Raw genomic sequence first — 115343 nt, forward strand, 5'->3', positions numbered from 1 at the left:
GTCGCCACCTCGGCGGAGGAGGCGAAGAACCCCGGCCGCGACCTGACCATCGGCATCGTCGGCTCGATGCTCGTGTGCACGCTGATCTATATGGCGGTGGCGGTCGCCGCGGTCGGCGCGCTGCCGTTCGCGCAGCTCGGCCATTCCGCCGAGCCGCTCGCGCTCGTGCTGCGCAGCCTCGGCCGCCCGTTCGCGGGCCATCTGATCGCGCTCGCCGCGGTGATCGCGCTGCCTTCGGTGATCCTGGTGATGATGTACGGGCAGAGCCGCATCTTCTTCACCATGGCGCGCGACGGCCTGCTGCCGCGCCGCCTCGCGACGCTCAGCCCGCGCACTGGCGCACCGGTGCGGATCACATTGCTCACCGGTGTGTCGATCGCGCTGGTCGCGGGGCTTTTCCGGCTCGACGAGATCGCCGAACTGGCCAATGCCGGCACCTTGCTCGCCTTCATCGCGGTGGCGACGTGCATGATGGTGCTGCGCCGCCGCGCGCCCGCGGCGAAGCGGCTGTTCCGCTGCCCGGCGCCGTTCGTCGTCGGCACGCTGGCGGTGCTCGGCTGCCTCTATCTGTTGTGGAGCCTGCCGCAGGCGACGCTGGTGCGCTTCCTCGGCTGGAACGCGATCGGGCTCGCCGCCTATCTGGCCTATGGCCGCCGGCACGGGCTCGCCGCGCGGCGGTGAGGGCACCGGCAGCCGGGTCGCACGTTCGGACGGGACGATGACTCATGCCCCCTCCGTCGGCGCCCGCCGCCTGCCGCCCCTGCTCGCCGGACTCGCGCTGATCGCGGTCGGCCTCGTGATCCTGCTGGTCGGGGCGTTCGCGACCAGCCGCTATCCCTTCGCCTTCGACCGCGCGATCATCGTCGGCGCGCGCGCCTGGGGCGGGCCGGCGTGGCTGCCCAAAGTGGCGAGCGACATCACCGCGCTCGGCGGCGGTGTCGTGCTGACCGTGATTGTGGTGATCGTCGCCGGCTTCCTGCTGATCCAGCGGCTGTGGCTGACCGCGGCGGCGACCGCGCTCGCCAGCCTCACCGGCGGCTGGGTGGTCGATGCGGTGAAAGGCGTGGTGCTGCGCGCGCGCCCCGATCTGGTGCCGCACCTCGTCGATGCCGGCGGCTACAGCTTCCCGAGCGGGCATGCGACGTCGAGCGCGGTCGTCTATCTGACGCTTGCCTCGCTCGCCGGGCAGGTGACGCCGGATCGCGCGGCGCGGCGCTATCTGCTCGTCGTCGCGGTGCTGCTGGTCGGCGCGATCGGGTGCAGCCGCGTCTATCTCGGCGTCCATTGGCCGAGCGACGTGCTCGCCGGCTGGAGCTTCGGCACGCTCTGGGCGCTCGGCTGGTGGACCGCCACCGCGCGGGCACGGGCGGCGATCGGCGGGGAACGCTGACCCGCCGCCCCGTCGGGGCAAGATGGACAGCTTAATGGAAACGAACCAGTCCGATCGTTTCGATTCCTGCGCCGACGAGCAAGAGCGACGCGCGACGCGTCGATACCGGATGCCCGTCGTGCAGGACGGCGGGCCGACAGAGTAGAATGTCGGCCCCCTGACCGATCAGCCGCGTTCGGCGAGCTTGCGTTCCCAGGCGAGCGCGTCCTTGACGATCGTCTCGAGGTCGTCGCGCTGCGGCCGCCAGGGCAGCGCGGCGAGGATCGCGCCATTGTCGGCGACGAGCGCGGCGGGATCGCCGGCGCGGCGGCCCTCGTAGCGGCGCTGGATCGTCAGGTTGGTGACGCGATCGACCGCGTCGAGCACCTCGTTGACCGAGAAGCCGCGATTGTAGCCGGCATTGAGCGTATGGCTCTTGGTCGGCTCGGCGACGAGCAGTTCGAGCGCGGCGACGTGCGCGGCGGCGAGGTCGCTGACGTGGATGTAATCGCGCACGCCGGTGCCGTCGGGCGTGTCGAAGTCGGTGCCGAACACCGAGACCGCCTCACGCTTGCCGGTCGCCGCCTCGACCGCGATCTTGATGAGGTGCGTCGCGCCGACCGTCGACTGGCCCGAGCGGCCCTGCGGATCGGCGCCCGCGACGTTGAAATAGCGCAGCGCGCAATAATTGATCGGATGCGCCGCGGCGACGTCGCGCAGCATCGCCTCGGTCATCAGCTTCGACATGCCGTACGGGTTGATCGGCACGGTCGGGTCGCTCTCCTGCACCGGCACCTTGGCCGGCGTGCCATAGGTCGCGGCGGTCGACGAGAAGATGAAGTGCGGCACGCCCTCGACCACCGCGCTCTCCAGCAGGGCGCGCGTCGCGGCGGTGTTGTTGCGATAATATTTGAGCGGGTCGCTCACCGATTCCGGCACCACCACCGATCCGGCGAAATGCATGATGGCGCGCACCCGATGCTCGCGGATCGCAGCGCGGACGGTGGCGTCGTCCTCGATGTTCGCCTGTACCAGCGTGGCGCGCGGATCGACCGCCCAGTCGAAGCCGGTGACGAGATTGTCCACGACGACAACCTCATAGCCCGCGTCGAGCAGCGCCAGCACCGCATGGCTGCCGATATAGCCGGCCCCGCCGGTCACCATCACCTTACCCTGGAACGCCATCATGTTTCTCCCGTCTTTCGCGCGCCCTACCGCGTTCCTACATCGGCGCAAAGGAGACTATCATGACCGAACATGTGACACTGGCCGGTGGCTGCTTCTGGTGCACCGAAGCGGTGTTCAAGGACGTGATCGGCGTCGAGAGCGTCGAGAGCGGCTATATCGGCGGCTCAGTGCCCGATCCGACCTACAAGCAGGTGTGCGGCGGCGACACCGGCCATGCCGAGGCGATCCGCATCGGTTTCGACCCCGAGCAATTGCAGCTCGGCGACCTGCTCGACATCTTCTTCGCGACGCATGACCCGACGCAGCTCAACCGCCAGGGCAATGACGTCGGCACGCAATATCGTTCGGCGATGTTCCCCGCGGACGAGACGCAGGAGGCCGAGATGCGTGCGGCGATCGAGCGCGCGCAGGCGGACTCGGCCAAGCCGATCGTGACGACGATCGAGCCGATGTCGACCTGGTATCCCGCCGAGGGCTATCACCAGGATTATTGGGAGACATCGGGCCGCTCCAACCCCTATTGCATGGCGGTGATCCCGCCCAAGTTGCAGAAGCTGCGCAAGAGCTTCGCGGCGCGATCGAAGGCGGTGACCGCGTAACCGCCAAGTCCTCCCCGCCAGGGGAGGGGGACCGTTCGGCGCTAGCCGAATGGTGGAGGGGGAGGACAGGGCGGGAGCCCGGACAACGAAGCTCCGCCCTGTCCTCCCCCTCCGTCACGGCTTCGCCGTGCCACAGTGCCGGGTCGCACATGCCCCCGGCATGTGCTTGGATTGCCGGGGGCAATCCAACCCGGCACTCCCTGGCGGGGGAGGAATGATTCACACCTTCCGCGCGAGCGCCTTCTTCAGCTTCGCATGCGCGGCGGCCTTGATCTGGCAGACGCGCGCCGCGCCGACGCCGATGACCTGGCCGATCTCCTCGAGGTTCAGTTCCTCGACGTAGAACAGCTGCACCACCAGCGCCTCGCGCTCGGGCAGGGCGGTGATCGCGGCGATCAGCGTGTCGCGCAGGTCGCTGGCGGCGAGTTGCTCGAACGCGTCGGGCGTGTCGTCGGCGAACCAGGGCAGGTCGTCCGCATAGACCTCGTCCATCGATTCGAACCGGACCGCATCGGCGGTCTCGTATTCGGCGCGCAGCTTCTCCACCGTCACCCCCAGTTCCTTGGCCAGCGCCGCCTCGTCGGGCGCGCGGCCGGTGCTTGCCGTCAGCGTTGCCACCGCGGCATGATATTGCCGCCGCCGCCGCATCGCGCCGCGCGTCGTCGTCGCCTGCCGGCGCAGTTCGTCGATCATCGCCCCGCGCAGCCGGGTCTGCAGATAGGCGCGGAACTGCGCGCCCTGTTCGGCGGCATGGCCGACCGCCTCGACCAGCGCGACGAGCCCGATCTGCACGAGGTCCTCGACCTCGACGATCGAGCTCATCGAGCCATGGACGTGCCAGGCGATGCGGCGGACCAGCGGCAGATATTGCCGGATCATCGCTTCCTGATCGCCGCCCGGGCGCGAGGCGCGCGAATAGGTGAGCGGACCCTGCGGCACCATCGCGGCCGGCGCCGGCGTCGCGGCGGCGAAGCGCTGCTGCATCGGCTCGGCGCTCATGCCGCCAGCGCCTGATGCTGCTGGCCGATCACCGCGACCACCTCGACCGCCTTCTCCTCGGGCACCTCGAAGAAAGACAGCACCGGCGTGTCGGGCAGCACGGTCTTCACCAGCTTACGGATCGCGACGCGGATCGCCGGCTGGACGACCAGCGCGAACGGCTTGGCCTCGGCGATCAGCGGTTGCGCCGCCTCTTGCAGCGCGTCGACGATGCGACGGCCGAGGTCGGGCTCGATGACGTGGCGGCGCGACTGGTCGGCGCGCGCCGCCTGGCCGAGCAGCCCTTCGAGCTGGCCGTCGAGCGTCATCACGCGCAGCGGCTCGCGCACGCCGCACAGCTTCTGGATGATCAGCGGGCCGAGCTCGGGGCGGATCAGCTCGATGATCTCTTCGGCGTCGGCGCTGCGCGTGGCGGCAACGGCGATCGCCTGCGCGATGCGACGGAATTCCTTCAACGGAATGTTCTCCGCAAGCAGGCCCTTGAGGACCTGGGTGAGGGTGGTGAGCGGCAGCGGACTGGGGGTGAGCGAGGCGACGAGCTGCGCCGCGCGCTCCTTGAGCCCGTCGAGCAGCGACTGGACCTCATCGGGGCCGAGCAGGTCGGTCGCGTTGGCGCCGAGCAGATGGTTGAGGTGCGTCGCCATCACCGTGCCGGCGTCGACGACGAGGAAGCCTGCGCCGGTCGCCGCATCGGCATCGCCCGACGGGATCCAGGTGGCGTCGAGCCCGAAGGTCGGGTCCTTCGCCTTCTTGCCGTTGAGCGCGCCATAGGCCTGGCCGGTGTCGAGCGCGAGCATCTCGTCAGGCGACACCTGATCCTCGCCGAGCACGACGCCGTTGATCAGGATGCGATAGGTATAGGGCGCGAGGTTGATGTCGTCGCGCACCCGGCATTGCGGCACGACGAAGCCCAGCTCGCGCGACAGCTGGCGGCGCACGCCGGTGATCCGGCCCATCAGCGGCGCGCCGCGGCGCGGATCGACCAGCGGCACCAGGCCGTAGCCGATGTCGAAATTGACCTGCATGCCGTCGGTCACCTCGTCCCAGCCGATCTTGGACGGATCGGCCGGCTCTTCGGCCACCGCGGGGGCGGCCTCGACGGCAGGGCGGCGCTCGATCTGGCGCAGCTTCCAGGCGGCGAAGCCGGCGAGCCCGGCGGCGGTGAGGATGACGATATGCGGCATGCCCGGCAGCAGCCCGAGCAGGCCGAGGATCACCGCGACCGGCGTCCAGGTGCGCGGGGAGCCGAACTGGCCGCCGATCTGGCCGGCGAGATCCTTGTCCGACGACACGCGGGTGACGATTGCGGCGGCGGCGATCGACAGCATCAGGCTGGGCAGCTGCGCGACGAGCGCGTCGCCGATCGCGAGCAGGATATAGCTTTTCGCGGCCGCGGCGATCGTCATGCCATGGCTGACCGGGCCGAGGATCAGCCCGCCGACGACGTTGGCGGCGAGGATGAGCATCGCGGCGACGGCGTCGCCCTTCACGAACTTCGACGAACCGTCCATCGAGCCGTAGAAATCGGCCTCGGTCGCCACTTCGACGCGGCGCTTCTTGGCGTCGTCGGGGGTGATGAGGCCGGCGTTGAGATCGGCGTCGATCGCCATCTGCTTGCCGGGCAGCGCGTCGAGGGTGAAGCGGGCGGAGACTTCCGATACGCGGCCGGCGCCCTTGGTGACGACGATCAGGTTGATGATCATCAGGATCGCGAAGACGAAGATGCCGACGACATAGTCGCCGCCGATGAGGAAGGTGCCGAACGCCTCGATGACGTGGCCCGCCGCGCTCTCGCCCTCGTGACCGTGGACCAGCACGATACGGGTCGAGGCGACGTTGAGGCCGAGGCGGAACAGCGTGGCGAACAGCAGCACCGTCGGGAAGGACGAGAAGTCGAGCGGCTTCTGCGCGTTGAGCGACACCATCAGCACCGCGAGGCTGATCGCGATGTTGGCGACGAAGAAGATGTCGAGCAGGAAGGCCGGGATCGGCACCACCATCACGACGACGAGCAGCAGGATGGCGAGCGGCAGCGCCGCGCCGCGGCCGGAGGCGAGCAGCTTGTTCACGTCAGCGGCCCCCCATGCTGGCGAGCATCATATAGGCGAGCCTCGCATTGTTCGGGGACGGGCGCAGCAGGCTGTTGGCTGCGGCCGGCTTGCCGGCGCCGAACCGGCCCATCGCCTGCGTCGCCCAGGCGAGCGCGTCCTCGGCGCTCTGGTTGCCGCCGGTGACGACGGTGGAGCCGTCCATGTCGAGCGCCTGCGCGGCGAAGGCGAGGTTGGCGTTGCGCGTCTCGGTGGTGCTGTCGCTCGCCGCGCCGAGCTTGTCGGCGAAGCGCTGGTAGATCGCCGACAGCGAGCGCGGCTGGCCGTTGCCGGCGTAGAAGATCGAGCGGTTGGCGCCGGCCGCCTGCGGGAACAGCGACGCGGCGGATGCGCCGGGGTTGCTCTGCATCGCCGAGAGGAATTTCTTGGCGCCGCCGATCCCGAGGAAATGCGCCATGTAAAGGTCGGTGCCGTTGGCCGAGCGGCCGAGCGTGCCTTCGAGCACGTCCTTGTTGTCGGAGGCGTGCTCCGCCGCCATCAGCGAGGCGGCGGTGGGATCGTTGCGCAGCGCGAGGATCGCCGAGCGGGTGGCGGGATCGTTGACGGTGAAATGGCCGCGCGACTGGCCGATGCTGTCGGCCGCCCAGGCCATGCCGTGCTCGGCGCCGTGCTTTTTGACGACCGCGAGCCAGCTCTGCTCGACGAACTGGTACAGGCCCGACGCCGACGAGGTGCCGGCGCGCGCATTGGCGTTGAGCCCGCTTTCGATCTTGGCCTGACCGAGCAGATAGTCGAAGTCCACGCCCGTCTTGCTGCTCGCAAGCGCGATCGCGGACTGTACCCGGCCGGATGAAATCGGATTGACGGTCATTACGAAGAAAGCACACCCCAGTTGTCGCAGGTGTGATCAGCAAGGACCGTGCCAGTTGCGCCGTGCGCGGGGTGCAGGGCGGGCAATCGGATGCGCGTGCCGCGCGCTGCCCCGGGCGGGGCGGGGGGCCGGTCAGGCGTAGGCCGACACCAGCGTCGGGCGGAAGCCATGGCCGGCATCGCCGGTCAGAATTTGCAGGCGGCGGCGAACATTTGCCGCCATCAGATTGACGTAGATCCGGCACGTCTCGTTGAGCCGGTTCGCCTCGTCGGCAAGCGCACGCACGTCGTCACCGGCGGGACCGGTGCTGAGCGCCGCCACCTGTTCGATGCCGGCGAGCTTTTCCTGCGTCGCGCGCTCCAGCGCGCTGACGTCGTTGGTCTTGAGGGCGTCGATCTCGGCATGGAGCGAGTCGATCACCTGGATGAGGGCATCACGCCGCGTCATTGCTTACCCAATCGAGCCGGAGTGCGATGAGCCGGTCGGCGATCGTCGCCGGCAGGATGGGGAACGACCCGTTCTGGATCGCCTTCTTGATCGCGTCGACGCGATCGCTGTTGACCGGCGGTTCGGCGGACAGCGTCCGGGCGAGGTTGGTCAATTGCGTCGCGGTATTCGCCGCGGGCGCCTGTTGCGTCGCCTGCTGCACCGCGGGCTGCACCGCCGGCGCAGCCGCGGGTGCGGCGACGCGCGAGACGCTCCCACTTCCGTTCAGCGGCGTTGAGCCGATCGAGTCCACCATGTCCGCACCTATCTGTGTTGCCTGACATGAGGATAAACGGCCGATCGGCGTGCGGCTTTAACGAAAAAGATTCCATCGTCATGCCGGCGGCGTCACTCGCCCCAGCCGGGCAGGGTGGCGCGGCCGCTTTCCAGCGCGATCGCCTGCACCGGACCCTTGGCGTCGTCGACCTTGACCATGAAGCGGCCACCCGGCGGCGCATCGCCCATCGCGACGCCTTCGCGGCTGATCGAGAAGCCGGCCGAGCCCGCCTCGATCACCACCGGGTCGCCGCGGCGGATCACCGGCTCCGCCTTGGCGGCGACCGTCATCGGGCGCGCGGCGGTGGTGGCGGGCGGGGCGGCGTTGGCGGGGCGGATCACGGGCACGAAGATGCGCCAGTCCGGTCCCGAGCACGACACGACGACCGCGTCATGCGCCTCGGTCCGCCAGGCGAGCGCCACGGTCGAGCAGGCCGCCAGCCGCAGCCGGCTGTCGATCGCGGTGCGGGCGCCGCCCTCGGCGCCGATCGGGCGGCTGGTGAAGGCGGAGACGGCACGGTCGAGCCCGCCGGTATCCTGGAAGGCGACGGCGCCGCCAGCAGCGGCAAGCAGCAGGGGAAGGAAGATCATGGCTGATGGTCCATCGGGTTGGATTGTTCGCCGACGAAGGCGAGCGTGACGATCGCGGCGCGGCGGCCGGGACGGGGATTGGTGGTGATGGTGATGCGGTCGCTGACCGGCGCGAGCGCGGCGGCGAGCGCGCGCGCACGATCCGCGGCGAGCAACGCGGCGCTGCCGGTGGCGCGATCGACATCGGCGGCGCTGCCGTCGGTCGATCCGGTCACGGTCAGCGCGACGCGCGGATCGCGCACCGCCTCACGCGCCCAGGCGATCACCGTGGCGGGGCTGGCGGGCAATGCCGCCGCGCCCGGTGCGAAGTCGAACAGCCCGGCGGCCATCACCGGCAGCGCCGCTGCGGCGCGGGTGCCGCCGAAACTCTCGCGCAGCGCATCGGTGATCGCATGCGGCTTCTCGCTCGCCTGGATCAGCACGAAGAAGCCGACCAGCAGCAGCGCGAGGTCGGCGAGCGTCACCAGCCACAGCGGCCTGGCGGGCGGCGAAGGCGGATAGAGCGCGTCGCCGGTCATGCGACGCTCTGCAGGGGATGACGCGGCGTCTCGCGCAGCGCGAGCGCGAGCAGCGGCGCCTCGATCCGCGCGCGTTCGAATGCCTCGACCCGGCCCGCGGCGCGCAGCCGGTGGCAGATCGGGGTGAGCACCAGATTGGCGAGCAGCGCGCCGTACAGCGTCGCGAGCAGCGCGATCGCCATCGCACCGCCGATCGCCTTGGGATCGGTCATGTTGGCGAACATGCCGGCCAGGCCGATCAGCGTGCCGACCATGCCCATCGCCGGCGCCGCCTCGGCCGCCGACGACCAGACCTCGGCGATCGCGACGTGGCGGGCGACCCGCGCTTGGCGATGATAGCGCAGCAGCGCCTCGACCTCGCGCGGGGTGGCGCCGTCGACGATCGCGGCGATCGCGGCGGCGACGTCGGGATCGGCGATCACCGACCGGTCGAGCGCGACGACGCCATGCCGCTTGGCGATCCGCGCCTGTGCGGCGACCTGATCGAGCAGCGCGTCGGCGCGGAACGGCCGGCGCACGAGGACACGCAACGCCGACACCGCGCCGAGCGCATCGCGCAACGGCGCGCGCAACACCGCGGCAAGGGTCGTGCCGCCGCCGACGATGGCGAGCGCGACGGGATCGAAGAACTGGGCAATCAACATGCGCGAGGGTGATGCAAGGGGCGGGCCAGTTGGGCTGGCGGTACGTGATGTCGGCGTGTGATGGGGGGCGTTCGGCATCGGCAGGCCGCGGCAGTGGGGTTCGCTCGGCGTCCTTCTCCTACCCGTCACCCCGGACTGGTTCCGGGGTCCACCGGGCCGCAAGAGAAAGGCTTCCCATCACGCCTTTCTCCTCGCCGCAGAGTGGACCCCGGAACAAGTCCGGGGTGACGGGTGGCGGGGTGACGCCGCGCGGCAAACGGGGCCAGCTCGCGCGCATGCGCCTGCGGGTGTTCCACGACCGAGCATGTCGGTGGCGAATTGACCGAAATTGGTAAACGCATCCAACACCATCCGGTGCATCGATCCGGCAGCGATTGCCGCTCCCCGGCAATGCCCGGCAAGCGCTTGCCGCTTGCCTTGCCGGTCCGCTTCCACCCTCCTCGCCGGCGCCGAAAATGCGGTCCGCACCAGCCGGAATCGAAAACTGGCACGGCGGTTGCTTTAGTCCTGGCAGCGCAATGGAGCGCCGGAGATTTGGGCCGATGGCCGCAGACAGTTTGTTCGGAGTGCATGGTGCCGCCCTCGAAGTGCGCGGGCAGCGTATGGGCGTGCTGGCGTCGAACATCGCCAACGCCTCGACCCCCGGCTTCAAGGCCAAGGACATCGACTTCAAGTCGGCGCTCGCCACGCTGGAGCAGGACGGCAACCGCAGCCTCGATGCCGCGACCAAATATCGCGTGCCGCTGCAGACCTCGATGGACGGCAACACGGTCGAGCTCAACGAGGAGCAGACCGCCTTCGCCGAGAATGCCGTCCAGTATCAGACGACGCTGTCGTTCCTGAACGGGCGCATCGGCCAGATCACCCGCGCGCTGAAGGGGGAATAAGCCAGTGGCCGATCCGATGAACGTCTTCCAGGTCGCCGGTCGTGCGATGAGCGCGCAGCTCATCCGCATGAACACGACGGCGTCGAACCTCGCCAATGTCGGTGGCACCACCGGCTCGGCGGAGACCGCGTACAAGACGATGAAGCCGGTGTTCCGCACCAGCTTCGACGCCGCCAGCGGCCTCGCCACCGTCGATGTCGAGAAGATCGTCACCGCCGGCGAGGCGCCGACCAAGGTCTACGACCCGAACAATCCGCTCGCGGACAAGGATGGCAACATCTTCCAGGCCGCCGTCGATGAAAGCCGCGAGCTCGTCGACATGATGGAGACCGCGCGCTCCTACCAAAACAACGTCGAGGTGATGAACACTGCCAAGCAGCTCACCATCGATACCCTCAAGCTGGGACGCTAAACCATGGTGACCACTGCCTCGACCGCCCAGTCGACCTTCGATGCGACGCTCGACAAGCTCGGCATCAAGCGTGCGGCGCCCAACACCAGCGCGAACATGCCGACCGGTGCTTCGTCGACCCCCGGGACGACCAAGACGACGCTGGACCAGAACGACTTCCTGAAGCTGCTCACCACGCAGCTCAAGAACCAGGACCCGCTCAGCCCGATGGACAACACCCAGATGGTTGCCCAGATGGCGCAATTCTCGTCCGTCGCCGGCATCAGCGAGATGAACAAGACGCTGACCGGCGTCGCCACCAAGCTCGGCTCGACCAGTGCGTCCGACGCGATGAGCTATGTCGGCAAGACCGTGCTGACCGCCGGTTCGACCGCCTATCCGCGCGCCTCCGGCAATCTCGACGGCGCCGTCGAGCTCGACGAGGATGCGACGCAGGTCAACGTCTCGATCGCCGACGCCAACGGCGGCACGCTGCGCAACCTGCAGCTGGGCACGCAGAAGAAGGGCACCGCGACCTTCGATTGGGACGGCAAGGACGGCGCCGGCAACAGCGTCGGCCCCGGCCCCTTCACGATCACCGCCTTCGCCACCGCCGGCGACAAGACGGTGACCAGCCGCACGCTGGTGTGGGCGCCCGTCGAATCCGTGTCGCTGCCGTCCAGCGGCGCCCCCAAGCTCAAGGTCCTGGGGGTCGGCGACGTCGACCCCTCGGACGTCCGTTCCGCCACCTGACCCTTATCCGCCGACCTACCGCTTCCAAGGAGTAACCCGATGTCCTTCTACACTTCGCTTTCCGGCCTCCAGGCGTCGCAGACCGACATGGCGACGATCAGCCACAATCTCGCCAACGTCTCGACCACCGGCTTCAAGAAGAGCCGCACGCAGTTCGCCGACATCATCGCATCCAGCACCTCGACCGATCCGCGCAAGATGGTCGGCTCGGGCGTGGTCGTGAAGGGCAACACGCAGCAGTTCAAGGAAGGCAACCTCAGCACCACGTCGAACGCGCTCGACCTGGCGATGGTCGGCGAAGGCTTCTTCACGATGCGGTCGACCGGCACCAGCGACTCGACCACTTATACCCGCAACGGCGCCTTCTCGGTCGATTCGAACAACAACGTCGTCGACGCGCAGGGCAGCTACCTGATGGTCTATCCGGTCGACAGCGACGGCAACGTCACCGCCACCGGCGAGAAGGGCCTGACCACGCTGCAGATCCAGCAGACCAGCGGCACGCCGAAGGGCACCAGCAAGGTCGCCACCGCGGTGCAGATGTCGTCGACCTCGACCGTCAAGGGCGCGAGCGTCGACTACAAGTTCGATCGCACCGACACGACGAGCTACAACAACTCGGTCGCCTCGCGCATCTATGACGCGAATGGCAATCCGATGACGATGACCAGCTATTACGTCCGCACCGCCGGCGGCACCGCCGGTCCGCCTGCGACCACCGGCGCCTGGGACGTCTACACCTTTGTCAACGACCAGCCGATGACCACCGGCACTGGCGCGGCCAAGACCGACAAGATCACGCTGACCTTCGACGACAAGGGTACGCTGACCAGCGGTTCGCAGCCGGTCATCAACTTCAACACCTTCGCGCCGACCTCGGGTGCCGCCGCGCAGACCGTGTCGCTCGACCTGACCAATTCGACGCAGCTTTCGTCGGCCTTCGCGGTCAACGCCAAGACGCAGGACGGCATCCCCGTCGGCCAGCTCGCCGGCGTGACGGTGACCGACGCCGGCCTGATCCAGGCGAGCTTCTCGAACGGCGACATCAAGCCGCTCGGCAAGGTGGCGCTGGCCAAGTTCTCCACCCCGACTGGCCTGCGCCAGATCGGCAGCAGCTATTGGGCGGCGACCGGCGTGTCGGGCGCGGCGACGCTGGGGTCGGCGAGCGCCGACGGCTTCGGCTCGCTGATGAGCGGCACGATCGAAGGGTCGAACGTCGACATCACCGAGGAACTGGTCAACCTGATCGCGGCACAGCGCAACTTCCAGGCGAACTCGAAGGCGCTCGATACCGCCAACCAGGTCTCGCAGACCATCATCCAGATCCGCAACTAAGCGAAGCGGAGCGGGGGCCTTAAATGGACAAGTTGGTCTATACGGCGGCGACCGGGCTGCGTGCGCACATGCAGGCGCAGGCCGCGATCGCCAACAACATGGCGAACGCGTCCACCACCGGCTTCCGCGCCGACCGCGTCGTCTTCGACCGGATCGAGATGAAGGGCGGCGGCGCGCAGTTCGAGGCGCGCATGCCGACCAGCGAAGAGGTGACCGATGCCGATCGCGCGCCCGGTGCGATCCAGTCGACCGGCCGCGCGCTTGACGTCGCGATCACCGGCAACACCGACTGGCTGGCGGTGCAGGCGGGCGACGGCAGCGAGGCGTACACCCGCCGCGGCGATCTGGAGATCGCGCCGTCTGGCGTGCTCCAGACCGGCGACGGCTTCATCGTCCAGGGACAGGCGGGGCCGATCACGGTGCCGCCGCACGACAGCCTGACGATCTCCGCCGACGGCACGATCAGCATCGTGCCGCAGGGCGGCGACGTGCGGAACCCGCAGGTGCTCGACCGGCTCAAGCTGGTCGACACCAAGGGGACGGCGACGCTGAAGGGGCTCGACAACCTGCTCCGCGTCAAGGGCGGCGGCACCTTGCCCGCCAACCTCGACGCCAAGGTGCAGGGCGGCGCGCTCGAAGGCTCCAACGTCAACATGACGCAGGCGCTGGTCGACATGATCGAGAACCAGCGCAGTTACGAGGTTCAGGCCAACCTCATGAAATCGGCCAAGGATATGGACGAGAGCAGCACCTCCGTGATGCGCCTCCCGAGTTAAGGAACGAACACGATGTCCTCCTCCGCCATGCACATCGCGCGCACCGGGCTCGACGCCCAGGATACGCGCATGCGGGTCATCTCGAACAACCTCGCCAACGTCAACACGACGGGGTTCAAGAAGGATCGCGCCGCGTTCGAGACGCTCGCCTATCAGACGATCACCGCGCCCGGCGCGGCATCGACCGCCGAGACGAAATATGCGACCGGCCTCAACCTCGGCACCGGCGTGCGCATCCAGGGCACCGCCCGGATCGACACGCAGGGTTCGCTGACCCAGACCGGCAACAGCTTCGACATGGCGCTCGACGGCGACGGCTATTTCCAGGTGCAGCTGCCCGGCGGCAACCTCGGCTATACCCGCGCCGGCAATTTCAACCGGTCGCCCGAAGGCCTGCTCGTCACCTCGGAAGGCTATCAGGTGATGCCCGGCATCACCGTGCCGACCAACGCCACCTCGGTGTCGATCGGCACCGACGGCACCGTCACCGCGCAGGTTCCCGGCCAGGCCGAGGGCACCAACATCGGCCAGATCCAGGTCGCGAGCTTCCCCAACCCGACCGGCCTGCAATCGACCGGCGACAATTACCTCAAGGAAACCGCCTCGTCTGGCGCCGCCAACCTCGGCGTCGCCGGCCAGGATGGCCGCGGCAACATCCGCCAGGGCAGCCTCGAGGCGTCGAACGTCAACGTCGTCGAGGAACTCGTCGACATGATCGAGACGCAGCGCGCCTATGAGGTGAATTCGAAGATGATCTCGTCGTCCGACGAGATGCTCAAGTACGTGAACCAGAACCTGTGATGCCGTCCGTTTCCCGTGCCTGGCGCGCCGGTGCCGGCCATTGGGCCGAACTCGCGCTCGCCACGGCGTGGTTCGCCACCGCCGCGGGCCTGCTCGTGCTCGCCGCCTTTGCGCCGGCCGCTGCCAATGCCAGCATCTTCAAGAAAAAGCCGGCAGAGGACTTCACCGTTGCGCGCGCCCCCGTCGCGCCCGCACCGGCGCCCGCCAACGGTTCGATCTTCCAGGCGAGCGATGGCTATGCCGCGCTGTACGAGGGCTGGCGCGCGCGCCGCGTCGGCGATCCGCTGACCATCGTGCTGGTCGAGCGTACCGCCGCGTCCAAGTCGTCGGGTTCCAAGCTCGACTCCAAGGGCTCGGGCAGCATCACGCCGCCGAGCACCGGACCGCTCAAGCTGTTCAACTCGACCGACGTCACCGCCAGCGGCAGCCGCGGCTTCGACGGCCAGGGCCAGGCCGATCAGGCGAACTCGCTGTCGGGCGAGGTTTCGGTGACCGTCGCCGAGGTCTATCCCAACGGCACGATGCTGGTGCAGGGGCAGAAGCGCGTCACGCTCAACCGCGGCGACGAATTCCTGCAGATCAAGGGCATCGTCCGCAGCGCCGATATCGGCGCGGACAATCGCATCCTGTCGACCCGCGTCGCCGATGCGCAGATCGCCTACACCGGCAAGGGCGATGTCGCCCGCGCCGGCCGGCAGGGCTGGCTCAGCCGCTTCTTCTCCGTCGTCAGCCCGTTCTGACGCCCCGCAACCGCCTGTCGCGCAGAGTGTCCGCCATGATCCGTCTCCTCCTTGCCTCGCTGCTCGCGACCCTCGCCTGCGCCGCGCCCGCCTCCGCGGACCGGATCAAGGACCTCGGCGGGTTCCAGGGCATCCGCTCGAACCAGCTCACCGGCTATGGCGTGGTGGTCGGTCTGCCCGGCACCGGCGACGACAATCTCGAATATACCGTCCAGTCGCTGAAGGCCGTCGCCTCGCGCTTTGGCCTGCAGCTGCCGCCGGGCGCCAATCCGGGCATGAAGAACGCCGCGGTGGTGATGATCACCGCCGAGCTGCCGCCCTTCGCCAAGCCCGGCCAGCGGCTCGACATCACCGTCGCGTCGATGGGCAAGGCGAAGAGCCTGCGCGGCGGCAGCCTGGTGCTGACCCCGCTGCTCGGTGCCGACAACCAGATCTATGCGATGGCGCAGGGCAATCTCGCGGTCGGCGGCCTCGGTGCCGAGGGCGCGGATGGTTCGAAGATCGTCGTCAACGTGCCCTCGACCGGCCGCATTCCCGAAGGCGCCACCGTCGAGCGCGCCGTCGCCACCGGCTTCGACTCGTCGCCGATGCTCACCTTCAACCTCGCCCGCTCCGATTTCACCACCGCGCAGAACGTCGCCCAGGCGATCAATGCCAAGCTCGGCTTCGGCACCGCGCAGGCGGTCGACGGCGTGTCGGTGGCGGTGCGCGCGCCGCAGGGCGCCGACGTTCGCGCCACGCTGATGTCGACGATCGAGAACCTCGACGTCACCTCCGCCGAGCCGTCCGCAAAAGTAATTGTAAATGCGCGCACCGGAACGGTCGTTATCAATTCTGCGGTCAGGGTGGGTCCTGCCGCGGTGACGCACGGCAAGCTGACCGTGCGCATCGACGAGAACCAGCGGATCAGCCAGCCGGCGCCGTTCAGCCAGGGTCAGACCGCGTTGGAGAAGAAGTCCAACGTGTCGATCGAAGAGGAGAAGAAGCCGATGTTCCTCATCAACCCCGGCCCGAAGCTCGCGGACATCGTCAAGGCGGTGAACGCCATCGGTGCCTCGCCCGCCGATCTCGTCGCGATCCTCGAGGCGCTCAAGGAAGCCGGCAGCCTGAAGGCGGAGCTGATCGTGCTATGACGACGCTCGGCAGCACCCCCGTCGCCGCCACCGGCGGCATCTCGACCGATACGTCGCGGCTCAAGTCCGCCGACAACCTGAAGAAGGCGGGCGAGAAGTTCGAGGCGGTGTTCACCGGCATGATGCTCAAGAGCATGCGTCAGGCGAAGCTCGCCGATCCGCTGTTCGATTCGAAGGCGCTCGATACCTTCACCGAGATGCAGGATGCGCGTGTCGCCCAGTCGATGGCAGAGACGACGCCGCTCGGCATCGGCAAGGCGATGACCGCGTTCCTCGCCAAGTCGCAATCCGATCTTAATGATTCTGCTGCAGAATCTCCGAAATGAGCGATTTGCTGTCGATCGGCGCTTCGGGCGTCCGCGCATACCAGACTGCGCTGTCCACGGTGGGCGAGAATATCGCCAACGTGAACTCGCCGGGCTATACCCGCCGGACGGTGAACATCGCCGAGGTGTCCGGCGGCAGCGGCTCGACCAATCCCTATGGCGCCGGCGGCGGCATCGTCCTGACCGGCATCAACCGCGCGTCCGACGTCTATGCCAGCGCGGCGCTGCGCGCCTCGACCAGTGATCTCGCCCGCACCACCAAGGGTGCGGAATGGCTGGACCGCATCCAGGGTGCGCTGACCGGCAATGCGCTGACCTCGCGCGTCACCTCGTTCTTCGCCTCGGCGCAGAGCCTTGCTGCCGAACCCAATTCAACCGCGCTGCGCACCGGCATGATGAGCGCCGCCGCCTCCGCCGGCATCGCCTTCACCGCGACCGGCAAGGCATTCGACCAGGTCGATGCCGATATCGACAGCGCCGGCAACCAGGCGGCGCAGGACCTTACGTCGCTGGGCGGATCGCTGACCAAGATCAACGAGAGCCTCAGCCGGGCGCAGATCGGCAGCACCGCCGCCGCGCAGCTGATGGACCAGCGCGACAACATCCTGTCGCAGATGAGCGGCATCGCCGACATCACCAGCCGGACCGACGCGATCGGTCGTGCGACGGTGAGTTTCGCAGGCTCGCCCGGCCCGGCCTTCGTGCAGGGCGTGACCAGCGGCACCGTCTCCTATGACCGCGACAGCGCCGGCCGCGTTGCCTTTTCGGTGACGGTGGGCGCGGTCCAGAACCAGATCGCGGCAACCGGCGGCACCGTCGCCGGCATCACCGATGGCGCCGAGCGTGTCACGGCGATCCGCCAGGAACTCGACGCCGTTGCCAAGACCTTCGTCGGTGCGGTCAACGACAATCAGACCGCCGGCCTCGACCAGAATGGTGCGCCGGGCACCGCGATGTTCACCATCGGCGACAAGCCGACCGATGTCAGCGTCTCGGCGCTGTTTACCTCGGGCAGCCAGATCGCCGCCGGCAAGATCGCCGCCGCGCAGGGTGGTGGCGTGCGGGACTCGTCCAACCTCACCGCGCTGGAGGCGACGCGGGTCAGCAAGGGCTTCGAAAGCTCGCTGACCGCGCTCGTCACCGGCAATGCCACGGCCTACAAGCAGAAGAACACGATTGCCGATGCGCAGTCGGCGATCCGTGACGGTGCGGCCACTGCGCTGTCCGCCGCGACCGGTGTCAACCTCGATGCCGAAGCGGTCGATCTGATGCGCTTCCAGCAGGCCTATGCCGCGTCCGGCCGTGTGATCCAGGTCGCGCGCGAGACGATGCAGACCATCCTCGATATCCGCTAGGGCGCGCCATGCAGATCTCCACCAGCCTTTTCTACAGCAACGCGACCGCCCGCTTCTCGAAGATGAACGAGCGGGCGTCGGAGCTGCAGATGCAGATTTCGACGGGCAAGAAGATCCTGCGGCCGTCGGACGATCCCGCCGCGTCGCAGCAGCTGGCGGAATTCGACCGCAAGGACGCCGATGCGGCGGTCTACGGCGCCAACATCACGCTCGCCGGCTCGCTGCTCGATCAGGCGGATGGCGTGCTCAGCCAGATCGCCACCCAGCTCACCCGCGCGACCGAACTGGCGACGCAGGCGGCGAACGGCACGCAGACCGACGCGACGCGCAAGATCATCGCGACCGAACTCAACTCGATCGTCGGCTCGCTCGTCGGCCTCGCCAATACCAAGAACGTCCGCGGTCAGCCGCTGTTCGGCTCGGCGTCGGGCGGCCTTGCGGTGGTCGACAACAAGGACGGCACCTTCACCTTCCCGCCCGACGTGCAGGTGTCCGAAGTGCCGATCGCCGACGGCCAGAGCGTGCAGGCGACCGAGAGCGCCAAGCGCATCTTCTCGCTCGCCGGTGGCAACGACAACACGCTGGCGATGTTGAGCAAGCTCGCCACCGCGCTCGACGGCGGCGGTGATGTCTCGGCGACCACGAGCAGTTCGCTCGACCAGCTCACCCAGGCGGTCAATCAGGTCGCTGACGTCTCGGCCTCGGTCGGCGCCCGCGGCGCGCGCGTCGATCTGCAACAGCAGCTGCTGGTCACCGCCAACACCGATCGCAGCGAATTGCGCGGCAAGCTCGAACAGGTCGACATGACCGATGCCGTCGTCCAGCTTCAGCAGATGATGACCGCGCTGTCCGCCTCGCAGGCCAGCTTCAGCAAGCTCTCCAGCCTCTCGCTGTTCGACTATCTGAAGTAAGCGCGCGCCTCCGGCGACCGGACCTTCCTCATCCCGGCCCATGCCGGGACGCGCAGGATGGGTGTCGCCGCGCCGCGCCGCCGTTCCGGCAAAAGCGGTATCCGGCATGTGTCGGGAGAGCGGCGTTCGTGGTCGATCGGACGATCGGCCAAACAAACTCACCTTCGCGGTAACCACTTATCTAGGAAGTGCAGTTAATCCCGGGGTATCGGATTGCCGGCCGGGCCGGCGCAACGGGGGTTTCCCACAGTGTTTCCTGCCATCGGTCTCGTCGTCCTTCTCGCCATGGTGTTCGGCGGCTTCGCCATCACTGGCGGCGCGCTCGGCCCGGTCATGGAGGCGATCCCGCACGAGATGCTGATTATCGGCGGCGCCGCTGCCGGCGCGCTGATCATCGGCAATTCGGGCACCGAGCTCAAGGCGATGGGCGGCGGCCTCGCCAAGGTGTTCAAGGGCCCCAAGTACAAGAAGCAGGATTATCTCGACGTCATCTTCCTCGTCAGCAAGCTGATGAAGATGCTGCGCATGGACGGCCCGATCGCGCTCGAGCCGCATGTCGAGGATCCCAAGTCGTCGGCGGTGTTCAGCGAATATCCGCGCCTGCTCGCCGACCATACGCTGGTCAACCTCATCGCCGATACGTTGCGCCTCGTCGTCGTCTCGTCGGGCACGCTCGACGTGCACGCGGTCGAGGAGGTGATGGATCATTCGATCAAGACGCATCACCACGAGGTCGAGGGGCCGCACACCACGCTCACCAGCCTCGCCGATTCGCTGCCCGCGCTCGGCATCGTCGCGGCGGTGCTGGGCATCGTGAAGACGATGGGCTCGATCGACAAGCCGCCGACCGTGCTCGGCGGCATGATCGGCTCGGCGCTCGTCGGCACGTTCATGGGCGTGCTGCTGGCCTATGGCATCGTGTCGCCGCTCGCCGGCCGGCTCAAGCAGGTGCTCGACGCGGATGCGGCGATCTACATGGTCGTCAAGCAGATCATCATCGCCTCGCTCCACGGCCACCCGCAGCCGCTGGTGATCGAGGCGGCGCGGTCCGGCATCGCCCACAAGAACCAGCCCGGCTTCGCCGAGGTGTTCGACGGTCTGCGGGGCAAGTAAGCGATGGCCCGCGCCGCGCCGCACGGCAACAACCAGCCGCCCAAGATCATCATCGTCAAGAAGATCATCGACGGCGGCCACGGCGGCCATCACGGCGGCGCGTGGAAGGTCGCCTATGCCGATTTCGTGACCGCGATGATGGCGTTCTTCCTGCTGCTGTGGCTGCTCGGCGCGACGACCGAGAAGCAGCGCAAGGGTATCGCCGACTATTTCGCGCCGACGCTGCTCGACAAGAAGATGACCGGGCTCGGCGGCAACGGCGTGCTCGGCGGCGAGTCGATCCTCAGCAACAACAAGCTCGGGCCGCGCGCGGCGTCGGCGCCGATCGCGTCGATCGGCATCCCGATGAGCATGTCGGGCGGGCAGAAGAGCGGGACCGGCAACAAGGGCTCGCTGCGCAACCCGGCGGCGATGCAGCTCGACAAGCAGGCGTTCCAGGCGATCAAGGACCAGCTCGAAAAGCAGATCAAGGCATCGCCGCGACTGGCGAAGATGGCAGAGCACATCCGCTTCGTGCCGACCCAGGACGGGCTGCGGATCGATCTGGTCGACAATGCCGATTATTCGATGTTCGCGCTGGGTACGACCGCGCTCGATCCCAAGGCGTCGGAGCTGATCGGGATGATCGCCGGCACGATCGCCGGCACGCCCAACACGATCATGATCCGCGGCCACACCGACAGCGTACCGTACGGCGACCCGCGTGCGATGAACAACTGGATGCTCTCGTCCGGCCGGGCGGAGGCGACGCGGCGGCGGCTGGCGCTCGGCGGCATCCCGGAATCGCGCTTCGAGCGGATCGAGGGCGTGGCGGATCGCGAGCCGATCATCACCAGCGATCCCGGCGATCCGCGCAACCGCCGCGTCGCCATCACGCTGCTCTACCGGCAGGGCACGTTCGGCCAGTGACCGACAGGCGGTGCGTCGCAGGACGCGCTGCCCGACACCAAAACGGCGCGCTACGGAAGGGTCCGTCGCGCGCCGCTCGTTCGCCTGACGGCGGGCTGCGATCAGGCCTCGACGGCCTCGGCGGGCTTGCGACCGCGACGTGCGGGGGCGCCGGTCTCGCCGCCCTCTGCCTTGCGCGCACCGGGCTTGCGGCCGAGGCCGATCTTCTTCGCCATCGCACGGCGGCTTTCCGAATAATTCTCGGCGACCATGGGATAATCGGCCTTCAGGCCATAGCGTTCGCGATATTCGGCGGGCGTCATGCCATGCGTCGCGAGATGGCGGCGCAAGGTCTTGTACGGCTTGCCGTCGATCATCGAGATGATGTGATCCTTCGACGCCAGCGACTTTCGCGGCGACACGGCGGGCGTATATTCGGTGGCGGGCTGCGCTTCCGGTGCCGCGCCGTTGGCGCCAAGCAGTGCCGAGACGGTGTCGTGCATCTTTCCGAGAAAGGCCGGAACCTCATCGGCGGAAGTACGGGTGTTGGGGTTGCCGAGCCAAGCAATCGTGAGTTCGGTTGCTAGTTCAACGGCGTTCAGATCGGTGGTTTCATCAGTCATAGTTTGCTCCTTTGACCGAGGCCAGCCGTACGCGCGGGAAACCATGCGTCAAGCGGATGATCAGCAGAGATCAGCGTTTTCCGACCCAAAAAGACCCTCACGTTATTCAGATTCCTGCGTCATACTCCAACACTGGCCGCAGACCGGCGACGCGGAGGATATGTTGAGGCACGAGTTGAAGTTCACGACGGCGCTGGCGGCGGCCGTGCTGGCGGCCGGTTGCGGCAAGTCGCGCGACGATGCGGATGGCTGGGTGGCGCAGACCGATACGGCGGTCTGCACCGACCGCAGCGGCAATCGCGTTGCCGACAACCAGTGCGCGCGCCACACCCAGGCCGGCGGCGTCAGCCCGTTCCTGTGGTACTTCCTCGCGCGCAATGCGGTGATCCCGCCATATGGCGAGCGCGTGCGCGGCGGCTCGTATGCGCGGATGCCGGGCCGGGGATATGGCTTCGCACCGGCGACGACGCAGGTGACGCGCGCCGGCGCGATCAGCCGCGGCGGCTTCGGCGCCTCGGCACGCAGCTTCGGCGGCGGCCGCTCGTGATCCGCACGTCGCTGACGCCGCGTGCCGACTGGCAGGCGAAGGTCGAGGCCGACGGGCTGATCTGGCACACCGCCGATGGCCGGCCCTATTGGGACGAATCCGTCTGCTACCGCTTCTCCGCCACGCAGATCGCCGAGATCGAGAGCGCGACAGCCGAACTCTATCGCCTGTTCTTGGCCGCGGGCGAGGCGATCGTCGCCGACACGCGGCTACTCGACCGGTTCGGCATTCCGCGCGCCCTGCACCAGCCGATCCGCGACGCGTGGGAGGCGGAGCCGCCGGCGCTCAACCTTGGCCGCTTCGACCTCGGCTATGATGGCGCGTCGCCGCCGAAGCTGTTCGAGTTCAATTGCGATACGCCGACCTCGCTGCTTGAGGCGGCGGTGATCCAGTGGCAGTGGAAGGAGGACTGCTTCCCGCAGGCGGACCAGTTCACCAGCCTGCACGAGCGGCTGGTGGCGAAGTGGCACGACCTGGCCGCCTGTCTGCCGCCGCGCGTCCAGTTCGCGCATGCCGCCGACAACGCGGGCGAGGACGGCGTCACCACCGCCTATCTGCGCGACACCGCGGCGGCGGCTGGGATCGATACGGCGGCGATGCTGGTCGAGACGATCGGCTGGGACGAAGAGCGCCGCCGCTTCGTCGATGCGGACGCCGCGCCGATCGACGCGATCTTCAAGCTCTACCCGTGGGAGTGGCTGGCCAACGAGGCGTTCGCCGACGTGCTGGTCGAGGATCTGGCGCGGGGCGGGACGATCTGGCTCGAGCCGGTGTGGAAGATGATCTGGAGCAACAAGGGCGTGCTCGCGGTGCTGTGGGAGCTGTTCCCCGGCCACCCCAATCTGTTGCCGGCCGGCTTCGACATCCCCGAAGGCGATGCGGTGGCCAAGCCGCTGCTGTCGCGTGAGGGCGCCAACGTCTCGATCCGTCGCGCCGGGCGGATCGTCGCCGAGGCGCCGGGCGATTATGGCGACGAAGGCTATGTCTATCAGGCGATCTATCGCCTGCCCGAGCCGGCGCCGGGCTGCTTCCCGGTGATCGGCAGCTGGGTGGTCGACGGCGAACCCGCCGGGATGGGCATCCGCGAGGACGGGCTGATCACCGGCAACACCGCGCGCTTCGTGCCGCATATCGTGGCGGACTAAGCCCCTTCCTGCGCCTCCAGTCTGATGCCGGGCGGCGGCGCTCATAACCGCCGCGCGCCCGCTGCGCGCACCGCTGCGATCGTCGGATAGCCGTTGACCGCCATCAGCAGGTCGGCCTCGGCGAGGATGCAGCGCAGCACATGCGCGCAACCGGCAGCGCCGTCGAGCGCCAGGCCGTAGCTGTAGGGGCGGCCGATACCGACCGCGGCTGCGCCGAGCGCCAGCGCCTTGACCACGTCGGTCCCGGAGCGGATGCCGGAGTCGAACAGCACCGGCGTCGATCCCGCCGCGGCGACGACATCGGGCAGCAGATCGATCGCGGCGATGCCGCCGTTCGCCTGACGCCCGCCGTGGTTCGAGCAATAGATGGCGTCGGCGCCGCCGTCGATCGCGCGGCGCGCGTCGTCGGGGTGGCAGATGCCCTTGAGGATCAGCGGCAGCCGGGTTAGCGACCGCAGCCAGGGCAGGTCGGCCCAGGTCAGCACCTTGCCGAACACGCCGACCCATTGGCGGATCGCGGCGGCGGGGTCCTGTTCGGGCGGCACGGCGAGCATCGCGCGGAAGACCGGATCGCTGAAATAATTGGTGAGCACCGCGCCGCGCAATTGCGGGAAATTGCCGGTGTTGAGATCGCGCGGACGCCAGCCGGTGACCCAGGTGTCGAGCGTCACGACGATCCCCTTGTAGCCCGCCGCCTCGGCCCGAGCGACGAGGCTGGCGGCGAGGTCGGGGTCCTTCGGCGTGTAGAGCTGGAAGAAGCCGGGCGTCGCGCCGCTCGCCGCCGCCACCGCCTCCAGTGGGTCGTTGGACAGGGTGGACGCGATCAGCGGCACGCCTGTCTCCGCTGAGGCGCGGGCGGCGGCAAGGTCGCCGTGGCCGTCGGGCGTGCAGAGGCCGGTGACGCCGATCGGCGCCATGAACACCGGGCCGGGCAGGGTGAGGCCGAACAGATCGACCGACAGGTCGCGCGTGCTGCAATCGACCATCATCCGCGGCGTCAGGCCCCAGTGGCGGAACGCCTCGGCATTGGTCTGCTGGGTGTGTTCGTCGCCGCAGCCACCCTGGACATAATCGCGCACCGATGGCGGCAGCGCGGCGAGCGCGCGGGGTTCGAGCGTGGCGAAATCGACCGGCACCGCGGGGACCACCCCGGCAAGGCCGGCACCGTAGATCGCATTCTGATAGTCGCCGTAATGGGACATGGCCTGCCTCGCTGATGCGTCTCGGCGCAGAAGAGGATTCACGCGAAGGCGCGACGACGCGAAGGGGGTGCGCGGCGGCGATGTGCCGCCTTCATCACGCGGAAGGAGGCTGCGCCGCGCGCGGCCTCTTCGCGCCTTCGCGTCGTCGCGCGATCATCGTCACTCCCGATAGGACGGATCGCGCCGGTCGAGCTTGCGGAGCAGCGCGGGCCAGGCGAGGCCGCGGGCGAGCATCGCCATGCCGGGGCCGGTCGATTGCTGCTCGACCTTCTCCGCGACGCTCTGATTGGGCGTGTTGAGGTTGGCGCGTCCCGCGCTGAGCATCAGGATCTGCGCCTCGCAGGCGCGTTCGAGGAAGTACATCCGCAGGAACGCCTCGGCGACGCTGGCGCCGACGGTGAGCGTGCCGTGGTTGCGCAGGATCATCGTGTGACGCGTGCCGAGGTCGGCGACCAGCCGCGCGCGTTCGTCCAGCTCGGTCGCGATCCCCTCGAAGTCGTGATAGGCGACGTCGTGGCCGGCGATCATCGCGGTCTGGGTGTGCGGCAGCAGCCCCTCCGCCATCGCCGACACCGCCTGGCCGTGCGGCGTGTGGAGATGGAGCACCGCCATGGCATCCTCGCGCGCGCCGTGGATCGCCGAATGGATGACAAAGCCGGCGCGGTTGACCGGCGCCTCGCTCGCCGAAACGGTGTTGCCGTCGCCGTCGATCGTGACCAGCGACGAGGCGGTGATCTCCTCGAACATCATGTCGTAGGGGTTGATGAGGAAATGGTGCTCTGGCCCCGGCACCCGCGCCGACAGATGGGTGAAGATCAGATCGTCCCAGCCGTAGAGCGCCACCAGCCGATAGGCGGCGGCGAGATCGACGCGCACCGCCCATTCCTCGGCGCTGACCGAGTCGCGCAAGCTGGGCGCAGGGCGTGCGGGGGCGCGCAGACGGGTGGCCATGGCAAATCCTCTCTCTCGCTATCGTTGATCGCGAGGATGACAGGAAATGCCGCGGCGGCAAGCCACCCGGGTCCGAAGCACCGGCCGACACCGGCGGTATCCATGATGCAAGGGCCCCTGTCTCGACGGCGGCAATCTTGAAGTTACGCCATGGCCGGTGCCATCGGCTTCGATCCCGAGAAGCGGGTGCAGACGCTGGATGAGCGCGGGCTGGATGTCCTCGACGCCGCCCGCGTGTTCGACTTCGAGGATCGGCGGGTCGATTATCCGGAGGCGCGGTGGTCGACGATCGGATTTTCGGACGAGCGGATGGTCGTGGTGATCTGTACCGGGAGCAAGGGCGGCCGTCGCGTCCGATCGATGAGGAAGGCGAATGAGCGAGAACAAGCCAGATTCCGCCGCAGTCTCGCTTAATTCGGCCGACGACGCGCTGTTTCGGTCCGAACGGCATCGTGCGCGGCCGCCCGTAGCTGCGCGATCGTGCCAAGCAGCAGGTGATGCTGCGGCTCGACTCCGATGTGATTGAGCGCTTCCGCGCCGATGGGACGGGGTGGCAGGGGCGGATGAACGCGGTGCGGCGGAAGGCGGCGGGGCTTTACGGGTAGTGCTGCCGGGCGTGGAGCACGGCGAGCACTTCGATCGCATGGATCGCGACACGATAGACGAGAATGTAGTTGGGGTGGACGATCGCCTCGCGCGTGCCGGCGATGCGGCCGGGGCGGTGGATATAAGGATGGTCGGGCAGGCGGTCTGTGGCGTGTTGAATTAGCGCCTCCAGCCGGTCGGCAGCAGCGACGTTGCGTTCAGCGATGTAATCGAGAATGTCGAGAAGGTCGGTAGCCGCATCGTCGGTCCAGACGACGGCAAGCGTCATTTTGCGCGATGCCGATCGATGATCCTGCGCGCCTCTGCCATCACCTGATCGTGCGGAATGCGGGGGGCGGTGGACGCCATCGCCTTTTGGACCTTGGCGCGGAACCAAGCGTCGTAGGCGGCGGCCTCTTCGGTGGTCGCGAATTCCGACTCGATGGGGGTTAGGTCGACCATTAGCCACAATACCGCGTCAGGCGATCCAGGAAAAGTCAGGCGCTCCGCGATAAGCGGTGCCAATGCTCCGAAATGCCTTTTTAAGGACGCCCTTCAAAGTGCGCTCCGACGCTTGGCGCATGCACGATAGCTCAAGTAGTTGACGTAATAAGATTTAGATAGGACCTTACCTTTGGCGAAAAGGCAATGGGGGCCGTTGTGGCTTTAGATCGTGTTCATTTGCGAAAGCTGCTCTATCTTTTTCTGCTATCGGAGAAGCGTCGGCTTTCAGAAATCCGAAGCGATGCTCTTCAGACAATGGAGCGTCGCGATGAGGGGCCTAGCCCAGGCGCCGACTTTCACGCGCCGTTTTGGCGGGATGCAAAGATTCACGCGGCGGGCTTGGATGATCTTCACACATTAACTTCTCAGACGATGGCTAAGGGAAAGTTCCGAAAACGCCTTTACCCGCTTCTTCGTGACGGTTTTTTGCTTTGGTGGAATGAGAAGCGCCGTTGGATCAACGAGCCTATCGAGTCTTTGCCAAAATCAATAAAATCGACATTTGGTTTTGCTGAAATAGAGGGTGTCGTTAAAGTTGAAAACTTGTTATCTCTAAAAATAGGCGATGACCGATTTAGATACGTATATCCATATTTTTGTGAAAAGCCGCCGATGGATGCTGAAACAGCAAGATTGGGCCTTTGGCTTATGAGTGAGGCTCTGCCGGATCTGCCTTTGGCAGAAATGCGGATTCTAGACGTTCTAAGAGGCGAGGCTTACTCTCCAGACATATATCCGCTCATTGGTAACGAAGAAGAGGTATTTGCTCTCCGATACCGTCGTATTTTGCGTGAGTGGCGCAATCAGATGACTTGAGCCCGATAAGCTGTGTGCTTTCAGCGCCTACATTGATGCCTCCCCGCCACGCGCCTTCAACAACGGCGCGAGATACTTGCCCGTGAAGCTGCGCGGTTCCTTCGCCACCACTTCGGGCGTGCCGACCGCGACGATCTCGCCGCCCTTGACGCCGCCTTCCGGCCCCAGATCGACCACCCAGTCGGCGGTCTTGATGACGTCGAGATTGTGCTCGATCACCACCACCGTATTGCCCTGCTCGACCAGAGCATGGAGCACTTCGAGCAATTTGCGCACGTCCTCAAAATGCAGGCCGGTGGTCGGCTCGTCGAGGATGTACAAGGTGTTGCCGGTCGCGCGGCGGGCGAGTTCCTTGGCGAGCTTGACGCGCTGCGCCTCGCCGCCCGACAGCGTCGTCGCCTGCTGGCCGACCTTGACGTAGCCGAGGCCGACCTCGACCAGCATCTCCATCTTGTCGCGGATCGGCGGCACCGCCTTGAAGAATTCGGCGGCATCCTCGACCGTCATGTCGAGCACGTCGGCGATGCTCTTGCCCTTGAACTTCACCTCCAGCGTCTCGCGATTGTAGCGCGCGCCGTGGCAGACGTCGCAGGTGACGTAGACATCGGGGAGGAAGTGCATCTCGATCTTGAGCACGCCGTCGCCCTGGCACGCCTCGCAGCGGCCGCCCTTGACGTTGAAGCTGAACCGGCCGGGCTTGTAGCCGCGCGCCTGGCTCTCGGGCAGGCCGGCGAACCAGTCGCGGATCTGCGTGAAGCTGCCCGTATAAGTCGCCGGGTTCGAGCGCGGGGTGCGGCCGATCGGCGACTGGTCGATGTCGATCACCTTGTCGAGATGCTGGAGGCCGCTGACCTTGTCGTGCTTGCCGGCGAGGATGCGCGCGCCGTTGAGCGCACGCGCCGCGGCGGCATAAAGCGTGTCGATCGTGAAGCTCGACTTGCCCGAGCCCGACACGCCGGTGATGCAGGTGAAGGTGCCGAGCGGGATGCTCGCGGTGACGCCGGTGAGGTTGTTGGCGCGCGCATTGTGGACGGTGAGCTGCTTGCCGTTGCCCTTGCGGCGCTTGGCCGGCACCGGGACCTGGCGCGTGCCGTTGAGGTAGTCGGCGGTGATGCTCGTCTTGCTCTTGAGGATCTGCTTGAGCGTGCCCTGGGCCACGATCTGGCCGCCGTGGACGCCGGCGCCCGGCCCCATGTCGATGACGTAATCGGCGGTGCGGATCGCATCCTCGTCATGCTCGACCACCAGCACGGTGTTGCCGAGGTCGCGCAGGCGGCGCAGCGTCGCGAGCAGCATGTCATTGTCGCGCTGATGCAGGCCGATCGAGGGTTCGTCGAGCACGTAGAGCACGCCCGACAGGCCGCTGCCGATCTGGCTGGCGAGGCGGATACGCTGGCTCTCGCCGCCCGACAGCGTGCCGCTGGTACGATCAAGGTTGAGATAGTCGAGGCCGACGTTGTTGAGGAAGCCCAAGCGCTCGACGATCTCCTTCAGGATGCGCTCGGCGATCGCGCGCTGCTGGTCGCCGAGATGGTTGGGCAGGTCGCTGAAGAAGGCGAGCGCGTCGACTACGGACAGGTGCGTGGCATAGGCGATGTCCTTCATCGCCACCTTGACCGCCAGCGCCTCGGGCTTGAGGCGCGCGCCGTGGCAGACCTCGCACGGGCGCGAGCTCTGGTATTTGGACAATTCCTCACGCATCCACGCGCTCTCGGTCTGGAGCAGGCGGCGGTTGAGGTTGCCGATGACGCCCTCGAACGGCTTCTTGACGTCATAGGCCTTCTTGCCGTCGACGAAGGTCAGCGTGACCGGCTTGCCCTTGCTGCCGTGCAGGATGAGTGCGTGGATCGCCTCGGGCAAATCGGCCCAGGGCGTGTCGAGGTTGAAGTCGAATTCGCGCGCGAGCGACCCCAGCACCTGCATGTAATAGGGGCTGGGCGGGTTGGACTTGGCCCAGGGGACGACCGCGCCCTTCTTGATGCTGAGCCCGTGGTTGGGGACGACGAGATCCTCGTCGAACAGCAGTTTCTCGCCGAGCCCGTCGCAGGCCGGGCAGGCGCCCTGCGGCGCGTTGAACGAGAACAGCCGCGGCTCGATCTCGGCGATGGTGAAGCCGCTGATCGGGCAGGCGAACTTCTCGGAGAAGACGATGCGGCCAGGAGGCGCGTTGTCGCCGAGCACTTCCGACTTCGGCGTATGCGGTTCGACGGGGTCGGCGGGATCGACATAGGCGAGGCCGTCGGCAAGCTTCAGCGCGGTCTCGAAACTCTCGGCGAGGCGCGTCGCGGCATCGCCGCGCACGACGAGCCGGTCGACGACGATCTCGATGTCGTGCTTGAGTTTCTTGTCGAGCGCGGGCGCCTCGTCGATCTCGTGGATCTGGCCGTCGATGCGGACGCGGGTGAAGCCCGCCTTCTGCCATTCGGCGAGTTCCTTGCGATACTCGCCCTTGCGGCCGCGCACGACGGGGGCGAGCAGATAGAGCCGCGTGCCCTCGGGCAGCGCGAGGACGCGGTCGACCATCTGGCTGACGGTCTGCGCGGCGATCGGCTCGCCGGTCGCCGGGCTGTAGGGGATGCCAACGCGCGCCCAGAGCAGGCGCATGTAATCGTAGATCTCGGTGACGGTCGCCACCGTCGAGCGCGGGTTGCGGCTGGTCGTCTTCTGCTCGATCGAGATCGCCGGCGACAGGCCCTCGATATGATCGACGTCGGGCTTCTGCATCAGCTCGAGGAACTGGCGTGCATAGGCGGAGAGCGACTCGACGTAGCGGCGCTGGCCCTCGGCATAGATGGTGTCAAAGGCGAGGCTCGACTTGCCCGAACCCGACAGGCCGGTGATCACCGTCAGCGTATCGCGGGGGATGTCGACGTCGACGTCCTTGAGGTTGTGCTCGCGCGCGCCGCGGACGGTGATTTTGGTCAGCATGTGGCGGGTTCTACTTCTGTTCTGTTCGGGAGGCTAGTGCGAGAGGTAGGAACGCGCGGGACGCTTCGCCAGCACCACGTTGAAACACCGATCATGTGTCTTATCTCGACCACACACGGACAGCGAGCGAGAGAGGCCGCGGCATGGGCAAGAAGACGAAGACGAAAAAGCCAAAGACGGCGAAGCTCCCCAAGGCCGTGCTGGGCATCCGCCTGCCCAAGGAGGTGCGCGAGGCCGGCGGCGCGCTGATCGAGAAGGCGAACAGCCCGCAGGGTCGCGAGATGCTCGCGGCCGGGCTGACGATGGCCGCCGCCGCCGCGACCGCTGCCGTGGCAAAGGGGCGGGCGAGCCGCGAGCAGGCGGCGGACTCGCCGGCGCGGGCGTCGGCGCCGGGAGCAGACCAGCACGCCGCCAAGCCGCCCCAGGGCACGCAGACCCAGCCCGACCCGCAGGCGATCGTCGACGTAGTCGGCAAGGCGGCGGAGGCGATGCTCGGCCGCCTGTTCGGGGGAAAGGCGGCGTAGGGGCGACGTGGTCCGTCGGCAGGCGTGGTTGCAGGTGGGCGTCAGGCTGTAGCCCGGGCGCCGTTCGCGCCCGCGGAAGGTAACGCCGCCGGAGTGGCGGCGTTACGGGGCATCAGCCCGCGGCCCTGTCGCTGGCGCCGGGCAGGCGCTGCTTCAGCGCGGTGACCACGGCGCGCTGCGGCCAGACCACGCGCGCCGGGCGGTCGAGATCCGGGCGCAGGTCGTTGGCCGCGTCCCATTCGGCGAAGCGGAACTGCTCGATCTGGCCGGTCATCATCTGCGTCTCGGTGACCAGCTTGCGTGCGGCGGCCGATTCCTCTTCGGCGACGGCGGCATTCTGCTGGGTGACGCTGTCCAGTTCGGCCACCGCGGAGGTGATCTGCTGCAAGGCGAGCGATTGCTGTTCGATGTTCTCGGCGATGTTGACGCTGAGCGTCGCGACGCTGCCGACGCGATCGATCAGCCGGCCCAATGCGCCCTCGACATTGCCCACCGAACGGACGCTCAGCCCGATCTGCTCGGACGAGCGGCCGATCCGCCGCTTGACGTCCATTGCCGCCTCTGCCGAGCGCCCGGCGAGCGCGCGCACCTCCTGCGCCACCACCGCGAAGCCCTTGCCCGCCTCGCCGGCGCGCGCCGCCTCGACGCCGGCGTTGAGCGCGAGCAGGTTGGTCTGGAAGGCGATGCGGTCGATCACGAGCAGGATCTCGGCGATCTCGTTGGAGAATTCCTCCAGACGATGAATCGCCGTCATCGCTTCCTTGAGCAGGTTGCCCGATTGTTCGGCATCGAGATGGGCATCCTTGATGACCTTGCGCACCTCGACGGCGTTGCTGGCGGAGTCGTTCAGCGCGCCGCTGAGCTGCTGGAGCGCACCCGCCGTCTCTTCGAGGCTCGCCGCCTGCCGCTCGGTGCGGTCGGACAGGTCGTTGGAGGATTGCAGCAATTCCTCTGCGCCGGCGGCAATGTCGGTAGCGCTGCGCCGCACCGTTGCCAGCGCGGTACCCAGCGCCTCGGCGGCGTGATTGAAGTCGCTCTTCAGTTTGGAAAAGTCGCCGACCAGCGCTGCGTCGATCCGTGCGGTGAGGTCACCGCCGGCGAGCTTGTGCAGCCCGCTGCCGATGTTGCGGACGATCAGCCGCGCCTGTTCGCGACGGATCATTTCGGTAAGCGCGCCGACCGCGACCGCCAGCAGGCTGAGGAAGATCACCGCGACGAGCAGCGTCCGGTTCGCCGCGCGCTGGGCGACGGCGGCGGTGTGGCGCAGCGCGGCCACCTCTGCATTCATCGTATCGATCTGCGCATCGGCGACCTTCGACGCGGCGCGTTCCGCCGGACGCACGGCCTTGCGCAGGTGGTTCAGCGCCGCCTCGCGATTGCCGGCATTCGCCTGCGCGGCGACTTCGCCGAGTGCGGCGATGACCGTGTGCGAGAGGCGGAAATAGTCCTCCGGCAGGATGTGGCGCGCCTTGGTGTCTTCGAGGTGGCGCAGCATCTCGCGCATCTGCGCGGAGCGATCGTCGAACTTCTTGACGATGATTGCCCGCTCGGCCGGATCGGTTTCGGTGATTAGGTTGAGCGCGTCGCGTTGCAGCGACCGGCTGACGGAACGGACTTCCGCCACGGCGAGGACGCGCTCCTGCGCCTCCAGCGCCGCGACGTTGGCGGCTTCGACCGCACGATCCTCGCGGTACGTCACCCCGGCCAGCAGCCAGAGCAACAGGATCGCACCGACGAGCGGCGCAAGGACGCGGATGTTGAAGCGACGGAGCGGCAAGTGTCTATCCTCTATGTCGGCGAGGCGCACACCTGCCGGGTCAGATTATAGAAGAGACGTAACGTCCGCGCGGTGCAAGAGGCAAAATTATCCGCTACATCTATGTTGAAATGCAAGTCATTGTCATATTTATCTGGAGTAAGTGTTTAAAATTACTCTTCGTCACATAACTTACCTTTTTGACTGGCTCGGCAAATAACGGAATTGCCATTGTAATTTATCTGAAACATTACCGCCAGCGTAGGACAAGGCCGTCGGAGCTGTGCGTGGCATCGCGGATCGTGCGCCGTGTCCGCGTGCAGCCGTCAGTGGACCGTGCGGGAGCGGCGTGGCTATAGCGTCGCAGGACGCCGGGATGGGGCGGGCGAAGGGGACGGGCGATGAGAGTGATGTTCGGGGCGGCGGCGTTGGCGATCGTCGGGGCGCAGGGGGCCGCCGCGCAGGCGCCGGTCTCGGCGCCGGCGGTGCTGGCGCAGCAGGCGCAGGATCCGGGCGCGCGGGCGGGTACGCATTATGACGTCGCCTTCCCCAATGCGGTGCATCACGAGGCGCAGGTCACCGCGACCTTCACGCGGGTGCCGGCCGGGCCGCTGCGGGTGCGGATGGCGCGGTCGTCGCCAGGGCGCTATGCGATCCATGAATTCGCCAAGAACGTCTATGCGGTGTCGGCGAAGGACGGCAGGGGCCGCCCGCTGCAGGTGATCCGCAGCGATCCCTATGGCTGGACCGTCGCCGGGCATGACGGCACCGTCGTCGTCACCTACACCCTGTTCGGCGACTGGGGCGACGGCAACTATGCGCAGATCGACACCAGCCACGCGCATCTCAACATGCCCGCGACCTTCCTGTGGGCGGAAGGCTATGACGATCAGCCGATCCGCGTGCGTTTCCGGCCGTTCGATCCGGCCTGGCGGATCGCCACGCAGCTGCCGGCCGCTAAGGACGGCAACACCTTCTGGGCGCCCAATCTACAGTATTTCATGGACAGCCCGACCGAGATCAGCAGCTTCGCGCTGCGCGAATGGCCGATCACCGACGGGCTCGGCAAACGCTATGTCATACGGCTGGCGGTGCATCACGCCGGCACCGACGCCGATGTCGATGCCTATGCCGCCAAGGTGAAGCGGGTGATCGCGCAGCATTATGCGCTGTTCGGCCAGGCGCCGCGCTATGACTATGGCACCTATACGTTCATCGCCGACTATCTGCCGCAGATCACCGGCGACGGTATGGAGCACCGCAACTCGACGGTCATCACCGACAAGCGCGGGCTGGCCGAGGCGGATTTCGCGCAGCTCAACACGCTGAGCCACGAGTTCGTGCACAGCTGGAACGTCGAGCGGCTGCGGCCGGCGGAGCTGGAGCCGTTCGACTTCACCCGCGCCAATCCGACGCCGAGCCTGTGGTTCGCGGAGGGCTTCACGCAATATTACGGGCCGCTGCTGATCCGCCGCGCCGGCGAGATGAGCGTCGACGACTTCCTGCGGGGGCTGGGCGGCACGCTGAGCGGCGTCGTCAACAGCCCGGCGCGGCGCTATGGCGGGCCGGAGGAGATGAGCCTGCGCGCGCCCTTCGTCGATGCCGCCAAGGCGATCGACCAGGTCAATCCCAACATCTTCATATCCTATTACCCCTATGGCGCGATGGTGGCGCTCGCGCTCGATCTGCAATTGCGCCAGCGCTATCCGGACCTGTCGCTCGATTCCTATATGCGGCACCTGTGGACGACGCGCGGCGACGCCGAACGCCCCTATACGCCCGCCGATCTGGAACAGGGGCTGGCCGAGGTGACGCGCGACCCCGCCTTCGCCAAGGCCTTCTTCGACGGCAGCGTGCATGCGAGCGGCCTGCCCGATTATGCGCCGCTGCTGCGCCAGGCGGGGCTGGTCATGCGGCCGGTGAATGCCAAGCGTGGCTGGTCGGGGCTGACCGGCACTGCGGGGGAGGGCGGCAGCGTTGTCGTCGCGCAATCGCCGCGGCCGGATGCCCCCGCTTATGCCGCGGGGCTGGAGCGCGGCGACGTGATCCTGGCGGTCGACGGCAAACCGGTGGCCGATCCGACGGCATTGCAGGCGGCGCTCGACGCGCATGCGCCGGGGGATAGGATCGCGGTGCGCTGTGTCGCGCGCGGCGTGCAGCGCGATGCAACGCTGCGCCTGGCGGTCGACCCGTCGTTCGAGGTGGTGCGTGGCGAGACGGCGGGCGTGACGGTGACGCCGGCGCAGATGGCGTTCCGGACGGCTTGGTTGGGGAAATAGGCTCGCGGCGGCGCTGTTCCCGGCGGTGTTGCGCGGTTGTCTCGGTGGGTCCGCGGCAGCTCTGCTTCTCTGCGCGCAATGGATTCACGCGAAGACGCGAAGCCGCGAAGAGGAAGGTGCGGGGGCTGTCGCCGGGGCGCCGGGGAGCTTGATTCATTGGCGGATGATCTTCGCGCCCCGGCATCCGCTTCTTCGCGCCTTTGCGTCTTCGCGTGAATATTATTGCTTCTTTTCAACGCACTGCGACGGGTCTGCAAAACACCGCAGCGGAAACCGATATTGTAACGGAACATTGCTGCGGGACGGCGGTATTGACGGGATCGAGCCCGGAGTTGCCGCATGACCCACGCCCGCCATCCCGCCCGGTGGCCCCATATCCTTGCCGTGATCATCGGCGCGGTCGGGGCGATCAATCTGGTCGGGGGCGTGTGGCTGGCGACGTTGCACGGCAGCCTGTTCTACGGCGTCGCCGGGCTGGCGATGCTGGCGACCGCGGCGTTGCTGTGGCGGCGGCATGCGGCGGCGCTGCACGTGTTCGCGGCGCTGGTGCTCGGCACGGTGATCTGGGCCTGGGTGGAGATCGGCGCGGACTGGTGGCCACTGGTGCCGCGCGGCGACCTGATCTTCATCTTCGGTGCGCTGCTGGCGCTGCCATGGACGGTGAAGCGGCTGGTGCCGCGGACCTCGTGGGCGCGTGCGGCGGGGCCGCTGAGCGTCGCGCTGGCGGCGGCCGCGGTATTCGGCGCGGTGTCGCTGACCCGCGACGTGCACAATCTCGACGGCACGCTGCCCGGACCGCGCAAGGCGCTCGCCGCCAACCTCCATGGCGTGCCCGACGACGATTGGCAGGCCTATGCCCGCAGCTGGTATGGCGACAAATTCTCGCCGCTGACGCAGCTGACCCCGGCGAATGTCGGCAATCTCAAGGTCGCGTGGCAGCTGCGCACCGGCGACATGAAGCGCGACGGCGATCCCGGTGAGACGACCTATGAGATGACGCCGATCAAGGTCGGCGACACCGTCTTCCTGTGCACGCCGCACAATTGGGTGATCGCGGTCGATGCCGAGACGGGCAAGGAGCGCTGGCGCTTCGATCCCAGGATCGCGACCTCGGCCAAGAACATGCAGCATCTCACCTGTCGCGGCGTGTCCTATTGGGACGGCGCGCGCAGCGGCACCGCGGTCCGGGACTGCCCGCAGCGCATCTTCCTCGCCACCAACGATAGCCGGCTGATCGCGCTCGATCCGCGCACCGGCGCCTTGTGCCGCAGCTTCGGGCAGGCGGGCACGGTCAGCCTGCTGCCGGGGCAGCCGCATTACAACCAAGGCTGGTATCAGGTCACCTCGGCACCGCTGGTCACGCGCGGGCTGGTGATCACCGGCGGCGCGGTGTTCGACAATATCGCCACCAAGGTGCCGTCCGGCGTGATCCGCGGCTATGACGCCGTCTCGGGGAAATTGGTGTGGAATTTCGATCCGGGCAATCCGGACGACACCGCGCCGCTCGGCGCGGGCAAGCAGTATACGCCGTCGTCGCCGAACAGCTGGAGTACGCCCGCCGCCGATGAGGCTCTTGGCCTCGTCTATCTGCCGATGGGGATGGGTGCGGTCGATCAATGGGGCGGGCATCGCCCGGCGACGACCGAGACATTCGCGACTTCGGTGCTGGCGCTCGACATCGCGACGGGCAAGCCGCGCTGGGTCTATCAGACGGTGCACCACGATCTGTGGGACATGGACGTGCCCGCGCAGCCGGCGCTGGTCGACCTCGACCTGCCCGGACGCGGCCGGGTGCCGGCGCTGGTCCAGTCGACCAAGACCGGCAATCTGTTCGTGCTCGACCGGCGCACCGGCCAACCGGTCTTCCCGGCGCCCGAGAAGCCGGTGCCGGGCGGCGCCGCGCCGGGCGACCACACCGCGCCGACGCAGCCCTTCTCCGCCATCTCGCTGATGCCCGCCCCGGCGCACGAGAAGGACATGTGGGGCATGACGATGATCGACCAATTATGGTGTCGCATCCGCTTCAAGTCGCTCGACTATCACGGCGCCTATACGCCGCCGTCGCTGCGCGGATCGCTCGTCTTCCCGGGCAATTTCGGGGTGATGGACTGGGGTGGCCTGTCGATCGATCCGATTCGCCAGGTGATCTTCGCGCATCCCAATTACGTCGCCTTCGTCGACCGGCTGGTGCCGCGCGCCGAGGATACTGACGGCGAGCAGGGACCGGCGGGCGGATCGGACCGGCACGGATCGCAGGAACAGGGCTATAACCCCAACACCGGCGCGCCCTTCGCGGTCGACATGAACCCGTTCCTGTCGTTCGCCGGCCTGCCGTGCCAGCAGCCGCCCTGGGGCTATGTCGCCGGCATCGACCTGACCACGGGCAAGACGGTGTGGGAGCATAAGAACGGGACGATCCGCGACGAGACGATCCTGCCGATGCCGTTCAAGATGGGCGTGCCGTCGCTCGGCGGGCCGATCACCACCGCGGGCGGGGTCGCGTTCATGGCGGCGGCGATCGACAATTACGTGCGGGCCTATGACACGCGTACCGGCAAGGTGCTGTGGCGCGCCCGGCTGCCCGCCGGGGGGCAGGCGACGCCAATGTCCTATCGGTCGGCGGCGAGCGGACGGCAGTTCGTCGTGGTGGTCGCGGGCGGGCACGGCTCGCTCGGCACCAAGCTGGGCGATCACGTCATCGCTTATGCGCTGCCCAAATAACCGTCGGGGGGCGGCCCGAACACTCGGGTTGCCCTTCGTGGCGGCGCGGGGTACACAGGGGGTTATGGCGTGGCCGCTCCGGTAAGGGGCGGCCCTATTTGTTTCCGACCCAAAAGTTCCGACGGAGTTCACCCGTGGCCCAGCCCCTTATGCCCCATGCGACCGCGTCCTGGATGGTCGACAATACGTCGCTGTCCTTCGACCAGATCGCCGATTTCTGTGGCCTCCACATCCTCGAGGTGCAGGCGATCGCCGATGATACCGCCGCCTCGAAGCTGACCGGGCGCGATCCCGTCCGCGCGCACGAGCTGACGCAGGAGGAGATCGACAAGGGGCAGGCCGATCCGTCCTATCGCCTCAAGATGATCAAGGGCCCCGAGCAGGTCCGCCGCACCAAGGGCCCGCGCTACACGCCGGTGTCGAAGCGGCAGGACAAGCCGGACGGCATCGCCTGGATCATCCGCAACCATCCCGAGATCACCGACGGCGCGATCAGCAACCTGATCGGCACCACCCGCACGACGATCGCGGCGATCCGCGATCGCAGCCACTGGAACATCGGCAACATCACCCCGAAGGACCCGGTGACGCTCGGCCTGACGACGCAGCGCGAACTCGACGCGGCGGTGGCCAAGGCGTCGAAGGCATCGGGCAACGAGGCCGCGCCGACCGACACGCGGCTGGAGGGCGACCGCGAGGCGCTGATCGCCAGTCTGCGCGCCGAGCGCGACGCGGCGGCGCGCGGCGTCGACGTGGCCGACCAGGACCCGGCCTCGGCCGCGGCGGCGCTGTTCCAGGACCCGTTCAAGCGCTGATCCCGGCGGGGTGAGGTTCGGAGCCTCGCTCGATCCACCCCGTCACTCCGGACGTGTTCCGGGGTCCACCGTGCCGCAAACCTGTCGTCAGAGCCTCCAGCCGCGCGCCTCGCCGCGGAGTGGACCCCGGAACAAGTCCGGGGTGACGATGGGGTTTTCGCGGGGGTGGCACGCGCGCTCTGGTCTAGGGCTCGTTCAAGCGCTGATCCTGAGGCAGAGGTTCGGAGCCTTGCCCGATCCACCCGTCACCCCGGACGTGTTCCGGGGGCCACCGTGCCGCAAGCCTGTCGCTAGAGCCTCCAGCCGCGCGCCTCGCCGCGGGGTGGACCCCGGAACGAGTCCGGGGTGACGATGGCGTTTTGGCGGGGTGGCGCGCGCTCACTGGCGCGCAGTCCCGCGCTGCGCTAGCCTCGCCCAAAGCATTGGGAGAGCAGGCATGTGCGACGAACTCACCGTCAAGGACAACGCCCGGCTGACGCGGCGGCAGCTCGGGCTGGCCGCCGGGGCAGTGGGCGCGGCGATGGTGCTGCCGGCCCCCGCCGACGCCAAGCCGGTCGCCGGGCGCGATGTCGTCATCACCACGCCCGACGGGCAGTGCGACGCCTATTTCACCGCGCCGCGCGCGGGCAGACATCCCGCCGTGCTGATGTGGCCCGACATCATGGGGCTGCGGCCGGCGTTCCGCACGATGGCGGACCGGCTGGCGCAGTCGGGCTATGCGGTGCTCGTCGTCAACCAATTCTACCGTTCGGCCAAGGCGCCGATCGTTAAGCCGGGCGAGTCGTTCGACCAGCCCGCGGTGCGCGACCGGATCATGCCATGGCGCGCCGCGCTGACCGCGGCGGCGACGACCAGCGACGCGCGGGTGTTTCTCGCCTTCCTCGACCTCCAGAAGGAGGTCGATACGAAGAGGGGCGTCGGCAGCGCGGGTTATTGTATGGGCGGGCCGATGGTGCTGCGCACCGCCGCGGCACAGCCGAAGAGGGTGCATGCCGGCGCGTCCTTCCACGGCGCGGGGCTGGTCAGCGATGCGCCCGACAGCCCGCACACGCTCGTGCCGCAGCTTGCGGGCGGATATCTGATCGCGATCGCCAGCAACGACGATGCGCGCAGCCCGAACGACAAGGTGGCGCTGCGCGAGGCGTTCGCCGCGGCGAAGCGGCCGGCGGAGATCGAGGTCTATGCCGATGCGATGCACGGCTGGTGCGTGATCGACAGCAAGGTCTACAACCGTCCGCAGGCCGAGCGTGCCTGGGGGCGGATGCTCGACCTGTTCGCGAAGAATCTCTGACGGGAGCATGCGTGATGGCCGAGGTGACCTTCTATACCAATCCGCAGTCGCGCGGGCGGATCGGACGCTGGATGCTCGAGGAGGCGGGCGTCGATTATGACACAGTGGTGCTCGATTACGCCTCGACGATGAAGCAGGAGCCGTATCTGTCGGTCAATCCGATGGCGAAGGTGCCGTCGATCGTCCACCGCGGCATGACGGTGACCGAATGCGCGGCGATCTGCGCCTATTGCGCCGAGGCGTTTCCGGCGGCGGGGCTGGCGCCGCGCGACGATGAACGGGCGGATTATTACCGCTGGATGTTCTTCGCGGCGGGACCGGTGGAAGCGGCGCTCACCAACCGGTCGCTCGGCGTCGTGCCGAGCGAGGCGCAGCAGCGGATGGTCGGCTATGGCGATTACGAGCGCGTCGTCGGCGTGCTGGAGCAGGCGGTGGCGGCGCATCCGTTCATCACGGGCGAGCGGTTCACCGCGGCGGACGTCTATGTCGGGGCGCAGGTGATGTTCGGGTTGCAGTTCGGCTCGCTGCCGAAGCATGCGGCGTTCGCGGATTACGTCGCGCGGCTGATGGCGCGCGACGGGTATCGGCGCGCGGCGGCGCTGGACGACGCGGCGATCGCGGCGGCGGCCTGAAGAGGGGCTGACGTCGCCCCGCGCACTCCGTCACCCCGCACGGGTTGCGGGTGCGGGGCGGTTTTGTTGACGCGCGCCGATTCCAATCCTGCTCCGTCATCCCGGACGTGTTCCGGGATCCACCCTGCGGCGGGGAGAGGGGCTTGAGGCGACACCATTCCCTTGCAGCCGGGTGGACCCCGGAACGAGTCCGGGGTGACGGAGCCGATGAGAAAGCCGATCGAACCTCGCCGCCTCGGCCATTTGCGACTCCCCTCCCGCGAAAGCGGGGGAGGACTTGAAGGTTAGCCGCCGATCACAGCGTTGAGGAATTCGGGGATCGGGCCGTTCCAGCCGTCGTCGGGGCCGTCGTCGCGCTCGTCGCGGCGCGGGCGGCGGCGGTCGTCGGCGGGGCGGATGTCGCGACGCGGCGGCGGTGCGAATTCCGGCTCCGGGCGGCGCTCCTGACGGGGCTGGCGGCGCGGCTGCTCGACCGGTGCGGGCGCCTCGGCAACCTCCGGCGCGGCTTCCACCACCGGCGTGCGGGCGGGGCGCTCGCGGCGGCCCTCACCGCGGCCCTCGCCACGGGTGGTGCGGTCGCGGCGACCGCGGCGCGGTTCCTCGTCCGCTGCGGCGGCGGTGGGGGCGGCGGGCGCCTCCGCCTCGGCGGCGGCGCCGAGGTCGAGCCGGTCGATCTTCTGGCCGGTCAGCTTCTCAATATTCTGGATGTTCTCGGCATCCTCGCTGGTGACCAGCGTATAGGCGATGCCGGTCGCGCCGCCGCGGCCGGTGCGGCCGATGCGGTGGACGTAATCATCGGGGTGCCACGGCGCGTCGAAGTTGAAGACGTGGCTGACGCCCTTGATGTCGAGGCCGCGCGCCGCGACGTCGGAGGCGACGAGGATGTTGATCTTTCCGTCCTTGAACAGGTCGAGCTCGGCGATTCGCTGTGCCTGTTCCATGTCGCCATGGATCTCGCCAGACTTGTAGCCGTGCTTCTTGAGGCTCTTGTTGAGCTCGCGCACCGTCGTCTTGCGGTTGCAGAAGATGATCGCGTTGCGCACCTCGTCCTGGGCGAGCAACTGGCGCAGCGCCTCGCGCTTCTTCATCGCATTGCCCGGGACTGGGACGAGGAACTGCTTGATGTTGAGGTTGGTCGAGGCGGGGCGCGACACCTCGATCATCTTGGGATTGTCGAGGAACTTGTCGGCGAGCTTCTTGATCGGCGGCGGCATCGTCGCCGAGAAGAGCAGGGTCTGGCGCTGTTTGGGCAGCTTGGTGCAGATTTCCTCGATATCGGGGATGAACCCCATGTCGAGCATCCGGTCCGCCTCGTCGATGACGAGCATCGAACAGCCGGTGAGCAGGATATTGCCGCGGCCGAACAGGTCCATGAGGCGGCCCGGCGTCGCGATCAGCACGTCGACGCCCTTTTCGAGCGCCTTGATCTGGTCGCCCATCGACACGCCGCCGATGAGGAGCGCCATCGAGAGCTTGGTGCCGGCGCCGTATTTCTCGAAATTCTCGGCGACCTGCGCGGCGAGCTCGCGCGTCGGCTCGAGGATCAGCGAGCGCGGCATGCGCGCGCGGCTGCGGCCGTGGGCGAGGATGTCGATCATCGGCAGCACGAAGGCGGCGGTCTTGCCCGTCCCCGTCTGTGCGATGCCGATCAGGTCGCGCATCATCAGCACCGAGGGGATCGCCGACGCCTGGATCGGCGTCGGCTCAGTATAGCCGGCGTCGGTGACCGCTTTGAGCAGTTCGTCGGAAAGGCCGAGGTCGGCGAAGCTCATGCCATAGGGCTCATGCAAAGGTCCGGATAAGACGGTCACGCACGCCCGCGAGGCCGTTGTGGCTGGCGCTTGCGGATTTGGCCGCAAAAGTCAAGAATTGGGTGGTGTGTCCCATGCCTCCCGCGCTGGCAAAGGGGCGCGCATAAGGCTGCGACGATGAGGCTCGATCGGTTTCCTTCCCCTATCCGTCACCCCGGACTCGTTCCGGGGTCCACTCTGCGGCGAGGCGAAAGGCTTGAGGCGGCACCGTTCGCCTGCGGCCCGGTGGACCCCGGAACAAATCCGGGGTGACGGGGTGGGCTTGGCATGCGGGCCGGCTCACACGAACGATATCCCCGCCCGTGCGGGGGACTCGTCTACTTCGCCGGGACCAGCGTCTTGAACGTGGCGATGCCGCAACTCGCGCCGGAGCGCATGCGGATCACGTCGCGGCCGCCGCAGACCTGGCCGTCAACGGCGGGGCGCAGGTAGAAGCCCTCGTAATAATCGAGCGGGCCGCAATCCTTGTCGAGCCGTGCGCGCAGCCGCTTGCCGCCGCTCATCACCAGATCGACCGCGCCGGGCACCTGAATCAATGCGCCGCCCAGATCGGCGGCGGCGACGCATTTCGGCCCCTTCTTCTCCTTGTAGCGGGTCGGCGAGGGGATCGGCGCACGGCGCGCCGGCGCCATCCGCGGCAGCCGGATGATGACGCGTTCGTGGATCGTCATCTGCGCCAGCACCGTGCCGTCGAGCGGCGGCGCAGCGCCAGCGTCGCGCGACGCGGCGATCGGCGCCGCGACGGCGAGCAGCAGGATGGGAAGCGCGGGATGCAGCATGTCAGGCGTCGCCCCTTAGCCCGGATCGTTGAACGGGCGATGAACTTGGCCTAGCGGACGCGGCATGACACCTGCGCAGACCGCCGTGCTCGACGCGCTCGCTCCCGTGCTCGGGCGCAAGGGGATCGTCACCGATCCCGATGCCATCGCGCCCTGGCTGATCGACTGGCGGCGGCGCTTCCATGGCGCCGCGCCCGCGATCCTCGCGCCGGGATCGACCGCCGAGGTCGCCGCGGTGGTCGCCGCCGCCGCGCAGCATCGCGTGCCGCTGGTGCCGCAGGGGGGCAACAGCTCGATGGTCGGCGGTGCGACGCCGCCGGCGGACGGATCGGCGCTGATCCTGTCGCTGCGCCGCATGACCGCGATCCGGCGCGTCGATGCCGCGGCGGGCCTCGCCGTGGCGGAGGCGGGGGTGATCCTGTCCGACCTGCACGATGCCGCGCTCGCCGTCGATCGGCGCTTCCCGCTGACGCTCGGCGCCAAGGGCAATGCGACGATCGGCGGGCTGGTGTCGACCAACGCCGGTGGCACGCAGGTGCTGCGCTTCGGATCGATGCGCGGGCTGGTCGCCGGCGTCGAGGTCGTGCTCGCCGACGGCAGCATGCACGACGGGCTGGCGCCGCTGAAGAAGGACAATCGCGGCTACGACCTGACGCAATTGCTGGTCGGGGCGGAGGGGACGCTGGGCGTCGTCACCGCGGCGACGCTGCGGCTGGTGCCGGTGCCGGCGGTGCGCTCGACCGCCTGGGCAGCGGTGCGCGATCCACAGGCGGCGCTGACGCTGCTGCGCCAATTCCAGGAGGCGACCGAGGCGCTGGAGAGTTTCGAGATCCTGCCGCGCGAGTCGCTTGCCGCGGTGCTCGCCTATGTGCCGAGCCTGCGCGCGCCGGTGACGGCGGAGGCCGCTTGGCATCTGCTGATCGAACACACCGACCCGGCGGGCGATGCGCTGATGGAGCGGCTGCTCGGTGCGGCGCTCGAAGACGGGCTGATCGCCGATGCGACGATCGCCGCGACTGCAGCGCAGGCGGCGGACTTCTGGCGCATTCGCGAATCGATCTCCGATTCGGAGCGCGCGCTGGGGCCGGCGTCGCAGCACGACCTGTCGGTGCCGGTCGACACGATGCCGCGCTTCATGATCGAGGCGGCGGCGGCGTGCGAGGCGCGCTTTCCCGGCTGTCACGCGAGCGGCTTCGGCCATCTCGGCGACGGCAACATCCATTTCCATGTCCGCAGCCCGGCAGGCACCGATCCGGCGCATTGGTATGCCGAGCAAGTGCCGGTGGTGACACGGTTCGTCGACGATCTGGTGATCGCGGCGGGCGGCTCGATCGCGGCCGAGCACGGGATCGGGCAGATGAAGCGCGACGAGCTGGAGCGGCTGTCGTCGCCGGCGCGGCTGACCGCGCTGCGCGCGGTGAAGGCGGCGATGGACCCGCTCGGCATCCTCAACCCGGGCAAGCTCGTGGCGCTTGCACCCTCGGCTGCGGCCCAATAGAGCAGCCGCAGCGAGCGGCTGTGCCGCAAACTATCCACCACGGAGAGAGTTCCCATGGCCAGTGCGCCGCTTCCTTTGTTCTACAACGGCCTCGAGCCGCTCTCGAGCGAGACGCATGCCAATTGGCGCATCCGCCAGCAGGACAGCGCGCCGTTCCTCGTCGGCCAGCACGCCATTCCGATCACCACCGACGAATTCCCGCTGGTGCAGCGTCACATGCCGATCGTCTTCTCGGTCGGTGACGATGCCATCCCGCTCGCGCTGATGGGCCTCAACGAGGGCGTCAACGTCTTCATGGGCGACGACGGCAAGCTGACCGAGACCAATTTCTACGTGCCGGCCTATGTCCGCCGCTATCCCTATATGCTCGCGCGGCTGCGTCCGGACGCCGAGGAGCTGTCGCTGTGCTTCGACCCGACCTCGGAAGCGCTCGGTGCCTATGACGACGGCGAGCCGCTGTTCGAGAACGGCCAGCCGAGCCAGGTGACCAAGGCGATCCTCGACTTCGCCGAGCAGTTCGAACAGGCCGGCGCACGCACGCAGGCGTTCATGAACGAGCTGCGCGAGCAGGAGCTGCTGATGGACGGCGAGGTCACCATCCAGGTCGACGAAAACCAGCCGCCGTTCGTCTATCGCGGCTTCCAGATGATCAACGAAGAGAAGCTGGCCGGCCTGCGCGGCGACCAGCTGCGCAAGATGTCGCAGTCGGGCATGCTGCCACTGCTCTACGCGCACCTCTTCTCGCTGTCGCTGATGCGCGAGATTTTCGGCCGCCAGGCGCAGCAGAACAAGGTGCCGCAGCCGCAGCTCGGCTGATCCACAGGCTCGGATCGATCGCACGGGCGGGATCGCATGACGCGAGTCCCGCCCGTGTCGTGTCCGGGGCATGGGACTTGATGCATAAGCAGGCTGGCTGGCTTGCGACCAGCCTGTTCCACAGTCCCTGCCGTCACCCCGGACTGGTTCCGGGGTCCACCCTGCGGCGGGGGGAGCCGCTCAAGGCGGCACTGGTCGCCCGTGGCTCGCTGGACCGCGGACCGCGTCCGGCGTGACGGGCGTCCTGGCATTGCTCCGGCTCCAACAATCCTCCGCCCTCGCCATGGCTTGACCCCCGGCGGGCGCGGGTGGAGTGTCGCGCCGGCAGCAAGGGGTGATGCGATGACCGACCGAAGCGGCGAACGCTATTCGCGGGTGGCGATCGCCTTCCACTGGACGATCGCGGCACTGGTCGTCTTCAACCTGATCATCGGCATCGGCCATGAGGCGGTCCCGGTGCTGCGCCGGCTGATGGGCGCGCATATGGCGATCGGCATCGCCGTGCTCGTGCTGACCGCCGGCCGCGTCGCCTGGCGGCTGACGCATCGTCCGCCTGCGCTGCCCGCCGGCACGCCCGGTTGGGAAAAGGGGCTGGCGCATGCCACGCACCTCACGCTCTATCTGCTGATGATCGCGATGCCGCTGTCCGGCTGGCTGATGGTGTCCGGCCCCGGGCCCGGACCGCGGCAACCGCTGAGCTGGTTCGGCCTGTTCGACGTGCCGCTGCTGCCGGTCGGCAGCGGTGCTGCGGACCTCGGCCATGACGCGCACGGCCTGCTCGGCTGGCTGATGGCGGCGCTGGTCGTGCTGCACGTCGCCGCGGCGTTGCGCCACCATCTGCTGCTGCGCGATTCGGTCCTGGTGCGGATCGCGCCGGTGCTCGGTAAGTAAACGATCTCGCCGGAAAAAAAGAACGGCTGGCGGGGCGGGGGTTGAACCAATCGGGCGCTCGACTATTTTATGAAAGTACGGCGCTCGTGTCCCCCCTTTCGCGGGCCCGTATGACACACTTTCAGTGTGTCTCCTCCCTGAACCTTGGCCACTCCGTGCTTCATGCACGGGGTGGTTTTTTTATGTCATTCCGCGGCGAGCGCGATCGGGTCGCCGGCGAGCGCCTCGTCCGCGCTTGCCGCGATCATCCGCCCGAGCAGCGCGGCGACATCGGCCAGCCCGGGGCCGGGGCGATCGAGCGCGGCATCGAGATAGAGCGTGCGGTCGAACTCGATCTGGATGGCGTGGATGCCGCGGGCCGGGGCGGCGTGGCGTTCGAGGATATAGCCGCCGGCATAGGGCGTGTTGAGCGCGGCGCGGACGCCGGCGCGCGCCGCCTCCGCCTCCAGCCGCGCGACGAAGCGCGGCGCCGCCGCCTGGCCGAACCGGTCGCCGAACACGATGCGGGCGTGGTCGCCGAGCGGCGGCATCGAATGCACGTCGAGCAGCACCGCGACGCCGAAGCGCGCCTGCGCCGCGGCGAGCGCGGCGGCGAGCGCGGCGTGATAGGGGCGGTGATCCTGCGCGATGCGCGCCGCGATCTCGATCGCGCTGAACCGGCGCCGCCACAGGTCGCCCGCCGCCCCGGCGCGGCGCGGCACCAGCCCCAGCCCGCTGCGCACCTTGGCCGACGGCATCGGCTGGCTGTGCGGGCGGACGCCGTCGTCGACGCGCGGGTCGCGGTCTGATTCGCTGCGGTTGAGGTCGATCCAGGCGCGGGCGCGCCGCTGGAGCAGCATCGTCTCCAGCCGGCGGGCGGCAAGCGCGACGTGATCGATATACCGATCCTCGAGCACCGGCAGCACGGTCGCCGGCACGCGCAACGCGCCGAGCAGCGCCGCGGGATAGTCGCGACCGGCGTGCGGCACCGAGAGGACCACCGGGCTGAGCGGCGCGCCGTCGCGGTCGATCCCGCCGATCGTGTCGAACGATGCGTCCATCTATGGCACGTCCTACCGCGTTCCCGCGTTCGGCGCGCTGGAAATCTTCACATCTGCGGATCATAGCACCAGCGCGCGAATGGAGACCGACAAGGCGATGATCCGAATCCTGCTGGCCGAAGACGATCAAGTCATGCGCGAATATCTGACCCGCGCGCTGGAGCGCGCCGGCTATGCCGTGGCGGCGGTCGATCGCGGCACGGCGGCGATGCCGCTGCTCGAAACCGAATCGTTCGACCTACTGCTCACCGACATCGTCATGCCGGAGATGGACGGCATCGAGCTCGCCCGCCGCGCCGCCGAGCTGGTGCCGGGGCTGCGCGTGATGTTCATCACCGGCTTCGCCGCGGTGACGCTGAAGGCCGGGCGCGAGATGCCCAATGCGCGCGTGCTGTCCAAACCCTTCCATTTGCGCGACCTCGTCGCCGAGGTGGATCGCGTTTTCGAGACGGGAAGTGCCACCGGATTGAATTGACCGCTTGCCAGCCCGGAAAAGCCCGGCTAATGGGCCACCTCCGGCGGGCGTGTAGCTCAGTGGTAGAGCACTGTGTTGACATCGCAGGGGTCGCAAGTTCAATCCTTGCCACGCCCACCATCGAAAACCCCGCTAGGCCAATGGCTTAGCGGGGTTTTTGCTTTTTCGGGGCTGACCCTAAGGCACCTCGGCTGCGGTAAAACCGCGGTAAGGCACATGAATGGGCTGCACCACGCCGGTGCCGACTGCCACCGTCGGATCCACGCGGGATTAAAGTATCAACGGCTTCGGCGGGACATGTGTCAGCCGCGGGCTTGCGGCGTAGCAGGGAGCGCTCCAGGCGCGCCTTCCATGCTTCGTAGATCGCAGGTTCGTGCCGCGACACCGTGCTCGACGTCCTTTCGACGAGAAGACGGATCACTCAAACGGGTTTCGTGCACCCCTAGGCTGGCCAGCGCCACATTGCATGGTCGGGCGGTCGCCGGGTCGCGACGTTCAACCTGGGCGCCCGTCCTATGCCAAATCGGTGCCACCACCCCGGGGGCGTCGAGGATCGTCGCGACGCTCGATGCTCGGCGGATCCATTCTAGCGTCCGGTCGGCAAGGATTTCCCGATGCGGCTGCATAGTCCCGCTACGACGTCGTAGCCTCGCATGCCCAACCGCATTTCATGCCATTCCATTTCGCCAGGCGGAGCCTTGCGGAGCTGGAGGGTCGATCCGTCGGGGCGGACGACGCGGTAGGCCATCATGCGCATCCGTGGCGTCCGGCAGTCCGCCTCCATATGGGCGTCGGTTTGCTGCGCCGCCGTGTTCAAGCCCTTCAGCTCGACGTTGACGAACCTGACCCAGGCGGTGACGACATCACCCCTGCGGGTGGCGGATGCGCGATCGTAGAAGCCGCCTTCCGGTGTCCGCTGGATCGGAAATGGCTGCCAGTCTGTGATCCGGGAGAACGGCGGTACCGGCAGCGTCTGAAGGATGACGGTTAGGAGGATCACGACATCACCTCGATCATGTAGTCCTTCAACTCGGCGCGCTGACGTCGCAGCATCCGGATTCGCCGGAAGCGAAGGATGGGTAGTGACGCGAGGGCGGCCGTCATCGTCAGGCCGAGGAAGGGGCGGGGCGATAGAGTCTGTCCTGCCATCAGGACGGTGGCGATCATGAGGGCGCCGTGCATCCTCGTGAAGGATGCGGCCTCGATGAAGCCCGAAGGGCCAAGCAGAACCATCGCGTTCTGACGGCCGGTGAGGTTCGTGGCGGCGATGATCCTGCCGTTCACTTGATCCAGGCGAACGATGCCGTCCTGTAGGACGGAGATGTCGGAGGGCAGCTCCTGGGTCGAATGGCGCCCGCTCTCGTCTTCGAGGACGACGCTGACCACGCCCCGATGCGTCGTGTCGATGAAGCCGCCACCTCCGGTGACGAAACCGTTGCCATCGCTGGAGAGGCCGAGAACGCCGGCGGTGCGGCCGAAGGTGGTCGCATGCTGCTGGTATCCTGGGGATCGCAGCCGCCTGCGACAGCCAAGCGGCGATCCGACCTCTAAAGCATGGCTGACGTCGTTGAGGTCGAGTGGGTCCTGTCTGCGCCTTGTTCGGTCGAATGGTGGCATACCTTCGCGAAGTCTCTTATAGGTCCGATCGGGGTTCTTTTGCTGACATGATGAATATGAGCGAATGGGAAGAGCGGCGGCTGGAGGCACTGAGCCGCTACGATGTGCTGGACTCGCCGCGGGAGCCGACCTTCGACGAAATAACGGAGCTGGCGGCCAGCCTCTGCGACGTTCCGATCGCGGTCGTCAATCTGATCGGAGACCGGCGGCAGTTCTTCAAGGCCGAGGTGGGCCTCGGCGTTCGCGAAACTCCGTTGGACAGCTCCTTCTGTGCCAAGGCAATCCTGGAAGAGGATTTTCTCCTCGTTCCCGACGCGGCCGCGGATCCGAGGTTCGAATGCAATCCGCTTGTCGTGGGCGAGCCGCACATCCGCTTCTATGCCGGAGCGCTCCTGAAGAGCGGTGACGGCTTCCCGATCGGAACGCTTTGCGTGCTTGACCACCGACCGCGGCAGTTGACCGATCTGCAGCAGCGGACGCTGGCCGTGCTCGCCCGGCAGGTCATGGCCCAGCTGGAGCTCCGGAGAGCGGTTGAAGAGCGGGATTGCAGGTTTGAAGCTGCATCCGCAAGCGAACGACGCCTTCGCCTCATCCTCGACAGTGCGCGTGATTACGCCATCATCGCCACGGATGGGGAGCGCCGGATCACGAGTTGGTCGGCTGGTGCGTACGCGACGTTCGGTTGGTCTCAGGAGGAGGCGATAGGCCGCTCGCTTGACGACATATTCACGCCCGAGGATCGCGCTGCAGGCGTTCCTTTGGAGGAGGCTCGAGAGGCGCTGGCAGAAGGTTGCGCCGCGGACGTCCGCTGGCACGTGCGCGCGGATGGTTCACGCGTGTTCATGAACGGATCGACCCACCCGATCGCCGCCGAGGGCGATCTTCCCGCGGGCTTTCTGAAGATCGCCCGTGACGAGACGGAGCAGCGCCAGCGGGCGGAGGAACTCGAACGTACCCGGGCGGAGCTCGTCAACAGTGAGACGCGATTCCGCAACATGGCCGACAGCACGCCGGTGATGATGTGGGTGACTGAACCGAATGGCTACTGCACCTATCTGAATCGAAGCTGGTACGAATTCACGGGTCAGAGTGAGGCGGACGCGCTCGGATTTGGCTGGCTAGACGCGACTCACCCGGACGACAGGGCTGCAGCCGAACGCGCCTTCATCGATTCGAACTTGGCCCAGTCGCCGTTCAAGGCGGAGTATCGGCTGCGTCGGGCAGACGGTGCATATCGCTGGGCCATAGATGCGGCGAACCCCCGTTTCGGTCCCGACGGCGCATACTTGGGGTACGTGGGCTTCGTCGTCGACATAGATGAGCGACGCGAGGCGGAGGAGGCCATCAGGCGCGCCAACACGCTGTTGGAAGCCGTGATGGAAGCCGTCCCTGGCGTCGTGTACGCGAAGGACGTGGCCGGACGGATGCTCGCCGCCAACCGCGGAACGATCGAGCTCGTGGGGAGACCAAAGTCCGAGATCATAGGTCGGACCGATGCCGAATTCCTGAATGACATGGCGGAAGCCGAGGCCGTCATGGCCAACGACGCCCGCATCATGGCGGAGGATCGCGTCGAGATGATCGAGGAGGCGGTCAGTCGACCCGACGGCAGCCGCGCGACCTGGCTGTCTACCAAGGCGCCGTTTCGTGACGCGAACGGCGTGATAGTGGGGCTCGTCGGTTCATCCATAGACATCTCGGAGCGGAAGGAGGCCGAGGAACGTCTGCGTGAAAGCGAGGCGAGGCTCTCCGAGGAGCGGACCCGCCTGGCGACGCTCATCGAAAGCCTGCCCGTCGGTGTCTGCTTCCTCACCCCGGCAGGCGACGTCCTCCTGTCGAACCCGGCGTACCAGCGCTTTCTGCCGGATGGGATCCTGCCCTCGCGTCTGCCTGATGTCGATCGGCAGTGGGTGAGCTGGAACGAACGCGGCCAACCGCTTCCGCGCTCCCAATATCCGGGAGCGCGTGCTCTTCGCGGGGAGGCGACTGCCGGCACCGAGTTCCTTCACCGCACGTCCGATGGCGATACGTGGCTCCGGGTCAGCGGTGTTCCCTTGGCCGGCGAGGGCGGCACGCTTGCCGCCGCAATCCTCGTGGTGATCGACATAACCGCTCAGAAGCGGGCGCAGCTGGCCCTTACACGACTGAACGATACGTTGGAGACGCAGGTTGCGGAGCGCACGGCGGACCGCGACCGCATGTGGCGCCTGTCGACCGACCTCATGTTGGTCGCCCGTTTCGACGCCACCATCACAGCGGTCAATCCGGCCTGGGCGACGCTTCTCGGGTGGTCCGAGGACGATCTGATCGGCAGAGCGTTCCTGGACCTCGTTCATCCCGACGATCGTGAGAGCACTCTCGATGAGGTCGCGGCCTTGTCCGACGGGCTGACGACGCTGCGTTTCGAGAACCGCTATCGGCATAAGGACGGTTCATACCGTCATCTCTCCTGGACGGCGGTGCCGGACCAGAGCTTCATCCATGCCGTCGCCCGCGATGTCGAGGGAGAACGGAAGGCGCAGGCTGAACTGGAGCAGGCGCAGGAGCAGCTTCGGCAGGCGCAGAAGATGGAGGCGGTGGGGCAGCTGACCGGCGGTATCGCCCATGACTTCAACAATCTGCTGACTGGGGTCATCGGATCGCTTGACATGATGCAGCGGCGCATTGCCCAAGGCGAGACCGACCGGATCGAGCGGTATGCAACCGCTGCCGTAACCTCCGCCAACCGGGCCGCCGCTCTGACACATAGGCTTCTAGCCTTTTCACGTCGTCAGCCGCTGGATCCCAAGCCCACCAACGCGAACAGGCTCGTCACGGGCATGGAGGAACTCCTCCGTCGTACCATCGGTGAGGGCGTGCGATTGGAAATCGTCACGGCCGGGGGGCTCTGGCAGACCCTTTGCGATCCCCACCAGCTCGAAAGCGCTGTGCTCAATCTGGCGATCAACGCGCGTGATGCCATGCCTGGAGGCGGTACGCTCACCATCGAGACCTGCAACGCTCATCTCGATGACGCCTATTCCGCGCGGCAATCAGAGGTGAAGGCGGGTCAGTACGTATGCGTGTGCGTGACGGATACCGGTGTGGGAATGACCGCCGACACGATCCAGAAGGCGTTCGAGCCTTTCTTCACCACGAAGCCGATGGGCCAGGGGACGGGGCTCGGATTATCGATGATCTACGGCTTTGCACGCCAGTCGGAAGGTTACGCGAAGATCTACTCGGAGGTCGGCAAGGGGACGACGTTCAAGCTCTACCTGCCCCGTCATTACGGCGAAGGCGACGTTAGCGAGGTTCTGCCGGTATGCCTCGGGGACGAGCACAGGGCCGAGCACGGTGAGGTTGTGCTGGTGGTCGAGGACGAGACGGCGGTGCGCGCTCTGGTCGTCGATGTGCTGGAGGAGCTTGGCTATCGTGCCCTCGAAGCGGTGGATGGACCATCAGGGCTGAAGCTACTGGAGTCGGACGTTCGCATCGATCTGCTCGTCACGGACATCGGCCTGCCGGGCTTGAACGGCCGACAGTTGGCCGACTTCGCGCGGGAGCGACGCCGAGACCTGAACATCCTCTTCATGACGGGTTACGCCGAGAACGCCGCGATCGCGAACGGCTTCCTCGAACCAGGCATGGAGATGATCACCAAGCCGTTCGCGATCGACGCGCTTGCCGCCCGGATCCGGACCATACTCGAAGCTCGTCGCGCCTGATCCGCACCGGCGCGTGTCGTGTGCCATGTTTGCCGCCGTGCCGAAGGTGATCGAGCATTTAGACCAAGACGGGTCCCTGATCATTGTCCGGGGTCGCGTGACTGGCTCATCAGGCGCTGCAGGGGAGAACCGGATCGGCACATCGTGTAATCGAGCCCGGACCGGTCGTCAGACGAACCTCGGGAACACCCCCCCCCGGGGGGACGAATTGCCTTGTCGGTCGCGGCGGGGTCGTCCCTGGGCGTGCCCATGATCGACGTCGCACGACGAGGTGGGCATCGTACCCGCCAGCTCGCGCACGCCTGACGTCCGACACGGCGGCTCGAACCGGGGTCTAGGCCGCCTTGGTCGATCCTCCGAGTTCGGCCAGCAGTTCGTCCCGTGGCACCGGCTTGCCGTACAGATACCCCTGCACGACGTTGCATCCGCAAGCCAGGATCATTGCGCGCTGCTCCTCGGTCTCGACGCCTTCGGCTATGACCTCGAGACCGAGACCGTGAGCCAAGGACGCGAGCGTTGTGACGATGGTCGCGTCGGCATGATCGTGACAGATGTCTTGTATGAAGCTGCGATCGATCTTGATCCGCGACAGGGGGTACCGCTTCAACATGCTCAGGGATGCGTACCCAGTGCCGAAATCGTCGAAAGCGATCCCTACGCCCAGCGACCGCAATTGGACAAGGGGCTGCAGCATGGTCTCGTCGTGGCGCAGGATTATGTTCTCAGTGATCTCCAGCTCCAAGGCTTCGGGGGGAAGTGCATGGCTTTCAAGGCACCGGAGAACGTCTTCACCGATGTTGCCCGCCCGGAACTGTGCTCCGAAGAGGTTCACTCCAACCACGAGGTCGGACCAACGACCACGAAGAATCGCGACGTCCGCGCAGGCTCTATCCAGCACCCAGCGTCCCATCTCGGCGGCCAGCAGGCTTGATTCGATCGAGGTGAGAAAGCGATCGGGGGTGAGCAGCCCTTCGCAGGGATGATCCCAACGCAGCAGGGCTTCGACGCCCTGGATAGAGCCGTCGGTAAGACGGACCTGCGGTTGATAGAAGAGCTTGAATTCGCCCCGATCGAGCCCGCCTCGTATCTCACCTTCGAAAGCCCGGCGATGACGCGCCGCCTCGCGCAGCGCCGGTCGGAAGAAGCGATGACAGCTTCGTCCCTCCGCCTTGGCCTGGTACATCGCGAGATCCGCCGCTGCGAGCAGATCCTCGCCATGGCTGCCGTGATCGGGAAACAGGGCGATACCGATGCTGGCACCGACGTGGACCGTTTCGCCATCTATCAAGACGGGGTGCGCCAGTTGTTCGATCAGCCGGTCGGCGAAAGCGGCCACGGCGTCCAGCCTCGGTCGCGTGGACATGACTATGGCGAATTCGTCCCCAGCGACCCGGACGACGGTGTCGGTCGGCAGCGCCGCGTATTCGAGTCGAGACGCCACCTCGCGGAGCAGTGAGTCACCGGAAGTGTGGCCAAGCGTGTCGTTGATGAGCTTGAAGCCGTCCAGATCGATCATGAGCACCGCCGCAGCTTCCCCAGCCACCGTGCAGTCCGATATGCGGCTCATCAGGACGGTGCGGTTTGGAAGCCCGGTGAGGCTGTCACGATGCGCGAGATCGAAGAGCCTCAGTTCGTTTCGGCGGCGCTCGCTCATGTCTCTGACGATTGCGCCGAAGCTGGAACCGGAACCTTCCCGCCACATCGAGAGGGAAAGTTCGATCGGAATTTCGATGCCATCCTTTCGAACCGCATCCAACTGGACGGTAGTGCCCACCAGGCGGGTTTCTCCGCCGGCGGCCACACGGGCGAACCCGCCGTTGTGTCCAGCACGCATGCGCGGCGGAACGATGAGGGAGATGTCCGCGCCAACGGCCTCGGTAGCGGTGTAGCCGAACAGTCGCTCCGCGGCTCCATTCCAGAAGGTGATGATGCCGCGGCCGTCGGCGCACATGATGCCGTCGGGAGAGGTTGCCGCTATATGCTCGAAGCGGGAACGGTCCTCCCGTCCACTGGCAGCAAGCCGTCGCACCTCCAACCTGTCGAGGACGATGGCGGCGAGGGTGCGAAGGTGCTCCTGGTCGTCCGCCGTGAAGCGGGACCGCGGCCGGGAGTCGATGATGCACAAGGTTCCGATCGCGTGTCCCGATGGTGATCGGAGGGGTACGCCGGCGTAGAAGCGGATGTTCGGCGTTCCGGTGACGAGCGGATTGCCGACGAAGCGGATGTCCAGCAATGCATCGGGGATGACCAGCATCTCCTCCGCGGGAAGGGTAATCGCATGTGCGCAGAAGGAGGCCTCTCGGCTCGTCTCGCATACCTCTATGCCGACATGGGCCTTGAAGACCTGGCGATCACGCTCGACAACCGACACCAGCGCGATCTGGACGTCGAAAGTACGTACGGCAAGCTGCACTATGTCCTGAACATCGACCAAAGGATCGTCCGACATCAGGTGATACTCCGCCAGCGCGGCGAGGCGGGCGTCTTCGTTGAAGAGATGAGGGGCAGATTGCATAAGGTCGGTATCCTCGGTCGGACGCTTACCTCGGGGAACGTTAAGGATTGCCTAGGTGCACGGACGATTCCCAGAAATTCCAAGTGCTTGAACCAGACGGGCGCGCGTTTCATTCTGATCGAAACCGCGTCACGTAAAACCGGGTAATCGCTACGCACTTGAGTGACGGCGCTGTCACCCAGCCGACATGATGCGGCGACAAGCGTTTTCGGCGCTGGCCGGCTATTCTATGGCGGACCGGCGTTCAAATCGCTGCCGGTGCCAGCCCCCCCGGTATCGACGAGATGATGCCCGTGTGCCCGCGGCGTACGATGCCTACGCGGCTGTTTCGCAGACCTGTTGCCAAGCTCCTACGCTGCAATCAATGCTGCGGTGGGCATTGCGTCAAGCCCATCCCCGGTGATGGGCTTATCTCTGGATGTTGGTCTTCGGTCGCGATGATTGGACACGAGACCTTGCATGGCGCCGCACGCCGGCCCTTCTTTGGCGAGCAGGACGAAGCGACGTGTTCTGGCGATTGAAGGCCGTCCTGACGGCTGACGCGGCATTGTCCACGAGACGACCTTATGCTCTATTGCCGCGATGCCGCAGCGCACGTTGCAACCGGAGCAGAGGCTACGCGAGCATTTGGAGGATGCACTGGCGGAGGCTGACGCGTTGGATTGGAGCGCCGTCGCCGCCCTCGTCAGCGCGGCCTTGGACGCAGCTGATAGGGGTGGGCCGGATCCACGATCGGCTCCGTCTGACCGGGCCGACTGACTTTCCGGCGCAGCGGCTGTGAGGAGGGGGTATCGGAACGTCATGCCTGAGGATCGGCGGGCCCGCTCCGCGCTGGCGGGCCCAGATCGCTCTGGATCCAACGCCCTTCGCCGATCGGGATCGGTGTTCGTGACGCCAAGCCGAGAAGCATGTTCCGTGCGTTACTACCAGATTGCTTTGCCCTTCTCTGCCCGGAGCCGTCAGTTCGTCCGGCTGCCGCCCCGGTCGAGCCATAGCGCCGCAAGCGTGCAGAGGGCGCCTGAAAGAAGGTAGGCGCCGACGGCGATTAGGCCGAAGCGGCTTGCGAGAAGCAGCGCGGCGAGAGGAGCGAAGCCGGCGCCGATGAACCATGCCGCCGTCGCGGTCGTCCCAGCCCCGGTGTACCGATGGCGGGGACTGAAGCGACCGTTCGTGACGCCTGACGACTGCCCGAACGACAGACCAAGGAGGACGAATCCGAGCACCATGTAGACCCATTCGCCCGCCGGGCCTTGGCCAAGGAGCTGCGGTGCGAACCCGCTGAACGCTCCGATCAGGACGGCGGAGACGCCCAGCAGCTTGCGGCGACCGATGAGGTCGGCGATCACGCCCGACAGCGCCACCGAGATCAGGCACACGCCGGCACCCACCAGTTCGATGAATAGGAAGCGCACAGGCGGCTCACCGGACGTCAGGACGAACCATGAGAGCGGAAAGACGGTGACGAGATGGAAGAGGGCGAAGCTTGCCAAGGGTGCGAAGGCGCCGACGGCAACGACCTTGCCTTCGTCGCGGAGCAGCTGGCCGAGCGGGGAGGGCTGCAGTTCGCGGCTTTCGTAGAGCCGTTCGAACTCCGGAGTAGAGATCAGGCGAAGGCGAGCGAAGAGCGCGACGACGTTGATGACGAAGGCCACGAAGAAGGGATAACGCCAGCCCCACTCCAGGAAGTCCGCAGACGAAAGCGTGGAAAGGAGAAACGCGAACACGGCGGTCGCCACGAGGAGGCCGATTGGTGCGCCGAGTTGGGGAATCATCGCGAACCAGCCCCGCCGATCCGAAGGCGCGTTCAGCGAGAGGAGCGATGGTAAGCCGTCCCAAGTGCCGCCCAGCGCCAGACCCTGACCGATGCGGAAGAGCGCTAGGAGCACCGCGGCTCCGCCGCCCAACTGCGCATGGCTCGGCAGGAAGGCCATCGCAGCGGTGGACCCTCCCAGAAGGAACATCGCCACCGTCAGCTTGACGCCGCGTCCATGCCGCCGGTCCAGCCACATGAACGCGAGGGCACCGAGGGGACGTGCCACGAATGCCAAGGAGAATATCGCGAAGGAGCAGAGCGTACCGGTGAGCGCGTCCAACTGCGGGAAGATCAGGGATGGGAACACCAGCACCGAAGCGATGGCATAGACGAAGAAATCGAAGAACTCCGAGGATCGACCGATGATCACGCCGACGGCGATTTCGCCGGGACGTATCTGGTGATCGCGCGCATTGATCAGCCGGGCGTCTCGCTCCAGCTGCGTTGAATTGCCTGCCTCGAGGGTCGTGGCCACCATCCGTCGTCCCTTCGTTTCCACCGCATGCCGCCGTCGCGGCTTCACGCGACGGACCGGCGAGGCGGCCAATGTCGACTTCGTCTACCCCGTGCCAAACGGCGAGACTTTGACCGTCGTCAAATGCGGACGAGGCGGGCGAGGCTATCGACCGGCCATGCGCATAGCAGGATCATTCATCGCCCGAAGGGCCTCACGCGTTTCGATCATCGCCGCAACGATGCTCCTGGGCGGTTGCGACATGGTCGTCATGAACCCCACGGGTGACATCGCCGCGCAGCAGCGGGACCTCATCCTGTTCTCGACGGGCATAATGCTCCTCGTCGTCGTGCCGGTCATGGCGATGACGGTGCTCTTTGCCTGGCGGTATCGCCGCGGAAATCGTCACAAGACGTATGATCCCGGCTTCGACCACTCGACCACGCTCGAGCTGGCGATCTGGTCGATCCCGCTGCTGATCATCATCGCTCTGAGCGCCGTCACCTGGACGAGCACGCACCTGCTCGATCCCTTTCGACCGCTCGAAAGGCTCGCGCCGGGCCGCCCGGTGCCGGCGGGCACCCGTCCGCTAGATGTGCAGGTGGTCGCGCTCGATTGGAAGTGGCTCTTCATCTATCCCGATCTCGGGATCGCCACGGTGAACGAGCTGGCGCTTCCGGTGGATGTTCCCGTCCGCTTCTCGATCACGTCGACCGGTCAGTTCAACACCTTCTACGCGCCGACGATGGCGGGAATGATCTACGCCATGCCGGGCATGCGTTCGCAGTTGAACGCCGTTCTGAACAGGCCGGGGGAGAGCTGGGGCTACTCCGGCAACTACACCGGCCGCGGCTATTCCGACATGCGCTTCAGACTGCGTGGGCTGACGCCGGGCGACTTTCGAACTTGGGTCGCGTCTGTGAAGGTGAGCGGGCGAGGCGCTCTTGCGCCAGAGAGCTACCTCGCCTTGGAGCGGCCCAGCGAGAAGGTGCCGGTGATGCACTTCGCCACCGTGTCGGCTGGGCTGTTCGATCGGGCGCTCAACGGCTGCGTCGCGCCGGGCAAGCCGTGCATGGCCGATGTCATGGCCGGCGACATGATGCGCGGCGGCGGCGACCCTGCCGACGGACGGATCGGTAGCGGGATGCCAATGGGTCGCAATACCGCTCCCGACGGCGAGAAGCCGACGCCGGCGTTGCGGAAGGCGCCGGAGGAGAAGGGGTCGGGACCCAACGTGACCAAGCCCAAGGGGTCTACCGCCCCACCGGGCGAGCGGAAGCCCGGCGATCCGCGCAACCGCGACATGTCGGCGCTCGACCCCATACTAACCCTCGGCGCATATCGTGCCGCACGGGCCTGATAGCCAGCCAAATCGGGACTAACATGACCGACAACAGCCTGCTCAAGACGATCTTCGGACGTCTGACATGGGAATCCTTCCCGATCCACGAACCGATCCTGTTCACGACCTTCGTCGTCGTATCCCTGCTCGGTCTCGGAATCGTCGGCGCGATCACGCGCTTCAGACTCTGGGGCTATCTCTGGAAGGAGTGGTTCACGAGCGTCGATCACAAGAAGGTCGGCGTCATGTACATCATACTGGCGATCATCATGCTGCTGCGCGGTTTCTCCGACGCGCTGATGATGCGTGCGCAGCAAGCGGTCGCCTTCGGGGCCAACCCCGGGTACCTCCCGCCCCACCACTACGATCAGATCTTCACCGCGCATGGTACGATCATGATCTTCTTCGTCGCGATCCCGCTCGTCGTCGGCATCATCAACTTCGTCATGCCGCTGCAGATCGGCGCTCGCGACGTCGCGTTCCCCTTCCTCAACAACCTCAGCTTCTGGCTGACCGCAGCCGGTGCGATCCTCACCATGGTGTCGCTGTTCGTGGGCGAGTTCGCGCGCACGGGATGGCTTGGTTACGCGCCGTTGTCGGAGCTGGCGTACAGTCCGGACACCGGCGTCGATTACTATCTGTGGTCCCTCCAGATCGCGGGGGTCGGCACCACGCTGTCGGCGATCAACATGGTGGCCACCATCGTGAAGATGCGTGCGCCCGGCATGACGATGATGAAGATGCCGGTGTTCTGCTGGACCGCCCTCTGCTCGAACGTGCTGGCCATCGCCATCTTCCCGGCGCTGACCGCCGCCTTCTTCCTGCTGATGCTGGACCGCTACGTCGGGACCAACTTCTTCACCAACGAGCTCGGCGGTGCGCCGATGATGTACTGGAACATGGTGTGGATATGGGGGCACCCAGAAGTCTACGTCCTGGTCCTGCCGGCCTTCGGCATATATTCGGAGATCACGGCCACCTTCTCGGGCAAGCCCCTCTTCGGCTACTCATCGATGGTCTACGCCACGGTCGTCATCACGATCCTGTCGTACCTTGTCTGGCTCCACCACTTCTTCACCATGGGGGCGGGACCAAGCGTCAACAGCTTCTTCGGCATCGCAACGATGGTGATCGCTATCCCGACCGGCGCCAAGATCTTCAACTGGCTCTTCACGATGTACAAGGGCGACATCCGCTTCGAGTTGCCGATGATGTGGGTCGTTGCGTTCATGCTGACGTTCACCGTCGGTGGCATGACGGGGGTTCTGCTCGCCATCCCGCCGGCCGACTTCGTGCTGCATAATTCGCTGTTCCTGGTCGCGCACTTCCACAACACCATCATCGGGGGCGTCGTCTTCGGCCTGTTCGCGGGCATGGTCTACTGGTTCCCAAAGGCGTTCGGCTTCAAGCTCGATGAGTTCTGGGGCAAGGTCGCGTTCTGGGGGTGGGTCGCCGGCTACTGGATCGCGTGGACCCCGATCTACATCGTTGGTCTGATGGGCACCACGCGTCGGGTGAACCACTTCGACGACCCCTCGCTCCAGCCCTATTTCATCGTGGCGGCGATTGGCGCCGTCGTCATCCTGGTCGGGATCCTCGGCTTCGTGATGAGCATCGTCATGGGCTTCGTGAAGCGTCACGAGCTGGCTGACACGACCGGCGATCCTTGGGGCGGGCGAACGCTGGAGTGGTCTACGACCTCACCGCCGCCTGCGTACAATTTCGCCTTCACGCCGGTCGTTCACGATCTCGACGCATGGTACGACATGAAGCAGCGCGGCTACGAGCGTCCTGCCGCGGGATTCCGCCCGGTGCACATGCCGCGCAACACCGGTGCCGGCGTTATCCTGTCGGGCCTCGCGCTCGCCCTCGGTTTCTCGATGGTCTGGTACATCTGGTGGTCGGCCGCGCTTTGCTTCGTCGGACTCGTCGTGGTCGCTGTTGGACACACGTTCAACATGAAGCGTGACTACTTCATTCCGGCCGACGACGTCGAGCGGACCGAAGCCAAGCGTCTGCCGTTCGCCGAGGGGATCTGACATGAATGATCAAGCCCTACAGCCGGGCGTCGGCCCGGCCACGACTTGGCACCTCGCTGAAGAGGAGGATCACGACCACGGGGGCAATGGCGCCACCCTGCTCGGTTTCTGGATCTACCTGATGAGCGACGCGCTCATCTTCGCCTCGCTTTTCGCGATGTACGGCGTCGTGAGTACCGGATATGCGGGGGGCCCGGTACCGCGCGAGATCTTCGACCTGAAGCTCGTCGCGATCAACACCGCCTTCCTCCTCGCCTCGTCGATCACCTTCGGGCAGGCGATGCCCCACATGGAGGCTGGGCGGGTCGGGGCGACCCGCCTTTGGCTTGCCGTCACCGGACTGCTCGGCGCGGCGTTTCTCGCCATCGAGTTCTACGAGTTCGCGCACCTGATCGCGGAGGGGGCGGGGCCTCAGCGTAGCGCCTTCCTGTCGGCGTTCTTTACGCTCGTCGGGACACATGGCGCACACGTCGCCGTCGGTCTCATATGGATTGGCACCATGCTCGTCCAGATCGGCAGACACGGGCTCAGCCTGCCGATTAAACGCCGGCTCATGTGCCTCTCGATGTTCTGGCACTTCCTCGACATCATCTGGATCGGTGTCTTCACCTTCGTCTATCTGTATGGAGTTCTCCGTTGAGCACCTCCCTTGATCCCGCGTTGCACGCGCATGACGGGCCCCACGGACATGGCAGTCGGCCCGGCTACAGGATCGGCACGATCCTATCGATACTCTTGACGATCATACCGTTCTGGTTGGTGATCTCGGGAGTGCTGCATGACACACAGACGACCGCGCTGCTGATATTCGCCATGGCGATGATCCAGATCGTGGTGCACGTCGTATGCTTCCTGCACGTCGATACGCGCTCGGAGGGTGGCTGGACGCTTCTCGCCTTCCTCTTCACGGCGGTCATCGTCGTGCTCACCATCGGCGGGTCGGTCTGGGTGATGTATCACCTCAACACGAACATGATGCCGATGCATGGAGGCGCGGTGGGGGCCGTACGTTAGGCGGAGACATTGGTTGAGGCACTCCGCACCTCGTCACTTCTGTAGCGGATGTGAAGTCCGCCCATTCAGCCGTCTGGGTGCCGTCTGACGTCCGTACCCACCCGGAGCGGACCTTGATCCCAGGGACTGCTGGGACGTTGGACGGAGGATCGCCGATATCGAGCTGTCTCCTTCATCGAAGCGAGCGGTCGTGTGTCGCCACCTCGTCGCCCTATCGCGCGAGCGTTGCATATGAATGCGGATGCAGGTGGGCGCTCGGCCGTTGCTGCCATCGTCCCGTGCCGGGGATCATCCACTTCTTGAGGATACCTGGCGGAGCTGCGGGGTTCGGCGGCCTCGGCGGCGCAATCGCAGTGGTCGCTCGGCGCGGTGAGATCGTGGATGCCGAGTGGGCCGTTTCATAGGGCGTTCCGTATCCCCCGCAAAATCCGTTACCCGACGGGGCGGGGCGGCCTCCCGCACGTTGTGTCGTCATAGCTCGCCGCGCCGAATAGCGATTTCGCTAGGCGCGGTGTGCCGAATATCGCGTGAAGGGGAGATGCAATGCGTCCAAGGATCGTGATCGTCGGTGCCGGGTTTGGCGGGATGGCGGCCGCGAAGGCGCTTCGTGGAACGGTTGCGGATGTGATCGTAATCGATCGCACCAACCACCATCTCTTCCAACCGCTGCTCTACCAGGTCGCGACTGCCGCGCTTTCTCCAGCGGACATTGCAACGGCCAGCCGCGTCCTGCTTCGAGGCAACGCCTCGACGACCGTCCTGATGGCCGATGTCACAGGCGTGGATGCCGGGTCCCGAAACGTCCTTCTCTCGGATGGCCGCGCGGTGGCTTACGACTATTTGGTGCTGGCGACAGGGGCGGCCTACAGCTTCTTCGGGCACGACGAATGGGCCGCGCACGCGCAGGCGCTCAAGACGCTGGAGGATGCATTATCGATTCGCGAGAAGCTGCTTGCGGCGTTCGAGCGCGCGGAACAGTGCGACGATCCCGAGACGGTCCGGCAACTGTTGACGTTCGTCGTTGTCGGCGGAGGGGCGACAGGGGTGGAACTGGCAGGCACCATTGCGGAACTGGCGAGAACCACCCTTGCTCGGGACTTCAGGCGCATCGATCCCAAATCTGCGCGCATCGTTCTGTGCGAGGCCGGCGCCCATGTCCTGAGCACATTCCCGGGTCGACTGCCAGAGTACGCGACCGACGCGCTTCGGTCGCTTGGCGTCGACGTTCGGCTCGGCCAGGCCGTTACCCAAGTCGATACGGGCGGGATCGTGCTAGGTGACGAGCGGATAGCGGCTGAAACGGTTCTGTGGTGCGCGGGTACGCAGGCCCGGCCCGCGGCGCAATGGCTTGGATCCGACGCGGCCGAAAATGGTGCCGTCGAGGTGGCGGGCGATTGCTCCGTGCCCGGTCGACCGGGTGTGTACGCCATCGGTGATGTCGCCAGCTTTCGCACCGAAGAGGGCAGGCCGCTACCAGGCCTTGCTCCCGTCGCGAAGCAGCAGGGCCGTTACGTCGGCAAGCTGATCGCCGCCCGTATCGGCGGCCACGCGGCGCCGCCGTCGTTCCGGTACCGAAATCTGGGAACGATGGCGGTGATAGGGCGGTCCCGGGCGGTGGCGGATTTCGGAAGCTTCCAACTCAAGGGCCTCTTCGCGTGGGTGGCATGGTCGATGGTGCATCTGATGCTCCTCGTCGATTTCCGAAGCAGGCTCATGGTCTACGCAAATTGGTCTTGGGCATGGTTTACCTATGGTCGGGGTGCTCGGCTTCTGACTGGCCGGGGTGCCTTGATGCATCGACCTTCAGAATTTTCTGATGGCGAACAATGACCCTCCATTATAGAGGCGGCCTTTTCAAGATATTTATGTCTTGCTGGATTGGCTGCTCACGGTTCAAGCGTTTTTACACTCACTGAATGGTACATCGATGCATTAACGTCCACCGTTTGTTCTTGTTGTCGACCGATGTGCATCCGCGATAACCGCATAGAAAGCCTAGATTAACTTAAAGTAATACGCGTCGGAACTGGCTTACGCAACATGCTCGGCTATCTAAATCTTCTATATTGCACTTGCGAAACGATCTTCACGGGCGCAGCATGATGTCGCCTTTCAAGCATCCTCTCCTAAACTCAGGTCGGCCATCGTGCCGACCTTTTTTCCCCCAATAAGGCTCCGCAGCACAAGTGGCGGGACGCGTTCCACGCGGCTGGAGACTTCAGGCAGTGAGCATCTCAGCCGCAGCCGATCGAGCGGCGGTCGTGAACCTTGAAACCGTGTCGTGAGATCTCGGCTGGATGGCCGGTGCGATCAGGGCGTCATCGCGCATCGGGTGCTCCGCCTGATGGCGGGGCCGCTAGAGCCGCATCCCGAGACCGACGCCGAACACAAGCGGGTCGAGCGAAAGCTTCACGCGCTGGGTTCCCGCAGCTGCTGTATCGAGGCGGACGGTGGTGTCGATGTCGACGTATTTGACGTCGAGATTGAGGAATACACGCGGGGTGAGGTCGATGTCGGCGCCTAGCTGGGCGGCCCAACCGAAGCTGTCCTTCATGGTCACGCGGGTCCGGCCGACCGCGGATTGAAGTCCGCGGGACGCCTTTTCGTTCCAGAACACGGTGTAGTTCAGGCCGGCACCCACATAGGGTCGGATGGTCGAGGTGGGCGCGAAGTGATACTGGGCCGTCAAGGTCGGCGGAAGAACCCACGTGGATGCGAGTCTTCCGATGCTGCCAGTCGTTCCCGTGATTCCGTTCGCGCGATGTTTAGTCGTGGAGGCGATCAATTCGAAGCCGATGTTGTCGGACGCCATGTAGGTGACGTCGACTTCCGGCATGGGACTGTCATTCACCTTCACCGGCTCACCCGGAAATGCCGGAAGGACGCTACCCGATGCTTCGTTGGGCGCGACGAGGATGGCGCGTGCCCGCAGCAGGACGTCTCCTTCGCGTACGCCGACCCGTCGTGGCTCCTCCTTCGGGTTGTCGTTCGCCTGCGCCAACGCCGGCGTGGCCAGGCTGGCGGCGGCCAACGCCGTCATCCAGATCATTCCGTTCACCTTCGTCATCGTCTTGCCTCCTTGGCTACCATGGCGAAGCCGATACGACCTGAGCCCGTGTTCTGATTTGACCGGCGACAAGCAAGCCTTTGACGATGGTCAAAGGCGTCGGATTTCGAGACGACCATAGCGAGGGGGCCATGTGGACCTTCCATCCCGACTTGCTCGCCCGACCCGTTCCCCGTTACACCAGCTATCCCACGGCTGCCGAGTTCGGCCGCGAGGTGGGGCATGGGGACATGGCCGAGGCGTTGGACGCGGTGGCGACGGGCGCCGTGGTTTCGCTGTACGTCCACATCCCCTACTGTCATGCGATCTGCTGGTATTGCGGGTGCAATACGGCTGCTACCAACCGGACGGGCCGCCTGGAGGCGTATCTGACGCGGCTTGACGAGGAGATCACGCTGGTCGCGAGCCGGTTGGCGGGTCGTGGAAGCGTCGGTCGTATCGCATTCGGCGGCGGTAGCCCCAACGCCATGTCGCCAGCGTCGTTCAGGTTCCTCGTCGAACGGCTGCTCTCTCGGTTCGAATGCACGAACCCTGTCCTTTCTGTGGAGCTCGACCCTCGCGGGTTCGGACGCGACTGGGCGATGGCGTTACGGAGCGCCGGGGTCACGCGTGCGAGTCTCGGCGTGCAGACCTTCGATGAGCGATTACAGACCGCAATCGGCCGGTTGCAGCCGGAAGACGACATCAGGCGCACCGTGGAAATGCTGCGGGAAGCAGAAGTGCGGTCGATCAACTTTGATCTGATGTACGGTCTGCCAGGGCAGGAGGATGCGGATCTGGCCGCGACCTTGGAGACGGCTCTTGAGCTTGATCCGGATCGGATGGCGGTTTTCGGCTACGCGCATGTACCCGGCTTGATTCCCCGCCAGCGCCGTATCGACGCGCGTGCGTTGCCTGGTGTCGAGGCCCGCTTCGGTCAGGCTGCGCTGGCTCATCGCCGACTGACCGACGCGGGCTATTTGGCCGTCGGCTTCGATCATTTCGCCAAACCTGCGGACGATCTCGCGCGCGCAGCCGTCGACGGAACCCTACGGCGTAACTTCCAGGGGTTCACCGAAGACCAGGCGGACGTGTTGATCGGATTGGGGGCAAGCGCCATCAGCGCTTTCCCGGATCGCTTCCTGCAGGCGGAGAAGAACACCGGGCTCTGGCATGCGGCGGTCGGCACCGGACGCTTCCCTGTCGCGCGCGGAACACGACGGTCCAGCGAGGATCAGCTCCGAGGAAAGGCGATCGAGGCCATCCTCTGCCATGGCGAGGCGGATCTCGCCGGAGTGCCGCAGAGCGGGGCGATGCACGCTCGGCTGGTCCGCTTCGCCGAGGTCGGTCTGATCCAATGGGAAGGTTCGCGGATCGCGCTCCGGAACGGAGCGCTCCCGTACGCACGCGTGATCGCATCGGCACTGGACGTGCATCGTCATGCGGACGTCGTCCGCTTCAGCAGCGCCGTGTGACGAGCGCCGACCCGGTCAATTGGTGGAGGAAGGCTCAGCCGCCTGTAGCTCTCCTAAACCAAGTATGATCGGCGGTCGGCATCCGGAAAATTCCCTTCGGTGCCATCGGCGACGGAGTCAGCGACAACCGCGCGTACCGGAGTTATGATGGATCCATGAACCTCATCGACATCTGTGCTGATTGCTCGGTGCGAGATCGCTCGCTTTGCGGCAGCTTGGACAACACGGAGCTGCGGGCGCTCAACGCCGTAAGCCAGCGTCGCATCGTCCGACGCGGCCAAGCCGTTGCCTGGGCAGGCGACGAGGCGGTGATCTGCGGCAATCTCCTCGAAGGCGTGCTGAAGCTGGTCGCCACCACGGCGGACGGTCGCGAGCAGATCGTGGGTTTGCTGTACCCAGCAGACTTCTTCGGACAGCCGTATGCCGGCGAAACGGATTTCGATATTATCGCCCTCACAGATGCACAGCTCTGTGTGTTCCCTCGCCCGGCCTTCGAGCGCATCCTCGACGACCATCAGCGGATGGAGCGATTGCTTCTGCAACGCACCTTGGAGTCGTTGACGGAGGCTCGTGAACGGATTCTGGTGCTTGCGCGCAAGTCCGCTGGCGAGAAGGTCGCGGGCTTCCTAGTCGACATGGCCGTGCGGGCCGGCGAAAAGGGTTGCCGAGCGACCATCGGCGGACCGGTCACCTTCGACCTGCCGTTGACTCGCGGACAGATCGCCGATGTGCTGGGCATGACCATCGAGACGGTCAGCCGGCAGCTTACGAGACTCAAGGTGGAGGGTATCATCGCGCTGCCTGGGGCGAGGACGGTGACGATCAGCGATCACGTGGCCCTCGCCGCCCGCGCCGAGGCGGCATGATCTGCAGGGCTCAGGTCAGCGGCGCCGACTTGGCTGCGTTCGTTCGCGAAGGCTGTTGATCAGCGTCGAGCGGGCCTTCGCCGACAGTTGGTGCCGTGATAGCGCGAGGATCGCCAGTTCCTCGCAGTCCATTGCCTTTCGGCATCCATCGAAGAAGCAGCGCAACATGTAACCGAGCGCATCGGGCGATCGGGGTTCGTGTGGGACGAGAAGTCCACGGAGCGCGTCGACGAGATCCTGGGCGTGCATGGTATCCGCCAAGTGGCGCAACTGGATTTGCTTCAGAAGAACCGTTTCGAGCGAATTTGTCGCATCGTACAGTTCGGAGAGGGCGGGATAGGGCGGCGGGCCGACGGTATTCGTTGCGTATAGCTCTTCGAGCGTGCTGCAGATGCGCTCGACCAGCTTTTGGGACGGAATGCAGGGTAGCTCGTCCGCGCAAGTTTCGAGCAGATCGCACAGGTCGCCCAACTGCTGATGATCTGCGACGAGGCGGATCACATCCTCGTCCATGCCAGCGTGTTCGCGCGTCGCGGCGATGGACAGGACGGTGCCGGAGTGGGGACGAATCTTCATTGCCGACCTCTCATCCTGCTGCATCGTATGGCGCGTGGGAAGCGACCCTGCGTCGGTGAACTCCAAGACGCATTGACCGTCGTCAATTGCGTCGTGCGAAGCTTCCATGATCCTGTTCTGAGGGCGATTTCACGGATCACGGGCTCCTTCGTGACTGAAGCTCTGCTGTTCCGTGTTCGAAGCGTGGGGATCCTTATATGGCGCCGTCGACGAGGCTACGATTTACCAAGATGACGGCGCCGGCCGTTCGTGCGAACGGACATGGGCAGCGGGTTGCGGGGGAGGTGCTACCAAATAGGACGAGGGAAATGGCGCCCGGTTGAGACGTATCCAATGGCGCGGCGTCGAATGGGTTTAATTGACCTTCCGGGATGAGCAGGCCGGCGTTGGATCACACCCTTCCGCGCTCCTTGGTCGCGGCAAGCCTTACCCGCGCGGGGACGAGTATCCCTCTAACAGCCGCTGTGAGGTATTGGCATCATTTCGATTCAGGTCATAGGACGATCAGTTCGGTGCTTCGTCTTGCGGTTAGCCTAAGTCCTCGATGCCTAGGTCGTCGCGAAGCTTCGTCAGCGCGACAGCGAGCCTCGCGGTGCTGCGTTTAAGCTCCGACAGCATCGTCGATGCCTCAGTCTGCTCGACGACGACCATACTTCGCTTTGCCTTGCGATTTCGTATCGCGGTTTGGCGGATCATCGCGATCCACTTGCCATTCCGTTCGATGGCGATCCCTGCCACCCCATGGCACAGAGAAGGCCGCAGCCCGTCGTGCGTCCGGAATGCAATCAGCGTCTTCCAGACGAGCCGGCTTCGGTCGAAGAACGGTCCTTGCGGCCTCAGCACTTAGGTCAGATCCTCCAGCCGCCGTCCCACAAGGTGTCGGAGCTGGACGGTGCCGCCAAGAGCGTGTCCGGCAAGCAGCAGCAGCGTTTCCGTGACCCCCGCTTCCAAGTGGGCGTAGCAATGCAGGCACGCCCCACGCCATGCGTTCACGTCGGATGTGACCCGTGTCCAATCAGGACTGCTGGCGATCTCCCGAACTGGTGCGTGCATGTCCATGCGCGCGGTTATGACGGTTGACGCTTACCAAACTGTGGTGAACGGCCGCCTCGTTCGAGCACTCGGTGCTCGGTGCTCGACGTCGATCTACGACGATTGCGTCCTCTCCGATCGCTCGGATGGCCCTCGGTCCATAGGCTCGAGCGTCGATCATGAGCGAACGCCGCTGCCGGAGGTATCTGTCACAGCATACGGCCTTGTTGAGGAATCGTGCCAGGCTACCGGACGCGGCTGCACAATCCCGCTCGAATGTCATAGCCTCGCATGCCTGTTCTCATCTCATGCCATCCGATCTCGTTGGGTGGTGCTTTCAGCAGCTTCAGGGTCGACCCATCGCGTTGAACCACTCGATAGGCCAACATGCGCATACGCGGTTTCCGGCAGTCCGCCTCGAGGTGCGCGTCGGTCTGCTGTCCCTCCGCGTTAACGCCCTTCATCTCGACGTTCACGAAACGCACCCAGGCATTGACGATGTCTCCGGTACGCGCGGCGGACGTGCGATCGTAGAACCCGCCGTCCGGGGTTCGCTGAACCGGGAATGGCTGCCAGTCGATGATCGGTGGGGGTGTCGGCGTCGGTATGACCTGAAGGATGATCGGCAGGAGGATCATGACAACACCTCCAGCATGTAGTTCTTCAGTTCGGCCCGTTGACGCCGCAGCGACTGGATGCGCTGGAACCTATGCACGGGAAGGGCAGCCAGAGCAGCCGTCATGGCGAGGCCGGCGAGGAAATGAGGCGACAGGATTTGGCCGGCCATCATCATCGCGGCGATGGTCAGGGCGGCGTGGAGCTTCGTGAAGGATGCCGCCTCGATGAAACCCGAGGGCCCGAGCGTTATGATGCGACCCTGTCGGCCTGTTATGTTCGTGGCGGCGATCATCCTGCCGTTCACCTGATCCAGCCGGACGATGCTATCGGGAAGAACCGAGATCTCGGAAGGCAGCTCCAGGGTCATGTGACGCCCCACCTCATCTTCCAGGACGACGTTCACGACTCCCTGATGCGTGGTGTCGATGAAACCGCCGCCACCGGTGACGAAACCAGCGCCGTCGCTCGACAGCCCGAGGATGCCGGCGGTGCGCCCGGACGTGGTCGATTGCTGCTGGTAGGTGACATGCCTCACGCGCGCGATGATGCATTCGCCCTGATACGTTCTGCCGCCGATGCGACGAGGCGCCACCATCCAGCTCCGCAGTGGGAGGGATGAGCGATCGCCCTGGCCCGTGGTCGCGAGCCCCCCTTTCCAGTCCTGGTCGAAGTCGGTCGTGAGCGGAGGAATGGCGTCGCCGCAGCCCCCGCGTTTGCCCGTCGTTCCCGATGGTTGCCGTTCGATCCGACCCACGTGCGAGTCCCCGCTTCCGCGGTGCCGTTCGGCTGCGCTAGCCGGCGGCACCGCCCCAGTTGACGAGGCGGTGCCGGCCCGTGAGCCGGAAGTTGGAAACTCGCTATTAGACGAGCGCGGACGCCTTTAGGCCCGGAGGCCCTGGACATACGCGTCCGCCTCCCGGCCGAAACTGGTTCGGGCCGGGCGTACGGCAACTAATAGCGAGGTTTCCACGCCTCGGTCCGCGTGCTCGCGAACGTGGTGGTTCTAGTCTGAAACAGCGCAGCCGATCAATGCGTCATCTCACTACGTGGGTTAGGGCAACCGTTGCTTTTCCGTCGAGGAGGCCAAGCCGGGTTGCACACGTGATCGACCCAAAGATTTTCCGCGTTGGCTTCCGCTGAACGAGTCTCACGCACGTACGTTGAGGAAGCCTACGTTTGGAGGGGACTCGTCAACATGCTCGGCACGACATCTTTCAGCAACGAAAGCGCTCCCTCACCCGTCGTATGGCCGCCGGCTAGGACGAGCTTCGATGGCGTGGCCGCGCTGATCGACAACACGCGTGAATGGGGGAACGAGCATGACCGCTCTTCGCGCGATCAGCTCCTCACTCGCATGGCCGCCTACCTCGACGTTCCACGTCTGCCTGATCATCCAACTCAGGATCTACCTCGAACCGATTGCCTTCTCGTCCCGGGGGACACGTTGATTGCGGCGGGGTTGGCGTGGTCTGCGCATGGTAGGGCGATACTTGGCGGCATCGTGCCCGCGAGGTTCATCGGCACCAAAGCGATCACCCATCCGCTAATCGACGAGAACGCCGATCGTCCCCCTGGATGGTCCACCAGGATGGCGGAGTTGATGGGTGACGCCGCACTCAGGGGCTTCACCGCATTCACCCGGGCCGACGCCGGACGCGCCGGTAGGCAACTCCTGGCGGACGGCCCCATCAGGCTCAAGGACGTGTGGGGCAAGGCAGGCCTTGGTCAATTGGTCGTGCAGGACGAAGCCGAACTTGACGCCGCACTTGACCTTGAGGACTGGCCGGCGTTGGCTGGCGCCGGGATCGTCATCGAGGCGAACCTCAGCGACGTCGTCACGTATAGCATCGGATCGGTTCGGCTTGGGGACGAGAGCATAAGCTATTGGGGAAGCCAGAACCTCACGCACGATCATCAAGGGCGCGAGGTGTACGGCGGCTCTGATCTCTTCGTCATTCGTGGCGACTTTCCAGAGCTGACTGCGCTTGACCTGTGCCCATCCCTCAGCCGCGCGGTTCGATGTGCAACGACGTTCGATCGTGCTGCGCATCTCGCCTATCCCGACGTCAGGCTGACGCGGCGCAACTACGATGTCATCGAAGGTCTGGACCATGCAGGTGTGCGGCAGATCGGCGTGTTGGAGCAGTCTTGGCGGGTCGGGGGCGCAAGCGGAGCCGAGATCGCGGCGTTCGAAGCGCTACGCGCGGAACCGGATACGCCAGCGGTGCGATGCTCCACGGTAGAGATCTATGACATCGTGACGCCCCCTCCCGGTGCGGTCAATTATTATCAGGGCATTGATCCCCGGGTCGGGGCGATGACGAAATATACGGTAAGGCTGGCATGACGGATCTGACGAAAGTCGATGAAGGCAAGGTGCTTCTGCAGATCGGGGGCGAGAGGATCGCCGGAACCGTACTCAGCCCGGAGGCGCCGGTACCCGGCTTCCTCTTCATCCATGGATGGGGTGGCGATCAGGCTGAGGATCTTGCCCAGGCGGAGGAGCTGGCTCGACTCGGTTGTGTCTGCTTCACCTTCGACCTGCGCGGCCATGCCGATAGCGGGGCGAACAGGGAGGAGATCACCCGTCAGGACAGCCTCGACGACGTGCTGGCGGCCTATGACCATCTCGCCTCTCGGCCCCTTATCGAAAAGGCCGCGATAGGTGTCGTCGGCACCAGCTATGGTGGATACCTTGCGATGTTGCTGACGGCATTGCGGCCGGTCCGATGGTTGGCGATGCGCGTGCCTGCCCTCTACCCCGACGAGCATTGGATCACGCCCAAGGCTAGACTGGATAAGGAGATGGTCCACGCCTATCGCAAGCAACCGCATGGAGCGGGAGGCGACCGCGCCCTGGCCGCCTGCGCCCACTTCCGCGGTGACGTCCTGATCGTTGAGTCCGAAAAGGACGAGCAGATCCCACGTGAAGCACTGCTGTCGATGCAGGCCGCTTTCCGTCAGGCGAATTCGCTCAGCCACCGGATCATCCCGGGAGCCTCGCACGCCATGCGTGATCCTCAGCATCAACGGATCTACTCGACGCTGCTCACAGGGTGGATCGAGGAGATGGTCCGGGCCAGCCGACTGACCTATCGCTGATCAACTCGTAGCTCCCGGCAATGACCATAAGCGCGCAGGCGAGGTCCCCCGGACCCGATATTGTCCAGGTCACCATTGCATTTCGCCAGGCTTGCGAGCCATCTTGCGTTGCCATCGTGGTGCCGATAACCGTTTCTGCCGTAGGTGGCCGGGTGGCGGCGGTCACAACATGATGGTTGCGGCTCCTGACTGCCGGATCGACGTCATTCCGGTCAGTGGCAACGCCAGGACGTCTACGCAGGGCGTTAGGTCTTCCCGCGCGTAAGGGGCTCCCGATGGTAAAGGCCCTGGCCACTGGATCGGGACGGTTGCCGTTACACTCAAGCACCTGTTCGGATCGAGTCTGAGCGGAGCGTCCCGCATCTAGCGAGACGGCGGCGGCGACATCCACGCATTGACGTCACGCGATGCCTCAGACGGCTTCTTGTTTCCGCGGGCAGGGCAGGGGCCGAAAGGCAAGTTCGAGCGTTACCCCTGTTCGAAAGCATCGCGGCTCCGTGATGCTCGCTCCCGTCGATACGGAGATTTCCGATGCGCGCACTCTGCTGGCATGGAAAGGGCGACGTCCGCGTCGACACCGTTCCCGAACCCGAGATCCAGCATCCCCGCGATGCCATCATCAAGGTGACGGCGTGCGCGATCTGCGGTTCCGATCTCCATCTCCTTGACGGCTATCAGCCGACGATGGAGGCAGGCGATATCCTCGGGCACGAGAACATGGGCGTGGTGGTCGCGCTCGGCTCCGAGGTGACAAACCTCAAGATCGGTGACCGGGTCGTCGTTCCCTTCACCATCAGCTGCGGCGACTGCTTCTTCTGCCGCAAGGGTTTGTTCTCGGCGTGCGAGCGCACCAATCCCAACGCCGAGATGGCGATCAAGGCGATGGGTCACTCGCCGGCCGGCCTGTTCGGCTTCAGCCACATGCTCGGCGGCTATTGCGGCGGTCAGGCCGAGTACCTGCGGGTGCCCATGGCAGACGTCGGCCCGATCAAGGTGCCCGACAGCGTGACCGACGAGCAGGCGTTGTTCCTATCCGACATCTTTCCGACGGGCTACATGGCCGCCGAGAATGCGCAGATCGAGCCGGGCGACACCGTCGCCATCTGGGGCTGCGGACCGGTCGGCCAGTTCGCCATCCGCTCGGCGCTGATGCTGGGTGCGGGACGCGTCATCGCCATCGACGAGGTGCCCGAGCGTCTCGCCATGGCTGAGGCCGGCGGCGCGGAGACGATCGACTTCTCGCAGGTCGACGATGTCTATGACGAGCTGCAGTTCCGCACCAAGGGCCGCGGCCCCGACAGTTGCATTGATGCGGTCGGTTGCGAGGCGTCAGCCCATGGATCGGCGGATTCTGTCCTGGACAAGGTCAAGGCGGCGACGTTCCTCGCCACTGACCGGGTGCACGTCCTGCGTGAGGCGATCATGAGCTGCCGCATGGGCGGCACCGTGTCGATACCGGGCGTGTACGTCGGTATGGGCGACAAGATTCCGATCGGTGCGATGATGAACAAGGGTCTGACCATCAGGACCGGGCAGACCCATGTGCAGCGCTACACGGCGCCCTTGCTGGCGCGCATCGAGGCTGGCGATATCGACCCGAGCTTCGTCGTGACGCATCCCGCGAGCCTGGAGGACGCGCCCGCGATGTACGAGAAGTTCCGCGACAAGAAGGAGGGCGTCATCAAGGTCGTCCTTCGCCCGCATGGTTGACGCCCGCCGGGGTTAACGGGGACCACGCACCGGCCAGGTCGCCTCCGCACTGCTTATCTAATGAGAAGGCGGAGCTTGAAACGGGGTCCTTCAAGCCGCGCAGAAGAAGGATGAGTGATGACGATCAGACTGAAACCGCTGCGTGAGCAGGTCATCGTCGTGACGGGTGCGACAAGCGGTAATGGCTTGGCGACGGTGGAGGAGGCGATTCGACAAGGAGCGGCGGTCGTTGCCGCCGCCCGCAACGAAGCTGCGCTGGAAGCCATGAAGGCTCGTCTAGCGACCAGCGGCGGCCGTGTCGCGACCTGTGTCGCTGATGTCAGCGACGCCTCCGCGGTGAACCGGATCGTCGATGCTGCCACCACGGCGTTCGGCGGCTTCGACAGTTGGATCAACAACGCCGGCGTTGGTACCTACGGCACGCTCGAGCAGGTGCCGATCGAGGACCATCGACGAGTATTCGACGTCAACTACTTCGGCGCGCTGCACGGGTCGCTGGCAGCCGCTCGCCACCTCCGTGTTCGCGGCAGTGGCGCGATCGTCAACGTCGGATCCATCCTCGGCGACCGTTCGATCGTCCAGCAAGGGCCCTATTGCGCGACGAAGCATGCGGTGCAGGCACTGACCGACACGTTGCGAATGGAGCTTGAACGGGAGGGAGCGGGGATCTCGGTTACCCTCGTCAAACCGGGCGCGATCGACACGCCCTTCCCCGAGCACGCGCGCAACTTCATGGACCAACCACCGCGTTTGCCTCCGCCGCTCTACGCGCCGAGCGTCGTGGCCGATGCGATCCTGTTCGCCTGCGCCAATCCGCGACGGACCCTGTATGCGGGCGGCGGTGGACTGCTCTCGTCGATGCTCGGGCAGATGGCGCCGCGACTGACCGATGTCATCATGGAGATGACGGGCACGACTCTGCAGCAGAAGCCGAACGATCCGGGAGACGCCACGCGTCGCGACAATCTGCACCATTCGCGCAACGATGCGTTGCGCGGCAGCCAGAAGGTCCACGCGCGACGATCCAGTATCGCGCTGCAGATCCAGAAGACGCCTCCTCCGCTGCTCGCGCTTGCGATCTTCGGGGCCGGGGCGAGCGCCGTTCACAGCCTATGGGCACGCAGGCACCGATGACGGAGACCGCCCGTACGGAGCATTCGGCTCGAGGCTTCGACGTCGTGCTGGTCCTCAGCGGCGGTAACGCGCTTGGGGCCTTTCAGGCCGGGGTCTACGAGGCGCTCCATACGCATGATCTTCAGCCCGACTGGGTTGTTGGAGCGTCGGTTGGTGCCATCAACGCAGCGCTCATCGCGGGCTCGGCGCCTGAGGACAGGGTTGACGCGCTTCGTTTCTTCTGGAAGCCTCATGTCGTCGGATTGATGGATCTGGCGCATCCCTGGCTGTCGCCGGGCCTCGAGACCAGTCGTCGTTCAGCGGCCGCGGCGTGGACGGCGATCGCCGGACGAGCGGGCATCTTCGGTCCGGTCCTGTCGGCATCGACGCCTTGGCCGGATCATCGGCCTTCCGTTTTCGAGACGGAGCAACTCGGCGCATCGCTCGACAGCGCCATAGACTTCAAGCGACTAAATGAAGGTTCCTGCCGTTTTACGGCGACGGCCGTCGATCTGGAAACGGGTGACGACGTCATCTTCGATACCCAGACGCACGTCATCGGATCGCACCACGTCCGTGCCAGCGCCGCCCTTCCGGTGCTCTTCCCTCCAGTGGAGATCGACGGCAGATACCTCGTCGATGGCGGTCTTTCGGCCAACCTGCCCCTCGATCCGGTCCTGTCTGATCCACCAGCCCGTCCGACGCTTTGCATCGCGATCGACCTCCTACCGCTGGTTGGAAGGCTGCCCACGACACTTGGTGAGGCGGCGGGACGAATGCAGGACCTCGTTTTCGCGGCCCAGTCGCGACGCTCGATCACACGATGGCAAGAGCGCTTCAACGGGCGCGTGGAGCGGGGCGTTGCGCTGATGAGGCTCGCCTACACCCAGCAGGAAGACGAGGTCGCCGGGAAGGCGCTGGACTTTTCCGGGCCGACGGTCGAGCGTCGCTGGGCTGCCGGTTATGCCGCAGGGATGCGTGTGGTCGAGAAGCAGAGGCAAGGCGGCTTGGCGATCGGCACCGTGGGACTGACCCTCCTCTAGCCTTCGAGACGGCTTTCGGAGCCGCCGATGCATGCGCACCGCCGACTCCGACATGTTTTAACCGATCTGATCGATCTGCGCGCCGCTGTCAGGGCGAGCGGCGCCCAAGACCGGTTCCTCGCCGAGCGGCTCGTTCCTGAAGACCGTGAACTCGCCCCTGCCATCGATCGAGGGGCCGTGCGTCCAGCGACCTTCGGGGAAGGTGCCGTCCACAGAGGTCGCGTAGAAGTTGTAGTTGTTCTGCTCGTCTTCCATGCTCTGCGGGAAGCTGTTGGGGATCGGCAGGTTGGATTCCGCACCCAGCTCCTCGATGACCGCCAGCCATTGCTGCTGGTGCATGGTGTCCCGAGCGATCATGTAATGCAGCATCTTCTTCATGCCTTCGTCGTGGGCCGCGTTGAACAGGCGCACCGCGAGAACCCGGCCGGTGCTTTCGGCTGCGACGTTGCAGTACATGTCAGCGGCGACGTTGCCGCTGGCATAGATGTGGCTCATGTTGAACGGCACGCCGTCCGAGTCCACCGGCATCGCCGCAAGACCGGCCGATAGCAGGTTCTTGTGGATCATGCCCTCGATGGCGTGGCGGCCGTTGCCACCGCCCATGACGGCACCGACGATGCCGTCGGCAGCGCCTTCCTCCTGCAGAGAGGTGGGAGCCTTGTCGAGATTGAGCGCCACCGCGGTGGCGAGCATCTCGATGTGGCCGATCTCTTCGGTGGCCGTATGTAGCAGCATGTCACGATACTTCGTCGTGGGAGCGCGATTGCCCCATGCCTGGAAGAAGTATTGCATGCAGACGCGGATTTCACCTTCCACGCCCCCGATAGCCTGCTGAAGCATGGTTGCGAATGCCGGGTCGGGCTTTGCGACGGTGACGGGATACTGGAGCCGTGAATCGTGGTAATACATGCTATTTTCCTGCCTCAGGATGTCCTGCGCTACGCCGATCAACGATCTCGGCACAGCTAAGTTACCCCGCAATGAGGCTGATCTAGAGCAGCACGACGGTTAGCTGCGCGGTTCGAATGGGGTGAGGCTTTGCCTTGCGGCAGGAACGATGCGGGAGCGGCACTGGCGAGGCGGGTCCGGGTTTCTAGTTTCTCTCGCTCTCGACGTTCGCCTCGGACCCGATATTACCATCAGTCTTCCGAAGCTCACGCTTCAGAGGCCGGGCTCCCTGTTTAGAGGGCTTCTCATCTGTTTGCGGTGCCCCGTCATGACGGCAGGATGGCGGAGGCGAGGAACGACGACGCCAGGAGCAAACGCGAGACATCAGCACTGCCGTCCGGATGGCCAGATTTGTCTGAACTATTAGAACCACATCGTTGTCATCGACGAAGATGGCGACGCCTAGACTGGCCTGGCGACCGCGAAGGTCAAGGCAACCGCCGGTCCACCCCACCTCAAGGCTTGGCTAGCGAAGGCAGGTAAGCCCATCAACCTCGATCACTCGCATCGAGTGGTTGGCGCAGGCGGCACGGTTCTTGCGGTCACACCCTTCAGAGCACTGATCATCATCGGCCATGAAGTTGATGCGGATTAGGCAATCGGTCTGATTGATGCTAGCTTACATCAATCGCCGGCTTTCTCCCGCAGGCCTCGGCGACTGGTAGTCCTTCTAAGCTCCCGCTTGCAGATCTGTGAGTTCGGTCGTGAGTCATGCGGATAGCAACCCTCTTCAGTTGTTCCTTGATCGTCTGACGCGTCGCTCGATTCTCACGGCGGACGAGCGGAAAGCGGTCCTTGCTCTGCCAACTCAGGCGGTCGACGTGAAGGCGAGGCATGACTTCGCCTACGTCAACGAGGTAACGCCCTACGTCTGCCTGATAGCATCAGGCATCGTGGCCCGGTTCGCCCAGACCGACGGTGGCGCGCGGCAGACGACGGCGCTGCATCTTCCCGGAGACATGGCGGACCTGCATTCCGTAGTACGACCCATTGCCGTCGGCGGTCTGAATGCACTGACCGACGCGACGATCCTGCTTATCTCTAAGGGGGCGATCCGTAGCTTGGCGGCGCGCTTTCCGGGGATTGCGGAGGCATGCTGGCGCGACTGCATGCTCGATGCCGCCATCTTGACGCAGTGGGTCGTCAACGTCGGGCGACGGGATGCACGCGCCAGGCTGGCTCATATGTTTTGTGAGATGGCTTTTCGCTTGAGTACGGGTCGTGATCCGGTTCTGGACTATCCGCTAGACGTGACGCAGGAACAACTGGGTGATGCTGCGGCGCTGACATCGGTGCACGTGAATCGTACGTTGAAATCGCTGGGGGCCTTGGTTTTGGTACGATCTGGGCGTGTCGTCATCTACGATTGGGCAGAGTTGGCGCGTGTGGGCGATTTCGACGCGGCCTATCTGCAGGCTGATACGATCCCGGATCGGCAGAGACGCTTGATCACCGTCTAATCGAGCTAATGACAGGTCAGTGTTATTGGTCAGGTTTGTGATTAAATGTCATCCATCTAAGGGCTTGATGCGTTGAGCGCACCTCTGGGCAAGCGACATCGATTGCTGTTAATTGGCTTGCCGGGATCGATCTGCAGTAGCACTCAACGGACGACGCCACGCAGCGAGGCATAGAAGCGGTCATTCTCGGAAGACAGGCCGATCGTCACGCGGACCCAGTCGTTCAGTGGCGTAAACGAGTGCGTGATCCCGGTGCCCGCCGCCGCCGCGGCATGGACGCGACCCACCGGCGGCGTGCGGAGGAAAAAAGAAGTTGCCGCGAGCCTCGTGTGGCGAAGCGACAGCAAGTCAAGCGCCGCATGGACCCGGCAGCGCTCCGCGGCCGCCTCTGCGTGCACGAAGGCGACATGAGGCTGATCCCTCCCGTGGCTTTCGTCTACGCAAGACTTGGCATCACGAAGGAGCGCGGCGTGCCGATCCCCGCCGCCAGCAACGCCTTCGTCAGAGGCACCTGCGTGATCGGATAGCGGACCGAGAGGACCGCCAGCCCATAGATCTTAGCGAGTGCGGAACACGAGCACGCTGCGCCTCGCCCGCGCGTGGCGGATCGCCTACCGGCCGGTCAGGTCGTCAGATCTTTGAAACGCCTCGTTCACCGCCGCCAGCGTAAGCCCGGGCAATTCGGTCATGGATGCATGCCATGTTCCTACGGTGCTCACCGTGCCGTACGGATGGTGCCGATTGACCAGCCAGACGGCGAGCGTGTTGCTGTCCACCGCCCGCGCCAGCGCCGCCAGGTCGTTCTCCCGCCGCGTGTCCAGCGGCATGGAAAGGCTCCGGCCGCAGAGTGGGGCCGCGGCATCGATACGCGCTGTATAGCCCGAGGCGGAATAGACGATGCCCCCTCCTCCCACTCGTCTCCGCGCCAGGAACAGCCCAGCGCCTCCAGCACCTTGTCGATCACGAGCTGCTTGGACGAACGCCCTCCGGCCGGGCGATCCGGTGGACCAGCGCGTCGACCTCGCCGGGCTCGACCTAGCGTTCCCCGCCTGTCACGGCTGCGCGAACTGACCGGGGCGACGTTTGCCGACGGCCCTAGGGTGTTTTCATGGAGCGACAGCCGCGTGCGCGTCGCCGACATCGATCCTATTGCGGGGCGCGCGGGTCGAGCTGGGTGCCCGCCACCGCCTGGGGAAATAAGTCCTATCCCTTCGCCGAAGCGCGCAGACAGCGGCTGGAGCGTGCCGACGCGGGGAATGCCAAGATAGGATTGCTCCGTATCCCGCCAGATTGAGGGAACGGTTGAGGTTGACTAAGCGCGCGTTCTGCACCCAGCGAGGTGCCTATACTTGGCGTGCCTTGGCTGTAAGCGGGTCATCTGCTATTTAACACGATTCAGTAAGGACATCTAAGGTCTCTATTCCGCCTCGGAGTCCGTTCACCGTTCATCTTCGTCGACCTGGCGCTTCGCACTCTTCATATCGTGATCTTGTGGATAAAGCGGCTGTCGGGTTGGCGGCAGCGATGGTTTTGAACGGACGCTCGCTCAGAGGCGGGGAGAGGAACGCTTCTGGTGGACAGCGGGATGGCCGCTTTCGTGTGAAAATTTTGAAGTAGCGGACGTTGGTTAACGCGGCAGGGAAGGGACTTAGGGACAGCAGACAGCGCGGCTCGCTCCATTGTAGCTTGAACAAACGCCTTTTCTTAAGGGTCAACCGATCACTGAGCGTTAGTCAGCAGCTAGAGGCGGTGACCCCGTTGACCGGATTGACGCCTGGATCGGAGATGTCGCGATTGTCGCGCACCATCATCGCTGCAATCTCGTGCATCAACGGCGGGGGAGCAAACCGTGCAGAGATGATCGGCTGATACCGGTAGGCAATCTCGACGAACATGGCAGGAGCGCTTGATCCTGCCAGGATGCGGGCATTCGTGGGCCCCATGCCGGTGACAGTCAAATTGCCCTTACCGTCACCCTGCCTGCCATAGGTTGAGGGATAAGTAAGCATGCCGTAGCAGCGCTGCCAGTGAAGGTATTGACCGTGTGGCTGGTCGGTGTCGACCTCCAGGCTGGTAAGGATGACGCGCCCATTGCGCGCCAAATCAAGCGGGCCGCTTTGCAGTCCTGCGCCGACGAATAGATCATTGATTTGCTTCTCGTCTATCTCGGTCTGCACTGAATTCTGAGTTCCAATACGCGCCGCGTTATCGGATATCTGAAGCGCGAGCTGACTGATCTGTTGACGAACAATACAGTAATTGCCGAATTCAAGCAGCCACAGCGAGCCGATTATCAACAGCGGCAAGCACAGCGCGAATTCCATCAGCGCGACGCCACGCGTGTCCCGCCTGATGTGCTTTGCGAACGAAAAGGAAAAGGTCATGAGCAGTACCCCATGGGCGGATCGGCCTGCTGATCGTTCGGCTGGTTGCGAATAAGCGTTTTTGCCGTCAGCACCTTCTGCCGTGCCGAAGGGAGAAGGGCGGTCAGACCGAGGCGATTATAGCTCGCGGTAGCAACCAGCAGGACGACGTCACGCGCGCCGCCCCTGCCGCTTACCGATCCGTCTGCGTCCCAGGCGCCATTGCGATTGCTGTCGACGAAGGCCTCGCCGTGGTCGCAGCGACCGTCGTGATCAGCATCGTTATATTCTTCCGCCGGGTTCGCCGCGTTACTATAGTCATGGTAGCTCTTGGCGACGAGGCGGACATCTGCGCCCGGCATGATCTGATGGACCGCAGTAGTGACGCTCGCCGTGATTGCATCGACCCGAACCGATGAGCTCGCACCCTCCAGACTGAGGTCACGGGCAGCCTTCTGTAACGATCCGGTCAGCGCTGAGCGGACGTACATAGTGTGACACGTTTCAAGACCGCCGAGCAGCAGCAACAGCAGAACGGGCGTGACGATTGCGAACTCGACGAGGGTCGCCCCACGAGCCGATCGCGCCAGCCGCAAGCATAAGGATATCGTCACTTGGTCAGCCTCAATTGCGCGATCTTCGCCGCGATTTCAGCGAAGGTGTCGTTAAGCTGCTGGGTGTTGTTGGCTTGGAACGCTCGCCCCTGCGACGCACAGTTCTTGAGCAGCGGGGTGAGAGTGGTGCCAAAGGCAATGACCCAGACTGTGATGCCTTTCTGATTCTTGGCGATGCCGCAATATTTGGTCAGCCGGTCCTCGACGATCGTATTCTGGTCGCTATCGGTTGGTAGTGACCCGGCATTGGTGCGGCGCCGGTCGAGCGCCGACAGGCCGTAGGCGTCATAGTCCTGGATGTGCGATTCGGTATCGCCGTCGGTCATGAAGATGATGTTGCGGGCGATCGAACTGCCATCGGGCGCGGCGGTGTTCTCGCTGCCGAAGATGCCTTCCTTGGAGATCAGCCGTAGTCCCCAGAGGAAGCCGATGTCGTGGTAGGTATCGCCGCGAGTAAGCAACGCGTTCAAGTACGACTGCACCACACTGGCGGTTAGGCCCGCCTCCTTGCTCTGCAGCTTGCGCGCCGCGCTCGGGCAGGCGGCGCGACTGGTAGTATAGCTGGAGAGCTGTGTGTAGCCTGTCGTCGTGTTCACCGCATCGACGTTCCAACCCGTCGGCGCGCCGCTGTTATAGCTCGTGGTGGTGACCTGACGTGCGAAGACGAGCGCGGGGAGGAATGGGCGCCATTGCGTATCTGGGTTGGACGGGTCGGGGATGCTGTCGACATCCATGTCCCAGGCGGTGCCGGTCTCGTAGGGCCGCAGCGTTTTGCGTTCCTCGATACAGGCATTGGACGCGGTCCACGATACTTTCTGATCGCTGCCGACCATGGCGGAACCCGAAGGCGCGTTGACATTCGCCATCGACACGTTGGTCGCACCCGCCATCAATCCGGTGCTGGCCGATCCCTTGAAGGCTGCAACATTATAACTCACTGCGCGATACCAAAAGTAATTATAAGTCGTATAAATTGGCTGGTTGGCGTTCGGGTTATTTGAGACTGTCTGGGTTTGCTGCTGCTGTGTGCTGGGATAACTGTTCTTCGTGATCACGCATTGCCCGCTGCTGTTCACCGACGCGGAATAGGTATCACCCCCATAGGTCCTGTAGTTGGTCCGTGAGCGTGGGACCGCGGTAGCGGACGGGTCCCAAGCAGAGCTCGACGTGTTGGTGCTGGTGGCCGTGTTTGCCGGCGCGATGCAGTTCTCGGGGTCGCCGTAGCTGGTGCTTGTCGTGGGTGTTGAAGGCGACCAGGCCGAGTAGCTGGTCATCGTCGCTGGCTGCGTACCGGTTTGCACCTTTTCTTGGCGATCGAACTGGCGGGATTGATAGTTCCAGGTGTCGACCAGCCACTCGCGCCGTAAAAGTAAGCCGACGTTGACCGTATTTGAATAGGGCACAAAGCCATATCGGACCTGCGTCCCGGCGATCTTCGCCTGCTCCAGTGTGTTGTAGAAATTGAGGACGGCATTGCGCAGTCCTGTGATTTTGCTCGCCGAATCTCCGGGGTTTGGGTCGGTCATCGATCCGGTTGTATCGAGTACGAACATCACGTCCGTGTTCGGCAATTGCAGCTGCGCGTCGCACTTGCTAACGAGATTGACCTGCTTGAAGCCAAATATCTGCATGATTGCCATCGGAACCGAGGTCGACGCGGTCCCGTGGACGACAACATTTGCATCGACGCTGGGCTGCGGAAACTGCGTGTTAAACGATCCGTATCGCCCGGGAGAGAAGTTTGCGTTGAAATAGGCGAGCGCCGTTGGATACGTTGTCGGTATGACGTTCGTACCCTGCATAGATTTGCGATAGGCGAGCACACCCGCATCGCAGCCTTGCTGCATGCGCGTCTTGATTAGGTAGATGCGACTTAAATCCAGCGCGCCGCCGCCCATCGCCAGCAGCAAGGTTAAGCCGAGCGCTGACAGGATCATGACGTTACCGCGTTCATCCCGTGCGATACGATTGAGTAGGTGTGATGAGCGATTTGACATAGTGCTCCGCTGCTACCCGGCGATTTCTCGGTGTGGCTCAAAACGAGACTAACCCAGAATGGTTAATAATCAGGCCAAATCGGCATGAATTTTATCCCCTCTCAAGGCTGCGAGGCGCCAAAGAAATCTCTGTGTTACGTCGGTGTAGCAGCGGCTTGATCAGTGCCTTTCGAGCCGGAATCTGGTAAAAAACACTGCCACTAGATCTGTAGAGCATGGCATCAGTAGGCCTACGTGTCGGGGGAGAAGCGGCCGGTCCGCTTTCAGATAGCGATTCCGGAAGCTGCCGTCCGTTCAGACGCAGGGAAGGGGCTTCAAACGTCCGCGGGATGATGGAACGCTGACATTCCGCTAACGCGAACGCCAGCCTACATAGCCGACACTATGCCGAGCCGCTTCTACCAAAAAAGCGGTGAAACAGAAATAGTTGGCTGTTCTTAGAATGAGGCAAACAACCGAGTTCTGGGGGAACTCGCGATCGATGATCGAATTGTATGCCGCCGTAGGATAACGGGAGAGTGCTTCAAGACCAGTCCGCCAGTTTTCCCATCGGGGTGCGGGGCAGCGCCGCGCCATACGCGTAGCGCACCGGTCTCTCGGGCGCAGACATCAGCGCCGCTCTTTCCTGCAGCGATCGTTCAAGAGCCCGCGCATCAATGCCGTCGTCAGGTACTACGAAAGCTTTGAGCCGCGCATCGGCGCCCAGTCTTACTGAGGCATCAGCGACGCCCGGCACGGCGCGCAACATCTCCGCTACCCGCTGCGGCCAGACATTGTGCCCGCCGACCTGAACCGCCGCGTCGCGGCGCCCGACCGGGCGGAGCGCTCGCTCGCCGGTGCGGGTAACGCGATCGGGCAGCGGCCAGTGCTCGCCATGGCGGTCGATTACCGCGTCGTCGCCGACAGCCAGCCGCCAGCGCGGCAGCAACCGGTAGTCGGGGTCGGGCGCGACCCGCACCGCAACCGCGCTCAATTCCGACGCTCCGTACACGTCGAGGAGGCGCTCGATACCGACGTTTAGAACCGCCGCCTCGACATCCCCCGGAAGCGGCGCGCCGGAGCTGACGCCCCACACGTCCGCTGGCAGCGATCCGGCGAGCCGCGGCAGCACGCGCCACTGATCGGGCACCGCGACGACAAGGTCGCCGGGCAGGAGATCAAGCCGCGCACCGATCCGCCGCTCCACTACGGGCAGCGCCGCTACGGCGGGCAGCAGCGCGGTCCAGATCAGTCCGTAGAGGTGATCGGCGCACACCATGGCTACGACGCGGCGCCGTCCGGCCACCATCGAAGCAAAATAGGCGGCCTCATCCAGCAGGTCGGCGAGCACATGAGTACAGCGTTTGGGGCGTCCGGTCGAACCCGAAGTCGCGACGGTGATCGCCCCCCACGCGCCGCCCGGCGCGCGCGCGACCCAGGCAAGCAGATCGCTGATTTGCTCGGGCGGCTGCTCCGTCAGCGTGGCGGCATCGAGATCGAACATCTCTGCCAGCGCCGCAAGTATGCCGAAGAACGCCAGCGAATCGAGTCCCAGCCCGCCGTCGCCGAGCGGCATGTCCGTTGCCCAGCTGCCGGACGGCAAGGCGTCCTCGCGCCCGCCGCGCAGGCGCACGATCTCAGCGCGAACGACCGCCTGGACGATCCGCGCGATCGCGGCCGGATGAAGCTGCGTGGACACCGAGCGCCCGTTCACGCGGCGAGTGCGCGGGCGCCGCATACCCGGTCCCGCCCCTCGTGCTTGGCGGCGTAGAGACGCTCGTCGGCAAGCGCGATCAGCCGGTCGATATTGCCGTCTGCTTCGGCGAGCGTCGCGCAGCCCAGACTGGCGGTCGCCTTAAGGATCCCGCCAGCGACAGGAACAACGATGGCGGCGACTTCGCGGCGCATCGCTTCCGCCAACGCTTCGGCGGCGTCACCGTCGTGATCCGGCAGGAGCGCGGCGAACTCCTCACCGCCCAGGCGGGCGAACGTCGCGCCGCGCGGCATCAGTGCCATACAAACCTTCGCGACGGCGCAGAGCAATTCGTCGCCGACTGGGTGGCCGTAAGCATCGTTGACGCGCTTGAAATAATCGAGGTCAAGCATCACCAGCGCCGCCCCGCGCGCGGTGCTCTGCCACCCTGTGTGCATCCGGTCTAGGCACTGGCGGAAATGCATCCGGTTAGCCGCCCCGGTCAGGTGATCGCAGGTAAGCAGACGGCGAAGGTCTTCCGTCACCGCGCCGCGCCGCGGCACATCGCGCAGTACGACCGAGAAACCGTCTGGGCCGGCTCCCTCGGCGTCCTGACGGGCTACCACGAGCCGCTGGCACCAGTAACGCTCGCCCGACGCGCGACACTGCCATCCCTCGATCAGGTGCCACCCGTCACGCGCCGCCACCGCCAACTGGTCGTGGAGCGCGGCCGGATCAGCCCCGCCCTCGCAGCGTAGGATGTCGCCGAGGTCGCGCCCCATGACTTCGGCGCACGATCGCCCGGTCTGCTGTGCAAACGCCTCGTTCGCGGTGAGGATGAAACCCGCCGTGGACAAATTGACGACGGCATAGTCGTTGATCCGGTCGAGCAGGGTAGAGAACCACGCATCCGCCTGGCGCAGCCGCTGCTCCTGCGCCACCTGTGCGCTGATGTCCGCGATCGTCGCCATCAGCCGGTCTGGGCCGAGCTTTACGACTGAGCAGGCGAGCACCTTGGGTGCTGAACCCGCGCGGCCATTGCCCAGATCGACGGTGATCCGATGCCCGTCGCAGACGCGCCCGGTGTCGCGGGGATGATCCGCCACCATGGTGCGGATCTCGGGCGCGTGGCGCTCCAGGATCGAGAACAGGTTGTCGATGTCCCGCTCGCCGGCGAGCGGGAACAAATGCTGCATCGCGTGCGGATTGACCATTGCGATGCTGCCGACGGCATCACATTCCACCAGCCCCACCGGACACGCGTAGAGAAATTCTAGTAGCCGCTGCTCGCCCGAGTCTCCCATCGCCGTCACCGTTCGATCAGGACGTAGCGGTAGCGCGCCGCGGGACCCGCCAGCAGGCGCAACCGGACACGCGTCGGTCGCATTCTGAGCGTGAGCACGTAGGGAATGATCTCGTCGAGCGCTGTCTCATCCTCGAACCGCTGCGCGACCATGAAGTTGTTCATGCACTGACCGACCGCGTCGAAGAACGGCACCCCCATCACCGATGTCGGGTCGAGCCCCGACATCCGCGCCTCTGTCGCGTTGTAGATGTGAACAACCGTTGCGTCATCGAAGCCAACAACCCCGAACGGCAGTGCGTCGCGCGCCGCCTGCGGCATGCCCTCCAGCTGCGGCAACGCAATTGTCTCGAACTCGTCATCCATGGCTCACCCGTCGATGTTTGATCCGAAAATGACAGAATGGAATGAAGGAAGCGTGACCATGGCTAAGCTGGTCAGACGAGACTGATGGGCTATCTCAGGTGCGGGATAAGGTGTTTCGATCGAGACCGTGACGTGAAAGCGCACACAGGCTTGCCGCGGAAGTGCGGAGCTTCGAGTAGTCACGTATGTCCCGCTTCTTGTAACGCCGGAACGCTGGTTTTGGGTGGAAAGCGGCCCGGCCGTTTTCGGGCAGCACACATCGGTAAGGAGCCGTTCGTTCACGGTTTCTCAGTCGGCCGCCTAGCGCTCAATTGTGCTCATTCAGGCACCCGAGCCTATCCAGATAGCCGCCTGTCATCCATCTAGCTATGATCTAAATAATGGGTCAAAAGCACTTTGTCAGCTTCGGGCCAAGTAAAAATAGCAAAAGGGGCGTTCGCTAGTTCCAGAATCCGAGGATAAGTAGATGATCCTTCACGAAGAAAGCACGGGCGATGTTCATTCCGGTATGAGCTTCTTAATCTCGCTTTCGGCGGTGTAGGGCATGTTATCCCGCTCATACTCACGCACCTTCGCGACGATCTCCTTAGCGCGGTTAATGCGCTCATTCCGCCACTGCGCTGCTTGGTTGGCAGCGAGCTTGTCGAAAATCGAAAAAAGATAGTCTTTTTCATTAGACGCAAGATAGTAATATTGTTCAACTATCCACTTTTCAAAGGCGTAGCTGTCAAAGACATATCCGGCCTTTGCGTTCCAGAATTTGGCAAGGCGGATCGTTGGCTTGATAAGGCCGTACTCAGATTGATTTTTAGCGGTAAGCGCCGAATTAAAGTCATTAGGATTGGTGTTCTGCCAAGCCGATGCGCCGTCGGGAATTTTGTAAGCGCTGGTCCATGTGTCCGTCAGAGCCGGTACCAGATCAAATTTGATGTGATTGAGCTGCAAGACGATCGTCGGCGACGATTGCTTAATATCGGACGACGAATAATAAGCGTCAGCGAAGCGCCGGAGGCGATCGATGTATGTCTGCGGCGTGTAGCCGCCTTCGCTAAACACGATCATGTAATCGATATCGGAATGCTCATCCATGGCGCGGGGCAGGATGGTGCCGCGGGTCGACGATCCGAAGCGAAAGTGCTGCGTTAACGTAGAGCCGAAGTGGGAATTGAGGCGCGATGACAGGGTGCTGATCGACGTGTTAATCGAGGTCTGCTCGGTCGCGGACAGAACCGCACTGCTGGCTCGGTTCTGAAGGTAAGTGAGAACGGACATCAGGCGTCTTTCCTGTCAACGCGATGCGCGGCTTCGCCTTCGTCGATGCCTCTACGAGCAAGTTCGAAGTCGCGGCGCGCCGGCTGTGCGCTAGCTTGGTTGAGTTCGTTGCGGCGTTTGGTGATCTCGTCGAGGTTCGCGATCGCGGCTGCATCGTCGCAGGCGGCGTCGAGCTTAACTGTGCGCAACACGCGCGCATCGTTGCGGAGCGTAAGGTACTGGTCGCCACTCCCCTTGTGCGATGACGCCCGCTCCGAAGGTTTAAGGAAGGTCGATAAGGCAGTCAGAATTGCAACAATTGTCGACATAACTCCGGCGATCTCGGGTTGGTCTTTGAAAAAGGCCGTTCCCGCTAAAGCGCTGAGAATGACGGCAGGAACGCCAAGGAATAAATGGTATCGGCTCCACCGCACGCCGGCGTTGAATTGTGCTTTGCCAGAATGGATGCAGTCTTCCTCAATACGCTGAAGCTCATTTTGGATGGCGGTTCTAGTAGGCGTCTCGCTCATGCGTCATCCTGAACAACGGGCGTGGTCATTGGTGACCGCAAAAGCTCACCCCTGCAAGGCAGGCTTTCTGAGGTGGTGCCATTTTTTTAGAGCTATTTGCGGCTGAACAACCGCGCAATGAACCCCGGGGGGGACCTGCGCTGTTCACCCCTATATGACACCGAGCCCTCCTCACGCTGCCTGCGCGTGGCCCTCCACGCCCACTTAGGGATCTGTGGTGCGTCGCCGTTGATGTCATTGAGCCTAGCCCGGTAGCCCTGCACCGCCTTTACCGCTGCCTCGCAGAACGAGGTGTCCGGGAAATCCGTCTCCCAGTTGCGGCAGTTGCGCCACAGTGCGTTGAGGTTTTCCGCTGCCGTACGGTGGCGGATCGCCAGGTCACTGAGATTGAGAAAGGCAGTCATCCCGCTGAGGAGCGAAACCACTAGGCTGATGAATACGGGAATGTTGCGGATCAGCTCGCTGCCTACGCCCGCTGCCGGCAGGACGGTGCGGGTTTGGCTTGAAACGAGCCAGGCGAGTACGATCGAGAGCACGGTGGCGGGAAGACCGAGCGCGAGCTTGTGCACCCTCTCGTAGCGTCGCGCGGCCGCCCAGTGGCCGAGCTTAGAAGTCTCGGTGTCCTCCAGGTGGCGCTTGATCTCGTCGATCGCGGCGCGGAAGTGGTTCTCGTCATATATCACCCTGGCTTGTGCTCCGACCCGGACTGAAACGCAGCGCTCACGCGCGCGCAAGCGTCCGCTACCGTCCGCGCCTGCGCTTCGGTAACGCCGAAGGTCGCGTCCCACTCTGCCATCGTCGCCACGTGGTAGACGAAAGCCAGGTCAGCCGCGAGCTTGCCGCCAAGCGCTGTCATCCCCACGACCATTGCTTCACGTGTCCCATCGTATGCCACTCCGGCCGACCCGAGCCAGTCGAAAAGGGCGGCGCGTAGGGCCACCCAATCGAGTGCGACTGCTTTGGTCAACATGCCCGCCCGGCGTAAAACCAAAGCGGCTTCAGTCCAACCAGCCTCGCCCCCAGTTGCGCTCGGCACCCTAAAGCTCTCTGCCGTCGAGAAGGACGTTCCGGACGTACTGCGACACCGCGGACGAGCAGGACGATGCCTCGATTGGAAAGCACGTGTGCAGGACACCGGTCGCAACAGAGCGGTCTGCCAGTAAGCCAGCCATCGTCCTTACCGCCTCGAACCGGTCCGTGCCGTCTTGCACGATAATCGCGAGGTCGACGTCGCCCGGATCGACGCCGTGGACGGCCGAGCCATGGAGCAGTACCCGCGCCCCGCCCGGCACCGCACGACGAAGGTTAAGCGCGAGTTGGGCGAGCTCATCCCGCCATGATTTGCCCGACGCTACCTTTGCCGCGTTATCTTTATCGCGACGATCCATCTGCTGGACCTAGCACGTCCTATAAGCCGCATGGCAAGCCCCTCCGCTCGCATGTTCGCTTTTCGTTTTGAAAGCGGATACGATAGCGATCCGATAAAGCCGAGAGGTCGCCGATGCGTCTGGAAACCGTGTATGCCCGGTTCTACAAGTCGTTCAACTTCGACAGCGTTCGCAAATCGCATCCTGGAGCGAAGCCGGAAGCCTGGGATCTGATCGCCGGGGACTTCTACCCCTACGTCACGATCGCCATCGATCCGCGCATTACTGCCGTCGTCGGTGCAAATGAATCCGGCAAGAGCCACCTCCTCGGTGCTATTAAAAGCGCAATCACGGGTAACGACATCGAGCAACGCGATCTCTGCCGCTACTCCCCATTCTTTAGCGTCGAACGTGGAATGACGTCCTGGCCGCATCTCGGTCTGAAGTGGTCGTCCTTGAACGCGGAGGAGGTCGCATCACTGAGATCTGCGGCACCCGAGGCGCCCGCAGACTTTTCTACCTTCCACATGTTTCGTGAAGGTCCTGACGTGCTTCGCCTATTCTTTCCGCGGAAGAATGGCGCGCCGACGGAAGTTGGGTTAACTGGTGCGGCCGCTAGAAGCTTCGGTCGCGACTTCCTACCACTCCCGTTCGAGATCAAGGCCGGCGTGGGACTGCCGAACGCAGTTCCGCTGGCATGGCTACGTGACGAGATCGAACCCTCTTCTGCGCTTGCTACGAGGCGAGGTCGTGCGGCCCTGTTGGAGGCGGGTGCCTTCGTTCTCGACAACCTTCCTGCCGACGCGCAGCAGTTCGCCGGCATTGCTTCGACCTTGTTTCCCCGGATCAGTGGCTACCGCACTTCTCGCGGAGCAGCGGTCGCGGACGAGGACCCGAAGGCGCTCGGTCTCGCCCGCGACCTGCTCGTTAGGCTGGCACTGATCGACCCGGAGAGGCTCGCAGACCTGGCCAAAGCCATCGACGACGGGGACGACGGACATGCCAACGCTCTGGTCGCGAGGATCAACCACCAGTTGGCGCGTCACCTGAATTTTCCTAAATTCTGGGTGCAGGACCGCGATTTCGCAATCAAGGTGTCGCCGCGCGACGTTGACCTGGTGTTCACCATCCAGGACCGCACCGGCACGGAGTACACTTTTGCGGAGCGGAGCCACGGCCTCAAGTACTTCCTCTCCTACCTCATCCAGGCTCAGACGAGGGAGCCATCGGCTGACCGTGCTGAGATTCTGCTGATGGACGAACCTGACGCCTTCCTCTCAGCCGAGGCGCAGCAGGATCTGCTAAAGATATTCGATAACTTTGCCCATCCCGAGGGCGACACGCGGCCTGTCCAGGTCATCTACGTCACCCACTCGCCCTTCCTTCTCGATAAAAATCGCGCCGAGCGGATCCGCGTCCTTCAGAAGGGGCGGGCGAGCGAAGGCACCCGCGTCATCCGCAACGCATCACGTAACCACTACGAACCCCTTCGCTCGGCCTTCGGCGCGTTCGTGGGTGAGACCGCGTTCATTGGCTCCTGCAATCTCCTAGTGGAGGGAGCGGCCGACCAAGTCCTGCTCGCCGGCGCATCGCGTCTGATCCGCGCCGGAGCTAGTCCAGGCCGCGGTGACAGCCTCGACCTCAACCGGATCGTTATCGTTCCCTGCGGCTCCGCCGGGCAAATGCCCTACACCGTTTACCTCATACGTGGACGCGACACCGAGAAGCCGCCGGTCATCGCGCTGCTAGACGCCGACCCCGCGGGCCGAGACGCCGCGAAGGCACTGCGGGGAGGCGAGAAGCGGATCGGACGCCTTATCAAGCCTGAATACGTTTTGGACGTTGCGACTGCGGTCGAGCCCGATGTTAACGGACGTGTCCCGGTCGAGATCGAGGATCTCGTTCCGACCCCGCTGGCCGTTCGGGCGGCCAACGAGTATTTTCTCGAAATCGAGGAGTTTCGTGGCGAACGCCCTGCAGCCTTCACGATTCAGGAGCTTCCCTCGACGCTGTCCGCCGACGAGTCGGTATTCGATGCCTTGAACACGCTGGCGAAGGCACGTGGCAGGCACATAGACAAGATCGGTTTCGCGCGTGCGGTGATCGGGATCTGCGAGAAGGAGGGGGCTGAGGATATCGACGTGGCCGCTTTCCTTACCCGTATGCGGCCCTTGTTCCGCAAGCTGACGGAGACGCAGCGTGCGGCGGAACGCGACGCTTCAAAGGCACGGATATCCTCCCTCGTCGATCGCCTGCAGAGCAATTTCCGCCGGGACCATCCGGACGTCGCGACGACCGAGCAGGCCCTCCACCTTCTTGAGGACGTAGCAGACGTGTTGGATGATTCACGTGAAGCCGATGCCGTCAGGACCCGATTGCTGCAACTGCGGCGTGACTTCGCGCTAGATGACCACGAGACGCTGACGATCGATCGATATGACGTCTTCCTCGTCGAATTGGCTGGACTGAAGCACAGCTTCGAGCATGTTGAGGGGCAGCAGTCGGACGTGGTTGCTAAGAACGATATAGCGGCGCCCGAAACCAAAACCATCGCTAAGAAGGCTCGAACAGCAAGGAAGACGCAGGCAAATGAGGGGCAGATCCGAACACCGCGCGCGTCCACGCCCCGGCGCAAGGCTACTGATAAGAGCAAGCCTGGCATCGATAGCTGAGATCGGCCCTCCATTTGCCAGCGTTAAGGAGGATAAGCAGCCCAAAATCGCGCCAACGCACTTGCGAGCAAGGAACTCACTGGTCGGATTCCGAATGCAGTGGATAGCAACTGCTTTGCGCCCGGTCCCCCGGATCCGAGGATTGCTGGCGATCTGCCTGGCCACAGTTTCGGTGGCGGCTGCAGATACTGCGCATGGCGGAGCCGAACTCCACACCTTCCACTGCCTCTACGGCTGCCCGATCGGGGCTCCGGGCATTGATGATATCGTCGTACGCGAGATATACACGCTTGCGTCCAACGACCTGACTAAGATGGCGGACTGGGTTGCGTATCGCGTGACGCCCTCCTCCATCGGACCCTCCGGCGAGCGGAAGTGGTCCGCAGACCCGTGGCTGTCACCTGACGAGACGCTAGAACCCGCCGACTACGACGACGCATCGCGGGCGCTGGGGGTCGATCGCGGTCATCAGGCGCCGCTCGCCGGACAATCAGGTACGCCGTTCGCGAGCGATACCAACATCCTCTCCAACATTACGCCGCAGGGGTCCGGCCTGAACCAAGCGTCATGGCAGCGGCTCGAGGCTCAGGAAAACGAGCTCGCCCGGTTAGAAAATGTTGCCGTTTACGTGCTGACTGGTCCTCTGTTCGAGCGTACGATGCCCCCGTTGCCCAAGGCGGATGAGCGCCACAGAGTGCCCTCGGGCTACTGGAAGGTAATCGCGACGCAGGACGGCCGCATGGCGGCCTTCATCATGGACACCGCGGCGCCAAGGTCGCTCGATCACTGCAGCGCTCGAGTGTCACTGGACGTTGTCGAGTTGAGGTCGAGGCTCGGTCTCTTTCCCCGCTTAACGACGCGATCGTTCCGTGACCTATCGCCCGATTTGGGATGTAATTCGTGATCAGATTTCAATTACGACCGGGGCACGCCCTGACCCCATGCCTCTTTCTGTCGCTGACTGCCGGTGGATGCGCAACTGCACCCTCAGCCGATCTGACCGGCTTTGGTCGCGCTGCCTCGACGCTCCAAACGGAAGCCGCCACGACGTTCGCCGACGCTAACCGGCTGACCCGCTCGGTCGAGGTTGACCGCTTCGTCCGCTCCGGAGCGATCGCCCTGTCCGAGCGCCGCTTCCCGGCGGCCGTTCCGCCCGAAGTCGGCGTCAAGTGGCGCGGTGCGCTTGGCGATCTTGCACGCTACGGTAACCTGCTGGCGACGCTCAGTGGTCGCGGACGCGGTGGCGTACAGACTGAGGCCTTCCGCGAGCTGGGCGTCCAACTCAATGCGGGGCCGACCGCGGCGGATCTCGACCCCGGCGTATCCGCCGGCTTTGCGGCCTTGGCGGGCGCTCTGGTCGATCTGCGGGCTCAGGCCAGCACGCGTGACATTCTGCGCCGGACAGACCCGGACGTCCGCGCGCTCCTGACGGCAATGGCGAACGCCATCGGGCGGAACGACCTGGAAGGTCTGCGGGGTACTGTAGCGTCAAGCTGGACCACGGCGCTCTCCGTCTATCAACGTACATACGCTGTAGCCGCCACGGAGAAGGCCGATGCACGTCAGAGGCAGATTGTAGCCGACTATCTTACCGGTATCGATAGGCGCGACGCGCAGCTGGCGGCACTTGCCGGTCTGCGCGCATCGCTGCTCGGTCTCGCGGACGCGCACACTGCAGCCGCCAACGGATCGAAGCGGCCGTTTGATGAGATGCTTAAGGACGTGAACGAGCGGCTGAACCGGACCGAGGCCACCTACCGGGCGATCGACAAGGCAGGAGACGTGAAATGAGCGACGTTGACACCTTACCGGTTCGTCCCGGCGACAATCCTGAGCTGCAGGCAATGCACCGAGATCTTGTGGCGCTAGTCCGTCGGCTGGAGGAGTCGATTGACACTGCCCCGGACGCGGCGACAATCGCCGCGATAACTGAGCAGATGGCTGAGGTGAACGCACGCGTGACATCGACCGGCCGGGTGCTTCTGGCCGCACAAACCGAGGAGATAGCCCGCCACGCCAAGGCAGTTTCCAACGCGATTCCGGCGATCACAAAAGAGATCGAGGGTCTCCAAGACTGCGAGCGCATGATTAGGAGCTTTTCCGCTCTGCTTGGGACCGTCGACGAGGCGGTGCGCGTCGCAACACTTGCCTGCGGATGACGGCCTCCCAACGGACCTGATCTCGCTCTGCAGGGAGCGAATTCCCCATACTCCGGCTAGTACGTAGTCCTGAAGCCATCAATGTGAAATGGTGCCGCAGCCCGGTGTACGCGCAGGCTCGCCAGCCGTTATCGGTACAGCATCTATTCGATTGAGGCTTGGTCGGACCACTTATCTTAAATACCTTCCTGCCCCAAGATCGCTCTCAGCTTCGTGTGAAGCTTCAGTTGCTCGGGTCGATAAGCCTTTACCTCGTCGACAATGGGAACCGGACCAGCATCGATGCGGCGATATACGCTCTCATGCAATTCGCCGTTCTCGAAAACGTATCGAGGCTTCTTTTTCCACTGCCAGCCAAGCGCCTTCACCATATATCGCTCTTCATGCTGCAGGCCGCGGTGATCTCCGAAGGTCTGGAGCTCCCGGTCGTTAATTAAAATCTCGGGGACGCAATCCCGCAGTTCCTCGACCATCCATGCGAGCGCAATGTCGCTCAGCCGGGACTCGCTTTCCGTATAGCTTCCACCAATGTCGCTGTGGCAGCCGGCGAACCATACCTGCTTCAACCATCTCGGCTTCTGGTCCGCCCTACGGGCGGGTGTGACCTTCGGACCCCACTCGACGCGCGGGAAACTCGCGCGCTCCTCGTCAATCGCCATCGCATGGCGCGCGTAGGCCACCTCTCCAGAAAGGAATCTGTCGTAATTCTTGTTATGCCAAAACGCCCAATTCGTAGAACGCTTGCTCAGGTTCCTGTTGGGTACCTTACGAAGATCAATTCCAAGTTCCTTGCAGACCGGTGAATACCTCTTCCGCAGGATGGTCGCCAAGTACAGGAGCCATCCAAGGGTAAGCGACACTGATGCGATACTCAGCAACTTGAATATCCAATGGAAATGGAGCGTGAACGAAGCGGCGGTGAGCAGGCCGGCCGACAGAAGAATGGCACCGAAGATCGACTTGAGACTGCTACTGCCCAGCGCCGCAACCGTGTCGAACACACCGATAAAATGCGGTTCCACATTACCCCGGGGGGCAGCCGGATCTTCATTCTGCGAAGATCCATAGCGAAGGCGGAACCGGCGTCCGAGTTCCTCTCTCTGATCGAAGTAGGGCTGCGCGTTGCGACGCTTTCCCGCCCCGTGGTTGTAAACCTTCTGAACCGCTTCATACGCAACGGCTCGGACGGTCGCACCGTACTTGGGCATGGGCCGTCCGTCGGGCAGCCGGGTGGGAACCCCACAAAGGTTCAGTACGGATGCGAGTGCCCGAACGGTATAGGCGCCCCTCGAGAAACCGAAAAGGCAGATTCGGTCTCCAACTTCGTAGGCGGCAATGATCGCCTCGTAGCAGTCGATAATATTCGTATCGATACCGGTGCCGACTGTCGCCTCTAGAAACTGCTTTGTTCTTTTAAAGGTCCAGCCGCTAACCTCGCCCTTCCCAAGTCCGGGATCGTAGAATGCGACTTGCTGCCGCGGATCGATGAATGAAGCTGGGCCTGGTCGCAATGCCCTGTAAAGCTTATACACGTTTGACAGCTTCTGATCAGGCCTGATGCCCCCAATCTGACCGGTTCCATCGGAGAAAATTAGGATATTCTTTGCCAACGCCTTCGCCTCCGAGACTGCGATCCGACCTTTTGGGTCTTCTAGCAGGGGACAGTCCTCGAAAGTAGGGTCAGCTCGCACCTTCGAAGGAGGTTAGTTCGCTGGGTTTACCGGACGACCGGTTTCGAGAAGCGCGACGTCGCCGCTGAAGAGCCGGATCTGCGTCTGCCCTCGGCCGGTCGGCCGCGGCAGCTCACGACCAACTTAAGCCGTTCCACGGCAGGCGCGTGAATGGCCGCTCCTGCCGGAACCCGCCATTCCTATCCCTTTGATCGGTCCGGCAGCAGCGCGCCTTAATTCCGGTCATAGCTCGCCGACTTGGCGCAACCCGGAAGCGGACATCCGAAAAGTTCGCTGACAGCCTACATATAGCGGCGATCACTTGGTCAGCCCTCGACGAAGGCGAGCAGGTCGGCGTGCCAATGCCGACGGCGCGACCGAGGTCGCTAGCCTCGGACGCAGGGGCTAGCGGTGGCTCACGCTGCCCATCGCGTAGCCCGAGCCGAACGATCCACGCGCGGCCTCGGCGGCGTCGGCCGACTTCATGAAGAGGTCTAGATTGAGCGGGTGGCGGTGGATCTCTTCCGAGAACTTCGCGTCGGCGGCGGCCTCCGCCTCGATCGAGGCGGTGATCTCTGCCAACTTCTCGTAGTAGACCGCACGCATAAGGCTCAACGCGGTCTCAATCTGCTGGCGGGCGCGCCGGACGAGGTTTCGATCCACGGTCTGCCGCCTGGTCACCACGCCGACCTTTGCTTCCGCCCCGCTGAACTGGAGGATGACTAGCTCGGCCTGCCATTCGCCGCCGTAGCTTCCGCCGGAGCCGAAATGGGCAATCGCGCTGTCGCGCAGATCGCTCAGCTCCTTGTGGACGATCTTCTCCTCGTCGCCGAAGCGGGTTCGCAGATCGAAGCCGCCTCGTTCCTTCGACTCTGTCTTGGTTGCACGGACGTAGAGCACGAGCGCGTTGTTGAGCAGCGCAGACTCCGTGATGAGCTTGCGGTGGTCGTCGGGATCGGCCGGAACGGTCAGCTCCGCCTCCAGCGCATCGATGCTCTCCATTGCCATCACGAGATCGGTCGACAGCGAATGGAGGTCGCGTGCGCGCCGGATCTGGTTCGCGAGCGGGAGGAGCCGCTTCTCGGCGAAGAGGCGATCAGCGAAGGCGGAGAGGTTGTAGGTCGGGTCCGGAGCGGTCATCGCTCGAATTTAGGAGCGGGCGGGCGCACTTCAAATACAAGGCGCTGGTACGACGCGAGGATCGGGAGATGGGCATGGCGGACCGCGAGAATAGGGCTGCGGAGTTCGCGCGGTGGGACAGCTTCTCGCGCTTCGCGCGGCACGTCCGGTTCACTGGCCGCTACGTCTGGGGCGACGAGGAAAGGGCCTTTTTGGAGACGGTGCTCGCCACGAGCCACGACCGGGACGCGCACTTCAAGAAGGGGCGGACCTTTTACCGCGCGCAGCTCGGCGTCGATTTCCTCGACCAGAAGGACGAGGACGGCAACTGGACGGGCGAGGAGACTGCCGGATTCGGAGCCAAGCGGATGAAGCCCCTCACAGATCGCGCCCGTGAGGGACGAGCGAACCCTACCGGCATACCTGCGCTGTACGTGGGCACCACCGTCGAGACGGCGATATCGGAGGTGAGGCCCTGGATCGGCGCAGACGTCTCGCTTGCCTGGTGCCGGATGCTGAGGCCTATTCGGGCGCTCGACCTCACGAAGGGCCACGGCAGGACCTCGTTCGCCGGACCAGTGTTCCGGCATGTTATGGGCGGCCCGAATCTGACGGCGGCAGAAAAGGAGGAGGCGGTCTGGATCGACATCGACAACGCCTTTTCGGAACCAGTCACGTCGACCGACGACCGCGCCGACTATGCGTCGACCCAGATACTGGCCGAGCTGTTCCGGAGCGAGGGATACGACGCGATCGGCTACAAGAGTCACTTCGGCGACGACGGAGAGAAGCGCGGATTCAACATAGCAATCTTCGATCCCGACGCCGTCGAGATCGTCGCCTGCGCGCCTTACCGAGTGGAGTCCATCAAGGTCGAGGCCAAGCAGAACGGAAACGCTTGGTCCAAGGCCCGCGACTAGGTGGCCGCGTACCGGCGAGAAACACCGTGGCGCTGGCGCCATCGGCGATTTCGGAGCTCATGGCGACGTCGAGCTGCCCGGTGATCCGCTTACAGCCGTGTTTCCGTTGGAGATTGGCCGCGTCGGGCGTCTCTCGTGGCGCTGGGATAGCTACCTGTTCTGCTCGCGCCGGGAGAGCTCGGCCAGCCTTGTATCATCTCGGACGACTTCTTGCGCTTTGAGCGCGTCGAGCGTTCGACGTGTCTCGTATGGCCAGAGCCATGCATCTTCGGGAAGGACCTTCCACAAGAGGTCGAGCAGCTCGCGCGGATGCTGGGAGGCGATCCCTTCTTCCAGGTCGATAAAGTGGCCCATCCGCACAGACGATCCCGCGACCGCATCAAGGAGTGGGAGAATCACCTTGACGATTTCGACGAACCTCTCCGGCATGGCCAATGCCATGTCGACCAGCCGGCCGGAAGTCTGCGGCGTCCGGACCGACCTCTGCCGTGGCCACACGCGTTCGAGGAAGGGAAGGATCCGGTCGCCCCATTTCGAGCCGGGCTCGTTCGACCACCGCTGAAGATACCACAGCATCTGGGTCCGCAGTTCGTCGTCGCCGTGAATCAGCACCTCGCGCAGTTCCACATCAGGGATGAGCGCGTCCTCTCCGGCGGGGTCGTCGCTGCCGGCCCAGCCTGCGAGCAGCATTCCGGCGAGCTTGTTGGCGTGGTCCCGGCGCTTTGAACCCGATCTCGCCAGCGCGATGAAGGCAGGCTTGAGGCAAGTGTAGAGCGGGAGCTGCGGCGTCCGAGCCGCCCAGAAATACCCTCCCCAGAAGGCTTGGGCGTCGGCATCGTCTCCGTCAGCGACGGCCAGCAATCGGCTTTCGGTCCAGTCCGAGTCGATGAAGTAGAGCCAGTTCGAGTGCGGCGCCGTCATGGCGATCGCGTGCCGACGCGCGTCGCCGGGGAGCGCAAGGAGCTGATCGAGCCGGGCCTTCCACTCGGTGGGCAGCCCCTTGTCTGAATTGAAGTCTACCTTCGACGCATCCTTGAAGAGGGCGTCGACCATGCGGCCGGCTGGCTGGTTGAGACCGTCATCGACCCATCCGGCGTCCGCCCGTTTGAACCGGTCCTTCGGCGGGTGGGCCGCCAATGCGGCTACGAGCAAGTCCCACACTGCCTGGAACACGTCGGGAAGGTTGGTCAGCAGCCAGGTGGCGCGGTCGCGGATCCACTCGCTGATGGGATGCCGCAGCTCCGCGACCTTCTCGGTCCCGAGCTTGGCGAGCCGCACCGCGATGGCGGTCAGTAGGCGTTGGTTGGGTTCGCACTTGGCGGTTTCATGAAGGAGAGCGGCCCATTCCCGCGCCGGAAACTCACCTTTGCGTGCGGCGTCGGTTAGTACCGCCAGCGCGAATGCGGGACGCCTTTCGGCCAGGCCGGAGAAGGGCCGGTGGTCGATGAAGGTCTCGAAGTCGCGGCCTGAGGCTTCGCGCACTGCGGCCAGCACCTCTCCGACCGGGAGCCCCTCCAGCGGAGTGGGGTCGGTGTCGGTCGGAATGCGGCGGACTTTGCCTACGTTCGGCTGCGCCGTGCGATCCGCGAACTTGGTCTCCCAATCGGGATCGTCCTTGCGCAGTTTAGTCATCTCGGCTTCTAGGTCGAAGCCGAATTTTACGCCTTGACCGCTCAGCCACTGAAGGCGGTTAAGACGGTAGTGGGCTGCGATCCTAGCGAGATCGTCGCGGGACTCCGGCCAGGGAAACGAGCCCGTCAGCAGGCGGCGCTCTAGATCCTGTCGACTATTCGCATCCAATTCCGCCCATCTGTCGCGCAATGCATACAGCAGGTCCCGTTCCTGCTGATTGGTCCAGAACGACTCGTCGTCCAGAGACAGAAAAACCTCTGCGGCCTCATCCGCATCGAGGATCGCGGGCTCGCCAGCCGCCCAGATCCGGAGGCGTTCGAAGACCGGATTCGAACCGGCCGGCCAGCGGCCGAACTCCTCCCTCGCCGCCGCGCGGTCGGCCTCTGCCAGGCGGACCATCATGTTTACGAATGTCGCGAGGAGGCCAGTCAGTTGGAAACCGTCCTCGTCAGGTCGCTCACCATCGTCCGCCCGCGTGGTGTCGAAGTATATCCGATCATGTCCGCCGATCTCTCTTTCGAGGACGATAGCGTGCTCGATCTGGGCTCGAAGGAGCTGGAGCGCATAGCCGAGATGCTCCGGCGGAATGACGAGCGGCTCGTGCGGTCGCGGATACTTCACGTCCGGTCGAAGGACGTTCTTGATCGTCCCTTCCTCTTTGCCCGGAGGCAGTCGGGCGAGGATCGGCGGCTCGACGGTCACCAGCGGACGATACATGTCGATCGTCGACCTGACCGTCGCCGTCGACCAGCCTGACTGGGCGACCACCGCCTCGATGTCGTAGCGCTGGCGGTTGGGGTCTACCGGGTCGGTGCGCCACGCGGCGATGAGCAGGCGCCATGCCTCGCGGATGCTCGCCGGAAAGCGATCCTGCTGCTGGCGCAGCGACCATTCGAGATGCGACACGACGTCCGGATGCAGACCGTGCTGGTGCGTTGCCCACCAGACTGCAGCCGGCTCGTGGGCGACGCGGACCAGATACGCTCCCAGATGCCACAGGCGGGTTGGCAGCTTCGATGGCCGGCCGGCATCCGGGCCCCGCAGCCGACCCGTCGCGTCCGGTGCCAGCCGCTCGCGATCGGCTTCGGTAGCGGCAAGCAGATCCCAAGCGTCCGCCGGAGCCTCGCGGCTGGAGAACCTGTCGTCGGGATCGGTCGGCGGTGGTGGTCGATCCGAGTCGAGACCTAGTGAGTCGAAAGGATCGACGCGCTCGCTTCCCTCAACGTAAGGGTCGCGCGGGCCGGGAGGCGCGTAGCGCCTCTTCGGATCGAAGACGCAGAGCCATTCCGCCGGAAGAGGCGTTCCCTTGTCCGCCAGCCGCCGGGCACCGTCACGCGTCGCCGCGAGGTGGGCGACGATCCCCCGCTCGTGGGGCTGGAGGGTGGCCGGGCCGGCGGCAGCCATAGCGATGACGCTCTCCTGCCAGGCGTCCACGTCGCGCGCTCGGTCCGCCCATGCCCGCAAGGTCTCCCAGAGCGCGAAGTGGCCGTTGGCGCTGTCGTATGGGATGGGCTGCACGCCCTTGTGCTTCCATTGCGCGGCGGCCTGGTCGACGCTGCCTGACTGGAAGGCGTAGAGGTCGTCGGGCCTGTCCTCCTCCCGGCTGAGCGCCTCGAGAAGATACTGGACCGGCGGATCGTCCGCCGAATACCCGACGAACACGATCTTGAAGCGCTGCAGCAGCGTCTGGATGTAACGGGTTGCCCAGCCATCCGCGAGGTACGCCCGGCCGAAGTCGGCGCTCGAAAGAACGAACTCGTCGTCGCAGGCGCGGCTATACTGTGCATCTACGCGGCCATGGATGTGGATGACGCCCCTGAAGTCCGTAGGGCGCCGAGGATCGGGCAGATGCGGCGGATTGAACGAGCCGATCCCGGAGTCGCAATCCTCGAACAGCCGGTCGAAGTTGGTGGTGATCAGCCTGACTACGCCCGCCGGATCGCGTGACAGGTCGAGCAGGGTACGATGGGCGCCGAGCCCATACCCCTGAGGAGGGACCAGCGCCTTGGCCACAGCCTGGCGCACCTCTTCGGGGTAGAACTCCTGCTCTAGCAGACCGAAGATCCGGTCGGTGGCGACGACGCCGGTCAGGCCGGTCGCCTTCTCGAAGTCCTGGCTCGCCGAGAACAGTCGTCTGGCCGGGCTGTCGAGGGCGGAGCCCAGAGAGGAGAGCACCCGGCCAGCGAGGCTGGGAAAATTCGGCAGGTGTGCCTCAGCTTGTGAGACGCCCGCTCCGCAGAAGAACAGGACCTGTCCAGCGTCACGCGCGGTCAGCAGTTCGTCGGGTAGTTCCGGACCGTCGGCGATAAACCTCATCGCCGCATACTAGGCGTCGAACGTGCGGCGCGGGAAGTCCGGCATTTTGAAATTTTGACTTCAGTGATGCCGATACGGTCTATTGTGAACAGGCCATTAGCTCTTGCTAAACGATGTCGGCATTCGCGTTAGGTCACCGGACAAACGCTGACCGTAAAAGGCTCACGCCAGCCCCTCCCGGCCTAATCGGAAAGCCATACCTCGAATGCCTGCTTCGCGAATATCTCGTCCAAGAGCTGCCGGTCTGGAAGCGGCTATGTGCTGGTAATTCGCCGCCGGTGCGATCACGCGCGAACGTCCGATCTTAACGAAGGCCGCCGTTCGCGAAGGCCATCTGGAATGACCGGTAAGTCCCAGATTGCGCCATTCCACGGTTGCCGGTCGAGACGTCGACCGGACATGAACGAATGTCTGAAGTTGAGAGGTGGGAATGGGATCCCGAACGTCTGCAACTGGGTCTTCCTGCGGCGAAGCCCTTGTACAGACGACCCGGGGGTCGAACGCATGTTCCGCGTGCGCGAGATGCATGGTATAGTGCAGCTACGACAGGACATGGAGAAGCCACATGACTTTGCTCAGGGCTGCAATCATCGTCGCTTTACTGACGCCCACACCCAGCCTTGCCCAGAAGAAGCAGGACGTTTCGAAGGCTCTCGAGAACACATTGCCCAAGGGCTGGGAGTGCCTGCAGGGCCCGAACGCGCTTGATCGCCCCGGACGTGTCTTCTACCTCGACCGAAATGGCATTCGTTTCGAGCTCACGGATGTCAGCGACAAGATAAACGCCCAAGGCGGCGAGCTGTCGGCCGTGTCCGCGGGTTCGAGCGGACGGGTGAGTGCGGGCCTACTGGCAAAGCTCCTCGGCCTTGGAGGCCTCCTGTCGGTGTCTGCGTCCAAGAACTACGCGACGTCCGTCACGCTGACCGAGCGACAGGAGTTCAGGACTGACGAGGCCTATGCCCGCGCCGCGCTTCGCACGATTGATCCCGGCCTGATTGATGAAGCCAACCGCTACTTTGTCATCCGCAACACCCAAGTCGCGAAGCACATGCAACTAACCGTCGATCGATCGGCGGCTGCAGCTTTCGGCGGTGAAGTACCATTCACCAAGGCCCTTACGGTCTCGGGTGCGGCGCCGCCCGCATCAAGCTCCCCGTCCACTGCGATGCCGAAAGCGGGTGACGCGAAAGCAGGAGATGCGGCTTCGGCCCCGGCCCCCAGCTCGCCACCGCCATCAGTAAAGGCTACGAACGGCGGCAAGATTGCGGGGGGCACCACCTCGCAACCGTCCACTCCGTCGAACAGCCTTCCCGTGACCGGATCGGCGGGGCTTACGCTGGGTGGTGGCAAACCGGCCTCCGGCACGGCGAACGTCTCGCTCGGCAACGCGTCTAAGCCGGCGGCTAGCGGCGTTCCCGCGAGTGCCGGCGCATCTGCGCAACCGAGCTCGGCATCGTTGTCCACGCTGCCGCCAATCCTTTCGGCGCAGAGCGCCCGATCATTCACGATCGACCAGAACTTTACTCAGCCGCTGACCGTCTGCTTCCTCGCGCAACGGTTTACATTGAAAAATGTGGCCGGCGGGGTTGGCGGCGCGATCCGGGAGGCGAAGCTTGAGGATGAGTTCTGGACGCCAAGCGAAGGTGGAGCGACGATCGGGGGATAGCGCGTGCGCAGAACCGCCCTCGGCTTGCTTGCGGCGCTGACTGCAACGGCTGTGAGTGCGCAGATGAGCTTACAGCGCGCGCTTCCCAACGCGGTGGAGGTCGTCCGAGACGCCGACGATTTCCGATTGATCGCGAACCTCTTTCCCCAAGCAGGAGCGAAATTTAATCCCGAGGTAGAGCGCGTCATGGCTCCCGACCAGGTGACATCCGGACAATTCTATCTATCGGACGAACTCGACGTTCAGAAAGCGGTGCTCGAGAAAAGTTGGCCGTCGGTAGCTGCTGCATTGACCGTTCTCAAGGTGACGCCGCTACAGGCTACAAGCGTGAATCGGGCGAAGCTGACGTTCGAGGACCAGCAACTCGCTTGGTCAACCGCTATCTCACCAGAGGAAATCCGGCTCGGCGCGCGATTTTTGCGCGGCCTCGTAATCGGATCGCTCCGGGAAGCCGCAAACGGGGATGCCGGCTTTAGCCAGTCGCTGGCATCGTTTCTCGGGATATCGTCAACCCGATCCATTGACGATCCAGAACTTGAGCGTCGCGCCCGTCTCTATTTCGCGGCTGCACGGAACGGTGTAGCGGGCATGCGCTACGAAGATGATTTCGATGAACATTTTCGTAGATCGGTGGCGCTGCTCGAAAGCTTGCGGGTGAAGGGCGGCGAGACGGCCATATTCGTGGAAATGGAGACGCGGCTGACGGCTGCCGCGGACGGAGGGGAGATCTCCGGCGCGGACGGCATGGCTATGTTCGATGTATTCATGCGACTGAACTCGCATTTCCGGCCGGCGCTTTCATTCGTGTTCTCGCACGAGCTCGGGCACATCGCGCTTGGGCATGTGCCCTTTCCCGCAACCCTGACCTGCGAAGAGAAGCGGCAACGCGAGCACGATGCGGACGCCTTCGCAATCGCCCTGCTGATCTATGACATTCCTGGCGACACGGAGGTCGAGGAAAAGAGTCTCTTCGCCATCGGCGTCGGCGAACGGCCCGACGGCGACGACGAACGTCTTGCCTACGGCTATGAGCACGCCATCCGTTACGGCTTCGCGCGAGGAGGGCTGACAAATGCGTTCGATCCAACGTGCAGCTACCCAGGTGCCAACGAGCGGGTTCACCAGCTGGATCAATGGCGCTCCACGCTCATCGCGCGCCGCCTGCCCGCCTATGAAGCTTCGCTCAGGAGTTTTCAAAAGGCGCCGCCGTATGTTTACGTCGGGGACATTGACGACAGCATTGCACCGGCGGACCGTGCGCCGATGACGCGTCGGCTCTACGCCTCATGCCGGGCAGGCTTGCCGGCCGCTGAACTCGCGATCAGGAAGCTGGATGATCTCCCGTTTGGCTACGTCGTCGCGTGTCCCAATCGCCCGCCTGCAGATCTCGCAAGCGAGGAATTTCGTCTTCGTCTGGGAAGCGACACGGGCGCCCGGCTGCTATCCGAATATGAAAAACATGTTCCTAATCTCATGAGCGATGCGGTACTAAAGCTTCTGCAGCCGAACCCCTAATCACGCTCGTCACGGATGCTCAAACCCGGCGGTCGCCAACGTATAGCGATATCGAAGCTGAGTAATTCGCGGCAAGCCTCGGATGGATTTGCCGCCTGATGTCCGCCTTGCTCTGCACATGATGGAAGTGAGGATTTCGTGTAGTGGCGAGCGAGCGCTGAGTAGACACAATTGGGTCACCGCGGCCGTAAACCCGCGAACCCGCGCGAAGCGGCGGGAGGAAGTAGGGTGGGGATTTGCGCACCTTTGGTTCGCGTGCGACGATCCTCTGACCGGGTCTAACTAAGGAGAGTAGCCCGCGAGGCCGAACGAGCATCACGGAAGCTGCCACTGCGGGCGAGTTCAACTCATTTTGCGCGACGTGCCGGTCGAGGCGGCCGAGTGTAACTGCTCGATATGCAGGCGCACGGCCGGGCTCTGGCACTATTGCACTCCCGGTTCCGTAACTGTGGTCGGTTCGGGCGCCTCCTATCAGCACGGCGATCGCGCGCTTGATCTTTGGCATTGCCCAGCCTGCGGCTGCACGACGCACTGGACCGCAACCGATCCGGCCTACCCGCGCATGGGGGTAAACCTTCGGATGTTCGATCCCGCACTCTGGCGCGACCTGCCGCACCGGCTGGTGGATGGCGCGAGCTACTAGCAGCGCCCACTTCTCTTCCGCTTTTTACCAACCAAGGGCGCTGAGCGAGCGGAGCGCTCCTGCGAAACTGAGCGTTCGCGTGGAATGAACAAACGGCAGCTTTTGGGCAGGGCTAGGCACACGGTGGATGGCCGATATTGGGTCACCATCCCATAGGCAGCGCTCGGCGCGATGGTTTTGTCGGCGAAGCCGTACTGTGATCCACTAACTAGGATTGCATCGATTTAGCAGCTGTTTCGGCGGCTAAAGGTATGCCGGGAACGTTCAGCTTCAAAATTCTGGAGCGGCACATGACCAAGAACCGATACCTCGTTAACGCACTCGGCGGATCGATTGCCGCCGCAGTGGGTGGTCTTGCCGGCTGGTGGTTGGAGAGTCGCTCACGCGAGCCAGAGCAGGAGGAACGCACCCGTGTTCGCTTGCGTCGGTGGCAGCTACGCTGATGCGCATCCACCATCTGAACTGTGGCACCTGCTGCCCAATCGGCGGACGCGCCTTCGACGGCCGCAGCGATGGCATTTACGGCGCGCTAGTTTGTCATTGCCTGCTGATCGAGACCAATGCCGGGTTGGTGTTGGTCGATACGGGCTTTGGCAAGAAGGACGTGGATCATCCCAGACGGAGGCTGTCGCCCTTCTTTCTCGGGCTGAACAATCCTCAGCTTCGATCTGAGGAAACTGCTATCGCGCAGGTGCGGGCGCTCGGCTTTGATCCGAACGACATACGGCACATCATTGTCACCCACCTCGACTTCGATCATGCCGGGGGACTGGAAGATTTCCCCAACGCGGCTGTGCATGTCACGGCCCGCGAGAAGGAGGTGGCAGACCAGAAGCAGGGCGGCGCCTTTGTCGGCAATAAGCGCTATCGGCCCGGGCAGTGGGATGGTGTCAACGACTGGCGCCTGTATCCCCTTGGTGGGGGCGACCGTTGGTTCGGGTTCGACACGGTGCGCTCGCTGGAGGGGCTGCCGCCGGAGGTCCTCTTGGTGCCGCTTCCAGGGCATACCTGGGGGCACACCGGGGTCGCGGTGCAGGAGGACGGCGGCAAGTGGCTGTTCTATGCAGCCGATGCATATTTCTATCGTGGAGAGATCGGCGGCAGGCATTATGCATGCACACCTGGGCTACGCGGGTATCAGCGGCTGATGCAGGTCGATGCCGTCGCACGGCTGACAAATCTTGAACGGCTTCGTCGATTAGACGTCGAGCACGGTGACGAAATACGGATATTCTGCGCCCACGATGTCGTAGAGTACGAGTTGCTTGCCGGTCGCTCTCACAAAGCCATGCTGTCCAAAGGACCAGCATAGCGCGAGCGTCCGCCATTTGGTTCTTCAACGAATTCGAACCGTCACAGCGTATCGATGGCGAATGCGCCTCTTTTCGAAGGCAGCCTTGCCGGCACGTCACCGGATCGCGATAGAGGCGACGGCACGCTTTGCGGCAAGTTCGTCGGTCTCGTTGGGGTTGAAGGGGCTGCCGTGCCATTGACGTAGCTGTTGGTGTTCTTCGTGAGTCGGGTCGCTCATCGCCTCGCGGAACAACTCATAGGCGGCAATGCCGCCGACAGTTCAGGCGGGCAGCATCGTTCTCCGGCAACGAAGCACGGATAGTTGGCATCTTGCCCGCGCGGTTCGACTGCCTCAACGACAATGGTGTGCTGCGGCTCCGTCAGATTAAATGCACCAGCTGGTAATCTGAAGAGGGTAGGGCAAGCGTATTGAACCGCCCCGGGTTTGTCGGAGGCTCCAACTCCTGAGAAGGTGGAGCCTGTATGAGCAAGACGACGAACAAGTTTGCGCCCGAGGTCCGCGAGCGAGCGGTACGGATGGTGCTGGATCACGAGCGCGATTACCGATCGCGATGGGCAGCGGTGGTTTCCATCGCGGAGAAGATCGGCTGCGTGCCGCAGACGCTGCATGAGTGGGTAAAGAAGGCCGAGGTGAACAGCGGCAAGCGCGCTGGCGTTCCGACCGAGGTCGCTGACAAGATGAAGGCGCTGGAGCGTGAAGTCCGCGAGCTGCGCCAGGCCAACGAGATCCTGCGCAAGGCATCCGCGTGTTTTGCCCAGGCGGAGCTCAACCGCCCGTTCCGGCGATGATCGCCTTCATCGACGATCACCGCGATGTCTATGGGTCGAGCCGATCTGCCGCGTTTTGCCGATCGCCCCATCGACGTATTTCGAGCGCGTCGCGCAGCGACAGGATCCAATGCGCCTGTCGGCGCGGGCGCAGCGGGATCAGGCTCTCAAGCCCGAGGTGGCGCGCGTGTTCGCCGAGAACTTTGCGGTCTACGGCGTGCGCAAGGTGTGGCGGCAGATGATGCGCGAGGGCTTTCCGGTCGCCCGCTGCACCATCGAGCGGCTGATGCGCGACATGGGTTTGCAGGGCGTGATCCGGGGAAAGCCGGTTCGCACGACGATGAGCGACAAGGCAGCGCCGTGCCCGCTGGATCACGTCAACCGCAGGTTCTACGCGCCAGCGCCGAACATGCTGTGGGTGTCGGACTTCACCTACGTCGCGACTTGGGCAGGCTTCGTCTACGTCGCCTTCGTCATCGATACCTACGCCAGGCGGATCGTGGGGTGGCGGGCCAGCAGAACGGCGCATGCAAGCTTCGTCCTCGATGCCCTGGAGCAGGCTCTCCATGACCGCCGGCCGACCCATCGGGGCGGCCTCATCCATCATAGCGACCGCGGGTCGCAATACGTGTCTATCAAGTACACCGAGCGCCTCGCCGAAGCCGGGATCGAGCCATCAGTCGGCAGCGTCGGCGACAGCTACGACAACGCTTTGGCCGAGACGATCAACGGCCTCTACAAGGCCGAGGTGATCCACAGGCGTGGGCCGTGGCGCAGCTTTCAAGCCGTCGAATATGCCACGCTCGAATGGGTCGACTGGTTCAACCATCGTCGCCTGCTCGAACCCATCGGCAATATCCCGCCTGCCGAAGCCGAAGAGCGCTATTATGCTGCCGCTGAGAACCTGGATATGGCAGCGTAACTCACAACCCATGGCCTCCGGCAAACCCGGGGCGGTTCAGAGAGTTAATCGCCCGGACCTGCCTCGGTGTCGGGTAAATTCTGCCAGCTCTATCTTCCATCCTTTATTGACATCCAGGAAGAATGTTTATGCGCTTAGATCTCAGCGTCGGGATGAACGAATGCCCGATGTTGGGAAGCAGGAAAAGTGCTGCGAATGGCCGTTTCTGGGTCCAGCCCGCCGAATGGGCATAGTGTTGCGCGATCGATGAGGTCGTCCTAAGGGCAAATCGCTGCGAAAAACGGCGGCGTGGTTGCGACCACCCCCGCGCATACGCCGGCCAAAAGCCGGCCAGCGGCTCCACTGATGTCGATGCGGGCAGCCCGCGAGACCAAGGAGCGCTTACAAATGCGAGAAGACGTCACCATCATCGGCGCCGGGCTAGGCGGCTTGGTGCTTGCCGGCATGTTGCATCGGCACGGGATCGAGGTCGCCGTGTACGAAGGGGAGGCGTCGGCGGATGCGCGGGCCCAGGGCGGGCTGCTTGACCTTCACGAGCATAGCGGGCAGCGGGCGGTGCGTGAGCTGGGTCTGTACGGCAAATTCCTGACGCTGGTGCGGCCGGGCGAGGATGCAAAGCGGGTCGTGGACCGCGAAGCCACGGTGCTGCTCGACCGACCGGGCAACGCTGCCTCGGCCCGGCCGGAGATTGATCGCGGCGAGCTACGCCAGATGCTGCTGAGCACTTTACCGCCGGGTGTCGTGCGGTGGGGGCATAAGGTCTCTTCGGTTCGTGCGACAGGATCTAGTCGCCACACGGTGGCGTTCGCGAATGGCTCGGCCGTCGAGACGATGCTGTTGGTTGGCGCGGACGGCGCATGGTCCCGGGTGCGCCCGCTCCTTACCGATGCTAGCCCCGCCTATACCGGCACCTACTTTCTCGAGCTGCATCTCGGGCCCGACGATCCTCGCGCGCATGCTGCTGCGGCGGTGATCGGGTCGGGTACGCTGATGGCGGTGGCACCCAACCAGGGAATCCTGGCGCATCGCAATGCCGACGGCAGCATCCACACCTACGTCGCGGTGAGCCGACCAGAGGCTTGCGCAACCGCGGACGTGCTAACCGCGACCGCGCGCATGGCGACTCTGTTCGACGGCTGGGCACCGTCACTTCGCGCGCTCATCGCAAGCGACGGAGTGCCTGTCATCCGCTCCATCTATGCGTTGCCCTCGTCGCTCACCTGGCGGCGAAAGCCAGGAGTGACGCTGCTCGGCGACGCGGCGCACCTCATGTCACCGTTCGCCGGCGAGGGTGCGAACCTGGCCATGCTCGATGGCGCCGAACTCGCGCGCGCTTTGATAAGCCATCCTGATAATCATGAAGCTGCTTTAGCGGCCTATGAGAATGAGCTGTTCGCGCGCAGCCATCCGGTCGCGTACCTCAGCGCCAGCAATCTCGCGCGCTTCTTTGGGCCGGACGCGCTAATGAGCGTAGTGGGCCTGTTCGCGAACCAATGAACGGATGTCGGGTCTTGGGGAGCGTCGATCCCGCTTTGAACGACCACAAGTGGGTCTCCGCAGCCGCGGAGCGGCTGACCGCCGCCTGACCGATCTTGGCCAGCCCCAGTACCGTTGCATCCCGAAACTCGCTGGCTAGCGAAAGCGGATGCCCCGAACGCCGGTGGGTACGATCGGCGCGGTCACGTTCGTAATCGCGACCGTTGGCGAGGCGATGTTTTGGTGAGCCACCTCGGTGTTCGCTGTGTCAAGCGCGAGCGATGGCTTCAACCCAACTACCCAGCTGCGATTGCTCGATGTCCGTTGTGTTAAAGACCACAATGGTTTCACTCCGGTCAAGCCGATGCGAGATGAGCGCGCGATACCCTTGGATTTTACCTATCTCCCAAGCCCAAAGGGTGCCGTCGATCGATTTTATGCGCCCGCCAAGAGCATAATTCTCGTCCGGCCATCGGACCATCGTAAGATTACGCCGGGAGGCGGCACCAAGGAGCGGGCCGTGAAAGATACCGTGTGCCGCACGCACCGCGTCACCTAAGGTACTGGCCGTGTTGCCACTTGCGGCAATGAACGACGGGTTTGGAGCCATCTTACGTACCGGTGGCAATCCACTGCTGTAAGCAGCAGCCAGCTTCGGCATCAGAGGCTGGTTTGGTTGCACGAACTCGGTAGCGGACATGCCGAGTGGGTGAAGGGTCTGCTTTGCGACGACTTGTGCGAATGCCTCACCGGTCAGCCGTTCGAGGATCGCCGCAACGATCGCCCAGTTTATAGCTCCGTAGTCCCATCCCTTTCCGGGCGCGAACAGCAGATCGCCACCACCGAAGCGCGACACCATAGACGCTGCGCTAGCGTCCGTTGTCCGCAAAGCTGGCTCATTCGCAAGCTGGCGGGTCAATAAATCAGGGATGCCGCTGGTGTTTGACAGCACATGCTTCAACAGCACCTGCTCGCCGGTATCGTGCCGGAAATCCGGGAGATACGCCGTGATTGGGGCATCAAGGGACAATTGCTTCTGTTCAACGAGGCGAAGCACTGTGACGCTCGCCAGCCACTTTGATGCAGAGCCCCATTTGAACTGGGTGGCGGGTGAGATGGCCTTACCTGCTTCGACATCGGCCATGCCGACATACCGGGCATGCGCCATGGTTCCGCCTCGGGCGTAGGCGAATGCGCCATTGAAGCCGAGCGGTAGCGGCATTGCGTCAATGGCAGCACGCTTTGCGGCTGACGATGGTTCCGCTGCGAACGCGGTTGTTGCGCCGAACGCGAGGCCGCTTGCCATGAGCATACGTCTATCGATCATGTCGTTCCCCTGTCGGGCCAGGGACATATGCGAACCATACCTTCCCGGCCATCCTTTCTCGAAACACCATTTTTTCAGGAAAGTTGGCAGGGCCGAGGCTCAGCACCTCTCAGGCTGGCACTATGAATGGATGGCAGAAGATGGGGAGACAAAAAGAGATCGCGAATGACCGAATGTGGGTCTCGCGCCGCTGTGGATACCTGTCGGATCTTTAGTGACGGGGGTACCGACACAAGCATCTGTCAAGCAGCCCTCAGGTTCGCGCAATTTCGATCCAGATCATCTGCAAAGGATTTTATGCCCTGACCAAGGCTTCCGAGTACTGCGCAGCGTTCGCTCGCTAGACCGACTTGAAGTGGTCGCGCTGCTGTCCAGCCTAAAGAGGCTCCGGCAACCCCGTCAATCAACCTTTCATCTAGCCCGACTGCTTTAGCGACCCGACGAGCAAAGATAGCCCAGCTCACTGCATCCGCCCCTGCCAGGTGACAAAGGCCTTCTGTCCCGTCGATCAGCAGATCCAACGCAGCATCGACTAACGCCGGTACAAACGTGGGACTGACGACATGGTCCTCAGCCGCTCGAAAACACCGTCCGTTTGACAGCGCATCGACGACGGCGATCGCGAAATTATAGCGATCCTGAGCCGAGTAAAACGCAGCAGTTCTTACCGTAAGTGCTCCCGGAAGGCCTATGCATCCTTCCTCCATGGCCGCCTTGCTACGACCATAGGCGTTAAGTGGATTGGGCCTGTCGGTTTCGACGTACGGACGATCAGCGCAGCCATCGAATACCATATCGCTGGAGAAATTCAGGCTCGCTATACCACGATCAACGCAATGTTTTGTCAGTGCGATCGCTCCGGTCGCGTTCACCGCGTGGCAGGCTGCCTCATTGGCTTCAGCTTCATCGACGCGAACCCAGCCTGCTGCGTTGATCACCGCCCACGGCCTGATCTGATTGAGAGTGGCTCCGATCGCGTCGGGACGTTCGAGATCCAGCACGTCCCGACCAACGAGACGATGACCGATCCCGCGCCGGCGGCAAGCGCGCGCGAATGCCTGTCCCAGCGTGCCAGTAGCGCCGCAGATCAGCAGCGTCGGTGTGCTCACAGGCGTAGCACGAGAGCTTGGAGCCGTGGGATGGCTTAACGCCCTGTAGATCAGACGATCCGGTCTTCGCCACCAACCCGGCTCCTGCGCCACCGGATGGCGCAGGGCGCTAGTAGGCAGGCCCTGCCACAGTGATGCCAAGGCAGTCGGGCGCGGCGTACCGGTCGCGACGTCAAAGACGCCAGGCTCGTACACACCGGGGCGGGTGAGCAGCGTGTTCCAACCATGGGCCCCCAGCAGAGACCAGGCGGTGACCGCCTGAACATCGACACCTTCGTCTCGCAAGGCGCAGCAGGTATCCCACGCCTCTGCAGCCCAGCGCAGCTGCTCCTCGCGAGTGCATCCGTTATGAACCTCGGTCACGGCAAGTGGCGTAGCATAGCGTTCCCAGGCTTCGCGCAGCGCGCCAGCGAGGCCCGCAGGCGCTGGATCAAGGATCCTTATCGCTTCAACGTCAGCGTAGCGCTGGCGAGCGTTGCCGCCATGCGTCTCGCGGGGGTACCTTTGCAGACGATGATCCAGAAAGCGATCACTCGTCAGATAGTGGTTTACGCCAATAACGTTGGGCGGACATGGATCATCAGCGATACGGCGCAGGCGTTCTCCAAATCCGAGGCGATCAAGGCGACTCCAAAGCGGGTGGCCAGGCACAATTCGACCGAACAGGAGATCCCAGCTAGCCCACCGGCGGACGTTGTCAAAAGCTGCTTGTTCGCCAAGGTTAAGGGTAGCGTATGTTCGGCCAAGGTCGTCCGTTTGGACGAGACGTGCTGCAGGGTTGATCCGGCGAACGGCACGCATTGCCGCCCTCGTCCCGTCAATCTGATTGAGCAATGCACGCCAGAATGACTTCTCATCGCGGGCATGAGGGTACCAATGACCATATAGCGCAGAAAATCGCGCCGTGGTCAGCGGCTCGTTGACCGGTGTCCAATCGTCAATCCATGGATAGCGCCTCACGACCTGATCCGCATAGCGACCAAGTCCGACCGCGAAGCTTTCGTCCAGAAGGTTCGTGTGGGATGGCCCGCTGCCGTGATGAGCAAGCCCGGCGATCGGACGGATGTTGAGTTCGCAGAGCTTGGATAACCGACTGTCCGTCCACGACCAATCAGCCTCTATCTTAGGATCCGGCGCAACCCGCTCCCAGAGGATTGGATAACGAATGGCAGTAAGGCCCAATGATGCGAAGAGCTCCAGATCGTTTAGGCGATCATGATGGCCGCTTAATCGCGTTTGATCTTGGTAGCCGCCTGATGTGCGATTGACGGTGCACTCCGGCCCGCCCCAAAGTTGCAGAACCATGGATGTGCCCTCCCGTGCACCAAACGGGCACCCGCTCCCATCGTTCCTGCAATCGTCCTAATCTGCCGCAAGGATCAATCACTTAGCCGGAACTTGCCCCGATGCTCCCATGTTTCCCGATCGTAACAACATAAAAGGGGGACACCTGTGGCCACTGAGCAGCTTTTCACTTCGGCAAAGGCATCCGCCTGCATCAAGGGGCGCAACCGCCCGACCTTGATCTGCTTCAG

General features: G+C 64.7%; 102 protein-coding genes, 1 tRNA gene, 2 pseudogenes and 1 other annotated feature (2 of these 106 only partly in view). Of the genes and pseudogenes, 58 read left to right on the top strand and 47 right to left on the bottom strand.

Annotated features, from left to right (window positions below):
* Positions 1 to 681, top strand: the final stretch of a protein-coding gene (locus HD841_RS03615) for an amino acid permease (RefSeq protein ID WP_179507497.1). It extends 723 nt beyond the left edge of the window; 681 of the gene's 1404 nt are visible here — the last part of the coding sequence; the start codon falls outside the window, past its left edge; its stop codon occupies positions 679 to 681.
* A 37-nt stretch (positions 682 to 718) separates the two neighbouring features.
* The gene (locus HD841_RS03620) at positions 719 to 1390 is read left to right on the top strand and encodes a phosphatase PAP2 family protein (RefSeq protein ID WP_179507498.1); all 672 of its coding nucleotides are present in this window, start codon (positions 719 to 721) and stop codon (positions 1388 to 1390) included.
* Between the two features lie 165 nt (positions 1391 to 1555).
* Here HD841_RS03620 and galE read toward each other — a convergent pair whose 3' ends face one another.
* The gene (gene galE / locus HD841_RS03625) at positions 1556 to 2554 is read right to left on the bottom strand and encodes a UDP-glucose 4-epimerase GalE (RefSeq protein WP_179507499.1); all 999 of its coding nucleotides are present in this window, start codon (positions 2552 to 2554) and stop codon (positions 1556 to 1558) included.
* Between the two features lie 62 nt (positions 2555 to 2616).
* Here galE and msrA point away from each other — a divergent pair, with 62 nt between their 5' ends.
* Entirely contained in the window at positions 2617 to 3156 is a 540-nt protein-coding gene (gene msrA, locus HD841_RS03630; protein ID WP_179507500.1) for a peptide-methionine (S)-S-oxide reductase MsrA, read from the top strand.
* Between the two features lie 219 nt (positions 3157 to 3375).
* On the opposite strand, the gene HD841_RS03635 is transcribed toward msrA, so the two are convergent.
* From HD841_RS03635 to HD841_RS03670, 8 genes are all read right to left on the bottom strand, one after another.
* On the bottom strand, positions 3376 to 4155 hold the full coding sequence (locus tag HD841_RS03635; protein WP_179507501.1) for a sigma-70 family RNA polymerase sigma factor: 780 nt from the start codon (positions 4153 to 4155) through the stop codon (positions 3376 to 3378).
* Positions 4152 to 6224 (bottom strand): flagellar biosynthesis protein FlhA, encoded by a 2073-nt coding sequence (flhA, locus tag HD841_RS03640; RefSeq protein WP_179507502.1) that lies wholly within the window; start codon positions 6222 to 6224, stop codon positions 4152 to 4154. The genes HD841_RS03635 and flhA overlap by 4 nt, the downstream gene beginning before the upstream one ends.
* A gap of 1 nt (position 6225) precedes the next feature.
* Entirely contained in the window at positions 6226 to 7074 is an 849-nt protein-coding gene (locus tag HD841_RS03645) for a lytic transglycosylase domain-containing protein (RefSeq protein ID WP_179507503.1), read from the bottom strand.
* 132 nt (positions 7075 to 7206) lie between these two features.
* Positions 7207 to 7521 (bottom strand): flagellar protein FlgN, encoded by a 315-nt coding sequence (locus HD841_RS03650; RefSeq protein ID WP_179507504.1) that lies wholly within the window; start codon positions 7519 to 7521, stop codon positions 7207 to 7209.
* Positions 7508 to 7816, bottom strand: a complete 309-nt coding sequence (gene flgM, locus HD841_RS03655) for a flagellar biosynthesis anti-sigma factor FlgM (RefSeq protein ID WP_179507505.1) — start codon at positions 7814 to 7816, stop codon at positions 7508 to 7510. Before flgM ends, HD841_RS03650 begins: the two co-directional genes overlap by 14 nt.
* A 92-nt stretch (positions 7817 to 7908) precedes the next feature.
* Positions 7909 to 8427 carry a flagella basal body P-ring formation protein FlgA gene (locus HD841_RS03660; RefSeq protein WP_179507506.1) on the bottom strand — a complete coding sequence of 173 codons (519 nt, stop codon included), beginning with the start codon at positions 8425 to 8427 and terminating at the stop codon, positions 7909 to 7911.
* Positions 8424 to 8945, bottom strand: a complete 522-nt coding sequence (locus HD841_RS03665) for a flagellar motor protein MotB (protein WP_257015192.1) — start codon at positions 8943 to 8945, stop codon at positions 8424 to 8426. Before HD841_RS03665 ends, HD841_RS03660 begins: the two co-directional genes overlap by 4 nt.
* Complete coding sequence (locus HD841_RS03670) at positions 8942 to 9589, bottom strand: motility protein A (protein ID WP_179507507.1); 648 nt, start codon at positions 9587 to 9589, stop codon at positions 8942 to 8944. The genes HD841_RS03665 and HD841_RS03670 overlap by 4 nt, the downstream gene beginning before the upstream one ends.
* A gap of 542 nt (positions 9590 to 10131) precedes the next feature.
* Here HD841_RS03670 and flgB point away from each other — a divergent pair.
* The 13 genes from flgB (at position 10132) to HD841_RS03735 (ending at position 21019) form a co-directional block, all read left to right on the top strand.
* The gene (gene flgB / locus HD841_RS03675) at positions 10132 to 10476 is read left to right on the top strand and encodes a flagellar basal body rod protein FlgB (protein ID WP_179507508.1); all 345 of its coding nucleotides are present in this window, start codon (positions 10132 to 10134) and stop codon (positions 10474 to 10476) included.
* Positions 10477 to 10480: 4 nt separating this feature from the next.
* Entirely contained in the window at positions 10481 to 10888 is a 408-nt protein-coding gene (gene flgC / locus HD841_RS03680; protein WP_179507509.1) for a flagellar basal body rod protein FlgC, read from the top strand.
* 3 nt (positions 10889 to 10891) lie between these two features.
* Positions 10892 to 11620: a flagellar hook assembly protein FlgD gene (locus HD841_RS03685; protein ID WP_179507510.1), complete on the top strand. Its 729-nt coding sequence runs from the start codon at positions 10892 to 10894 to the stop codon at positions 11618 to 11620.
* A 39-nt stretch (positions 11621 to 11659) separates the two neighbouring features.
* Positions 11660 to 12955, top strand: a complete 1296-nt coding sequence (locus tag HD841_RS03690; protein WP_179507511.1) for a flagellar hook protein FlgE — start codon at positions 11660 to 11662, stop codon at positions 12953 to 12955.
* Between the two features lie 23 nt (positions 12956 to 12978).
* Positions 12979 to 13731: a flagellar basal body rod protein FlgF gene (locus tag HD841_RS03695; RefSeq protein WP_179507512.1), complete on the top strand. Its 753-nt coding sequence runs from the start codon at positions 12979 to 12981 to the stop codon at positions 13729 to 13731.
* A 12-nt stretch (positions 13732 to 13743) separates the two neighbouring features.
* On the top strand, positions 13744 to 14532 hold the full coding sequence (flgG, locus tag HD841_RS03700; protein ID WP_179507513.1) for a flagellar basal-body rod protein FlgG: 789 nt from the start codon (positions 13744 to 13746) through the stop codon (positions 14530 to 14532).
* The gene (locus HD841_RS03705; RefSeq protein ID WP_179507514.1) at positions 14532 to 15272 is read left to right on the top strand and encodes a flagellar basal body L-ring protein FlgH; all 741 of its coding nucleotides are present in this window, start codon (positions 14532 to 14534) and stop codon (positions 15270 to 15272) included. Before flgG ends, HD841_RS03705 begins: the two co-directional genes overlap by 1 nt.
* 35 nt (positions 15273 to 15307) lie before the next feature.
* Positions 15308 to 16405: a flagellar basal body P-ring protein FlgI gene (locus HD841_RS03710; protein ID WP_179507515.1), complete on the top strand. Its 1098-nt coding sequence runs from the start codon at positions 15308 to 15310 to the stop codon at positions 16403 to 16405.
* On the top strand, positions 16402 to 16731 hold the full coding sequence (locus HD841_RS03715) for a rod-binding protein (protein WP_179507516.1): 330 nt from the start codon (positions 16402 to 16404) through the stop codon (positions 16729 to 16731). The genes HD841_RS03710 and HD841_RS03715 overlap by 4 nt, the downstream gene beginning before the upstream one ends.
* Positions 16728 to 18086 carry a flagellar hook-associated protein FlgK gene (flgK, locus tag HD841_RS03720; protein WP_179507517.1) on the top strand — a complete coding sequence of 453 codons (1359 nt, stop codon included), beginning with the start codon at positions 16728 to 16730 and terminating at the stop codon, positions 18084 to 18086. Before HD841_RS03715 ends, flgK begins: the two co-directional genes overlap by 4 nt.
* Positions 18087 to 18094: 8 nt before the next feature.
* On the top strand, positions 18095 to 18997 hold the full coding sequence (flgL, locus tag HD841_RS03725; RefSeq protein ID WP_179507518.1) for a flagellar hook-associated protein FlgL: 903 nt from the start codon (positions 18095 to 18097) through the stop codon (positions 18995 to 18997).
* 249 nt (positions 18998 to 19246) lie between these two features.
* Positions 19247 to 20110, top strand: a complete 864-nt coding sequence (gene motA / locus HD841_RS03730; protein WP_179507519.1) for a flagellar motor stator protein MotA — start codon at positions 19247 to 19249, stop codon at positions 20108 to 20110.
* A 3-nt stretch (positions 20111 to 20113) separates the two neighbouring features.
* Entirely contained in the window at positions 20114 to 21019 is a 906-nt protein-coding gene (locus tag HD841_RS03735) for a flagellar motor protein MotB (RefSeq protein WP_179507520.1), read from the top strand.
* Positions 21020 to 21120: 101 nt separating this feature from the next.
* Here HD841_RS03735 and HD841_RS03740 read toward each other — a convergent pair whose 3' ends face one another.
* Positions 21121 to 21621, bottom strand: a complete 501-nt coding sequence (locus HD841_RS03740) for a MucR family transcriptional regulator (protein ID WP_179507521.1) — start codon at positions 21619 to 21621, stop codon at positions 21121 to 21123.
* Between the two features lie 175 nt (positions 21622 to 21796).
* Between HD841_RS03740 and HD841_RS03745 the strand changes: the two genes are divergently transcribed.
* Both HD841_RS03745 and HD841_RS03750 read left to right on the top strand, forming a co-directional pair.
* Positions 21797 to 22168: a hypothetical protein gene (locus tag HD841_RS03745; protein ID WP_257015197.1), complete on the top strand. Its 372-nt coding sequence runs from the start codon at positions 21797 to 21799 to the stop codon at positions 22166 to 22168.
* A complete protein-coding gene (locus tag HD841_RS03750) occupies positions 22165 to 23313 on the top strand; it encodes a glutathionylspermidine synthase family protein (protein WP_179507523.1) in 1149 nt (382 codons plus the stop codon). The genes HD841_RS03745 and HD841_RS03750 overlap by 4 nt, the downstream gene beginning before the upstream one ends.
* Positions 23314 to 23354: 41 nt before the next feature.
* Here the strand turns inward: HD841_RS03750 and HD841_RS03755 are convergent, their stop codons facing one another.
* Together HD841_RS03755 and HD841_RS03760 are read right to left on the bottom strand one after the other, a co-directional pair.
* Positions 23355 to 24515, bottom strand: coding sequence for an alpha-hydroxy-acid oxidizing protein (locus tag HD841_RS03755; protein WP_179507524.1), 1161 nt, complete (start codon positions 24513 to 24515; stop codon positions 23355 to 23357).
* A gap of 159 nt (positions 24516 to 24674) precedes the next feature.
* Complete coding sequence (locus HD841_RS03760; protein WP_179507525.1) at positions 24675 to 25466, bottom strand: class II aldolase/adducin family protein; 792 nt, start codon at positions 25464 to 25466, stop codon at positions 24675 to 24677.
* Between the two features lie 150 nt (positions 25467 to 25616).
* On the opposite strand from HD841_RS03760, the gene HD841_RS03765 reads away from it, so the two are divergent.
* Complete coding sequence (locus HD841_RS03765; RefSeq protein ID WP_179507526.1) at positions 25617 to 25880, top strand: BrnT family toxin; 264 nt, start codon at positions 25617 to 25619, stop codon at positions 25878 to 25880.
* A gap of 56 nt (positions 25881 to 25936) precedes the next feature.
* Complete coding sequence (locus HD841_RS20570; RefSeq protein WP_373562947.1) at positions 25937 to 26071, top strand: BrnA antitoxin family protein; 135 nt, start codon at positions 25937 to 25939, stop codon at positions 26069 to 26071.
* Here HD841_RS20570 and HD841_RS03775 read toward each other — a convergent pair.
* Entirely contained in the window at positions 26062 to 26340 is a 279-nt protein-coding gene (locus HD841_RS03775; RefSeq protein ID WP_179507527.1) for a type II toxin-antitoxin system RelE/ParE family toxin, read from the bottom strand. The two genes, HD841_RS20570 and HD841_RS03775, sit on opposite strands and share 10 nt — an antisense overlap.
* Positions 26337 to 26513 carry a type II toxin-antitoxin system RelB family antitoxin gene (gene relB / locus HD841_RS03780; RefSeq protein WP_179508084.1) on the bottom strand — a complete coding sequence of 59 codons (177 nt, stop codon included), beginning with the start codon at positions 26511 to 26513 and terminating at the stop codon, positions 26337 to 26339. Before relB ends, HD841_RS03775 begins: the two co-directional genes overlap by 4 nt.
* Before the next feature lie 198 nt (positions 26514 to 26711).
* On the opposite strand from relB, the gene HD841_RS03785 reads away from it, so the two are divergent.
* Entirely contained in the window at positions 26712 to 27371 is a 660-nt protein-coding gene (locus tag HD841_RS03785; RefSeq protein WP_179507528.1) for a hypothetical protein, read from the top strand.
* A 27-nt stretch (positions 27372 to 27398) separates the two neighbouring features.
* On the opposite strand, the gene uvrA is transcribed toward HD841_RS03785, so the two are convergent.
* Entirely contained in the window at positions 27399 to 30299 is a 2901-nt protein-coding gene (gene uvrA, locus HD841_RS03790) for an excinuclease ABC subunit UvrA (RefSeq protein WP_179507529.1), read from the bottom strand.
* Positions 30300 to 30442: 143 nt separating this feature from the next.
* On the opposite strand from uvrA, the gene HD841_RS03795 reads away from it, so the two are divergent.
* The gene (locus HD841_RS03795) at positions 30443 to 30823 is read left to right on the top strand and encodes a hypothetical protein (RefSeq protein WP_179507530.1); all 381 of its coding nucleotides are present in this window, start codon (positions 30443 to 30445) and stop codon (positions 30821 to 30823) included.
* Positions 30824 to 30935: 112 nt separating this feature from the next.
* Here the strand turns inward: HD841_RS03795 and HD841_RS03800 are convergent, their stop codons facing one another.
* On the bottom strand, positions 30936 to 32600 hold the full coding sequence (locus HD841_RS03800) for a methyl-accepting chemotaxis protein (RefSeq protein ID WP_179507531.1): 1665 nt from the start codon (positions 32598 to 32600) through the stop codon (positions 30936 to 30938).
* 380 nt (positions 32601 to 32980) lie between these two features.
* Here HD841_RS03800 and HD841_RS03805 point away from each other — a divergent pair, with 380 nt between their 5' ends.
* The 5 genes from HD841_RS03805 (at position 32981) to HD841_RS03825 (ending at position 40317) form a co-directional block, all read left to right on the top strand.
* A complete protein-coding gene (locus HD841_RS03805; RefSeq protein ID WP_179507532.1) occupies positions 32981 to 34858 on the top strand; it encodes a M61 family metallopeptidase in 1878 nt (625 codons plus the stop codon).
* A 339-nt stretch (positions 34859 to 35197) separates the two neighbouring features.
* A complete protein-coding gene (locus HD841_RS03810; protein WP_179507533.1) occupies positions 35198 to 37579 on the top strand; it encodes a membrane-bound PQQ-dependent dehydrogenase, glucose/quinate/shikimate family in 2382 nt (793 codons plus the stop codon).
* Between the two features lie 134 nt (positions 37580 to 37713).
* The gene (locus tag HD841_RS03815; protein ID WP_179507534.1) at positions 37714 to 38394 is read left to right on the top strand and encodes a cell cycle transcriptional regulator TrcR; all 681 of its coding nucleotides are present in this window, start codon (positions 37714 to 37716) and stop codon (positions 38392 to 38394) included.
* Positions 38395 to 38830: 436 nt separating this feature from the next.
* Entirely contained in the window at positions 38831 to 39685 is an 855-nt protein-coding gene (locus tag HD841_RS03820; protein ID WP_179507535.1) for a dienelactone hydrolase family protein, read from the top strand.
* Positions 39686 to 39699: 14 nt separating this feature from the next.
* Entirely contained in the window at positions 39700 to 40317 is a 618-nt protein-coding gene (locus tag HD841_RS03825; RefSeq protein WP_179507536.1) for a glutathione S-transferase family protein, read from the top strand.
* 284 nt (positions 40318 to 40601) lie between these two features.
* Here the strand turns inward: HD841_RS03825 and HD841_RS03830 are convergent, their stop codons facing one another.
* The gene (locus HD841_RS03830) at positions 40602 to 42089 is read right to left on the bottom strand and encodes a DEAD/DEAH box helicase (RefSeq protein ID WP_179507537.1); all 1488 of its coding nucleotides are present in this window, start codon (positions 42087 to 42089) and stop codon (positions 40602 to 40604) included.
* 356 nt (positions 42090 to 42445) lie between these two features.
* Positions 42446 to 42907, bottom strand: coding sequence for a hypothetical protein (locus HD841_RS03835; protein ID WP_179507538.1), 462 nt, complete (start codon positions 42905 to 42907; stop codon positions 42446 to 42448).
* Between the two features lie 64 nt (positions 42908 to 42971).
* On the opposite strand from HD841_RS03835, the gene HD841_RS03840 reads away from it, so the two are divergent.
* The 3 genes from HD841_RS03840 to HD841_RS03850 all read left to right on the top strand — a co-directional run bounded on the left by HD841_RS03840 (position 42972) and on the right by HD841_RS03850 (position 46112).
* On the top strand, positions 42972 to 44405 hold the full coding sequence (locus HD841_RS03840) for an FAD-binding oxidoreductase (protein ID WP_179507539.1): 1434 nt from the start codon (positions 42972 to 42974) through the stop codon (positions 44403 to 44405).
* A 54-nt stretch (positions 44406 to 44459) separates the two neighbouring features.
* A complete protein-coding gene (locus HD841_RS03845; RefSeq protein WP_179507540.1) occupies positions 44460 to 45221 on the top strand; it encodes a SapC family protein in 762 nt (253 codons plus the stop codon).
* A gap of 342 nt (positions 45222 to 45563) precedes the next feature.
* Positions 45564 to 46112: a cytochrome b gene (locus HD841_RS03850; RefSeq protein WP_179507541.1), complete on the top strand. Its 549-nt coding sequence runs from the start codon at positions 45564 to 45566 to the stop codon at positions 46110 to 46112.
* A 185-nt stretch (positions 46113 to 46297) separates the two neighbouring features.
* Here HD841_RS03850 and HD841_RS03855 read toward each other — a convergent pair whose 3' ends face one another.
* Entirely contained in the window at positions 46298 to 47152 is an 855-nt protein-coding gene (locus HD841_RS03855; protein ID WP_179507542.1) for an N-formylglutamate amidohydrolase, read from the bottom strand.
* 97 nt (positions 47153 to 47249) lie between these two features.
* Between HD841_RS03855 and cpdR the strand changes: the two genes are divergently transcribed.
* Entirely contained in the window at positions 47250 to 47627 is a 378-nt protein-coding gene (cpdR, locus tag HD841_RS03860; protein WP_179508085.1) for a cell cycle two-component system response regulator CpdR, read from the top strand.
* Between the two features lie 45 nt (positions 47628 to 47672).
* A tRNA-Val gene (locus tag HD841_RS03865) sits at positions 47673 to 47747 on the top strand.
* A gap of 466 nt (positions 47748 to 48213) precedes the next feature.
* On the opposite strand, the gene HD841_RS03870 is transcribed toward HD841_RS03865, so the two are convergent.
* Complete coding sequence (locus HD841_RS03870) at positions 48214 to 48627, bottom strand: hypothetical protein (RefSeq protein ID WP_179507543.1); 414 nt, start codon at positions 48625 to 48627, stop codon at positions 48214 to 48216.
* Positions 48624 to 49244 carry a hypothetical protein gene (locus tag HD841_RS03875; RefSeq protein ID WP_179507544.1) on the bottom strand — a complete coding sequence of 207 codons (621 nt, stop codon included), beginning with the start codon at positions 49242 to 49244 and terminating at the stop codon, positions 48624 to 48626. The genes HD841_RS03870 and HD841_RS03875 overlap by 4 nt, the downstream gene beginning before the upstream one ends.
* Positions 49245 to 49300: 56 nt before the next feature.
* Here HD841_RS03875 and HD841_RS03880 point away from each other — a divergent pair, with 56 nt between their 5' ends.
* The gene (locus tag HD841_RS03880; protein ID WP_179507545.1) at positions 49301 to 52951 is read left to right on the top strand and encodes a PAS domain S-box protein; all 3651 of its coding nucleotides are present in this window, start codon (positions 49301 to 49303) and stop codon (positions 52949 to 52951) included.
* A 334-nt stretch (positions 52952 to 53285) separates the two neighbouring features.
* Here the strand turns inward: HD841_RS03880 and HD841_RS03885 are convergent, their stop codons facing one another.
* The gene (locus HD841_RS03885; protein ID WP_179507546.1) at positions 53286 to 55466 is read right to left on the bottom strand and encodes a putative bifunctional diguanylate cyclase/phosphodiesterase; all 2181 of its coding nucleotides are present in this window, start codon (positions 55464 to 55466) and stop codon (positions 53286 to 53288) included.
* 959 nt (positions 55467 to 56425) lie between these two features.
* Entirely contained in the window at positions 56426 to 57757 is a 1332-nt protein-coding gene (locus HD841_RS03890; RefSeq protein ID WP_179507547.1) for an MFS transporter, read from the bottom strand.
* Here HD841_RS03890 and cyoA point away from each other — a divergent pair.
* The 5 genes from cyoA (at position 57747) to HD841_RS03915 (ending at position 63958) form a co-directional block, all read left to right on the top strand.
* Positions 57747 to 59093 carry a ubiquinol oxidase subunit II gene (gene cyoA, locus HD841_RS03895; RefSeq protein WP_373562920.1) on the top strand — a complete coding sequence of 449 codons (1347 nt, stop codon included), beginning with the start codon at positions 57747 to 57749 and terminating at the stop codon, positions 59091 to 59093. The genes HD841_RS03890 and cyoA overlap by 11 nt on opposite strands.
* 23 nt (positions 59094 to 59116) lie before the next feature.
* A complete protein-coding gene (cyoB, locus tag HD841_RS03900) occupies positions 59117 to 61114 on the top strand; it encodes a cytochrome o ubiquinol oxidase subunit I (RefSeq protein ID WP_179507548.1) in 1998 nt (665 codons plus the stop codon).
* Between the two features lies 1 nt (position 61115).
* Positions 61116 to 61754 carry a cytochrome o ubiquinol oxidase subunit III gene (gene cyoC / locus HD841_RS03905; RefSeq protein ID WP_179507549.1) on the top strand — a complete coding sequence of 213 codons (639 nt, stop codon included), beginning with the start codon at positions 61116 to 61118 and terminating at the stop codon, positions 61752 to 61754.
* Positions 61751 to 62128, top strand: a complete 378-nt coding sequence (cyoD, locus tag HD841_RS03910; protein WP_179507550.1) for a cytochrome o ubiquinol oxidase subunit IV — start codon at positions 61751 to 61753, stop codon at positions 62126 to 62128. Before cyoC ends, cyoD begins: the two co-directional genes overlap by 4 nt.
* Positions 62129 to 62671: 543 nt before the next feature.
* Positions 62672 to 63958, top strand: a complete 1287-nt coding sequence (locus tag HD841_RS03915; protein WP_179507551.1) for an NAD(P)/FAD-dependent oxidoreductase — start codon at positions 62672 to 62674, stop codon at positions 63956 to 63958.
* Between the two features lie 526 nt (positions 63959 to 64484).
* Here HD841_RS03915 and HD841_RS03920 read toward each other — a convergent pair.
* Positions 64485 to 65195: an OmpW/AlkL family protein gene (locus tag HD841_RS03920; RefSeq protein ID WP_257015205.1), complete on the bottom strand. Its 711-nt coding sequence runs from the start codon at positions 65193 to 65195 to the stop codon at positions 64485 to 64487.
* 131 nt (positions 65196 to 65326) lie between these two features.
* On the opposite strand from HD841_RS03920, the gene hemN reads away from it, so the two are divergent.
* Positions 65327 to 66649, top strand: a complete 1323-nt coding sequence (gene hemN, locus HD841_RS03925; protein WP_179508088.1) for an oxygen-independent coproporphyrinogen III oxidase — start codon at positions 65327 to 65329, stop codon at positions 66647 to 66649.
* 155 nt (positions 66650 to 66804) lie between these two features.
* On the top strand, positions 66805 to 67515 hold the full coding sequence (locus tag HD841_RS03930) for a Crp/Fnr family transcriptional regulator (RefSeq protein ID WP_179507552.1): 711 nt from the start codon (positions 66805 to 66807) through the stop codon (positions 67513 to 67515).
* A gap of 15 nt (positions 67516 to 67530) precedes the next feature.
* Here the strand turns inward: HD841_RS03930 and HD841_RS03935 are convergent, their stop codons facing one another.
* The 4 genes from HD841_RS03935 to HD841_RS03950 form a co-directional block, all read right to left on the bottom strand.
* Positions 67531 to 68199: a hypothetical protein gene (locus tag HD841_RS03935; protein ID WP_179507553.1), complete on the bottom strand. Its 669-nt coding sequence runs from the start codon at positions 68197 to 68199 to the stop codon at positions 67531 to 67533.
* 420 nt (positions 68200 to 68619) lie between these two features.
* Positions 68620 to 68934 (bottom strand): hypothetical protein, encoded by a 315-nt coding sequence (locus HD841_RS03940; RefSeq protein ID WP_179507554.1) that lies wholly within the window; start codon positions 68932 to 68934, stop codon positions 68620 to 68622.
* A 434-nt stretch (positions 68935 to 69368) separates the two neighbouring features.
* Complete coding sequence (locus HD841_RS03945; protein WP_179507555.1) at positions 69369 to 69761, bottom strand: hypothetical protein; 393 nt, start codon at positions 69759 to 69761, stop codon at positions 69369 to 69371.
* Positions 69758 to 70495 (bottom strand): hypothetical protein, encoded by a 738-nt coding sequence (locus HD841_RS03950; protein ID WP_179507556.1) that lies wholly within the window; start codon positions 70493 to 70495, stop codon positions 69758 to 69760. The genes HD841_RS03945 and HD841_RS03950 overlap by 4 nt, the downstream gene beginning before the upstream one ends.
* 522 nt (positions 70496 to 71017) lie before the next feature.
* Between HD841_RS03950 and HD841_RS03955 the strand changes: the two genes are divergently transcribed.
* From HD841_RS03955 to HD841_RS03975, 5 genes are all read left to right on the top strand, one after another.
* Entirely contained in the window at positions 71018 to 72088 is a 1071-nt protein-coding gene (locus tag HD841_RS03955) for a DUF3182 family protein (protein WP_179507557.1), read from the top strand.
* Positions 72085 to 72843 carry an alpha/beta hydrolase family protein gene (locus HD841_RS03960; protein ID WP_179507558.1) on the top strand — a complete coding sequence of 253 codons (759 nt, stop codon included), beginning with the start codon at positions 72085 to 72087 and terminating at the stop codon, positions 72841 to 72843. The genes HD841_RS03955 and HD841_RS03960 overlap by 4 nt, the downstream gene beginning before the upstream one ends.
* Positions 72844 to 73374: 531 nt before the next feature.
* Positions 73375 to 74553, top strand: coding sequence for a zinc-dependent alcohol dehydrogenase (locus HD841_RS03965; protein ID WP_179507559.1), 1179 nt, complete (start codon positions 73375 to 73377; stop codon positions 74551 to 74553).
* A 117-nt stretch (positions 74554 to 74670) separates the two neighbouring features.
* Positions 74671 to 75687, top strand: a complete 1017-nt coding sequence (locus tag HD841_RS03970) for an SDR family oxidoreductase (RefSeq protein WP_179507560.1) — start codon at positions 74671 to 74673, stop codon at positions 75685 to 75687.
* The gene (locus HD841_RS03975; protein WP_179507561.1) at positions 75684 to 76709 is read left to right on the top strand and encodes a patatin-like phospholipase family protein; all 1026 of its coding nucleotides are present in this window, start codon (positions 75684 to 75686) and stop codon (positions 76707 to 76709) included. Before HD841_RS03970 ends, HD841_RS03975 begins: the two co-directional genes overlap by 4 nt.
* A 57-nt stretch (positions 76710 to 76766) precedes the next feature.
* Here the strand turns inward: HD841_RS03975 and HD841_RS03980 are convergent, their stop codons facing one another.
* A complete protein-coding gene (locus HD841_RS03980; RefSeq protein ID WP_179507562.1) occupies positions 76767 to 77618 on the bottom strand; it encodes a manganese catalase family protein in 852 nt (283 codons plus the stop codon).
* Between the two features lie 743 nt (positions 77619 to 78361).
* Between HD841_RS03980 and HD841_RS20935 the strand changes: the two genes are divergently transcribed.
* On the top strand, positions 78362 to 79117 hold the full coding sequence (locus HD841_RS20935) for a Crp/Fnr family transcriptional regulator (protein WP_179507563.1): 756 nt from the start codon (positions 78362 to 78364) through the stop codon (positions 79115 to 79117).
* A 143-nt stretch (positions 79118 to 79260) separates the two neighbouring features.
* Here HD841_RS20935 and HD841_RS03990 read toward each other — a convergent pair whose 3' ends face one another.
* From HD841_RS03990 to HD841_RS04045, 12 genes are all read right to left on the bottom strand, one after another.
* The gene (locus tag HD841_RS03990; protein WP_179507564.1) at positions 79261 to 79515 is read right to left on the bottom strand and encodes a hypothetical protein; all 255 of its coding nucleotides are present in this window, start codon (positions 79513 to 79515) and stop codon (positions 79261 to 79263) included.
* A 213-nt stretch (positions 79516 to 79728) separates the two neighbouring features.
* A complete protein-coding gene (locus HD841_RS03995; RefSeq protein WP_179507565.1) occupies positions 79729 to 79944 on the bottom strand; it encodes a hypothetical protein in 216 nt (71 codons plus the stop codon).
* Between the two features lie 906 nt (positions 79945 to 80850).
* On the bottom strand, positions 80851 to 81501 hold the full coding sequence (locus tag HD841_RS04000) for a TadE/TadG family type IV pilus assembly protein (RefSeq protein ID WP_179507566.1): 651 nt from the start codon (positions 81499 to 81501) through the stop codon (positions 80851 to 80853).
* A complete protein-coding gene (locus HD841_RS04005; RefSeq protein ID WP_179507567.1) occupies positions 81498 to 82094 on the bottom strand; it encodes a TadE/TadG family type IV pilus assembly protein in 597 nt (198 codons plus the stop codon). The genes HD841_RS04000 and HD841_RS04005 overlap by 4 nt, the downstream gene beginning before the upstream one ends.
* Positions 82091 to 84031, bottom strand: coding sequence for a pilus assembly protein TadG-related protein (locus HD841_RS04010; RefSeq protein WP_257015206.1), 1941 nt, complete (start codon positions 84029 to 84031; stop codon positions 82091 to 82093). The genes HD841_RS04005 and HD841_RS04010 overlap by 4 nt, the downstream gene beginning before the upstream one ends.
* 583 nt (positions 84032 to 84614) lie before the next feature.
* Positions 84615 to 85769 carry an AMP-binding protein gene (locus tag HD841_RS04015; RefSeq protein WP_179507569.1) on the bottom strand — a complete coding sequence of 385 codons (1155 nt, stop codon included), beginning with the start codon at positions 85767 to 85769 and terminating at the stop codon, positions 84615 to 84617.
* An 11-nt stretch (positions 85770 to 85780) separates the two neighbouring features.
* Positions 85781 to 87067: a sensor domain-containing diguanylate cyclase gene (locus tag HD841_RS04020; protein WP_179508089.1), complete on the bottom strand. Its 1287-nt coding sequence runs from the start codon at positions 87065 to 87067 to the stop codon at positions 85781 to 85783.
* A 5-nt stretch (positions 87068 to 87072) separates the two neighbouring features.
* Positions 87073 to 87432 (bottom strand): phosphonate transporter, encoded by a 360-nt coding sequence (locus HD841_RS04025; RefSeq protein ID WP_179507570.1) that lies wholly within the window; start codon positions 87430 to 87432, stop codon positions 87073 to 87075.
* Between the two features lie 498 nt (positions 87433 to 87930).
* Positions 87931 to 88704 (bottom strand): nucleotidyltransferase, encoded by a 774-nt coding sequence (locus HD841_RS04030; protein WP_179507571.1) that lies wholly within the window; start codon positions 88702 to 88704, stop codon positions 87931 to 87933.
* The gene (locus HD841_RS04035; protein WP_179507572.1) at positions 88704 to 89213 is read right to left on the bottom strand and encodes an SLATT domain-containing protein; all 510 of its coding nucleotides are present in this window, start codon (positions 89211 to 89213) and stop codon (positions 88704 to 88706) included. Before HD841_RS04035 ends, HD841_RS04030 begins: the two co-directional genes overlap by 1 nt.
* A 92-nt stretch (positions 89214 to 89305) precedes the next feature.
* Positions 89306 to 89896, bottom strand: a complete 591-nt coding sequence (locus HD841_RS04040; RefSeq protein WP_179507573.1) for an SLATT domain-containing protein — start codon at positions 89894 to 89896, stop codon at positions 89306 to 89308.
* 354 nt (positions 89897 to 90250) lie between these two features.
* The gene (locus HD841_RS04045; RefSeq protein WP_179507574.1) at positions 90251 to 90601 is read right to left on the bottom strand and encodes a hypothetical protein; all 351 of its coding nucleotides are present in this window, start codon (positions 90599 to 90601) and stop codon (positions 90251 to 90253) included.
* Positions 90602 to 90714: 113 nt separating this feature from the next.
* Here HD841_RS04045 and HD841_RS04050 point away from each other — a divergent pair, with 113 nt between their 5' ends.
* From HD841_RS04050 to HD841_RS04065, 4 genes are all read left to right on the top strand, one after another.
* Positions 90715 to 93252 (top strand): AAA family ATPase, encoded by a 2538-nt coding sequence (locus tag HD841_RS04050; protein ID WP_179507575.1) that lies wholly within the window; start codon positions 90715 to 90717, stop codon positions 93250 to 93252.
* 142 nt (positions 93253 to 93394) lie between these two features.
* Positions 93395 to 94156, top strand: a complete 762-nt coding sequence (locus HD841_RS04055) for a DNA/RNA non-specific endonuclease (RefSeq protein ID WP_179507576.1) — start codon at positions 93395 to 93397, stop codon at positions 94154 to 94156.
* Entirely contained in the window at positions 94153 to 95043 is an 891-nt protein-coding gene (locus HD841_RS04060; protein WP_179507577.1) for a hypothetical protein, read from the top strand. Before HD841_RS04055 ends, HD841_RS04060 begins: the two co-directional genes overlap by 4 nt.
* Positions 95040 to 95411, top strand: a complete 372-nt coding sequence (locus tag HD841_RS04065) for a hypothetical protein (protein ID WP_179507578.1) — start codon at positions 95040 to 95042, stop codon at positions 95409 to 95411. Before HD841_RS04060 ends, HD841_RS04065 begins: the two co-directional genes overlap by 4 nt.
* 176 nt (positions 95412 to 95587) lie before the next feature.
* Here HD841_RS04065 and HD841_RS04070 read toward each other — a convergent pair whose 3' ends face one another.
* Positions 95588 to 97021, bottom strand: a complete 1434-nt coding sequence (locus HD841_RS04070; RefSeq protein WP_179507579.1) for a phospholipase effector Tle1 domain-containing protein — start codon at positions 97019 to 97021, stop codon at positions 95588 to 95590.
* Positions 97022 to 97486: 465 nt separating this feature from the next.
* The gene (locus tag HD841_RS04075) at positions 97487 to 98221 is read right to left on the bottom strand and encodes a hypothetical protein (protein ID WP_179507580.1); all 735 of its coding nucleotides are present in this window, start codon (positions 98219 to 98221) and stop codon (positions 97487 to 97489) included.
* 74 nt (positions 98222 to 98295) lie between these two features.
* Between HD841_RS04075 and HD841_RS04080 the strand changes: the two genes are divergently transcribed.
* Positions 98296 to 99120: an RES family NAD+ phosphorylase gene (locus HD841_RS04080; RefSeq protein ID WP_179507581.1), complete on the top strand. Its 825-nt coding sequence runs from the start codon at positions 98296 to 98298 to the stop codon at positions 99118 to 99120.
* A 150-nt stretch (positions 99121 to 99270) separates the two neighbouring features.
* Here the strand turns inward: HD841_RS04080 and HD841_RS04085 are convergent, their stop codons facing one another.
* Entirely contained in the window at positions 99271 to 103068 is a 3798-nt protein-coding gene (locus HD841_RS04085; RefSeq protein WP_179507582.1) for an SIR2 family protein, read from the bottom strand.
* Positions 103069 to 103633: 565 nt separating this feature from the next.
* Here HD841_RS04085 and HD841_RS04090 point away from each other — a divergent pair.
* From HD841_RS04090 to HD841_RS04100, 4 genes and pseudogenes are all read left to right on the top strand, one after another.
* Entirely contained in the window at positions 103634 to 104734 is a 1101-nt protein-coding gene (locus tag HD841_RS04090; RefSeq protein WP_179507583.1) for a hypothetical protein, read from the top strand.
* A 3-nt stretch (positions 104735 to 104737) separates the two neighbouring features.
* A complete protein-coding gene (locus tag HD841_RS20940) occupies positions 104738 to 106249 on the top strand; it encodes an ImmA/IrrE family metallo-endopeptidase (RefSeq protein WP_179507584.1) in 1512 nt (503 codons plus the stop codon).
* A gap of 325 nt (positions 106250 to 106574) precedes the next feature.
* Positions 106575 to 106892, top strand: a pseudogene (locus HD841_RS21050) (GFA family protein); the annotation flags it as partial.
* A 442-nt stretch (positions 106893 to 107334) separates the two neighbouring features.
* A complete protein-coding gene (locus HD841_RS04100; protein ID WP_179507585.1) occupies positions 107335 to 108204 on the top strand; it encodes an MBL fold metallo-hydrolase in 870 nt (289 codons plus the stop codon).
* A 96-nt stretch (positions 108205 to 108300) separates the two neighbouring features.
* Here HD841_RS04100 and HD841_RS20945 read toward each other — a convergent pair whose 3' ends face one another.
* A complete protein-coding gene (locus HD841_RS20945) occupies positions 108301 to 108453 on the bottom strand; it encodes an IS1096 element passenger TnpR family protein (RefSeq protein WP_373562948.1) in 153 nt (50 codons plus the stop codon).
* A gap of 215 nt (positions 108454 to 108668) precedes the next feature.
* On the opposite strand from HD841_RS20945, the pseudogene HD841_RS04110 reads away from it, so the two are divergent.
* Both HD841_RS04110 and HD841_RS04115 read left to right on the top strand, forming a co-directional pair.
* A pseudogene (locus HD841_RS04110) lies at positions 108669 to 109896 on the top strand (IS3 family transposase).
* Positions 108950 to 109065, top strand: a sequence feature (AL1L pseudoknot). (Overlaps the previous pseudogene by 116 nt.)
* A 288-nt stretch (positions 109897 to 110184) precedes the next feature.
* On the top strand, positions 110185 to 111393 hold the full coding sequence (locus tag HD841_RS04115) for an FAD-dependent oxidoreductase (protein WP_373562921.1): 1209 nt from the start codon (positions 110185 to 110187) through the stop codon (positions 111391 to 111393).
* A 247-nt stretch (positions 111394 to 111640) separates the two neighbouring features.
* Here the strand turns inward: HD841_RS04115 and HD841_RS04120 are convergent, their stop codons facing one another.
* Both HD841_RS04120 and HD841_RS04125 read right to left on the bottom strand, forming a co-directional pair.
* Positions 111641 to 112699: a serine hydrolase domain-containing protein gene (locus tag HD841_RS04120; RefSeq protein WP_179507587.1), complete on the bottom strand. Its 1059-nt coding sequence runs from the start codon at positions 112697 to 112699 to the stop codon at positions 111641 to 111643.
* 242 nt (positions 112700 to 112941) lie between these two features.
* The gene (locus tag HD841_RS04125) at positions 112942 to 115113 is read right to left on the bottom strand and encodes a family 1 glycosylhydrolase (RefSeq protein WP_179507588.1); all 2172 of its coding nucleotides are present in this window, start codon (positions 115111 to 115113) and stop codon (positions 112942 to 112944) included.
* A gap of 147 nt (positions 115114 to 115260) precedes the next feature.
* Here HD841_RS04125 and glf point away from each other — a divergent pair, with 147 nt between their 5' ends.
* Positions 115261 to 115343, top strand: partial view of a UDP-galactopyranose mutase gene (gene glf, locus HD841_RS04130; RefSeq protein ID WP_373562922.1) — the 5' end (the start) only. 2284 nt of this gene lie beyond the right edge of the window; the window shows 83 of its 2367 coding nt (coding positions 1–83); it begins with the start codon at positions 115261 to 115263; its stop codon lies beyond the right edge, outside the window.

This window comes from Sphingomonas melonis, assembly GCF_013409985.1.
GTDB lineage: Bacteria > Pseudomonadota > Alphaproteobacteria > Sphingomonadales > Sphingomonadaceae > Sphingomonas > Sphingomonas melonis_A.

Bases quoted from the DNA above. Each gene is read 5' to 3' on its own strand.
- HD841_RS04125 (WP_179507588.1), bottom strand. From the start codon at position 115,113: ATGGTTCTGCAACTTTGGGGCGGGCCGGAGTGCACCGTCAATCGCACA.
- HD841_RS03795 (WP_179507530.1), top strand. From the start codon at position 30,443: ATGGGCAAGAAGACGAAGACGAAAAAGCCAAAGACGGCGAAGCTCCCC.
- HD841_RS03665 (WP_257015192.1), bottom strand. From the start codon at position 8,945: ATGACCGGCGACGCGCTCTATCCGCCTTCGCCGCCCGCCAGGCCGCTG.
- HD841_RS04075 (WP_179507580.1), bottom strand. From the start codon at position 98,221: ATGACCGCTCCGGACCCGACCTACAACCTCTCCGCCTTCGCTGATCGC.
- HD841_RS04025 (WP_179507570.1), bottom strand. From the start codon at position 87,432: ATGGATGACGAGTTCGAGACAATTGCGTTGCCGCAGCTGGAGGGCATG.
- msrA (WP_179507500.1), top strand. From the start codon at position 2,617: ATGACCGAACATGTGACACTGGCCGGTGGCTGCTTCTGGTGCACCGAA.
- HD841_RS03620 (WP_179507498.1), top strand. From the start codon at position 719: ATGACTCATGCCCCCTCCGTCGGCGCCCGCCGCCTGCCGCCCCTGCTC.
- HD841_RS03760 (WP_179507525.1), bottom strand. From the start codon at position 25,466: ATGGCCACCCGTCTGCGCGCCCCCGCACGCCCTGCGCCCAGCTTGCGC.
- HD841_RS03660 (WP_179507506.1), bottom strand. From the start codon at position 8,427: ATGATCTTCCTTCCCCTGCTGCTTGCCGCTGCTGGCGGCGCCGTCGCC.
- HD841_RS03650 (WP_179507504.1), bottom strand. From the start codon at position 7,521: ATGACGCGGCGTGATGCCCTCATCCAGGTGATCGACTCGCTCCATGCC.
- galE (WP_179507499.1), bottom strand. From the start codon at position 2,554: ATGGCGTTCCAGGGTAAGGTGATGGTGACCGGCGGGGCCGGCTATATC.
- HD841_RS04065 (WP_179507578.1), top strand. From the start codon at position 95,040: ATGAGCGACGTTGACACCTTACCGGTTCGTCCCGGCGACAATCCTGAG.
- HD841_RS03740 (WP_179507521.1), bottom strand. From the start codon at position 21,621: ATGACTGATGAAACCACCGATCTGAACGCCGTTGAACTAGCAACCGAA.
- HD841_RS03875 (WP_179507544.1), bottom strand. From the start codon at position 49,244: ATGCCACCATTCGACCGAACAAGGCGCAGACAGGACCCACTCGACCTC.
- HD841_RS03970 (WP_179507560.1), top strand. From the start codon at position 74,671: ATGACGATCAGACTGAAACCGCTGCGTGAGCAGGTCATCGTCGTGACG.
- HD841_RS03915 (WP_179507551.1), top strand. From the start codon at position 62,672: ATGCGTCCAAGGATCGTGATCGTCGGTGCCGGGTTTGGCGGGATGGCG.
- HD841_RS03880 (WP_179507545.1), top strand. From the start codon at position 49,301: ATGAGCGAATGGGAAGAGCGGCGGCTGGAGGCACTGAGCCGCTACGAT.
- HD841_RS04085 (WP_179507582.1), bottom strand. From the start codon at position 103,068: ATGAGGTTTATCGCCGACGGTCCGGAACTACCCGACGAACTGCTGACC.
- HD841_RS03735 (WP_179507520.1), top strand. From the start codon at position 20,114: ATGGCCCGCGCCGCGCCGCACGGCAACAACCAGCCGCCCAAGATCATC.
- HD841_RS03695 (WP_179507512.1), top strand. From the start codon at position 12,979: ATGGACAAGTTGGTCTATACGGCGGCGACCGGGCTGCGTGCGCACATG.
- HD841_RS04000 (WP_179507566.1), bottom strand. From the start codon at position 81,501: ATGACCTTTTCCTTTTCGTTCGCAAAGCACATCAGGCGGGACACGCGT.
- HD841_RS03975 (WP_179507561.1), top strand. From the start codon at position 75,684: ATGACGGAGACCGCCCGTACGGAGCATTCGGCTCGAGGCTTCGACGTC.
- HD841_RS03710 (WP_179507515.1), top strand. From the start codon at position 15,308: ATGATCCGTCTCCTCCTTGCCTCGCTGCTCGCGACCCTCGCCTGCGCC.
- flgK (WP_179507517.1), top strand. From the start codon at position 16,728: ATGAGCGATTTGCTGTCGATCGGCGCTTCGGGCGTCCGCGCATACCAG.
- HD841_RS03855 (WP_179507542.1), bottom strand. From the start codon at position 47,152: ATGGACGCATCGTTCGACACGATCGGCGGGATCGACCGCGACGGCGCG.
- flgB (WP_179507508.1), top strand. From the start codon at position 10,132: ATGGCCGCAGACAGTTTGTTCGGAGTGCATGGTGCCGCCCTCGAAGTG.
- HD841_RS03820 (WP_179507535.1), top strand. From the start codon at position 38,831: ATGTGCGACGAACTCACCGTCAAGGACAACGCCCGGCTGACGCGGCGG.
- HD841_RS03920 (WP_257015205.1), bottom strand. From the start codon at position 65,195: ATGACGAAGGTGAACGGAATGATCTGGATGACGGCGTTGGCCGCCGCC.
- HD841_RS04045 (WP_179507574.1), bottom strand. From the start codon at position 90,601: ATGGATCGTCGCGATAAAGATAACGCGGCAAAGGTAGCGTCGGGCAAA.
- HD841_RS04080 (WP_179507581.1), top strand. From the start codon at position 98,296: ATGGCGGACCGCGAGAATAGGGCTGCGGAGTTCGCGCGGTGGGACAGC.
- HD841_RS03885 (WP_179507546.1), bottom strand. From the start codon at position 55,466: ATGCAATCTGCCCCTCATCTCTTCAACGAAGACGCCCGCCTCGCCGCG.
- HD841_RS04020 (WP_179508089.1), bottom strand. From the start codon at position 87,067: ATGGGAGACTCGGGCGAGCAGCGGCTACTAGAATTTCTCTACGCGTGT.
- HD841_RS03755 (WP_179507524.1), bottom strand. From the start codon at position 24,515: ATGTCCCATTACGGCGACTATCAGAATGCGATCTACGGTGCCGGCCTT.
- HD841_RS04030 (WP_179507571.1), bottom strand. From the start codon at position 88,704: ATGTCCGTTCTCACTTACCTTCAGAACCGAGCCAGCAGTGCGGTTCTG.
- HD841_RS04050 (WP_179507575.1), top strand. From the start codon at position 90,715: ATGCGTCTGGAAACCGTGTATGCCCGGTTCTACAAGTCGTTCAACTTC.
- flgL (WP_179507518.1), top strand. From the start codon at position 18,095: ATGCAGATCTCCACCAGCCTTTTCTACAGCAACGCGACCGCCCGCTTC.
- flgG (WP_179507513.1), top strand. From the start codon at position 13,744: ATGTCCTCCTCCGCCATGCACATCGCGCGCACCGGGCTCGACGCCCAG.
- relB (WP_179508084.1), bottom strand. From the start codon at position 26,513: ATGGTCGACCTAACCCCCATCGAGTCGGAATTCGCGACCACCGAAGAG.
- HD841_RS03850 (WP_179507541.1), top strand. From the start codon at position 45,564: ATGACCGACCGAAGCGGCGAACGCTATTCGCGGGTGGCGATCGCCTTC.
- HD841_RS04035 (WP_179507572.1), bottom strand. From the start codon at position 89,213: ATGAGCGAGACGCCTACTAGAACCGCCATCCAAAATGAGCTTCAGCGT.
- flgM (WP_179507505.1), bottom strand. From the start codon at position 7,816: ATGGTGGACTCGATCGGCTCAACGCCGCTGAACGGAAGTGGGAGCGTC.
- HD841_RS03830 (WP_179507537.1), bottom strand. From the start codon at position 42,089: ATGAGCTTCGCCGACCTCGGCCTTTCCGACGAACTGCTCAAAGCGGTC.
- HD841_RS03685 (WP_179507510.1), top strand. From the start codon at position 10,892: ATGGTGACCACTGCCTCGACCGCCCAGTCGACCTTCGATGCGACGCTC.
- HD841_RS03935 (WP_179507553.1), bottom strand. From the start codon at position 68,199: ATGGAAGCTTCGCACGACGCAATTGACGACGGTCAATGCGTCTTGGAG.
- HD841_RS04010 (WP_257015206.1), bottom strand. From the start codon at position 84,031: ATGATCCTGTCAGCGCTCGGCTTAACCTTGCTGCTGGCGATGGGCGGC.
- HD841_RS03705 (WP_179507514.1), top strand. From the start codon at position 14,532: ATGCCGTCCGTTTCCCGTGCCTGGCGCGCCGGTGCCGGCCATTGGGCC.
- HD841_RS03945 (WP_179507555.1), bottom strand. From the start codon at position 69,761: ATGATCCTCCTGCCGATCATCCTTCAGGTCATACCGACGCCGACACCC.
- HD841_RS03765 (WP_179507526.1), top strand. From the start codon at position 25,617: ATGGCCGGTGCCATCGGCTTCGATCCCGAGAAGCGGGTGCAGACGCTG.
- HD841_RS03845 (WP_179507540.1), top strand. From the start codon at position 44,460: ATGGCCAGTGCGCCGCTTCCTTTGTTCTACAACGGCCTCGAGCCGCTC.
- HD841_RS03775 (WP_179507527.1), bottom strand. From the start codon at position 26,340: ATGACGCTTGCCGTCGTCTGGACCGACGATGCGGCTACCGACCTTCTC.
- HD841_RS03890 (WP_179507547.1), bottom strand. From the start codon at position 57,757: ATGGTGGCCACGACCCTCGAGGCAGGCAATTCAACGCAGCTGGAGCGA.
- HD841_RS03690 (WP_179507511.1), top strand. From the start codon at position 11,660: ATGTCCTTCTACACTTCGCTTTCCGGCCTCCAGGCGTCGCAGACCGAC.
- HD841_RS03825 (WP_179507536.1), top strand. From the start codon at position 39,700: ATGGCCGAGGTGACCTTCTATACCAATCCGCAGTCGCGCGGGCGGATC.
- HD841_RS03635 (WP_179507501.1), bottom strand. From the start codon at position 4,155: ATGAGCGCCGAGCCGATGCAGCAGCGCTTCGCCGCCGCGACGCCGGCG.
- HD841_RS03960 (WP_179507558.1), top strand. From the start codon at position 72,085: ATGACGGATCTGACGAAAGTCGATGAAGGCAAGGTGCTTCTGCAGATC.
- HD841_RS03840 (WP_179507539.1), top strand. From the start codon at position 42,972: ATGACACCTGCGCAGACCGCCGTGCTCGACGCGCTCGCTCCCGTGCTC.
- HD841_RS03835 (WP_179507538.1), bottom strand. From the start codon at position 42,907: ATGCTGCATCCCGCGCTTCCCATCCTGCTGCTCGCCGTCGCGGCGCCG.
- HD841_RS03965 (WP_179507559.1), top strand. From the start codon at position 73,375: ATGCGCGCACTCTGCTGGCATGGAAAGGGCGACGTCCGCGTCGACACC.
- HD841_RS03995 (WP_179507565.1), bottom strand. From the start codon at position 79,944: ATGCCGCTGGACACGCGGCGGGAGAACGACCTGGCGGCGCTGGCGCGG.
- cyoB (WP_179507548.1), top strand. From the start codon at position 59,117: ATGACCGACAACAGCCTGCTCAAGACGATCTTCGGACGTCTGACATGG.
- HD841_RS03645 (WP_179507503.1), bottom strand. From the start codon at position 7,074: ATGACCGTCAATCCGATTTCATCCGGCCGGGTACAGTCCGCGATCGCG.
- HD841_RS03980 (WP_179507562.1), bottom strand. From the start codon at position 77,618: ATGTATTACCACGATTCACGGCTCCAGTATCCCGTCACCGTCGCAAAG.
- HD841_RS04120 (WP_179507587.1), bottom strand. From the start codon at position 112,699: ATGATCGATAGACGTATGCTCATGGCAAGCGGCCTCGCGTTCGGCGCA.
- HD841_RS03715 (WP_179507516.1), top strand. From the start codon at position 16,402: ATGACGACGCTCGGCAGCACCCCCGTCGCCGCCACCGGCGGCATCTCG.
- HD841_RS03930 (WP_179507552.1), top strand. From the start codon at position 66,805: ATGAACCTCATCGACATCTGTGCTGATTGCTCGGTGCGAGATCGCTCG.
- HD841_RS03810 (WP_179507533.1), top strand. From the start codon at position 35,198: ATGACCCACGCCCGCCATCCCGCCCGGTGGCCCCATATCCTTGCCGTG.
- cyoC (WP_179507549.1), top strand. From the start codon at position 61,116: ATGAATGATCAAGCCCTACAGCCGGGCGTCGGCCCGGCCACGACTTGG.
- HD841_RS03670 (WP_179507507.1), bottom strand. From the start codon at position 9,589: ATGTTGATTGCCCAGTTCTTCGATCCCGTCGCGCTCGCCATCGTCGGC.
- cpdR (WP_179508085.1), top strand. From the start codon at position 47,250: ATGATCCGAATCCTGCTGGCCGAAGACGATCAAGTCATGCGCGAATAT.
- HD841_RS04100 (WP_179507585.1), top strand. From the start codon at position 107,335: ATGCGCATCCACCATCTGAACTGTGGCACCTGCTGCCCAATCGGCGGA.
- HD841_RS04090 (WP_179507583.1), top strand. From the start codon at position 103,634: ATGACTTTGCTCAGGGCTGCAATCATCGTCGCTTTACTGACGCCCACA.
- hemN (WP_179508088.1), top strand. From the start codon at position 65,327: ATGTGGACCTTCCATCCCGACTTGCTCGCCCGACCCGTTCCCCGTTAC.
- HD841_RS03805 (WP_179507532.1), top strand. From the start codon at position 32,981: ATGAGAGTGATGTTCGGGGCGGCGGCGTTGGCGATCGTCGGGGCGCAG.
- uvrA (WP_179507529.1), bottom strand. From the start codon at position 30,299: ATGCTGACCAAAATCACCGTCCGCGGCGCGCGCGAGCACAACCTCAAG.